The sequence below is a fragment of the Arcobacter siniprincipis (SeqCode) genome, assembly GCF_048571125.1.
GTDB lineage: Bacteria > Campylobacterota > Campylobacteria > Campylobacterales > Arcobacteraceae > Arcobacter > Arcobacter siniprincipis.
The window spans coordinates 1,436,935-1,552,277 of the sequence record NZ_CP182343.1; the positions used below are offsets into that span (position 1 = coordinate 1,436,935).

A 115,343-nucleotide genomic window follows, 5' to 3' on the forward strand; every position below is an offset into this window, starting at 1 on the left:
AGTTGGGGACCACTTATTTTTGGACATTGTGATAAAGATATTGAAGAAGCAGTTATAAGAACTGTAATGGATGGTTTATCATTTGGAGCTCCAAGTGTTTTAGAGACTGAATTAGCACGTGAAATAGTGGAAATGTACGACAATCTTGATAAAGTTAGATTTGTTAGTAGCGGAACTGAAGCTACTATGAGTGCTATTAGATTAGCAAGAGGTGTTACTGGTAAAAATGATATCTTAAAATTTGAGGGTTGTTATCATGGTCACTCTGATTCACTTTTAGTACAAGCTGGATCTGGTATGGCAACATTTGGAACACCAAGTTCTCCTGGAGTACCTGCTGATTTAACTAAGCATACACTTTTATGTGAATATAACAATATTGAAAATCTTAAAAAATGTTTTGAACAAAGTTCAGATATTGCTTGTATAATCATTGAACCAATTGCAGGAAATATGGGATTTATCCCAGCTGATATTGAGTTCTTAAAAGCTTGTAGAGAGATTTGTGATGAGAATAATACTTTACTTATTTATGATGAAGTTATGACAGGCTTTAGAACTAGTTTAAAAGGTACTAGTGGAATAGTAGAACCTCAAGCTGATATTATTACTTTTGGAAAAGTAATAGGTGCAGGTATGCCAGTAGGTGCTTTTGCATCAAGTAAAGAAATCATGGCTCACTTGAGCCCAGATGGAGCTGTTTATCAAGCAGGAACTTTAAGTGGAAATCCAGTTGCAATGGCAGCAGGACTTACAAGTTTAAGAAAGCTAAAAGCCAATCCAGCTATTTATGATGATTTAAATGCTAAAGCAGTTAGATTAACAACTGGTTTAAAAGAAGTAGCCAATAAATATAATATTCCATTTCAAGTAAATACAAGAGGAAGTATGTTCGGATTTTTCTTTTGTGATATAGATCCTAGAAACTTCAAAGAAGTAGGAACTTGTAATTTTGATAGATTTGCAGCTTTTCACCATGGTATGTTAAAAAGAGGTTTCTATTTTGCTTGTAGTCAATATGAAGCAGGATTTATCTCAACTGTTATGACAAATGAAGATATTGATGCTTGTATAAAAGCAGCAGATGAAATCATGAAAGATATGTAAGGATAAAAAATGGATATTTTTAAAAGTGTTGATTTAGTAAAAAAAGCAAATATTTATTTTGATGGAAATGTTACAAGTAGAAGTTTTGTTGATAGTGATGGTGAGAGAAAATCATTAGGCATAATGATGCCAGGAACTTATAATTTTGGAACAGCAGCAGCTGAAATTATGGAAATAGTAAGCGGTGAATGTGAAGTTAAATTAAATGGTTCAACAGAGTGGAAAACATATACAAGCGATACAACTTTTCAAGTTCCAGCAAATTCTAATTTTGATATTAAAGTTAAAACTGTAACTGATTATTGTTGTTCATATATTAAATAAGGAATATTATGGAAGATAATACAAATAGTAATAAACCAAAACATGAATCAAAATTAATGGCCTTGGATAATTTATCTTTAGGTATTTCAATGGTTGTTGCTGTATTTATTGGGTTTGCTATTGGATATGGCTTAAAACAATGGACAGGTTATACTTGGACTTTATGGCTAGGATTATTTTTAGGAATTGCAGCAGCTATTTTAAATGTATATAAGGCATATAAAAGAGCCCAAAAAGAGTATGAGGGAATGGAAAATGACCCAAGATATTCTTACAGAGCAAAACATGGGGATACCTCATACGACGAATATGATATTTAAAAAATTTGCAAAACTATTTTTTATAATAGATTTTATAGTAGTTCTTTTTTGTATTTTGTCAAATAATTATATTTGGCTTTTTAATACTCAAGTTGCTTTTATATCTTCTATGTTTATCTCACTTGCAACATTTCTTTCATATAAAAGAAATGTTAGCAAGAGATTAGAAAATATTGATTATGATTCAGAACTTTCAAATGATAGAGATGATATTGATAAAATTGATGATCCTTATGATTTATATGATGAAGAAGAAATAAATCAGAAAAAAGAATTCACAGCACTTGAAATTAAAAATATAATAAAAGAAGAAAAGTCTAAAGTAAAACAAAATACATTTAAAAATACAATTTACAGTACTACTAGTTTTATATCAATATATAGAGTTTTAGGATATGTAGTACTTATATTTGGTTTTTTTATCTTAAATAATAATGGGACGTTTCATGTAGTTTCATATCTAGCAGGACTTTTTATTGTCCCACTAGCAATGCTATGTTCAAAAGTTATTTTAAAATAAGAGGTAAGTCTATGATTGCTTTTTCTTTTTCTAAAGTTAAAATCATAGAACTTCTATTTTTATCGTGTTTTATTGCATCCACATTATACTCATAAATATCAGCATAAATCTCTATAGTAACTAAAGAGTGTTTTCTATCATCAAGTTTTATATATTCACCTGTTTTCAATTTCACTGAGGTATTTATTATTTTACATTTATCATCAAATGCATCATAAATACTATTTAATAGTTTCAAAAAATCAGAAGCAACCATTAAAAACTCAGGAATAGAAGGATCATAGTTTTTTATAAATTTTATGTCTGATTTTGTTTTTCTAGTAGATATAGTTAAGTCAACGAGAGTAAAAATATTTGTCTTAGAAGTATTCTTTGGAGCATATTTTTTATCTTGTTTTACACTTGTACTTTTGTATAATTTCATATGAATCTCATCATCATTTTCATAAGTAACGGAAATGGCATAAAAAATATAATTATGAAATGTTAAATTAATATATGTCGTTTCAAAGCCATAATTTGCAGGTGCATATTTTAGAGCTAAATCATAAAGTTGCTCTTTTTTTACTCTATTAAGTAAAAATTGAGCTTCTTGATTTGTATGTATTATTTTACCCTGAGAAGAGAAAGATAAAATAGGATTTAAATCTTGCTCTACCCAATTGTCATTGATAGTCATTAATTATTAGCTTTCTACATAATTCTTAAGGTTTTTTCCAACTTTTGGATGTTTTAATTTTTTAATTGCACTTGATTCGATTTGTCTTACTCTTTCTCTTGTAACACTTAACTCTTTTCCAATCTCTTCAAGAGTTCTATCACTAGCATCATCCATAAGACCAAATCTCATTCTAACAACTGCTTGTTCTCTTTCATTTAGTTGAGCTAATATTTGGTCAATTTGATTTTGTAAATCTTCTTTCATAATATTATCAACTGGTGTTGGAGCTTTATCATCAGGTACAAAATCTCCAAATTTACCATCTTCATCAGATCCAATAGGAGCTTCTAAAGATACTGGTTCTTTTGTGATTTTAATAACTTGTTTTACTTTATCAACAGGTAATCCAACTTCTTTTGCGATTTCATCCACATTTGGCTCTTTCCCATTTTCTTGAATACCTTTTCTGATAATCTTATTGATTCTATTGATAGTTTCAATCATATGAATTGGAATTCTAATAGTTCTAGCTTGGTCAGCAATGGCTCTTGAAATTGCTTGTCTAATCCACCATGTTGCATAAGTAGAGAATTTATAACCTTTTTTATACTCAAACTTATCAACAGCCTTCATAAGACCAATATTTCCTTCTTGGATTAAGTCTAAGAAAGGTAAACCTCTATTTGTGTATCTTTTTGCAATAGATACAACAAGTCTAAGGTTTGATTTCGCCATTCTTGTTTTTGCTTCATCTGTGATTTTTTTACCACGCTTTATTTGTTCTAAAACATCTAATAACTCTTCAGGTAATAAATCAAATCCACCCTTAGAAGCTTCTGCTGTTTGGAAAAGCTTTTTGATTTCCATGTAAGTAGAAACCATAGTTGCTTCTGGAACCATTGATGTAATTTGAACTTTAGATAAATTAATAATATTCTCTAAAAGTTTTTCATGGTTTTTCTTCAAAGTATCATTAAAAAGAGGTAATTTATATTCTAGTCTTTTTAATTCAGAGTCAAAACCTGTATCTGATTTAAGTGCTGTTTCCATAGCTTTTACGATTTCTGTAATAAGTTTAGAAGTTGGTCCTAAATCAATCAATGCTTGTTTTAATACTTGTTTTTTAAATGCAGTAGATAAATTAAATGTAATAACATCAAATTCATCATCTGATTTTGCTGTTTCTTTTGATTGGAATTTTATCCAGTCTTTTTTTGCTTTTTCTAATATTTTAAATGCAGCAATAATAGTTTCAGCTCTTTTATCTAGTTTCTTTTGTTTTTTCCCACTAGTTTCTTCTTCTGTCTCTTCAACTTCTTCTGAATCATCACTTGAAGTATCATCAGTATCATCATCGTCTGAATCATTATCATTGTCTTCGTCATCGAAGTTTCTAAAAAGCTCTTTAACTTTTCTTTCTCTATTTACTAAAGGTTCTTTATATTCTAAAATAAAGTCAACTAAATATGGGACAAAACAAATAGCATCAAGAATTATATCTTCTCCCATCTCAATTTTTTTAGAGATTTCTATTTCTTCTTCTTTTGTAAGTAATGGAATTTGTCCCATTTCTCTTAAGTACATTCTAACAGGAGAATCAGATCTTGACCACTCCAAAAGTTCTTTGTTTTTTAGTAAGTCATAAACACTATCCTCACCACCATCAATCATTTTATTTCGTTGGTCTTCTCTTCTTTTAGCTTCAACAGCATTCATAACTTTTGCTTGCTCTTGAGATGTCATCATGTTTACATTATATAATTGCATTAAAGCAATTAATTTTTTTATATTTTGACTTGAGGGAGCTTTAGGAAAAAGTTTAATAACTTTTTCAAAAGTTAGTGTAGAATCTTTGTATTCTTTTGCTAATTTTTCAATTTCTTTATTTAAATCTTTTGCACTCATATTTTTTGTACGTTCCTTGCTTGAAAGATAAGTCAGATATTATATCCAAAATTGCTAAAATAACTATTAATTTTTGATGTTTAATCTATTATTTCTAAATTTTTAGATAAAATTCGACTTTGTAAGAAGATAAAAATTATTAAAAGAAAAATAAAATTTGATCATTATGTATCATTTATTTTTTAATTTTGAAGGACTAAAAACATGAGTAAAATTACTGGTAAAGTATGGAATTTTGGGGCGAATATTGATACTGATATCATTATTGCAGCAAGATATTTAAATAGCTCAGATCCAGAGCATTTAGCTAAATATATTATGGAAGATGCAGACCCAGAATTTCCAAAAAAGTTACAAAAGGGTGACATCATTGTTGCTGGAGAGAACTTTGGGTGTGGAAGTTCAAGAGAACATGCTCCTATTGCTTTAAAAGCTGCTGGAGTTGCGGCAGTTGTTGCTCCATCTTTTGCTAGAATTTTTTATAGAAATGCATTTAATATGGGATTACCAATTTTTGAATTGCCTGAATCATTAGAAATAAAAGAGGGTGAAGAGATTTCAATTGATCTAGATAATGGTGAAATAACAAATAATACACAAAATAAAACATATAAATTTACAGCTATTCCTCCTTTTATGCAAGAACTAATTGCAACAGGTGGATTAATCAATTATGCTAAAGCTGAAATGAATAAGGAAAAATAATAATGAAGACATATAATATTTCAGTAATAAAAGGTGATGGTATAGGTCCTGAGATAGTTGATGAAGCTATAAAGGTATTAGATACAGTATCTTATAATTGTGGATTTCAACTAGAGTATAAAGAGTACTTAATGGGCGGAATTGCTATTGATATGACTGGTGTTCCACTTCCTGAAGAAACTGTGCAAGGTGTTCTAAACTCTGATGCTTGTTTATTTGGTGCAATTGGTGGAGAAAAATGGGATACATTGCCAAGAGACCTTAGACCTGAAACTGGACTTTTAAAGTTCAGAGAAGCAATGGGTGTTTATGCAAACTTAAGACCTGCTATTATTTATGATGAACTTGTAAATGCTTCAACATTAAAACCTGAAGTTATTGAAGGTGTTGATATTATGGTTGTAAGAGAGCTTATTGGTGGTATTTACTTTGGACAGCCAAGAGCAAATGATGGTTTTAAAGCATATAATACTATGGTTTATACAAAACCAGAAATTGAAAGAATAGGTAAAACTGCATTTGAATTAGCTATGAAAAGAGATAAAAGATTATGCTCAGTAGATAAAGCAAATGTTCTTGAAGTTTCTCAACTATGGAGAGATACTATGGAAGAAATAGCTAAAGATTATCCAGAAGTACAATTATCTCATATGTATGTTGATAATGCAGCTATGCAACTTGTAAGAAATCCAAAACAATTTGATGTAATAGTAACTGGAAATATTTTCGGCGATATTTTATCTGATACTGCATCTATGGTAGTAGGTTCTATTGGATTATTGCCAAGTGCTAGTACAGGTGATAAAACAGCTATTTATGAACCAATTCATGGCTCAGCTCCTGATATTGCAGGACAAGGAATTGCAAATCCTATTGCAACAATTGAAAGTGCTGGTATGATGCTAAGATACTCTTTTGGAGAAACAGAAGCAGCTGATTTAATTGATGGCGCTATTAAAAAAGCATTGAAAGATGGTTTTAGAACAAAAGATTTAGCAGCTTATGATGCTAAAGAAGTAGTTACTACATCTGAAATGGGTGATATAATTGCAAATAATTTAAGAAAATAGTAACTAAAATATTTCTTATTTATAATTAAAATGTTAGAATTTAAAAAATAATTTTTTAAAGGTATCTTTAATGGGTGAAAAAAAATATAGATTGATTACAAGAAGTGATATGGATGGATTAGTGTGTGGTACACTACTTACATATCTTGATTTGATTGATGATATTTTATTTGTTCATCCTAAAGATATGCAAGATGGACTTATTAAAGTAAGTTCAAATGATATAACTACAAACTTACCTTATGTAGAAGGTGTACATTTAGCTTTTGACCATCACTTTAGTGAAACTCTTAGAAATGAAAAAAAAGATAATCATATTATAAATCCTGATGCTCCTAGTGCTGCACAAGTTGTGTATGATTATTATGGTGGAGATGAAGTATATCCTATGAGGTTTATTGGTATGATGAATGGTGCCAATAAAGCTGATAGTGCTGATTTTACTATGGAAGACATTTTAGAACCAAGAGCTTGGGCACTGTTGAGTTTTATTATGGATTCAAGAACAGGACTTGGTAGATTTAAAGATTTTGAAACTTCAAATAAACAATTGATGAGAAATCTAATTGATTATTGTGCTAAACATAACATCGATGAAATTTTAGAAATTGATGAAGTAAAACAAAGAGTTGATCTTTATTTTAAATATGAAGAAGAGTTTCATGAGCAACTAAAAAAATGTACAACAATACATGATAATGTTGCAGTTATAGATTATAAAGATGAAGAAATAATTTATCCAGGGAATAGATTTTTAGTATATGCTATGTATCCAGAGATAAATGTCTCTATTCATGTTAGTTATACTTTTGATAGGGATAAATTAGTTTATTCAACTGGTAAATCAATTATAAATAAAACATCAAATACAAATGTTGGTGAACTTATGCTTAAATATGGTGGCGGTGGTCACAAAGCTGCTGGTGGATGTCAAATACCTTTAGCAGATGCTCCTAGAGTACTTGAAGAGATAATAGCTAAGTTAAATCAAGATAACTAAAACTTAGAAGAATTGACTTCTTCTAAAACTTCTTAAATTATTCTTAAACAATAAAACTACTATATTTAAGTTAAAACTAATTAAAATTCGCTTTCTTATTTATTATTTTAATAAATAAATAAATTAATGAGGTGAAAATGATCAATGTAAAACATTTAAATATGAATTTTGGAGAAAAGCAAGTTTTAAAAGACATCAATATAGAAATTAAAAAAGGTGAAGTTGTTGCTTTAATTGGTCCTTCTGGTTCAGGAAAATCAACATTACTTCGTTGTCTTAATTTTCTTGTCAATCCAACAAGTGGTGAAATAATAATAGATGATATTAAAGTAGATGTAAAAAAAGTTTCAAAAAAAGATATTTTTAAATTGCGTCAAAAAACAGCTATGGTTTTTCAAAATTACAATTTACTTAAAAATATGACAGCAATAGAAAATATAATAGAACCTATGATAACTGTTCAAAAAATATCGAAAAATCAAGCTGAAAATGTTGCTTTAGATTTACTTAAAAAAGTTGGATTGGTTGATAATAAAAACTCTTATCCAAGTGAGTTATCAGGAGGACAACAACAAAGAGTTGGTATAGCAAGAGCTATGGCTGTTAATAGTAATGTTATTTTATTTGATGAACCAACATCTTCTTTGGATCCTGAATTAGTGGGTGATGTATTAGAAGTAATAAAAACTCTTGCCATGCAAACTCAAAAAACAATGTTAATTGTTACGCATGAAATGAAATTTGCAAAAGAAGTAGCAGATAAAATAGTCTTTTTAGAAAATGGTTCCATAACGACCATTGGAACACCTAATGAAATATTTGTTGAGTGCAAAAATAAAAGAGTTTCTAATTTTGTAAATAAAATGACTGAAAATATTTTGGAGATAAATAAATGAATTTTGATTTTGTATGGTTTTTTAATCTTTTCCCTATTGTTCTTCCTGCCTTGAAATTAACGATTTCAATTGCATTGATTTCATTGTTTTTAACTTTGTGTTTATCTATTCTCATTGCAATAATAAGATATTATAAAGTAAAAGGTTTATATCACATCTTTGGATTATATATTACATTTTTTAGAGCAACACCTCTTGTTGCACAATTGTTTATATTATATTTTGGTCTTCCTAGTATTTTTCCATTTTTAGAATCAATGAGCGCTTATGAAGCCACAATTATAGCACTTACATTAAACACATCTTCTTTTATGGCAGAAGACTTAAGAGGGGCTTTAGAATCAATTGATAATGGGCAAAATGAAGCATGCTATTCAATGGGTATGACAAAGTTTCAGACAATGAAGCGTGTTATTTTACCTCAAGCTTTCATTTTTGCACTTCCTTCAATAGGGAATAGATTTATTGGTATTATAAAAGGTACTGCTCTTGGTTTTACAGTAGGACTTGCAGATATTATGGCAAAATCAAAAATAGAAGCTGCTCTTAGCTTGCGTTTTTTTGAAGCATATTTATGTGTTACCCTTATATATTTGGTATTAGTTATTATAGTAGAAAGAACTCTAAAATATATTGAGAAAAGAGTAGAAAAAGTTTATTAAATAATTATATGTTATTCAGTTTTTAGGTACTTTATTAAATCTTTATTAATTATAATAATTTTTATTTGTATATAAGCTAACTTTAATTAAAATTTCAACCTTTAAACTATGATAAGTTAAGTTTAGTACTTAATTTACTGTTGCAGTCTTTAAAATAGATTGAAAAAGAGTTAAAAAACTCTGTTAATAGATCCGTCATGTTCAGTTGAACACTTCTAGTTATCATAATCAAAATTCTCTTAATCATAAATTTTAAATGCAAAATATTATAAATTTAACAAATACTCAAAGGAAAAAAATGAGAAAATTATTCAAACTATTAGTTGCTGGAATTTTTATTCCTCTTATGAACATAAATGCAAGTGAAACTCCTACAAATATAGTAGTAGCTTCTGGTTCAACATCGATTCCGAATTCTTACATAACTAATGGTAAACACACAGGGCATGAAGTAGATATTTGGAATGAAATTTCTAAAAAAACAGGATTAAAAGTTAAGTTTATTACAGGTGAATTTAATACACTATTTGGTTATCTTGATTCAAAAAAAGCTGATACTGTAGGAAATACAATTACAGTAAATAAAAGAAGATTAGAAAAATATGATTTTTCAGAACCATATGCTTATATTCCAGAAAAACTAGTCGTTCATAAAGATAGAACAGATATTAAAGAACTTAAAGATATTGCTGGTATGACTTGTGGTTTTTCTGCTGGTTCTAATGGTGGAAATTTATTTGAACAAATTGCAAAGAAAAAAGGTATTAAAATCAATATGGTATCTTATGATAGTAGTGAACTATTAAATGAAGCATTTCGTAGAGGAAAAGTTGATGTTATGATTTTCTCAGGTGCCGAAGTTGCATATAAAATCAAAATTGGTTTTATAAAAGCAAGAATGGTTGAAGAAAATATTGCAGTTGGTGCAAAAGCTTATCCGTTTGTTAAAAATAACGAACGATCTAAAGAATTAAGAATGATTGTTACAAAAGCTATTAAAGAAATGAAAGAAGATGGTTCATTAGCTAAAATATATGAAAAATGGTATGGAATGGATTTTGGTCATAAACCAAAGAGCATGGCAGTTGCAAAATAATTTATCATAAAAATTAAAAAGAGGATATATCATATTATCAATTGTGATATATCTTCTTTAAACAAATAAACTTATTAAAATCATTTAAAACTCACATTAGGACTTCATATGTTATTTACTAGTATATTAGAAAATATGAAAGATGAAATTATCAATAAATTTCAAGAACTTATCCAAATAAAGAGTGTAGAAACTACTGCAAAACCTGGCATGCCTTTTGGCGAAGGTGTTAATGAAGCCTTGGAATATACACTAAAACTTTGTGATGAATTAGGTTTTAAGACAAAAAATGTAGATGGATATGCAGGACATGCTGACTTAGGTGATGGGGATGAAATGATAGGAATTCTTGTTCATTTAGATGTAGTCCCAGAAGGTGATTTGAAAAAGTGGACATATCCACCATATAGTGCAACTATTAAAAATAATTGCATTTATGGAAGAGGAACTATTGATGATAAAGGCCCAACAATTGCAGCTATTTATGCTATGAAAGCATTAAAAGATAGTGGGGTTTTATTAAAAAAGAAAATTAGAATTATATTTGGTACAGATGAAGAGAGTGGTTGGGAATGTATGCGTTATTATTTAATTAAAGAAAAAGTGCCTAAGATTGCTTTTACCCCAGATGCAAACTTCCCAGTTATATATGGAGAAAAAGGAATTATTACTCTTAAATTAAAACAAGAGTTTAATATCTCTTCACTTTCAAATATAAATATAAAATATATAAAAGGTGGAGAACTATCTAATATAGTTCCAAATTATTGCGAAGCTTTACTTTACATAATTGATGAGCCAAAAAATGTTTATGAAAAATGTTTAAATATAATAAAAAAAGAAAATTATTCAATTGATTTATACTTAGATAATAATAATCTTTATTTAAAATCTCATGGAATATCTGCACATGCAATGGCACCTCAAAAAGGTAAAAATGCAATTTCACAATTAATGCAAGTATTAAAACTACTTAATTTAGAAACTACTCAAATGAGTAGTTTTATTGATTTTTATAATATTAAAATCAATACACAAACAAATGGAAAATCTCTTGATTGTCAAATGAAGGATGAACACTCTGGTGAACTTACACTTAATGTTGGAGTAATTAATTTTGATGAAAAGAAAGTTGAATTAATATTAAATATTCGTTATCCAATTACAAAAAAAGATACAAATGTGATTGATAAAATTAATGATAATCTTACTAATAGTAATATAAAAATGGAAATTATAAATAATATGCCTCCTTTATATATGCCAAAAGATAGTAAACTTGTTCAAACCTTGACTAATGTATATAAAAAGATGACAAATGATGATACTCAGCCACAAACATTTGGTGGGGGTACCTATGCAAGAGCATTGGAAAATGCTGTTGCTTTTGGTCCTGTTTTCCCTGGACAAGTAAATTTAGCTCATCAAGCTGATGAATATATAGAAATTGATGACTTAATGAAAAATGCACAAATTATGGCACAGGCAATTTATGAGCTTAATTTATTAGATTGATAAATCGTATTAAAAATTTTTAATTCTCAAGTTCTTTTACCAATTCTTTATAAAATTTTTCAAAAGAGGGCAATACTAGCTTTGCTTGTCTTTGTTTTTTTCCCCACATAGGTTCAGGAAAATATGAATCATCTTTAAATCTTGCCATTACATGAAAGTGTACATGGGGAACATAATTCCCAAAAGAAGCAATATTTATCTTCTCTGGATTAAAATAATTTATCATCTTTTTTTCTATAATGTCCAAGACTCTTAATATTTCCATTTTAGTTTCGCTATCACATTGACTAAATTCTTTTAAATTTTTTTGAGTAAAAATTTTCAACCAAGGTATTTCACTTTTTTCAATTTCTACTTTTATTAAACTATTTTCATAAATCATATTTCCCCTTATATATTTTCAAAATCAACTGTGATTTCATCCATTTGTTCTTCACTTAAATATTTATTTGCATAATCTAAGTGAAGATTATTATCAACAAAAAACTTAACTATATCTCTATCTAAATGTTGATCTTTTATCATAAATGATAAAATTCTAAGTGAAGTATTAAGTGAATTTGCTTTTTTGTATGGTCTATCATTTGCAGTTAGTGCTTCAAATACATCTGCAACTGCAAGTATTTTATCCTCTATTGTCATAGGTAAATCAAGAATTTCAGGAGCAGAATAACCACCACCTTTTACCATTTTGTGATGAGAACCAGCGATTACAGGAACCCTTTTTAGTTTTTTAGGAAAAGGCATAGTCTCTAACATTTTATAAGATACTGTAACATGGTTGTTTATTATATCCCTTTCTTCATCTGTTAAAGTACCTTTTTTGATGCATAAATTATATACTTCATCTTCACTAAGTAAGTTTGTATCTTCACCATTTATTTTAAGTTTTTGTTTTGCAATCTCTTTTATTCTTTCAATTTTTTCATCTTCCATGAACTCACCACCTGTGTTACATGAAATAACAAAATCAAGATTTTCCTCTAAAGAAGTAATTTTATTTTGAAAAGCTATTGTTAATTGTTCTTTTTCTTTTATAGATGAAGTGTTTGAGATTTTTTTGTAATATTCCAATTCATAATCTTTTTTTACAATTTCAAATTTTGCTTTTACAGTATTTACTCTATCATAAATTGTTTCTAGCTTTTTACCTTTATCTACAACATATTCAGGTGTAACAATTTTACCAATGTCATGAAGCCAAGCAGCTCTACTCATCTGTTTTATTTCATCTGGTGTAAAATTAATATCTTTAAATACTGTTTTGTCATTATTTATTGCTTTTGTTAGAGTTTCTGCTATCTCTGCAACTCTATTAATATGACCACCTGTATATTCAGATTTTTCACCAATAGCTGTCGCAATTGATTTAATAAAAGAGTCCAATAAGTTTTCTAATTCAGTTATTAATCTATTATTAGTAATTGAAACAGCAGCTTGTGATGCCATTGATTCTATTAATTGTTTGTCTTCATTTGTAAATGTTATAGCATTCCCATTATCATCCATTTTATTTAATAATTGAAGTACTCCTATTACATCATCTTCATGGTTTTTCATGGGAATTACAAGCATTGATTTTGTTCTATAACCGGTTGTTTTATCAAACTTTTTTGTACCTTCAAAATTAAAATCTTTTGTTTCATAAACATCAGGGATATTAATTAGTTTACCTTCTAGAGCACAAAGAGCTGCTACCATATGTTCATTTGGTTTGCCATCTTCTTTATATAAAGGTAATTCAGGCCAGGTTATTTTACCTTCAGTTCCTCCCATTTTAATACTTAATGAGTCCGTTTGCACAACTTGAAACTTCAACCTTTTTTCATCTTCTGTTACTAAATAAAGTGTTCCTCCATCAGCATCAGAAAACTCTTTCGCCCCTAAAAGTATCTTTTCCATTAGAACATCAAAGTTTTTTTCACTTGTAAGTGATTTACCAATATCAATTAATTTTTTAATCTCTTTTTTATTTATATTAGTTCTATTTGTATTGTATGCTAAGTATTCATTAGATAATGAAATTACATCACCATCGTCTAATATTTTACCTTCATTAAGAAGTAAGTCATAGTCTTGAATCTCTTTTCTTAAAATTTTTTCATATGCAGGTTTTATGTGATTTATGTAAATTCTTAAATCATCTCTTTTTAATTTTTTTAATTGCTCACTTAGCAAGGCAGGAGTTAAGTGCTTACTATCAAAAGCTAATTGTTTGAATTTTGAGGGAAACGATACATCTATTATTGCAGCTTTGATATTTAAATTATTATTTATAGTTTCCCAAATAGAATCGCAACAATAAGTATCTGATGAAAAGAGTAAGGAGTTTTGATTTTTTGTAATAATATAACCACAACTTGAATTTGTATGATTATTTTTTATTGCAGTGATTTTTGTATCATCATCTAAAACAATTGTTTCATTTATATTTATTGGTTTGAAAACAATAGCTTTAGATTTTTTATTAAGCAATTCAATTTCAGAAAAATCAGGCCAAATTTCCCAGTTTAAAATAAATTTTCGTAAGTTTTCTAAAGTTTTTTTTGTTCCATAGATTGTAATTGGCTTTTTTCTTTTTTCAAAAAAGATATCAAGTATATATGGTATATCGTTTAAGTGATCTAAATGGGAATGGGTTAAAAAAATATTATCAATGTATTGAGCATCAATTCCTAAACCTTTTACAATGTTGCCAGCATCAATTACACTATTTTGATTTATTTGTATACAAGTTGTACTAAAGTCTAAACTTTTACTACCATATGCACCTAGTACTTTTATCGAATTTTTCATTACTTTCATTATTCACTCCAATATTCTTGATAGATTATATCAAATAATTTTTAAAACAATTTTCTTTTTGATATTTATCTCCTTAAGTAAGGTATAATTAATTAATAAAACCTTAAGCTAACTTTAAATATAATCCAATTCCATTTTTCAACCACAAAAGAGTTTTTTATAAAAATTTTGTGTTTTATAAAGAGTTGGTAGGAAGAGCGCAAGTGGACATAAGTATTATATATAAGTGAAGCAGTTCACTTTTTATTCACGCTTCTTGCCTGTTGAAAATGTGGATAATAAACACAAAGGAAAGCAACTATGAAAGTTAGAGCTTCGGTAAAAAAAATGTGTGACAAATGTAAAGTTGTCAAAAGAAGAGGGATCGTAAGAGTAATTTGCGAGAACAAAAAACACAAACAAAGACAAGGATAATCATGGCAAGAATTGCGGGTGTTGATTTACCAAACAAGAAAAGAATGGAATACGCATTAACGTATATTTTTGGAATAGGGTTATTTAACTCAAGATTAATCCTTGATGCTACTGGAATTTCTTATGACAAAAGAGCTCATGAGTTAACAGAAGATGAAGCAGCAGCTATCAGACTAGAGATCCAAAAAAACTACCAAGTTGAGGGTGATCTTAGAAAAAAAGTAGCTATGGATATTAAATCACTTATGGACTTAGGTTCTTATAGAGGATTAAGACATAGAAAAGGTTTACCGTGTAGAGGGCAAAAGACTAAGACTAATGCTCGAACTAGAAAAGGTAAAAAAAGAACTGTTGGTGCAGCGTAAGGATAAACAATGGCAAAAAGAAAAGTAACTAGAAAAAAAGTAGTAAAAAAGAATATTGCTGATGGTATCGTTCATATTGCGGCATCATTTAACAATACTATGGTAACAATAACTGATAGAGCTGGAAATGCAATCGCATGGAGTTCTGCTGGAAACTTAGGTTTCAAAGGTAGTAAAAAATCTACTCCTTTTGCTGCTCAAGCTGCAGTTGAAGATGCAATGGCAAAAGCAATTGAACACGGTATCAAAAATGTTGGTATCAAAATTCAAGGACCAGGTTCAGGTAGAGATACAGCTGTTAAAGCTGTAGGAGCTATGGAAGGCATCAGAGTTTCATGGTTAAAGGACGTTACACCGTTACCACATAATGGTTGTAGAGCTCCTAAGAGAAGAAGAGTGTAAGGAGTAGTACATGGCAAGATATAGAGGACCAGTAGAAAAAATCGAGAGAAGACTTGATGCAGACCTTGGATTAAAAGGTGAAAGAAGACTTAACGGAAAATCTGCATTAGAAAAAAGACCATTCGCTCCAGGACAACACGGACAAAGAAGAACTAAACTTTCTGAGTACGGTTTACAACTAAGAGAGAAACAAAAAGCTAAATTTATGTACGGTGTATCTGAAAAACAATTCAGAAAATACTTTAAAGAAGCAGCAAGAAGAGAAGGTAATACAGGATCTAACTTAATTACTTTAATCGAACAAAGATTAGACAATGTTGTTTATAGAATGGGATTTGCTACAACTAGAGCAAATGCTAGACAATTTACAACTCACGGTCATATTTTAGTAGATGGACAAAAAGTTGATATCCCTTCTTTCGTAGTAAAACCAGGGCAAAAAATTGAGATTAAAGAGAAATCTAAAACTAATCCTCAAATAGTAAGAGCTTTAGAATTAACTAATCAAACAGGAATGGTTGAATGGGTTGATGTTGATAAAGACAAAGCATTTGGTATTTTTACTAGAATTCCTACTAGAGAAGAAGTAGTTATTCCTGTTGAAGAAAGATTAATCGTAGAGTTATATTCTAAATAATAAATAAAGGTAGCAGCGTATGAAAAAATTTGCAGACACTCCATTTTTACCAACAGAAGTTGAAATCGAAGCAATCAGTGAAACTGAAGCTAAGATTTCTGCATATCCATTTGAAAGTGGTTTTGCAATTACATTAGCGCACCCATTAAGAAGACTTCTTCTATCTAGCTCAGTTGGATACTCTCCAATTGCAGTTAAAATAGAAGGGGCAAGCCACGAGTTTGATTCTTTAAGAGGTATGCTAGAAGATATTGCTATTTTTATTATCAATCTTAAAAATATTAAATTTAAAATTCTAAGTGATGAAAGTCAAGTAGAAGTTGAATATTCTTTTAACGGACCAAAAGAAATTAAAGGTTCTGATTTAGTAAACTCTGATGTTGAAATTGTAAGTCCAGAAGCTCACTTAGCTACAATCAATGCTGATTGTAACTTAACTTTCTCTGTTATTATTCAAAAAGGTATTGGTTATATGCCTTCAGAAGATATTAGAGATATGGTTTCTAGTGATTATATTCCACTTGATGCTTTCTTTACTCCAGTAAAAAAAGTTGTTTATGATATTGAAAAAATGCTAGTAGAAGACAACCCTAACTTTGAAAAAGCTGTATTTACAGTTCAAACAAATGGGCAAATTACACCAATCAATGCTTTTAAAGAAGCTGTTTCTGTAATGTATTCTCAAATGTCAGTATTCAATAAAGTATTCGATTTATCTGAAGTAACAGTTAGTGATTCAACTGAAGAACCTGTAGAATTAAAAGATTTAATTGTTAAAATTGACGATTTAAATTTAAGTGCTAGAAGTTTTAACTCTCTTGATAGAGCAGGGTTAAAATACTTAGGTGAATTAGTACTTATGAGTGAAGTAGAAGTTAAAAATATTAAAAACTTAGGAAAAAAATCTTATGACGAGATTGCTGATAAATTAGCATCTTTAGGATTCCCAGTTGAAAATACACTTCCAGAAAATATTGCATCAGCTTTAAGAAGAAAGCTAGAGCAGTTTAAAGCATAAAAAAGGTAAATTATGAGACATAAGCACGGATATAGAAAGTTAAGTAGAACTTCTTCTCATAGAAAAGCATTGTTAAAAAACATGGCAATAGCTTTAATAGAGAGAGAAAAAATTGAAACTACAGTTCCTAAAGCAAAAGAACTTAGAAGATATATTGAGAAATTAATTACAGTTTCAAGAGAAGCTGATTTAAATACTCATAGATTTGTATTTGCTTCATTACAAGATAAAGAAGCTACAAAAAAATTAATTAATGAAATTGCACCAAAATATGTAGGTAGAAATGGTGGATATACTTCAATAATTAAAACAAGAATTAGAAGAGGTGATGCTACACCTATGGCATTCATTTCATTAGTATAATTGCTAATTAAACTTGTTTGTCAAAAAGGGAAGGAGAGCATTGCTCTTCTTCCCTTTTTTTATATAATACAATTAAAAATTATTTTTAGAATTTAATCAATTTTTTTGTATAATCACGATATTTTTACAATTGATTAGGAGTAATAGTTGATAACATTAAAAGAAGCACTTTTATTAACAAATGACGAGATAACTAAATTAAGAAACGAACTAACTGATAAAATAAGAAATAATAGCATTGGTGCCTATGTAGAACAATTAACTAATACAGATATAAATATTTCAGGTTCTGGAATACCAATAGCAATAAAAGATATTATTAATGTAAAAGATTGGAATATAACTTGTTGTAGTAATATTTTAAAAGGGTATGTATCTCCTTATGATGCAACTGTAATCAAAAATTTAAAAGAAGCAGGATTAAGTCCTTTTGGAAGAGCAAATATGGATGAGTTTGCTATGGGAAGTTCAACTGACACTTCTTGTTATGGTAAGACTTTAAATCCTCATAATCCAAATAAAACAGCTGGTGGAAGTTCAGGTGGTAGTGCTGCTGCTGTTGCTGCAGGTATTGCCATTGCTGCACTTGGGACTGATACTGGTGGGTCAGTGAGACAACCAGCTGCTTATTGTGGTGTTGTAGGTATGAAACCAACTTATGGAAGAGTTTCAAGATATGGTATTACAGCATACTCATCTTCTCTTGACCAATGTGGACCTATTACTCAAAATGTAGAAGATGCAGCAATTTTATATGACATTATTTCAGGATATGATTCAATGGATTCTACATCTGCCAATGTAGAATATAATGCAGTAGCTCCAAAACTTAACAGTGAAAGAAAACTAACAATTGCAGTAATTGATAACTTTGTATCACAAGCAAGTCCTGCAATACAAGAAGCTTTTGAAAAAGCTGTAAAAGTTTTAGAAGAAGCTGGTCATAAAATTATTCATAAAAACATGTTAGATACAGATAAAATTCTATCATCTTACTATATTGTTGCAACAGCAGAAGCTAGTGCAAACTTAGCTAGATTTGATGGTGTTAGATTTGGAAATAGACAAGGTGATGCTGGCTTAAAAGATATGTATGTTCAAACAAAATCAAAAGGTTTTGGTGAAGAAGTACAAAAAAGAATCATGCTTGGTTCTTTTGTTTTAAGTTCAGGATATTATGATGCTTATTATATAAAAGCACAAAAAGTTAGACATTTGATAAAAGATGAATATGAAGAGATTTTTAATGAGGCTGATTTAATTTTATCTCCAGTTGCTCCAACAACTGCCCCAGAGTTTGGAAGCTTTAAATCATCTTTAGAGATGTATTTAAGCGATATTTATACAATATCAATAAACTTAGCAGGATTACCAGCTATATCTTTACCTGTCGATAAAGATGAAGATGGTATGCCAGTTGGTTTACAGTTGATTGGAAAAGCATATGATGAGCAAACAGTCTTTGATGGCGCTTTATCACTAGAAAAAGCAGTAAATTATAAAAAGTAAAGAATAGGATAAAAAATGAGAATAAGAACAAGAGCATTAACATTTGAAGATGTACTATTAGTACCAGCGAAATCAGAAGTTTTACCAAAAGAGGTATGTTTAAAAAGTAAATTAACAAAAAAAATAGAATTAAATGTTCCTTTTGTATCTGCTGCAATGGATACAGTTACTGAATATCAAGCTGCTATTGCAATGGCTAGACTTGGTGGTATAGGGATTATTCATAAAAACATGGATATAGAAACACAAGTTTTACAATGTAAAAAAGTAAAAAAATCTGAGTCAGGAATGATTATTGATCCTATTACAATCAAGCCTGACCAAACTATTCAAGATGCTGAAGATATTATGGCTTCATACAAAATTTCAGGTGTACCTGTTGTTGATGATAATGGTATCTTAGTGGGTATTTTGACAAATAGAGATATGAGATTTACAAAAGATTTCACTCAAAAAGCTTGTGACAAAATGACAAAAATGCCATTACTTACAGCAAAAGAGGGAACAACTTTAGATGAAGCTGCTGATATTATGCATGCAAGTAAAGTTGAGAAACTACCAATTGTAAATAATGAGAATAAACTAATTGGTCTTATTACAATCAAAGATATCAATAAAAAAAGAGAATATCCAAATGCAAATAAAGATGAATTTGGGAGATTAAGAGTTGGTGCTGCTATTGGTGTTAATCAACTTGATCGTGCTAGAGCATTAGTAAAAGCTGGTGTTGATGTATTAGTACTTGATTCTGCTCATGGTCATTCAAAAGGTATTTTGGATACAGTAAAAGCAATTAAAGCTGAAATGGATGTACAAATCATCGCTGGTAATGTAGCAACAGCAGAAGCAACAGCTGATTTAATCGCTTGTGGAGCTGATGGAGTTAAAGTTGGTATAGGACCTGGAAGTATTTGTACTACTAGAATCGTAGCAGGTGTTGGTGTACCTCAAATAAGTGCAATAGATGAGTGTGCAGCAGAAGGTGCAAAAACTGGAACTCCAATCATCGCTGATGGTGGAATTAGATATTCAGGTGATGTTGCAAAAGCATTAGCAGTTGGAGCTAGTTCTGTTATGATGGGAAGTGCTTTAGCTGGAACAGAAGAGAGTCCAGGTGAAGTAGTTTTAAGCCAAGGTAGAAAATTTAAAACATATAGAGGTATGGGTTCAATTGGAGCTATGACTAAAGGAAGTACTGATAGATATTTCCAAGAAGGAACAGCTGCTGATAAACTAGTTCCAGAGGGTATTGAAGGTATGGTTCCATATAGAGGAAGCATCGGAGATATCATTCACCAAATGGTAGGAGGACTAAGAAGTTCTATGGGATACCTAGGAAGTAAAGATATTCCAACATTCCAAGCAACAGCAGAGTTTGTAGAGATTACTAGTGCGGGGCTAAAAGAGAGTCATGTGCATGATGTAACGATTACGAATGAAGCGCCTAACTATCATATTTAGAAAGCTTTAGCTTTTTAAATATGCTTCGTTCACCTTCATTTTTAGAGACAGTCACTTACTACTTGTAAGCTCCTGCCTCTAAAAACTTGCTTGCCTTGCCTCTTTAAATTCTAAAGCTTTCTATATTTTTTTATTAACTAAACTAGAAATTTCTAACATCACTTTTTTAATAATTAAAACTTTTTTAAAAATCCAATGGACTTCTTATCTCATCTTTATTTAGTTCTTTTACCACACGTGTATATATTATAGTAGTTTCTATTGATTTATGTCCTAAAAGCTCCTGAATACTTCGTATATCAGTACCATTTTGAAGTAAATGAGTTGCATAAGAGTAATATGTACTATTATCATCTAAATATCGAAAATATACATACATAAAAATTATAGCAAATGATTTAAATTTATTTAAAAAATATAATAAATTACAATATTTTTTATAATTAAATGTTAAAAAAGACCTTATTTAAGGTATTTGTCGCTGTTTTAATATACGACATTTTTTATGTATTTTATTTGTTAATTTTCAAGCTAACTTGTATATAATGTATGTTCAATAATTAGTTATACGTATTAACAAATAAGAAATAAAGATGGAAATTTTAATTGGAATAATAATTTTTTGGGTACTTATATATTTTTTTGTTGTAAATACATCTAAAAACATAACAAAGAAGTAAAAATAAAGGATAGATAGCATCAAGATTACCCATGATAAAATAGCTTCGATACGTGAGACAGTGAGTCGAAATCTTAAAAAACTTGAACAGCAAGGGTATATAAGACTTGGAAAGTGAACAATTGCTTTAAATTAAAAAAATTATCGTAAAACAATAATAAATTATTGACAATCAGTAATATTTCTGATAAACTTTTAAAATAAAAAAGCTTAAAGGAGTGTTATTAATGGACAACATGTCAAAAATTAAAAAAGTGAGTAAGTTATGTTACATATTGCTCTTAGGGATTCTTATCTTAGTACCTTTATATTATATTTTCTATTGGTTATTTATCAATTCATTATCAGAGTCATTTGTCAATATAAATATAGAACCAGTACCTGAAACTCAACATATTTTGTCACCTAAGTTACAAATAATCGGATTTATCTCAAGTTTACTTCCTCTTAGTGCTTTAATGTATGGGCTTATTTATACAAGAAAACTTTTTGAATTTTTTAAAGATGGAGTTGTTTTTGCATTGGAACAAGTTATATTATTTAAAAAGATATCAAAAGCACTTGTTTTTTGGGTTATATTTTCTATAGTTTATGAAGGGATAAAAAGTGTAATTTTCTCTTTTAATAATCCAGTTGGGGAAAGAGTATTATCTTTAGGTTTATCTTCTAGCCAAGTGGGAATATTATTTATAAGTATTATAATTTTGGTAATTGCTTGGATCATGGATGAAGGAAGAATTATCAATGAAGAAAATAAGCTTACGGTGTAATAGGAGTTTATGATGGCAATGGTTATAAACTTAGATGTTATGTTAGCAAAAAGAAAGATGAAGTCTATAGAACTTGCTCAGTTGATTGGTATAACTGAGCAAAATCTATCTATCTTAAAAACAGGAAAAGCAAAAGCGATAAAACTAAGCACATTAGATGCTATTTGTAAACATCTTGATTGTCAGCCTGGAGATATATTAGAATATAAATAGAGTGTTTATTCTATCGTATATAAATCTCTATCTTAAACTTATTACAATCTGTTTGGGTAGTACCGTTTAAGTATTTCTCAAAAGAGGTTTATCTTTAAAATATAGCCATTTTGATATTTATCAAGCTCTCTTAAATAAAGGGGGACAGTCGTCACCTTAAAAAAAATTATACTCTCCCTAGATTCAATTTTTATGGTTGTTATCTTAAAATTTATACCTCTTGACAAGTCGTACGATATTAAGTACAATATTGAAAATTAACTATTAAGGACAGATATGACAAGAACTATGTCAGTGAGTCAAGTTAGAGCAGATATATATAATGTGATGGATGAAACGGCACAAACACATGAACCGATACTTATAACAGGGAAAAGAAATAATGTAGTTATGCTTTCTCAAGAAGATTGGAATGCTATAGAGGAGACATTGTATTTAAATAATATACCAAATATGGTATCTTCGATACAAGACTCAATGAATGAACCAGATAGTGAGTTTAGTGAAGATATTGAATGGTAGAATATAAAATACTCTATAGTAAATTAGCATTAAAAGATGCTAAAAAATTATCGAGTGCTAATTTGAGCCAAAAGGCTAAAGAATTAATTGAGATTATTAGAAAAAATCCATTTAAAAATCCTCCTCCTTATGAAAAATTAGTTGGTAATTTAAGTGGTACATATTCCAGAAGAATAAATATTCAACATAGATTGGTTTATGAAGTAAAAGAAACGGACAAAGTAGTAAGAATCCATAGAATGTGGTCACATTATGGAGAATAAATTACAATTAAATCACAAACATTTACTCTTCAAAAATTCTCAAATTTAACATTCTAAAAGTATATTAGTGATTCTTGTATTTATTGTGAACTTCTTTTAATCTTTTAATATTGTCATTATGATATGCAAAAATTGGTAGTTGTCTTCTTTTGAAAAATTTTCTTGTTTCATATTCTTCCTTATAATAAAAAGCAACAGATTTAATTCTAATGGGGCTTCCTGAAGCATTTGTAGATGAAAGTAAAAATTTATCAATATGGTTCCATGGAACAAAATAAGACTTTCCAAATAGAGGAAAAACTTTCATTCCTTTTTCTGATAACTGGAGAGCAGTTGTTTTAATAAATCGTCTATAGAATAATAGAATGAGAAAAACAGATATAGATATAGAGATGAAAAGTAAATAAATATTATAAGTTGACAAATAATTTTTAAAAGTTATTATTGAAATAAATAGATAAAATGGTATTCCAAAGATCCACATTATTCCATATTCATATTTAATTTTATATGGTACTTTTGTCCAAACATTATTATCATCATCAATTTTATTCATTACAAATTTGCCTTAAAAAATTAGGATAAACACCAAATAAAAATCTTTCTTAAGTTTGATTAAATTTCAATACATATATATTAGAATATTATACTTTTAGTAATTCCAAGTACTTTATTTAAAACCTTTTCATCTACTTTTTCTACAAATTTTATTTTTCTAGCATTATAATCTATTGATTTTATTTGTTCTGTCATTATAAAACCAGTTAAATTTGTAGCATTTAATTTTATGTGAAAAGGAAAGTTTCTATCAGTATTTGTTATGGGGCAGACTATTGTTAGACCAAGTTTTTTATTAAAAGAACTATTACTTACAACTAGAGCAGGTCGTCTTCCTTTCTGTTCATGTCCTGTTTGTGGGTCAAAATTTAACAGTACAAGGTCACCTTTTTGTGGAATATAGCTTTTTACCATTCTTCTTTGCCTATAATACCAGTTATTTCTTCTTGTGGTTTATAATCATCAGGTACTTTATTTAATAGTGATTCAAGATCGTATTCAGGAATATCACTTTTAATAGGTTCAAGTATTGCTTTACCATTTTCTATTTTTATATCTACATTATCCCCAATATTTAGATTTAATGTATCCATAATATCTTTTGGTACTCTAAGTCCTTGTGAGTTTCCCCATTTTGATATTTTAGCAGTCATATTAACTCCTTTTATGTATATACAAAGTATATCATTTTATATATTTCTTGTCAATATATTATATTATTCATCTTATATTCATATTCACTTCATGTTGAATTCATAATAATAGTTTAAAATCGGTTTAAATTATTATTTTAGGAGACGATGATGAGTAAAGGTAAGGTTATTTTAGGGATAGTTGTTGTAGCTGTTTTAATTCAATTTATTCCTTATGGAAGGGATTATACAAATCCACCAGTTGTAAAGGAGCCTCAATGGGATTCAATGCAAACAAAGGTCTTATTTGATAAAGCTTGTGCTAATTGTCACTCAAATAAGACAACTTATCCATGGTATAGTAAAGTTGTACCTATTTCTTGGTTAGTTGCATCTCATGTTGAAGAGGGTAGAGAACATTTAAATGTTTCTATGTGGGGTTTGCAAAAAAGAAATAAAGGCGATGAAGCTGCAGAAGAGGTAAAAGGAGGAGATATGCCACCTTTTTATTATCTTCCAACACATCCTGAAGCTAAACTTACTCAATCTGAAACTCAACAACTTATTTTGGGTTTAGAAAAAACGTTTGGTAGTAAAGAAAAACATCACAAAGATTAAGAATAATATATTAAGTGATTTTTTTAGCTAGTTTATTTATAATGTATTACTAACAAATAAGTAGAAAAACTATGACTAGATACATCTCAATAATTACCATGTTATTTATTATCTCTGCAAAAGCTGAGGATTTTAACTCATGTGGTTATATCCCAAAGAATACGAAGACATATGAGTTATTTGATAACTGTGCTTCCTACAAAGATAGTGAACTAAAGATTTCAAAAGAACACATAAAAAATCTGAATTTCGACAAGTTTGGTACGGCTAGTTTTTTTACTTCTGGGCAATATTTTTATGTAAAACCTGATGGAAAATTTCTTCCTGTCCTTTTTTACGATAATGGAGCGGATTACTTTCAAGAAGGTCTTACCCGCGCATTAAAAAATGGAAAAATAGAGTATTTCAATACAGACTTAGAACTTGTACTTTCCCCAGGTTATGATTGGGCTTGGCCTTTTGATGAAGGTAAGGCACTAGTTTGTAATGGTTGTGTATTGACTTCTCTTGAAGATGGTCACAAAGCTTTAAAAGGAGGTTTGTGGGGCTATATAAATAAGGAGGGAAAAGAAATCGTTCCTATTAAATATAAGGCTTCACCTCTTCCTAAAAAATAGCCTTCTGTCATGATTGATTAGAATTTGTTTATTATATAATAATTGAACTTTTCCTAATAATAAAGTATATTGACATTGTATATGCTGTATGATAAACTAAGATTAGGAAATACAAATGGAAATAATATGATAAAAGATAAGATTATAAAATATTATAAATTATTAAAAGTAAAAAAAGTAGATAAATATTTGATTCTAATAGGAATTATTGGTGTTATAATAGGTTTGTTTTTTAAAATACCAATTATAAATCAAATATTTGTATGGCCAGTTTTATTGGGTGTTTGTATAAGATTGTATGATTTTACTGAAAAAATAGAGAGAGAAATTATTCCTTATGATTTTAATAAGTTATTGCCACCACCTAAAAAAAATAGTACTAAAAAATAATGTCATATTTTGTTTATATTCTTGAGTGTTGTGATGGGAGTTTATATACTGGAATTACTACAGATGTAACAAAACGATTGGATGAGCACAACTATTCTGATAAGGGTGCAAAGTATACAAAAGCTAGGCGTCCTGTTAAGTTGCTTTATGAAGAATCATCAAGTGATAGGAGTAGTGCTTCTAAGCGTGAATATGCTATTAAAAAACTTACAAGAATCAAAAAACTTCAATTGATAAATGAGCCTTCTAAGAAAGAAGGTCATTAGCTTTTTTTTAGAAGTGTTCTTCGATATCTTTAACCCAAGCTTCGATTCGCTCTTTGCTTAGTTCGCTTTGATTGTCTTCATCTAATACTAAACCTACAAATTTACCATCAACTACTGCTGTTGATTCATCAAATTCATAACCATCTATTGAAGTAAATCCTACTACATTTCCTTCTTTTACATAACTGTATAAGTGACCTAGGGCGTTACAAAAGGTATCTTCGTATCCTTCTTGATCTCCTACACCTATTAGCGCTATTGTTTTATTGCTGAAGTTTATCTTTTCTAAGTTAGCTTCAAAGTCTTCCCAATCAGCTTGTAAATCCCCATCACCCCAAGTTGATGATGCTAAGATAAGTTTGTCGTATTGTTCAATTTCTTCTTTTGTTGCTTTTGCAATATCATGTAATGTAATTTCTTTTGAAAATGTGTTTTTTACTTCATTTACAATCTCTTCAGTAGCACCTGTGTCACTACCGTAAAATAATCCTATAGAATTCATATATATTCCTTTAATATTTAATAAAGAGGAAATATAACATATAAAATCTTAAATAGGATAAAAATACTCCTATTTAAATTAAAATTTTTTATCTTTTTAAGTTTAAAGAGAAAATCAATTTTAGAAAAGATAGAATTTATAATAAAACTCAAGGAAGAAGCATGGAAATATTTAATAAAGATGAAATAATTCAAAAAGTAATTGAAAAATTAAAAACAATACAAGACCTTGAACTTCCAATAAATATTTATGATTTGGGGCTAATTTATAAAACTAATGTAGAAGATAATAATGATAAAGTGCAAGTAAATATTGAAATGACTTTAATAAATTCGAGATGCAATAGTACAAAGTCTTTTACTGATGAGATTATAAGTATGGTTCAAAGTGTAGATGAAGTAGATATTTGTAGTGTAAAGTATGTATTTTCTCCTAAATGGGAAGTTACAATGATAAGCCCTGAGGGCTTAGAACAGTTAAGAAATGCTAATCCAAATATAAAAGATTAATATTTATTTTAGCTTTTGAAGATTTATTTTTTTTTGTTTATATTTTACAACTAAAACAATACTAACTACAACTACAATAAGTACAGGAATAGCTAAATACCAATGCTCTTTTGCAATAGTAATCAAAGATAAAATTCTATCACCAAAATACCAAACTGGTATTATAATTATACTACTCCAAAAAAGTGCAGAGATGAAATTTAGTATTGCAAAGGTCTTTGGTGAATAGTTCATCAATCCCACACAAAGTGGAATAATAGTCCTTAATCCATAAAGATATCTTTGTATAAATACTATAAACCAACCATACTTTCGAAGTAAAAATTTTACATAGGCTATTTTAGATTTTTGTTTTGAAAGTTTTCTAATGACATATTTCTTTTTAAATCTGCCAAGATAGAAATAAATTTGGTCACCTACAAAGGCCCCAACACCTGCAGTTATTATTGCCCATGCCAAGACCATATCACCTGTATGTACAAAAAGACCTGCCATTATAAGACCAGTTTCACCTTCTAGAATGCTCCAGAAAAAAAGAATAATATAACCATATTCTTTCATTAAATCAATTAAATTAAAATCCATAATTTTTATACTTTATTTTTGTTTGGACGAATAATACTCTAAAGTGCCTGATAAATTAAAATAAATTAGCCTTTCCTAAATCATATTAGTATAAAATAGAATATGATTAAAAAAATATTATTAATACTTATATTATTTGATTGTTCTTTTGCCCAATATGAAAAAATAAGAATTGGTAACATTGATAAATTTTATAAAGACAAAGTATCATATATGCAATTAGAAAACATGATAAAAGAGATAGAAAAAAACTTTGAAACTACCTTACAAATGAATATTTTTGATTATTCGAAAGATGGTAAACCAATTGATCTTATATATATAACACCTTCAAATATGGAAAAAAGAATACTAAAACTTGAAGAAAAAATAATTAAAAAAAATGAAAAAACAAAAATCACAAAAAGTTCATTTAAAAACTTAGAAGATGAATTAAAAGTTTTAAAAATAAAATATGATAGATTGAATGAATTTTTCATTAAACAAAGTAATGAGTTAAATAAATATATTAAAGCTAAAAATGAAAAGAAAAATTTATCACCAAAAGAGTATGAAGAGACAAAAAAATTTATAAAAGATAAAAAAATAACTTTAAATATTAAATTAAAAGAGTTAAATACTCTTTATAAAGATTTTAATCGTAAAGTGTTAAGTTACAATAATAAAATACAACTTTATAATAATGATATAAGAAATATATATAGCCTAAACAAAGAATTAGAATCTTTAAGAAGAGCCTTTAGAAAAGTAAAAGGCAAAACTTTTGGACAAAAAGAAATCACTCTAAAAACATATTATAAAGATGGAAAAAAAGTAAGAGAAAAAGATATAAAGCATAGTATGAAGAAAATAGAGATTTATGCTTTTGATAGCTTAGATGAATTAAAAGCAATCTTAGCACATGAAATAGCACATTTAGTTGGAATTCCTCATATAAATTTACAAAATGCACTTATGAATCCAATTTTGCAAAATAACCAAATAGAAAACTTATCCTTGACAAAAGATGATATTATAAATTTTAAAAATAATTTTTAAAACTAAATAACAGATATTCATGGTTTTTTATAGAACTTGTTTTATACAAAAAAATATTAATAAATACATGTAAATAAATTCTCAAAAAGTGATATACTTTCATTTAGAAGAGTATAGATTTTTATTTATATTACTTTTACTGTTTATAAGTTTTAGTTTTTTTTTACTTAAAAGTAAAAAATAGTATCTTTGTTAATTACTTTTATGCTACATAAAAAGTAGTATAAAATTAGGTTATATGTATTTGTAGGTGCTGATTCAAGTAATATTATTTACTGTTTCAGTAGTTTTAAGAGCATTAAAAGGCTAAAAGACCTTAATTAATGAGTTCAAAGGAAAAAAATTGAAAAAATTGCTATTATTGATACCTTTCATATTTTTTATATTACAAGGTTGTGAAGACAAAAAAGTTGAAAATGAAATAAGTAGTGTAAAAGAAACTGTCCAAGATAAAACTGAAGATGTTTCTGATAAAGCAGAGAATGTAGTAGACAAAACAGAAGATGTGATAGAAAATAATATTGATAAAACAGAAGATGCTATAGGTGAGATGAAAGAAGAAATTTCAGATAAAGCTGAAGATATGGTTAATAAAAGTGAAGATACCCTAAATGATGCAAGTGATAAAGCAGAAGATGTTATCGATAATGCTAAAGATAGTATTGATGAAAAAATTAATGAAGAAAAAGAAAGCAAATAATATTACGAATGTAAGAAAACAATATCTTCATTAGTAAAGCTCTAAATAAATCAATTCAATCACTTTTAAGAGTAAAAATAGTTTATATTTTTACTCTTTAAGTATAAACTTCAAGTATAATCTAAAAATGCAAAATTATTTTATTTAACTCTATTATCGATATATTCATTGCTTAAAGTAGTATATAATAATAATTTTAATACAAAAATAATTTATATTAAGGCTAAAACAAGTTTAATATGTTACCTTTAATTGTTGCAAATGAGTATTTTAGTTATTTTTTAACATAAAAAACAACTTATTCTGTAACAAAAAAAGAGGTATATTACCTTTATTAATCATTAAAAAAAGGAGAATAAATGAAAAAATTATTACTATTAATACCTTTCATGTTTTTTGTATTACAAGGTTGTACAGATGAGAAGGTTGATGATAAAATTAGTACAGTGAAAGAGTCTGTTCAAGACACAACTGAAGATGTTGCAGACAAAGCAGAGGATGTTGCTGATAAGGCGGAAGATGTAGTAGATAATAGTGAAGATTCACTAGAAAATGCAAGTGATAAAACTGAAGAAGTATTAGAAGATGCTAAAGAAAATACAAAAGATGCATTAGAAGATGCTAGTGACAAAACAGAAGATGCTGTTGAGAAAGTTAAAGAAAAAGTTGAAGAGGGATATGACAAAGTAAAAGAAACTGTTAAATAAAACCTTAACTTTAAAAAGTCATTAAAGATTGAAGAAGATACAATAAAATTTGCACTAATAAAATCTTAACACTAAAAAAGAAGGTAAAAATATTATATATTTTTACTCTTCTTCAAAGTTGTTTTGTGAAAAATCATAATTATTTACATGGCTATCAATATGTTCACCAAGAGCTAATTTATACTCATTTACAAAATATTCTATTATTTTATCTTTTTCATTTGCCATGTCTTGTGCATTTTCAAATGAAGTTGCTGCAATCCATGCATTAAATCTGGCTGCTGCGTACATAAATGATGCACTTACTTCACCTTGAGTTGTCTCTTCATTTAATTGTTCATTTGCAACTGCAATATGTTCATCTGCTCTTTTTAAAAATCCATTATTTTTTGTAGCCATATTTATTCCTTGATATTTTTCTCATTATATTTAAATTTTACTTCTAATTATATTTTTTTTAATTTATTATAACCTACACTTATTAGGTTTAATAGTGGCTTTTTATATGAAAAAAACACAAATTTTTTGATTAAATATGCTAATCGTCCTTTTACATTAAATACACCATAAATATTACCTACTGCATACTTACCTCCAAGAGCAATAAGTATTCCTTTAATTTTTGGCTTTGCTTTTATAAGTTCTTTGTTATTTATTATGTTAAGGATATTTTGCCCAGCAATTTTACCACTAGTTTCTGCAATAGTTACATTTGGAGGCATTATTTCATCTTTTTTATTTTTGATTTCTGCCACATCCCCAATGGCAAAAATATTTCCATATTTGCTAGTTTGCATATATTCATTTACAATAATTTGACCTTTTTTATTTTTTTGTACATCAATTTCATTTGTAAGATTAGATGCTTCTATAGCACCTGCAAAGATTAAAAAAGAGTATTTTTTATTTGTTCCATTTGTAAAATAGGCTATTTCATTTTCACATTTTTTTAATTTTGTATTTGAAATAATTTCGATGCCAAGAGATTTTAGTCTTTCTTGAGATGATTTTATAAGCTCAGAATTTAATCCTGGTAAAATTGTATCTGCACTACTACTAATAAGAGTTATTTTTAGATTATCACAAGTAAAATTACCCTTTTTAAAAAACATCTTAGTGTTATATGCCATTTCAGCTGCAATCTCAACACCTGATAAACCTGCACCCACAACTATTACTTCAATATCATTTGCTTCTTTTATTTCATATTGGATTTTCTTAAAAAGACGGTTTTCAAAACATTGTTTAAAATAAATTGCCCATTTGAGTTTTTTTATATCATGGGCTGTATTTATACCAGAAATAGATGAAGGGAAAGAGGTTCTAGTTCCAGTTGCTATAACTAAATAATCAAACTCAACGATCTCTTCTTCTGCTGTATTTATTACTTTTTTTTCAGAGTCAATTTGTGTAACTTTTAAGTTTTTATACTCTAAATAGCTGTGATTTAGTCCTACACATAAGGTGGCCAAATCAACAACGACTTCAGAAATATTTAGTTTATTTGCTATTAAGTCATATACTTCAGGTTGCAGATTATGAAAGGTATTATTATCTATTAATGTTATCTTAATATTCTTATTTTTTATAATCTCTCTTAATGCCGATAGACCAGCATACCCTCCACCAATTATTACAACTTTTTCCATGCAAAAACTCCTTTTTAACTCTAAATTCTTTGTTAAAATTTATTTATAAATCAAGTTATTTACAATCATTGTATAAAAACAGTATTTTTTTAAGCTTAAATATTTTATTAAAAATTTCTCTTTTGAAAGGTTTATGACTATACTATTTTAATCATGAAATGTAATTTTAAAATAAAGATAAATGAGAAGTAAAATCTTTTTTGTTATACTTTCAAAAATTGAATAAAATAGGAAATCCAAAAATGAAAATAGCGATTTTATCAGATATACACTCAAATGTTTATGCTTTGCAAGCAGTTATAAATGATGCTAAGAGCAAAAAAGTAGATATGATGATAAATGCTGGAGATTCATTTTATGGTCCAATAGAGCCAAGAGTTACTTATGAATTACTAAGAGAAAACAACTTTGTAAATATCTGTGGAAATCAAGATAGAGAGATTTTAGAAGCTTCTTTAGAACAATTAGAAAATAATCCTACTTTAAAATATGTATATGAAGATTTGGGCGAAGAGGTTTTATATTGGATACAGGACTTGCCTTTTGAAAAGTTTTTAGGGAAAGACTTGTATGTAACCCATGGTACTCAACATGATGATAGTGTTTATTTACTTGAAGATGTAAGTAGTGGAAATCCACAATTAAGGGATGATAAAAAAATAATTGAACTTCTCGATGATGTTGAATCTAGATTTGTAGTTTGTGGACATTCTCATATTCCAAGATGTGTAAATTTAAGTACAGGACAAGTGGTGATAAATTCTGGTTCAGTGGGCTTACAAGCTTATAAAGAAAATCAACCAAATGAACATATCATAGAAAATGCTTATTGCGATGCCACATATATAATACTTGATGTAAATTCAAGTGAATATAATATTGAGTTGGTAAAAGTTGCTTATGATTATGAAAAAGCAGCATTAAAGGCTGAATCTAATGGAAGAGCAGATTGGGCTTATACTCTTAGAACTGGAAAGATATCTTAAGTTTATGAAAAAGAGTGTGAATTTATATTTTGATAAAGAGTGCCCATTTTGTAATTATTATGCAAATTATAATTTAGTAAAAACTAATCATAATCTTAACCTTTATAATGCAAGGGAATATCCTCAAAAAATAAAACTTTTAAGAGAAAAGGGCTTTGATATTAATAATGGAATTATTATTGAAGTTGATGAAAAGATATTTCAAGGCTCAAATGCTGTAAAACAATTAAATAAACTATCTACTAAAGAAGTAAAAGTATTGAATACAAAGTTCTTTTCTATATTTTTATACCCGATTATAAAATCAATTAGAAAAGTAGTTCTTTTTATATTAAATAAAAATCCTCACATTAAATAAAACAAACAATTGACTTTAGATATAATATTTATTTAAATATATAAAAATAAGGAATCAGATAATGAGAATTGCAGTTTTTTGTGGATCAAGTGCTGGTAATAATATAGAATATATAAATGCTACAAAACGGCTAGGTAAATATTTTGCCCAAAATAATATAGAAGTAGTATATGGTGGTGGAAATGTTGGACTTATGGGTGCAATTGCAGATTCTGTTATGGAAAATGGTGGAAAAGTTTATGGAGTAATTCCTGAAAAACTAAAAGAAAAAGAGTTGGCTCACACAGGAATAACTGACTTAAAAGTAGTTTCAAATATGCATGAAAGAAAAGCTGCAATGGCAGAGATGGCTGATGCTTTTGTAGTACTTCCAGGAGGTGCAGGAACATTAGAAGAGACTTTTGAAGTTTGGACTTGGGCGTTACTTGGCTTTCATAATAAACCTTGTGCTTTTTTTAATATAAATGGATTTTATAACAAATTATTTGAGATGATAGATAATATGTGTGAAGCAGAGTTTTTAAGAAAAGAGTACTCTGATATGCTTATTAAAACAGACAATCAAGAAATACTACTAAAAGCTATAAAAGAGTACATACCACCAAAACAAAAATGGTAAATTAAATTTGGAAAAAAGATGATAGAATTTATAAAAGAAATACCAAAAGCAGAACTACACTTACATATTGAAGGCTCACTGGAGCCTGAACTTATGTTTGAACTTGCAAAAAGAAATAATATAAAGATACCTTACAACTCTGTAGAAGAAGTAAGAGCTGCCTATGATTTTACAAACTTACAATCCTTTTTGGATATTTATTATGCGGGAGCAAATGTACTTCTTCATAAAAAAGATTTTTATGATTTGACTTGGGCTTATATTTTAAAATGTGTACAAAACAATATAATCCATACAGAAATATTTTTTGACCCACAAACACACACTCAAAGAGGTGTATCTTTTGATACGATTATTTTAGGAATAAGCCAAGCTTTAGAAGATGCAAAAGAGAAGTTTGGAATTAGCTCAAATATTATTATGTGTTTTTTAAGACACTTAAGTCAAGAAGAGGCTTTAAAAACTTTTGAAGAGTCTTTACCTTTCAAAGATAAGATAATAGGTATTGGGCTTGATTCTTCGGAACTTGGACATCCTCCTTCAAAATTTAAAGAAGTATTCAAAAAAGCAAAAGATGCAGGATTTAAACTTGTGGCTCATGCAGGAGAAGAGGCTGATTATTCGTATATTTATGAGGCTTTGGATTTATTGGATATTCAAAGAATCGACCATGGAGTACAAGCAGTTCATTCAAAAGAGTTGATGGAAAGATTAAAAAAAGAGCAAACACCTTTGACCGTTTGTCCAAATTCAAATATAGAATTAAAAGTTTTCGAAAACTATAAACAACACAATGTAAAACAACTTTTAGATTATGGACTAAATGTCACAATAAACTCTGATGATCCAGCATATTTTAAAGGTTATTTAAATGATAACTTTATAAATTTATATGAACATATAGATTTGGCAAAAGAAGATATTGTAAAACTTGTTAGAAACTCTTTTATCTCTTCTTTTATATCAGATGAATTAAAAAACAAGTACTTAAAAAAGCTTGATACTTTTTTAAAAAATAAATAGGATAAATTATGAATAAAATCAAAGAGATATTAAAAAATCAAAAAATAGTAATAATAGATGGAGCAACAGGAACAGAGTTGGAGAGAAAAGGTTATGACATCAATGATTCACTTTGGTCAGCTAAATTTTTGATGGAAAACCCAAAAGCAATTTCTGAAGTTCATAAAGACTATTTAGAAGCTGGAAGTGATTGCATTACAACTTTAAGTTATCAAGCTACATTTGAAGGCTTTAAGAAGCGAGGGCTAAATGAAGTCCAAGCAAAAGAACTTTTGCAATCTTCTATTAAACTAGCCATAGAAGCAAGAGATGAGTTTTGGGCAAGTAATGAATCAAATAAGAGAATTAAACCTCTTGTAGCAGCTTCTGTTGGTCCTTATGGGGCATATTTAGCAGATGGTTCAGAGTTTAGAGGTAATTATGGACTAAGCCAAGAAGAACTTGTAAACTTTCATAGAAAAAGAATGCAAGCTTTGATTGAAGCAAAACCTGATTTATTGGCTTGTGAAACAGTTCCTTGTTTAATAGAAGCAAAAGCTTATGTAAAACTTTTAGAAGAGTTTCCTTCAATTCAAGCTTGGATAACTTTTAGTGCAAAAGATGGAAAACATATAAATAGCGGTGAAAGTATAAGAGAGTGTGCAAAGTTTTTAGATGATAAAGAACAAATTGTAGCTATTGGTATAAATTGTACAGCACCACAATATGTTGAATCATTAATCTCAGAGATTAAAGAAGTTTCAACAAAACCAATTATTGTTTATCCAAACGGAGGAGCTGCTTATGATGGAGCAACTAAAACTTGGAGTACACAAGCTAATACAAAAGATTATGGGAAGATGGCACATATGTGGTATGAAAAGGGAGCAAGTATTATTGGTGGTTGTTGTCAAACAACACCAAATGATATAGAACAAATCTCATCTTGGGTTAGAAGCTAAAGTTTAGCTTTTCTCTAACCCCTCTCTTACTAATTTTTTTATATAATACAAAATCTCAAAATAGGTTAAACAATGTCAAAAAGCTTAAATACAAATAGTGTAAAAAGTGTAAAATCAGAAAAAATAGCAGCAACTGCAAATCAAAATAAAAATCCAGTAAAAGTTGGATTCTCACAAGATAGATACGAAAATGAACAAGTTGTAAATGCTAGAAAAGCTGCAAACTTAGCACTAGCCAAAGAAAAAGCGAAGAAAAAAGCAAAAATGGCAAAGGCTTCTAAGAAGAAAAACAAAAAATAGTTTCTAAATAAAAGGGAAAAACATGAATATTGATACTTTTTTAATATATTCAGTGATTGCATTTTTATATGTATTAAGTCCCGGTCCAGCAGTGATGTTAGCTATTGTAAATGGTATAAGAACTGATATGAAAACTGTAGCTGTTTCATCTTTTGCTAATATCCTTGGCTTAGCTGTTTTATCTACTGCTTCAATTTTAGGTCTTGGGGTATTGATTTTAACTTCAGCTACACTTTTTTTAATTGTAAAAATCATAGGTGCCTTTTATCTAATGTATTTAGGTGTAAAGTTTTTACGAAACAAAGGTATTTTAAATATAGATGCTATGGAAAAGGATGTAAAGCAAAAAACTAAAAAAGCATACTTTTTTGAATCGTTTTTTGTAGCAGTTACAAACCCAAAACCAATCATATTTTTTACAGCAATATTTCCTCAGTTTTTAAATTTACACGAAGCTATTGCTCCTCAATTTTTTATTATGACTGGGGAGTTTTTATGTTTCTCATTTTTTGGACTTTGTACTTATGCTTTTTTATCTAAAAAATCAAAAGCACTACTTAGCAATGAAAAAAGAATGTATTGGTTCAATAAATTTACTGGTGGATTATTTATATTTTTAGGATTAGGTTTATTAAGAATTAAAAATCATGCCTAAAAGGCGAAGTTATTAAATAATAACTTCACCTTTTTCTTTTGCTCTATATTCATCTATTTTAAATGTATCATTTGCAATAACTCTTGGAGTGGCTTCTTTGTATTGATTTACTAATTTATTGATAGTTTTTAACTCATCATCATCAAATAAATCTTCATCATAATCTATACCAATTTCTACAAAGTGCAATTCTGTAAAATTTTCTCGCTCGATAATATCAATATCTATATTATCAAGTAACTCTTGAATAAAGAAAACTCTATCATCTTCATCTTCTAATACTTCTTCTGTTGCTATTATTTCAAAAAGTTCTGATAGTATCTTTGGTTCAGGACTTCTAGAACCTTTTATGTACTCATCACCAAATATTTTTTTGCCACAATATTTAAGATGGTTATAATCCATCAAAAAAAGAAGAATTGATAACTTTTTATCATTTAACAGTTTTACTTGTTTGTGTAACATATATAAAATTACATTTGCTACTTTTGTCATATCCATTTTCGAACAGTCCTTTTATTTAATTATCGAAGTATACAAAATAAAACATAAAGATATTAAATCTTCCAATGCTTTAATTTACTATTATTTACATTTTCTTTGACTTTATTGCAAAGTTGTGGAAAAAACAGCAAAAAATCTTCTTCTATTTCATCTATATTTTCAGATACTATTTCACAGTATCTACTTACATTATCCCTTTTTAAAACTCGCAAAGAGATTCTTCTATCGACTCTGTTAAATGATTGGTTTAAGTGCTCTAAGGTTTGGTATTTATTTAATAAGTCAAATTCTATTAGGCTTTTTAGCTTTTGTTTTGCTTCATCTGGCAAAGTATGCATATTTTCATTTGCTTTTATATAAAAGTCATCTAAAAACTTATCAAGAGTTATATTTGAGTATCTATGCCAGTTTTTTGTAAGTAAATAATCATAAGTCAAATCAATAACAACAGCTTTTAGTAAACCACTGTTTCCAAGTCTATTTTTACTTTGTTTGAAAGTAGGGTGACTATCTGTATATGAGTCTATTAGTTTATGTATTTTCATTGCTTTTTTTATATCTTCATTTGCACCTTCCCATGCTTTTGCTTTTAAGGGGTCAGCTAAATAATTGCCAATTTGAAAATCTATATTGTGTTCTGATAAAAATATATGTGCAAGCCAATTCATAAGAGTAGGTTACAAAAGTTTACTTAAATAAGAAGTAAACTTTTGTGATTAGAAATCTTTTAAATATTATAATCAGGTGGTGTATCGTTCCACTCAAAGATAAAACACATAGGAAGTCTGCCTGATTTATTTAAAATTAAACCAGTAATTGTGCCTGAGATAAATATTGAAGCAATTGCTAAAAATGATGCAAAAGCCAAGGTTGACATTCCTGTTAGTCCTTGTCCAATCGTACACCCAATAGACAAAATACCCCCAACACCCATCAATGCACCACCAATCATATTATAAGTTACTCTATTAACTTTTTGTGTTGCAGTACATCCAAAGCTATATTTTTTATTGAAAAATGACATAGAAAAAGAACCTAATATTACCCCACATAATAAGGCAATAGGGAAAGTGAAATAATTTACTTGATAAAACATAAATAACTCTAAACTCTTAGAAGTAGGATAAACAAAACTAATACCAGAAAGATCAATAAGTCTTTCCATACTATCTTGTCCCATTACTCCTGTTATTGTCCAGGCAGCAGCTATAATTAATCCAATTAAAAAACCATCTATTAGGGTAAATATTCTTTTTACTTTTTTTGCTAAAACTAATAAAATTACAAATAAAACTCCTACCACAACATATATATTCATAGTACTATTTTCTATCATTGAAGAGAGTTCTAAAAGAGTTTTATTTTGTGTAAATGGAGTTAAAAAGCCTTGAATAAGACCTTTTGCAGTTGCAAATCCAAAGATTCCTATAAATATTAAAGTAATAAGTGATTTTGAATCACCTTGTCCAAACTTGATTAGGTGTCTATTACTACAACCATCAGCTATCATCATTCCAGTACCAAACAATAAACCACCAAATATAACAACAAAATAATTAACATCTTGTTTGTAGTAAACTGTTTTTGTAAAATCTAAGTCAAAATAAGAGCCTACAATTTTAGTAGAAATTATTGCAACAATCATTGCAAATACAACAGAAGCACCTCTTCTTGTAGATTTTAATAAGATATAATCTTTGATTGAGCCACTAAAGCAGAATTGATTTTTTTGAGCTACTATTCCAAATAACATACCTAGACCAAGACCTAAAATATTTATTATTTCATATATTTCTAAATCGAACATTGTTCCCCTAACTTATAATTATAGTTTATCTTTCTAATAAAGGGCGATTATATTAAATATAAACTATAAAATAAGTTAGGCAGAATAATTAGATAAATATATACGGGAATTTTTTAAATTTAAATCTCTTGATTGTCAGTTCTCATATCTTCTAAGCCCTCAAGAATATCAGAAGCTTGCTCTTGAGTGATAGTTTTATTTTCTATATCAAGTAAAACATCGTCAAAGTATTTTTTTACTTCTTTCATATATTTTAACTCATCTTTCAACTCTTTAGAGTTTTTCTTTTTCTCTAAATTTGTTTCAAGTTCTTTGATATTTTCATTTACTTCTACTAAAACATCAGTTTTTAGTAACTTTTCTAAATCTTTTATATAATCCATTTTTTATCCTTTCTCTTTAGATATTTGTAGATATCTTTATTACTACTTTATAAATTTGCTCCGTTTTATCAACTTTTATACAAGGTTGATGTCCATCACTTGGATAAAAAATGGCTAATTCTTTTTCTTTTATATGTAAAGATGAAAATTCATTTTTTGTGCTGTATTTTGTAAAATCTTTTTCTTCATTATAAGCTTCAGTTATTTCAAAATCATTTATATGTGATACATCCATGATTTCAGAGCCTTTTACTATATATTGAATATCAATATATTTTTTATGTGATTCAAAAAAACACTCACTTCTAGGCTTTGAAAAATATGTTTGTTTTAAAACAAACATATTTTCATTGATAAGCTCTTTTACACATTCACCATTTTTTATTTCAAAAATATCATTAGATATATTTTCTAAATAATTAAATGCCAATTGGAAATTATCCTCTTTTATTTGATTTTTAATACAGTCCAATTTCCCAAATATTGCCATTTATTATCCTTTTATAAATTATCTTTTAAATATAAATAATCAGACATTTTACTCCACTCTCTCACTTTTTTCATATAAGTATCTTGAGAATCCAATATCTCTTTTAATAGTGGATTTTTAGCACTTAAATCAACTCTTAATTCTTTATTTGCTTTTTTTAGTGCATCCATAACATCTTTTGGAAGAGTTTTAACTTGTATATTTGGATATTCTTTTTTCATCTCTTGCCAAGCTGTGGCATTTAAATCATAATCTTGAATATACATATCATAAGCAGCAACTCTCATAGCAACCACTAATATTTTTTGTAAATCTTTTGGTAATTTGTTAAAAGAATCTTTATTTACCATAAATTGCATTTCACTTGCTGGTTCATGCCATCCTGTATAATAAAATGGTGCAACTTTATGAAATCCCATTTTTATATCCATAGATGGTCCAACCCATTCAAGTGCATCAATTGAATTTCTCTCAAGTGCCATAAATAGTTCAGCAGGAGCTATATTTGTAACTTCAACTCCCAGTTTTGCCATTACTTCACCTGCAAAACCTGGAATTCTCATTTTAAGACCTTTTAGATCATCAAGAGATTTAATCTCTTTTCTAAACCATCCACCCATTTGAACACCAGTATTTCCACCTGGAAATGAATACATACCATATTTAGAATAAGCTTTTTGCATCAATTCTAATCCACCACCATAATAAAACCAAGCGTATTGTTCAGGTGCAGTAAGACCAAAAGGCATAGAAGTAAATGGCAAAAGATTAATATCTTTACCTTTCCAATAATATGAAGCACTATGTCCTATATCATATTGTCCAGCTTTAACCATATCAAAAACCCCAAAAGGTGCTTTGTGTTTATTTGCTGCATCAACTCTGATTTTTAATCTTCCATTTGACATTTCTTCTGCAAGTTTTGCCATATTTCTAGATGTATCAATTAATGGAGATAGTGTTGGTCCCCAAGTAGTTGCCATCTTAAGTTTATATACTTTTTCATTGGCAAAAAGTTGTGTTGATAATAATAATGCAAGTAAAAATATTGCAATATTTCTCAGATTTTTCATTTATTTCCTTTTTAACAGTAAAATTAGTCGCATATTATACACAAAAGTTCTCTTCTAATAAGCTTATAAACTCCCCTTGCGTATAATCCTTTTTTAATTAAGTAAGAAAGAAGAATATATGATAGAACTTTCAAATGTCTCAAAGAGCTTTGGTAAACAAACACTATTCAATGAAGTAACCTTTAGATTAAATTCTGGGGATAAGATTGGACTAGTAGGAAGAAATGGTAGTGGGAAATCTACACTATTTAAATTGATTTTAGATGAAGAACACCCAGATGCTGGTGAAATATTACAACCTAAAAACTATAAAATAGGTGCTTTGAAACAGCATCTTGTTTTTACAGAAAAAACTATAACAGATGAAGCAGCCCTTGCACTTAGTGAAGAACATAAATACGATATTTATAAAGTTGAGAAAATACTTTTTGGTCTAGGATTCTCTCAAGAAGATTTATTAAAAGACCCCTTATCTTTTTCAGGTGGATATCAAATCAGAATAAATCTAGCAAAACTACTTTTAACAGAACCAAATCTGTTACTTTTAGATGAGCCTACAAACTACCTTGATATAGTTTCATTAAGATGGCTAAAAGTATTTTTAAAAAACTTTGATGGTGAAGTAATTATCATCACCCATGATAGAGATTTTATGGATGCAGTTACAACTCACACTATGGGATTAGTTAGAAAAAATCTAAAAGTTGTAAAAGGTGATACTCACAAGTTTTATGAAAAACTAAAAGAAGAAGATGAACACCACGAAAAACAAAAAGCTTCACAGGATAAAAAAGTAAAACAATTAGAAGAATTCATTGCTAAAAATAAAGCAAGAGCTTCAACAGCAAACTTAGCACAATCAAAAGTTAAACAACTTGAAAAGATGGATATCTTAGAAGATTTAAATTTTGATTCAACATTAAAATTTGATTTTAATTATAAAGATACACCTGCAAAAGTTTTACTTGATGTAAAAGACTTAAGCTTTGGATATACAAAAGACAATATACTTTTCAAAGATATTTCATTTACTCTACAAAAGGGTGAAACACTTGGAATAATAGGGAAAAATGGTAAAGGTAAATCAACACTTCTAAATACTATTGCAGGTGAATTAAAAGCTTTACATGGTATTACAGAATTACATACAAGTGTGACTTTTGGACACTTCGGTCAAACAAATATTTCACACCTAAATCCAGATAATACAATCATGGATGAAATCTATTTATCAAATAATAAATTAGGTGAGGGTACTGTAAGAAGTATTTGTGGGGGTATGATGTTCTCAGGTGATGATGCTAAGAAAAAAGTAACATTACTTTCAGGTGGTGAAAAAAGTAGGGTAATGCTAGGTAAAATTTTAGCAAAAGAAGTAAATCTACTTTTCCTAGATGAGCCAACAAATCACCTTGACATGAGCTCAATAGAAGCACTGACAGTTGCTATTAAAAACTTTGAAGGTTCTTGTATCATCGTAACGCATAGTGAAGAGTTACTTCGAGCTGTTTGTGATAGATTGATTATTTTCTCAAATGGAAGCGCTGATTATTTTGATGGAAAATATGATGAGTTCTTAGAAAAAATTGGTTGGGAAGATGAAGATGATGCTCCGAAAAAGAAATCAAAACCAAAAGTAAATAAAAAAGAGAGCAAAAGATTAAGAGCTTTACTTGTACAAGAAAAAAGTAAAATAGTAAATCCTATTAAAAAAGAGATTGATTCTTTAGAGAAAAAAATTATAGATATAGAAACAACAATTGAAAAGAAAAAAGATGAACTAATAATTGTCACAAAAAATGGTGATAATAGTAAAGTAATAGAATTATCTAAAGAAATAGCAAAATTAGAAAAAGAAGCTGAAACTAAATTTGAATCTTTAGAAATCTCTCAAACAAAACTTGATACTATTAATGATGAATATCAAATTAAATTAGAAGAGTTGATGTAAAAATGAAAACGCAAACTATTTTAAACTACATAAAAATCAATGATAATATCTCAACAGCTGGTCAGCCCAAAGAGGCTGAGCTAGAACTATTAGCAAATGATGGTTTTGAAGTAGTGATAAATCTTGCCCTGTCAAGTGCAACAAATGCATTAGATAATGAAGATAAAATAGTTTCAACTTTAGGCATGACTTATATTCATCTTCCTGTGGATTTTGAATATCCTACAAAAGATGATTTAAAGCTTTTCTTAACTCTTTTATCTTCTCTTGAGGGCAAAAAAGTGTTTGTACATTGTGCTTTAAATTATAGAGTAAGTGCTTTTATGTATGTTTATCATAAATACTTTTTAAAAACTCCTTTTGATGAGATAGATTTATCTCTTCTCGAAGAATGGAAACCTTCTCCTATCTGGCAAGATATTTTAAAAATAGAGTTTGAAGAGCTAAGCTAAGGAAAAATTCCCTAGCTTATTTTAAAGTAGATTCTAAAATCTCTGTAAACCTTCTCCATGATTTTTCATCTGCAACTTTGTGATATCTACTTGAACCAATGACCGAAAAGGCATGTGGTGCACCACTATAAGTTGTCATTTCGTGAGTTATTCCATTCTCTTCTAACTCCATAGCCAAATTAGCGAACTCTTGTAAACTAACAGCTTTGTCAGCACTTCCATGAAATACTACCACAGAACCTTTTGTATTGGAATAATTTTCACCAATAGGAGTTTGTAATCCTCCATGAAAAGTGATAAATGATTTTAAATCTCCACCATTTCTAGCAAACTCCAAAATAGCAGCTCCACCAAAACAATATCCTACCCCAACGGCATTTGATACATTTGCTCCTAGTTTTTTAGCTTCATTATATCCAGCATAAAGAAGTCTTTTCATTTTTGCTCTATTTTGATAAAGGTCACTTGTGAGTTTTTTCTTATCTTCTGTTTTTGTTGGTCTTATACCTTTTCTGTATAAATCAACTGCAAATGTTGCATAACCCAAATCATAAAGCATCTTTGCTCTTTTTACTTCATAATCAGTAACCCCATCCCAATCATGAACCATATAAATAAGTGGTGCATCTTTTGAAGGTGAACTATAATATCCTTCATACTCTTTTCCATCCACACTATAAGTAACAAAGCCACTATTTGCAAAAGCATAAATAGCCAAAACAAATAACATCATAATAATCTTTTTCATTGCAATTCCTTTGTTGTGATTAAAAAATCTTACTAAATCTAATACATAGTAAACTTAAATATTTATATTAATTAGAGCTTAAATTTAATAGAAATAATTATTTTAGAATTCTTTCGTTAAAATACACCAACTAAACAAAATGGACACTTTTTGAAAATAGAGACTAAAATTGCTAGATTTACCGCTCCTTTGCACCTAGAAAGTGGGCGAATCCTAGAACCTTATGAAATAAAATACGAAACCTATGGAGAACTTAACGAAGATAAATCAAATGTAATCGTTATTTGTCATGCTTTAAGTGGTTCACATCATGCAGCAGGAAGATATGAAAATGAAGCAAAACCAGGCTGGTGGGATAATTTCATAGGCGATGGAAAGACTATTGATACTACAAAATACTTTGTAATCTGTACAAATAACCTTGGCTCTTGTTTTGGTTCAACTTCACCAATGAGCCCTATGAATAAAGCAGGGGAAGCATACAGACTTAAATTTCCAGTTTTAGCTATAACAGATATCGTAAAAGCTCAAAAAAGACTTTTCACTTCTCTTGGTATTGATCATGTAAAAGCAGTCATTGGTGGAAGTATGGGTGGTATGCAAGCACTTTGTTATTCTATTGAGTACCCAGATTTTGCAGATACAATCATAGCTATGGCAACAACTGCATATACAAGACCTTGGGCAATAGCTGTAAATAAAATAGCAATGGAATCAATAAGAAATGATCCAGCTTTTAAAAATGGAAACTACACAAAAGGTGACCTTATAGCAAATGGTTTACCAGGTCTTGCAATTGGTAGGATGGCAGGACTGATTGCCTATGTGGGACCAAATTCTATGAATAATAAATTTGGTAGAAATTATGTGGAGACAGATGGGCTTTATGAACTTTTTGGAAGGTTTGAAGTTGAGAGATATTTGGAATACAATGCTTACAATTTTCCAAAGATATTTGACCCATTATCATATTTGTATGTTTGTAAGACTATGAATATCTTTGATGCAGCAAGGGGTACTGATAAGTTGCCAGATGCCTTATCAAAGATAAAATGTGACCTTCATCTTATCTCTTTTTCTGATGATGTTTTATTCTTCCCACAAGAGATGGAAGAGATTTATAATATAATGAGAGATATGAATATGGAAAATGTAAAGTATAAAATGATAGAATCTACACATGGACATGATTCATTTTTGGTGGAACTTGATAAGTTCAAAGATTATGTAGTCGATATATTGGAGAAAAAAATATGAGTGAAGAAATAAAAGAAGAACAAAGCTTTGAAGAAAAAGTAGAAAATGCAAAAGAGTTATTAGAAAAGTTAGCAAATCCAGATATAACATTAAGTTCATCTGTAGAGATATATAAAAATGGTATGAAAGAACTTGATGATGCACAAAAACTTCTAGAAACTTCTAAACTTCAATTCAAAGAACTATCAGAAAAATAAAATATAACAATTTGAAATACTTTTTGTAACTATAAAAAATATTTGATAAACTTTTCTTACTATTTAGGAGGAGTTTATGAAAACAATAAATCAATTACAAAGTATAGACAAACCAAGGGAAAGATTACTAAAGTATGGTCTTAGCTCACTTAAAAACTATGAACTAATAGCCGTATTACTAGGAAGTGGAGTAAAAGGCAAAGATGTTATAAAATTATCCCATGAAATAGAAAAATTCTTCGACTCAAACTTTGAAAATATAGATTTAAAAACCCTACTTAAAATACACGGACTAGGAACTGCAAAAGCTAGCCAAATAATATCCGCAATAGAACTATCAAAAAGATACCTAATAGATACCCAAAACTACAAAATAAACTCTGCTAGTGATGTATACGAAGAACTAAAACCATACAAAAACAAACGCCAAGAATACTTCCTAACTCTATATTTAGATGGAGCAAACAATCTAATCGAAACCAAAATCATCACAATAGGAACCCTAAACCAAAGCCTAGTTCACCCAAGAGAAGTATTTTCCCACGCCATAGAAAAAAGATGCGCCAGCATAATAGTAGCCCACAATCACCCAAGTGGTATTTTAAAACCAAGTAGTGAAGATATAAATGTAACCCAAAGACTAAAAGAATCAGGAAAGATTCTAGGTATAGAACTACTTGATCATGTAATATTTACAAATGAAGGGTTTATTAGTTTACAAGAAGAGGGTGTGTTGTGATGGATAGATTTTTTGATGAATGGAATGAAATAAAAAAAGAACTTACTAAAAATGAAAGAAAATTAGGTATAAAATCAAGAGAAATATTTTGGGCAAATATTGGACAAAATATTGGTTATGAACAAAATGGCAAAGGTAAAAATTTTGCAAGACCTGTTATTGTTGTAAGAAAACTCACAAAAGATTTATTTTTAGGAATCCCAACTACTACAACACTTAGAGAAGATAATGATTATTTTCATAAATTCAAATATACCACATATAATAATGAAGTTTTAAATGTTTCGACATTAATTTTACAAGTAAAAGTATTTAGTATAAAAAGAATAATGAACAAAATTGGAATGATTAATAAAGAAGATTTTAAAGTAATTGTAGAAAAGTCAAAAAATCTATTTGGCCCCACTTAAAATAAGTGGGTGTGCCCGAAGGCGAATTGTAAGAGTATTATATCTTACAATTTTTATTTTGTCAATTTCTGTTTGGGGCTTGAAGATATAAATATCTTCGCTTTTACTCTTCTTTAACCGTCTTTGACTTTTTAAACTTTTCTCTTGAAAATCTGAGATTTTCGCCTTTTTCTTCTTTGGTGGCAAAGAAGAAACAAGAAAGCCACCAACGGTTTCAAAGCCCTTTGGGTTCCCTCTCTTATTATTTTTATCTTTTCTGCTTGGTAAAACTCGTTTATTAAAACTTGCGTTTAGCAAATTTTAAATACTCAAACAGTTACCAATCTTGTTTAGAAAAGAAAAAAATAAACGCTCGGCTTTTGCAAATGTTGGGAAAATGGGGATAAGGATATTTTATTTTTTGATTTAAAAGTCTTCTTGTTCAAACTCTAACAAGAAATAAATGCCTCTGTTTTTACTCTTCTTTAACCGTAAAGAAAGTAACAAAGAAAACTCTCAACGGCTTCATCGGTCTTCGACTTCTTAAATTTTATGATTGTGATTTGCTTTCAAATAAAACTCATTAAGATATGCTCCCAGCATATCTCTTAACATTCAAACAGTTATTTGAGGATTACGCAAATCAAAATCAACAATTTAACGATTGCAAATGTTGAATTGAGGGGATAATGACATTTTATTTTTTGATTTTAGTCATATAACTAAAAAGTATCTTTTATTTTATCGGTATCACTACTATGTTTTAGTAAAATAATATTCTTAAATTTATAATACCTTGGACAATAAATGAAATACAATGAAGATACAAGAGTAAAAATACCATCTATATTACATCTTACACGATTAGGATATAAGTATTTATCTTTGAAAAATTCTAATTGGGATATAAATACAAATATATTTACAGATATTTTTAAATCTAGCATTGAAAGAATTAATAAAACAATAAATGATTTAGATTCAAATAAAGTTTATGAAGAGGTTTCTTTGTTACTTGACTATGAGGACTTAGGGCAAGCTTTTTATCAAAGAATTATTGAAAAGTCTGGCATAAAACTTATAGATTTTGAAAACTTTGAAAACAACTCTTTTCATGTAGTTACAGAACTTCCATGTAAAAATAGTGATGAAGAGTTTAGACCTGATATTACACTTTTAATTAATGGTATGCCATTGGTTTTTATAGAAGTTAAAAAGCCAAATAATAAAGATGGTGTATTAGCAGAAAGAGAAAGAATAAATGTAAGATTTTCAAATGATAGGTTTAGAAAATTTATCAATATAACACAACTTATGGTTTTTTCTAACAATATGGAATATGATGATAATTCTATTGAACCAATAGAAGGAGCATTTTATGCTACACCTTCACAAAAACCAATTTTCAACTATTTTAGAGAAGAAGAAAAACTAAATTTAGCACAACTTTTAAATGATTTAGATGACAAAACTGAAAATGAGATATTAAAAGATAATAATCTTGAAGTAATAAAAAATAATGCAGAGTTTATCACAAATAAATTACCTGAAACCCCAACAAATCGATTATCTACTTCGTTATTTTCAAAAGAGAGATTAAAGTTTTTATTGCAGTTTGGAATTGCTTATGTAAAATCAAAAGAAGGTATACAAAAACATATTATGCGATACCCTCAAATATTTGCAACAAAAGCGATTGAAAGTAAACTTGATGAGGGGATAAGAAAAGGTATTATTTGGCATACACAAGGAAGTGGTAAAACAGCACTTGCTTTTTATAATGTAAGATATTTAACAAACTATTTTCAAGCTAAAAAAATAATTCCAAAGTTTTATTTTATTGTAGATAGATTAGATTTATTAACCCAAGCAAAAAAAGAGTTTATAGCAAGAGGTTTAAAAGTTCATACTATAGCTAGCCGTGAAGATTTTGCAAAAGATATTAAAAAAACAACTGCTATTCACAATGATAGAGGTGAATATGAAATAACTGTGGTAAACATTCAAAAATTTGAAGATGACCCAGATGTTATCTCTATACAAGACTATGATATTAATATTCAAAGAGTTTACTTTTTAGATGAAGTTCATAGAAGCTATAATCCCAAAGGAAGTTTTTTAGCGAACTTAGAAACTTCTGATAAAAATGCAATAAAAATTGGACTAACAGGAACTCCATTATTAGGAGAAGATACAAGCTCAAAATTATTGTTTGGTGATTATATTCACAAGTATTATTATAACTCTTCTATCGCTGATGGTTATACATTGAGGCTTATAAGAGAAGAGATAGAGACAACCTATAAATTACAACTTCAAAAAGCTATTGAAGATATAGAAATCTTACAAGGTAATTTAAAAAAAGAAGAGGTTTATTCTCACAAAAAGTTTGTAGAACCAATGTTAGCTTATATTGTAAATGATTTTAAAAATAGTAAAGTAAGATTTGATGATGACTCTATAGGTGCAATGGTTATTTGTGATAGTTCAGCACAAGCTAAAAAAATGTATGAAATATTCCAGTCAAAATATGCAAAACTAGAAGCTATAAATAATGAAAACTTATCAGAAGAACTTGTCGCTGAACCTCAAACTACTTATGGAATAAATGATACTGAAGTAAAAAGAGACTTAACAGGCAAAATTATTTTACACAATACAGGAACTATACAAGAAAGAAAAGATTGGGTAGAAGAGTTTAAAGATGCTAAGATAGATATTTTATTTGTTGACAGAATGCTTCTCACAGGATTTGATGCTCCAAGACTAAAAAAACTATATCTGGGTAGAATCATAAGAAAACATGGCTTATTACAGGCTCTTACAAGGGTAAATCGTACATACAAAAAGTTTAAATATGGCTTTGTCGTAGATTTTGCAGATATAAGTAAAGAGTTTGATGCAACCAACAAAGCTTATTTTGAAGAGTTACAAAATGAACTTGGCGATGAGATAGAATCTTACTCTTCTCTTTTTAAATCAAAAGAAGAGATAGAAGAAGAGATAGAAAATATAAAAGATATATTGTTTGAATATGATACTTTAGATGCAGAAATATTCTCACAACAAATATCTAAAATTCAAGATATTAAAAAGATGCAAGAGATAAAAAAAGTACTTGAAAATGCAAAAAGTATATATAATCTCATAAGACTTTTTGGGCATTCAGAATTACTTGAAAAAATAGATTTTAGAAAGTTAAATCTACTTTATAGAGAAGCTTCAAATCATCTAAATCTTTTAAATCAAAAACTTGCTTTAGAAAAAGGTGATGAAAATACAAATATAATAAATCTAGCTTTAGAAGATATTATTTTTAAATTTACAAAGATAAGTGAAGAAGAGCTTATTTTAGCTGATAAGTTAAAAAATACACTGAGAATTACAAGAGAAGCTTTTCAAAATAATTTTGATAAAAAAGACCCTGAATATATCACTTTAAAAGAGGAACTTGAAAGACTATTTAAAAATAAAAACCTTAGTGAAATATCCCAAGATGAGATGAATGAAAATATTGGTGAACTCAAAAAAATAGATGACAAAATAAGAGAGTTAAACAGACAAAATGACCTCTTAAAAGATAAATACAAAGGTGATACAAAATATGCAAGGATGCATAAAAGAATCAAACAAAATAATATAACAAATAAACAAAGTAAGATTTTTAGTGCATTAGAAAAAATAAAAATACAACTTGATGAAAAAGTTTTAAACAACAGTGCCATATTAAAACATGAAAACTTTTTTATAGCACAAACAGAACCTATCGTAGATGTAGAGTTTGAAGATAACAATAAAATAAAATTAAATGATGAATCATTTAAATACATCAACACGCTTATAGCAACAGAATATCTAAATGAATACAACGGAGTAAACAATTGGTAATAGTAGAGTTTGAAAGAGAAACAAAAAAGTTAATAGATAGTTTAAAAGCAGTATGTGCAAACTTTGGACTTGGAAATGATGGTAATGAATTTAAAATCATCACACAGGTATTTTTATACAAGTTTTTAAATGATAAGTTTGCTTATGAGATAAAAAAGATAGATGAAAACATCAAAAATGCACCAAGTTGGGAAGAGTATTATTCAAATTTAAGTCAAGAGCAAAGAAATAAAATACTAAGACGAATAGGTGTAAAAGCTGCAAAACTCAAACCTGAATATCTAATAACTCATCTATTTAATATACAAGATAGTCCTGATTTTGCACAAACTTTTGATGATACTTTACATCAAATCTCTATAGAAAACAACGACATCTTTTCAGTAAAAACTGAAGGTGGTGCAAAAATAGAACTTTTTGATACTTTGAGTAAATATATTATTGATGATAAAGATGCTTTTTTTAAAGCGATTATTAATAAACTTGTAGCTTTTAGTTTTGAAAATATCTTTAATCAAAAGTATGATTTCTATGCAACTATATTTGAGTACTTAATCAAAGATTATAATAGTGATAGTGGTGGAAAGTATGCAGAGTATTATACTCCCCATGCAGTTGCAAAAATCATGGCGGCTATTATGGTGGATAAGGGAGTTTCAAATGTAACTTGTTATGATCCAAGTGCAGGGAGTGGAACACTTCTGATGAACATAGCTCATGCCATAGGTGAAGATAGATGTAGTATCTACTCACAAGATATATCTCAAAAGTCATCAAGTTTACTAAGGCTAAATCTTATTTTAAATAATCTTGTTCACTCTATATCAAATGTTATCAAAGGAAATACTCTTTTAAGTCCATATCATAAAGAGGGTGAGGATTTACAAAAGTTTGACTATATCGTTTCAAATCCACCTTTTAAAACTGATTTTAGTGATTATAGAGATGATTTAGACTCAAAAGAAAATCACGATAGATTTTTTGCAGGTATTCCAAAAATACCAGCAAAGAAAAAAGAGTCTATGTCTATTTATAGTATGTTTTTACAGCATATTATTTATTCTCTTAAAAAGGGTGGAAAAGCAGCAGTTGTAGTTCCAACTGGATTTATTACAGCTCAAAGTGGAATAGATAGAAAAATTAGAGAACATCTAATTGAAAACAAAATGTTAGGCGGAGTTGTATCAATGCCAAGTAATATTTTTGCAACAACAGGGACAAATGTTTCTATAATTTTTATAGATGATACAAATAAAGAAAATGTGGTTTTAATAGATGCTTCAAACTTGGGGAAAACTGTAAAAGATGGTAAAAATCAAAAAACAGTTTTAAGTGACATAGAAGAAGAGTTAATTATAAATACTTTTAATAATAAAAATATTAAAGATGATTTATCTGTAGTTGTATCTTATGAAGATATAAAAGCTAAGAATTATAGTTTTAGTGCAGGGCAATATTTTGATGTGAAGATTGAATATGTTGATATTACAAAAGATGAATTTGATGCAAAGATGAAAGGTTTTAGTGAGAACATAGAGTCAATGTTTAGTGAATCTAAAAAGTTGGAAGATGAAATAAAAAAACAGTTGTTAGGGTTGGTTTATGAGTGATTTAACAACTTATAAATTTTCACAACTTTACGATTTTTCATCTGGAATATCAACAAAGCCTGAACAAGCAGGACACGGTTTTCCTTTTATTTCTTTTTCTACAGTATTTAATAATTATTTTATACCTGATATTGTAGATGATTTGATGGATACATCAAAAAAAGAAAGAGAAACTTATTCTATTAAAAAAGGAGATATACTTTTAACAAGAACTAGTGAAACTATCAATGAGTTAGCAATGAGTTGTGTCGCTTTAAAGGATTATCCAAATGCAACTTACAGTGGGTTTACTAAAAGATTAAGACCTCTTCAAAAAGATATTACTTATGATAAATTTATGGGCTTTTATCTAAGAAGTAATTTATTTAGAAAAACAATGTCAAATAATGCAGTAATGACATTGAGAGCAAGTCTAAATGAACAAATTTTTTCATACTTAGATTTAGTTTTACCAAAATACAATGAACAAGTAAAAATCGGAAATTTATTACATCTATTAAATCAAAAAATAGAACTAAATAATAAAATAAATAAAGAACTAGAAACTATGGCAAAAACTCTTTATGATTATTGGTTCGTGCAGTTTGATTTTCCAGATGAGAATGGAAAACCTTATAAATCATCAGGTGGTAAGATGGTTTATAATCAAGAGTTAAAAAGAGAAATTCCAGAGGGATGGGAAATTGGTTGTATTGGTGATTATTGTAAATCAACAGGAGGATTTGCTTTTAAATCAAGTTGGTGGACAGAAAATGGCGTATCCGTAATAAAAATTAAAGATATTCAAGAAAACTATACTATTGATATATCAAATCTTTCAAAAGTAGATTTATCTAATAAAAAAATTGATGATAAATTTAAAGCTGAAGCAGGAAATGTTTTGATTGCTATGACTGGAGCTACAGTTGGAAAATATGCTATTGTTCCAATTACAGATAATTCAATTTATATAAATCAACGAGTAGGTTATTTTAATTTAGGAAAGGAACCTACAAAAAAATTACCTTATTTTATTAATTCGTTAAAACAATCATATTTTAGAGAAATGATTTTTACTTTAGCAAATGGTGCTGCACAACCTAACATAAGTAATGAACAAATTAATAATATAGATCTGTTAATTCCAGAGAAAAATATTGTTAAAAATTTTAATGATAAATTTTCATCATTTTATAAATTAATATTGAATAATCAGCAACAAAATCAAGAATTATCAAAACTTAGAGATTGGCTTCTTCCAATGCTTATGAATGGACAAGTAAGTGTGAAAGATAGTGAGTATAAAAACAGTCAAAATGACTTATTAGTAGCCCAACCAAAACCTGAGTATAATAAAACTTGATAAAATAAAAATATTACGCTATAATTTACACAATATATTACGGAATATAAAGAAGGAAATATCATGGTGAGTTATGGAACAAATGAACTTATATCGTCATCTGACTTTGCTAAAAAATTTGGCTCGTATCTTTTACAGATAAAAGATGGAAGTGCAGAGAAGTTAGCTATTTTGAAAAATAACAAAGTAGAAGCAGTACTTGTATCAAAAGATAAATATGAAGCTATGAGTGAAGCATACAAAATGATGGAAGCTCAACAATTATTGAGTTCTATTCAAAATGGTTTAGATGATGTTAAAAATGGTAATACAAAAACTATAGATAAGCTATGGGATGAGCTTGATGCTTGAATATAGTGAAAACTTTTTAAAAGAGGCTAAAAAGCTAGCAAAAAAGTTTAAACTTTTAAAATCAGATTTAAAACTAGCAGTTGAAGAGATAAAAAATAAAGAAGACTTAGGTGTTTATCTTGGGTATAATTTATATAAAAAAAAATTGTAAACTCTTCAATTCCTACTGGAAAAAGTGGTGGTTTTAGAATTATCATTTATAAACAAATAGAAAATAAAATTGTTTTAATTTCAATTTATTCTAAAACTAACAAAGATACCCTAAGTGATAGTGAATTAAAAACTATTTTAAAAGAGTATATTGAAAACTAATTATAGAAAAAAGAAAGTTTGAAATATTTTACTGTTCTAACTTAAAGCTAATAGAAATACTCAAGATTAAAATTATTTAAAGTTAAACTAAATTTGCTATGATTACAAAACAAAATAATAAAAATAAACTATACTTATACAGTAAGGATTTGATATGCAAGAAGAGATGAACGAATACTTTAACAGACAAATAAAACTTTGGGGGCAAGAGACTCAAGACTCGCTTCAAGGTAAAAAGGTAGCTATTATTGGAAGTGGAGGGCTTGGTTGTACACTTGGTATCGCACTTGGTGCTTCTGGAATAGGGGAGTTTACTTTAGTGGATTTTGATACTGTTGGAGTTCATAATATCCATAGACAAATAGGCTTTAAAGTAGGTGATGATGGTAAATATAAGTGTGAGGTTTTAAAAGAGCTTATTGAAGCTAGATGTCCTTATACAAAAGTAACAACTTATAAAGAGACTTTTCAAGAGTTCGCAAAAAGAGGTTTAGAGTTTGACCTTATCATTGATGGAACGGACAATCTTCCAACGCGTGCAGATATCAATGAATACTGCATAAATCATAATCAAGCTTGGATTTATGGAAGTGTTGAGGAGTTTCACGGGCAAGTTTGCTTTTTCGAAAAAGCCTCTTATGAAGCAGTATTTCAAGTAAATGATAGAAAACCAAATGGTATCGCTTGTCCAATTGTTATGCATGTGGGTTCTTTACAAGCAAATTTAGCCATTAGATATTTGGCTGGACTTCCTGTGAAAAAAGATGTTTTATATTATCTTTCATTTGATGAAGAAGGTATTATTAATTACAAAAACTTTAAACTTCCTACTAAGTAAAATATAGAGCTAAACTAGCTCTATATTTAAATACAAAAATCTTCAAAATAATTTTCCAAATAACCATTTTTTAAGCACTTTTTAGATATTATTTCCAAATTTTACTACATATATGGGGAACTTATAAATGCCAAAAAGAGAAGATATTAAATCTATATTATTAATCGGTTCTGGTCCTATTATTATTGGGCAAGCATGCGAATTTGATTATTCAGGAACACAAGCTACAAAGACATTAAAAGAGTTAGGTTACAGAGTTGTATTAATCAACTCAAATCCAGCAACTATTATGACAGATCCTGAATTTGCAGATAGAACTTATATCGAGCCAATTACAGAAGATATGATTGCAAAAATTATAAAAAAAGAGAATATTGATGCAATCTTACCAACTATGGGTGGACAAACAGCACTTAATGTTGCTACAACTATGTATGACAAAGGTATGCTTGATGGTGTTGCTTTTTTAGGTGCTCATCCAGATGCTATTAAAAAAGGTGAAGATAGACACCTTTTCAATGAAGCTATGATAAAAATCGGTATGGATTTACCAAAAAGTGCAAATGCCTATAGTGTTGAAGAAGCTATGAAAGTAGCAAAAGAGATTGGTTTTCCAGTGATTTCTAGAGCATCTTTTACTCTTGCAGGTGGTGGTTCTGGTGTTGCTTACAATATGGAAGAGTTCAAAAAACTAGCAGAAATAGGAATAGAAGCAAGTCCAATTAATGAAATTGAGATTATGGAATCAATGCTTGGTTGGAAAGAATACGAAATGGAAGTTATCAGAGATAGAAAAGATAACTGTATCATCGTATGTTCTATAGAAAACTTAGACCCAATGGGTGTTCATACAGGAGATAGTGTTACTATCGCTCCTGCGCTTACTCTTACAGATAAAGAGTACCAAGATATGAGAAATGCTTCATTTGCTATTTTAAGAGAGATTGGTGTTGATACAGGTGGTTCAAATGTACAGTTCTCAATTTGTCCAAAAACAGGAAGAATGATAGTTATTGAGATGAATCCTAGAGTTTCTCGTTCTTCAGCACTAGCTTCAAAAGCTACTGGTTATCCTATCGCAAAAGTTGCAACGCTTCTTGCTGTTGGATTTACTCTTGATGAGATTGAAAATGATATTACAGGAACAACTGCATCATTTGAGCCAGTGATTGATTATGTAGTTACTAAAATCCCTAGATTTACTTTTGAAAAATTCCCTAAAGCAGACTCTACACTTACAACTTCTATGAAATCTGTTGGTGAAGTTATGGCTATGGGTAGAACATTTAATGAATCAATCCAAAAAGCACTTTGTTCTTTAGAAACTGGACTTTGTGGTTTTGATCCAATCAAAGCTGAAATGGAAAAAATAAAAGCTGAAATTAGAAGACCAAATTGTGATAGACTTTTATACTTGATGCAAGGTATGAGAGAAGGACTTACAAATGAAGAGATTTTTGAATTATCAAAAATAGATCCTTGGTTCTTGACTAAATTTAGACAAATCGTTGATATGGAAAAATCAATGGATGCTTCAATCTTAACTGACGAAGTTAAGATGAGAATAATCAAATCAAATGGATTTTCTGACAAGATGATTTCTATGCTTATTGGTAAAACAGAAGAAGAAGTTTATCAAGCAAGAAAAACTCTAAATGTAGATTTTGAATACAATGAAGTTGATACTTGTGCCGCTGAATTTAAAGCACTTACTCCATATCTTTACTCTACTACAAATGTAACTAAAGTTCCTCAAGTAAATAAAATAACAGATGAGAAAAAAGTTATGATTATAGGTGGTGGACCAAATAGAATTGGACAAGGTATCGAGTTTGATTATTGTTGTGTTCATGCAAGTTTTGCCCTAAAAGAAATGGGTATCAAAACTATTATGTATAACTGTAATCCTGAAACTGTATCAACTGATTATGATACTTCAGATATCTTATACTTCGAGCCAATTGATTTTGAACATGTAAGAAGCGTAGTAGAAAAAGAAAACCCAGATGGTGTAATCGTTCACTTTGGTGGACAAACTCCACTTAAACTAGCAAATGCACTAACAGCTGCAGGAGCTAAAATCATAGGTACTACTGCTGAAGTTATTGACTTAGCAGAAGATAGAAAAAAATTCTCAAAATTTGTTGAAGATGCAGGACTTTTACAACCAGAAAATGGAACAGCAGTAGAAGTAGAAGAAGCTATTGAAATAGCTGAAAGAATTGGTTATCCAGTTCTTGTAAGACCTTCATTTGTACTTGGTGGAAGAGGGATGAAAATCGTGTATTCTACAAATGAGTTAAGACAATATATGGATGAAGCAGTCTCTGTATCAAATGATGCCCCAGTACTTATTGACAAATTCCTTGATAGAGCGATTGAGCTTGATGTTGATTGTATTTGTGATGGAAAAGAAGTATATATTGGTGGAATCATGCAACATATTGAAGAAGCTGGTGTTCACTCAGGGGATTCAGCGTGTTCTTTACCTCCTGTTTCTATAAGTGATGAGTTAATCAAAGAACTTGAAACAAAAACAAAAAATATGGCACTAGGTCTTGGTGTTGTTGGTCTTATGAATACACAATATGCTATTCACAAAGGGCAAATTTATCTTATCGAAGTAAATCCAAGAGCTTCAAGAACAGTTCCTTTTGTAAGTAAAGCAACGGGTATGCCTTTGGCAAAAGTGGCTACTAGAGTTATGTGGGGTGAGAGTTTAAGAAATGCTCTTGATACATATAATACTGAGCTTGTATGGGAAGATAATGGTGTATTGAAACCAATATTAAGAAACCATGTGGCTATCAAAGAAGCAGTTTTCCCATTCAATAAACTTAGTGGTTCTGATATGATATTAACTCCTGAGATGAAATCAACTGGTGAAGTTATGGGTATCTCTGATAGTTTTGGTGAATCATACGCAAAAGCACAAAGTGCTGCAAAAAATGATATTCCAACAGAGGGTAAAGTATTTATTTCATTATGTGATTTAGATAAGGAATTTGCACCAAAAATCGCTAAAGGACTTATAGATGAAGGTTTTACAGTAGTTGCTACTGGTGGAACACATAAAGCAATTGCAGATGCTGGAATTGAGTGTGAAAAAGTTCTTAAAATCTCTGAGGGTAGACCAAATATTATCGACTCTATTACAAATGGTGAAATTGCCCTTGCTATTAACACAAGTGATGGAAAAGAGTCATCAAAAGATGATGGTAAAAATATCAGAAGATCAGTTCTAAAAATGAATGTAACATATGTGACAACAGCAGCAGCAGCCTTTGCTTGTCTTGAAGCTATGAAAGAAATTAGAAAAAAAGATGGATTGTCTCCAAAATCTATTCAAGAATTTCTAAGTAGATAATATGAATCCAAACTCTGTTTATTTGGTACAAACAGACACAACTGTTGGCTTTTCATCAAATGATAATGAAAAGCTAGCAGTTATAAAAAAAAGACCAAAAACACAAAAAATACTACGAACAGTAGATTCTTTTAAGACTTTGCAAAACTTCACAAGAATCCCAAACAATCACAAAAAAAGAGTAAGAAACTCTAAAAATAGTACTTTTATATATCCCAATAATGAGTCATTTAGAGTTATAAGTAAAGATTCTACATTTTATGATTTTATAAAAAAGTTCAATGTCCTTTATTCTTCTTCAGCAAATGAGACTCAAAAGAACTTTGATGAAGAGTATGCAAAGGATGTCTCAGATGTAGTTGTGATACAAAAAAATGGTTTTTTTGAAGATATCCCTTCTAGATTATATAAGATAAATAAATTTAAAGTTAAGAAATTAAGATAATCTAAGACTTTATTAAGTCATAAGTCCATAAAATAAATATTATTCTTAAAAGGCTACTCATGTTTTTACATAGAGAAAATGAACTTGAAATATTACAAAAAGACTTCTCTATCCCTAACTCATCATTTAATTTTATTTTTGGAAGAAGAAAGATAGGTAAGACCTCTTTTATCAACTCTTATATAAGTGGTAAAAATAGCTTTTATATCTCTTTTTTAGAGATGATGAATTTAATTACTTTTCAAACTATCCAAAAAAATATCGAAAACCATTTAAATAAAAAAGTGCCTTCTTTTGATACTTTTGATTCCTTTTTAAAAGTAATAGCACAAGTGAACTTTGAAGAAAAACTTATTTTAGTATTAGATGACTTCCAAAATCTAATCAAAGTAGAAAAAGATGCTTTAAGCCTTTTTTATAAGGCTTGGAATAAAGAGCTGAGTTATTCAAATATCCAAGTCATTATTTTATCTTCTATTTGTTCTAGTAATAAAGATGACGAATATATTTATAAAAAATCTTCAAATATAATAAAACTAGATAAATTGCCATACTCTAGTATTAAAGAGTTTGTTCCTGATATTCAATCTGGCGATATGATGCATATATTTAGTGCTTATGGAACAAATCCAGACTACTTAAAACTATATGATGCTAAGAAAGATTTTGTATCAAATATAAAAGAGAGTTTTTTAAGTTATGATGGAGTTTTTTTCAATGAAGGTATGGACTTCTTGAAAAAAGATTTAAATGAAATCTCAACATACTCTTCAATACTCTATGCAATAGCTTTAGGAAACAGTAAAATCGGAGCAATAGCAGACTTTTTAAATCTAAAATCAACCTATCTCACAAGATATTTACAAAAACTAATTGACATAATGATTATCAAAAAATATGTACCTATAAATGAAGATATAAAAAAGAGCAAGTTTGGAAGATATGAGATTGAAGACAATTTTATTAAATTTTGGTTTTGTTATATCTATCCAAATTATTCAACTCTACAAAAGGGTGATACTAATAGTGTGATTAGTAATATAAAAGAAGACTTTACAAAACGACTTGTACAAAATAGTTATAAAATGCATATTTTGAGCCTAATAAAAAATGATCCATATAAATACTTAGGTTTTATTCCAAATAATCTTGGAAGTTGGTGGAATAATAAAGATACCAATATCGATATTATAGCTTATGATTATAAAAATATAATCTTTATTGATACAAAGTGGAGAGATACTCAAGAGCTAGAAGAAAGCTATGCTATATTAAAAAATAAATCCGATGAATTTAAAACTACTCTAAATAAAAAATATATCATATTCTCGAAAATTTCCCCTGCGAAATTTAGCTAAAGGATTTTAAGTGGCTACAAGTATTACAGTTAAAAGTCCAAATGGTGAAAGCACAATATATGAAGTTAGCTTATTTGATGTCATAGATATAAAAAAAGGTGACTATGTACTTGTACCTGAACGACCTGAATTATTAGACTTAGAAATTATTGATGACTCTTTAAAAATAAATTTCCCAGATAGAAATAGTGTAGTAGTGAAAGATATAATTACTTTTATCAAGCAAAATAGTGCAACAGATACCCATGGGCTTATGGATAAATTAGATACCTCTGCCATAGCTTTTTTAGATGAAAAAGGTAATTTTGAAGAGATAGATTTAGTAGATAAACTTTTAACCCTGATTGAAAAATCACCAAAAGCTAATGAAAGCTTTTCTCCTATTGAAAGTGATGAAAGTGACACTAATGTATCAGATACTAATATTACAAGTGATAATAGACCTACAATAAGAGGTATAACTGAAAGTGGTGCAAGAGTAACTATCACAGATGATGCTGGAAATGTTTTAGGAAGTACAATATCAGACGATGAGGGAAATTATTCAATAACGACAAGTGAACTTTCAAATGGAACACAAAACCTAAGAATAACAGCCACTGATAAAGAAGGAAATTCAGGAACAGAGATTCAAACTATCACTGTAAATAGCTCAGAATCAGATATCAAAAGATTTGAGATAACAAACATATCAGATGCAAATGAAGAGTACTCTTATATAAATATAAGTGGTAAAGGATTGGAAAGTAAAAATAGTGTATCAATATTTGATGAAGATGGTATTAAAGTCGCCACAACAACCATACGAGAAGATAGAACTTGGAGCGTAGGTATCTCAAACTTTGCAGGAACACCTGTAAGTAAAAAAGAGTTTTTTAAAGCAATAGAGAATGACATAGCAGGAAATGAGATAGCACAAATAGATAGTAATCATTACTGGAATGAAAAGCTAACTTCTTTAGATGAAGAATCAACAGATGAGTTTGAGACGGTAGATATTGCAGATGAAGAGAGTGCTACAGATACAATAGCATCTCTTGAAAATGAAAGTACACTAAGTGATACTGAAGTTGAGAATGACGTTTCAGAAGATGATATGACAAGCGTATTTGATGAATTAGCTATTGTAGAGAGTTTAGAAAATAGGATTGAAGAATATGGAAGTGATGAAAGTATTTCTATTGATGAAGAAGATATTGAGTACGAAGATGATCTTAGTTATATAGAAGATGACTTTTTAAATGATGTTCAAATAGAATCTATTCCTACTACTAAAGATTTGACTTTAACTGGTATGGAAGAAAGTGTTGATGATGAGATATTAGAGCAGTCTAACAATGAGCAAACAAAAAAAGAAAATGACGATGTATCTTCTGATGTAGAAGAGCCAGAAGTAGAAACTTCTATGGATAATGAGATATCAGATAATAACGATGAGATAGATTCAAACGTAGCAGTTGATGAAACGGAAGAAGTACAAAAATACGCAAAAGATTGGCTAAAAACAGGCGTTCAAGTAAAAGATGGCGATGATATATTTGAGATATGGATAAAAGATGATGCCACAGTATATGTTGATATCTCAACAACACTAATAGATATCTAAACTAAAAAAAGAGGTATTCAGCCTCTTTTTCTTAAATTTCCCCTTACTTTTAAGCATAAATAAAAAGAATCTAAACTATAATTCCACTCTTCGACCCCGTCGTCTAGTGGCCAAGGACGACAGGATTTCCTCCTGTAAACTCAAGTTCGAATCTTGATGGGGTCGCCACACTAAAATATCGATAAAATCATTACTCTTAGTAATATATAAATTAATTAATTTGTTTAAGGTTTGTATGGGACATACCTTGGGACATACTTTTCTTGCAAAATTATATATTTTTATTACAAGGAATTTTATTTCATGAATTTTTCCTTTCATTAAAATAAACATATTCAATAATAATTAATAAGCATAAATTACTTAGTTCCCTATTTATTAACTTTTTTACTTATAGAGTTTTATGTATTTAAATTTGTAGTTAATTTTTAAGTTAATAGTCAGGAAAATCAATATACCATATTATCAGTTGAAAATAATACAAGTTATCATTAAATCAATTAATAATAACTTGATAAAAAATATCTCTAGACAAATTGTTTGGAGGTATAAAATTCATTAAATTGAATTAAACAGTACTATATAAATTTATAATAGTAAAATCAAAAATAGTTGTTATTTTTTATAATAACTTAATTAAATATCATTCTAAAAAATGAAAGAGATATGAAACTCTTCGAGTTAAATTAAACATTATTAGTATACTAATATTATTAAATATAAGATATTATTTTTTAATATCTAAAAAGAAAAAACTGTTATCTTTGTGATAACAAATAAAAATATTTTTATTTAAAATTAAAGATAAATCTCTACCATGAGAAACTAACCAAATGAATGTAAAAATATCAAAAAAAATATTTTTTACATACTCCAATCAGATAAAAAATTACAATAATTAATTTTCAACTAATCAAAATATTTAATATAATAGAGGGAAAATAATGACAAATAATGAAACTCAAAATAATAGATGGATGAGTCCAAAAAACTTTGAATTAAAATATCAAATTAAGCAAAGTACTCAAGCAAAAATGAGAATGAAAAAGCTTATCCCTTTTTCAAAAATTGGAAAGTTTATTAGGTATGATCAAATTGAAATTGACAAGTGGTTTGAAAATCATAAAGTTGTAGAAATCAGAGATTTGTTTTAACTATTTAAAGATATTTTTATTAATAAAAAATATCTTTTAGTGAGTGAAATTTTATTTTCACTCGCTAATAATTTTTACGAATTATGTATCAATTATTATAAAATATTTTTCTTCTTTATGCCTTTCAAGATTTAAACTTTATTTATAAATAAACATAAATTTAATATATGATTATTTCCTAAAACATGTGCTTCCATTAATAGTTTCTATTGAAATATATATTTAATATGATGAAAAAACTTTTTTAGAAATGATGACTTATCTTCATATTGAAAATTATGTATAAATACATGATTCGCTCAGTTTTTCATGCAGAAACACATGGCTCTATTTCATAGTATACAAGTAATGAAATTTAAATGCCATGTAGAAATGCATGGCTCTTATAGAGGAATAATCAAATTTCTTTAAAAAATCATGATTTATTTTTATATTTTGAATTATGTATAAATACATGATTTGCTCAGTTTTTCATGTAGAAACACATGGCTCTATTTCATAGTATACAAGTAATGAAATTTAAATACCATGTAGAAACACATGGCTTGTATTGTGAGCTAAAAGTAATATTCTGTAGAAACACATGGCTCTATTTCATAGTATAGTAGTGCAAAAATACAGTTTTGAATAAAAAAACAAAATGCGCAAATTTATTTATATATAGTTTTTATTGGAACAGTTTTTTTTAGTATATATTTAAAAGAGCGTAAATCTATCTTATACTAAAAGTTTTATTATTTTTGATGATTTCCCTTACTTAATAAAGAAAATTGTTTTTAGAGCATTTAAGAGTATTTTATAAGCATTGAATAATAAAACAAATCTACTAATAACTTTTATTTATCTTTTTCTAAATTCAATTTATAATTCAAGGCCCCAATTATTTGTAAACAAAAAGCAAAATCAAATCGACCCCTTGATATCTTCTGCCTTACTGCAGCCTCGGTATAATCAAATCCTTTTTCTTTTAAAATTTTTGTTAACTCAATAAAATTTATATCTTCTTGCAACATTAATTTTTTGATAAGGAGTTTGGCTTCTTTCGTATAGTCTTTTTCTTCCATAAGTATTCTTTTTAATTAGATTTTATAAATTGTATCATATTTAATAAGAAATTGTCAAAAACAAGTCAAATTGTTCATAAATGACTTGAATTTATTTATCATATATGATAATATTTTTTCACTTAAAAACGAAAAGGATTAAATATGAATAATGAAGATAAAAACAGTAAGAAGTTTTTGATAAGAAATATTTTTCTTGAGCCAATTATTCCAGTTGTATTTTTTATTTATTGCATTAGTTTTAATGTATGTGATATAAAAATAGTTTCAGTATTTTTAACTATTTTTATATCAGGTATTTTTTATAAATTTGTATTTTATATAAAGGTGCATTATAGATTTATCTTTCAAGTTGGAGTTGTCTGTATTGATTGGTTTTTAATTGATATTGTTAATTTTATATCTAACAATAGTTTTTATTTTTTAAAGCCATCTTTACTTGAAACAATAGCAAAAAATTCTTTGGCATTTGTTGTATAAAATTAAAAGGAAAATAATATGTTAAATGTAAAAACTGTAATTGAATTAGAAAATAAATTTTCGAAAAAAGAACAAGAAAAAGTTTTAGATTTTTTTGAAAATGAGTTTGGAATTAGAAATGAAAATGCAAAAATATTTGGTGCATCAACTTATGCTACTGAGAGTGAATTTGCAAGTGAAATTTATAATAAAGTAAATCAGATTTTAGTAGATGATTTTAAAGAGTATTGAAATTTTAAATTAAGATTCTTTACTCTTTGATTTTAAATTTATTGTTAAGTATAGTGTATAAATTGTAATAACAGTTATGATTGATAATTTTACAAATTCTAGCATTTCCATGTGTATCCTTTTTTGTATTTTATCTATTCTTAATATTTATGTCAATATAGTATTTAAATTTAAATACAAGGTTATTTATGTGTTAAATTTAATAGTTGTATTTCTTTTTATTTTTCCTGGGATTATTCTATTTATGCTCTCTACTACTAGTGAAGGTATTTATACTGCCTTGTTTCTAATTGTATTAGGTTTAGGTTTGTTTTATTTAAATAAATATAAAGATGTAAAAAAAGTGCAAAATATTTTGCGTAAGTTGTTTTGATAACTATCTAAAGATTTTAGCGTTATTTTTGTTTAAAAAACTCTTCAATATCAATATCAAATATTTTACTTAATTTGTATAAATGAACAATAGAATAATGATGTGTCTTAATCTTTGGATTTTCCACATGAGATATATAACTAGAGTTTTTTAAACCTAACTCAATTGATAAATCAAGTTGAGTCATATTTCTTTCAATTCTTAGTTGTCTTATATTATTTGAGATTAAATCTTGAAATTCTAATATTTCATCTTCTGAAAAATTAAGCAATTAGAGCCTTTACATATATGTATAATTATTAAAAGATTTTATATGAATTGTGGAATATCCAATAATACATATATGTATAATTTGTTATTAATATTTAATTTTGTAAAATAAAAATAATTTAAATTAGGAGAAAAAATGGAAGTGGTAAATATTATTTCAAGTATGTTGACATTCTTTGTGCCATTGATTATATTTGTTTATTATATATATGCACTAATTGATATATTAAAGAGTGAATTTACAGGTAACAATAAATTAATCTGGCTAATTATTTATTTTATATTACCTTTTGTAGGTGTTTTATTATATTTTCTTATTGGTAGAAAACAAAAAATACCAAAAATACAAAAAAGTAATTAAATTTTGAATTTATACATTGGAATAATAAATGAAAAAATTAAATAAAAGTTTTGTACTTTTATTACTAAGTGCAATAATACTTACAGGTTGTGGAACTACATAATTACAAACAAGAGCAAAATTAACTAGAACTATTACTTTAGATAAAAGTAAAAAACAAAATAGAAATATATATGTTCAAGTTTCAAATACAGCTGGAAGTGGAGGAGAAAATCTAAAGCTTTATGATGATCTAAAAACAAAATTACAAGCTAAAGGCTATACCTTAGTTACTACCTCAAAAGATGCTTCTTATGGTTTGTTTGTAAATGTATTATTTGCAAATAATCTAAAGGAAGCAAATGCGATTAAGAGTGCTGTCTCTTCTGGAGTATTAGCAGGTGGTTCAACTGCTATTAGTGGAGGAAGTGGAAGTAGTTCTTTAATTGTTGGTGCTATTGCTGCTCTAGGTAGCGGAATTATTGGCTCTGCTATGGAAGATGATATCTTTCGTGCTGTAATTGATGTTGAAATTCGTGATTATAAATCTAAAGAGATAAATACATCTAGAAATACTTTAGATACAGGTGCTAATATTGGAAATTCTGAACGAGCAGGAGATATGAATTCATTAGCTGGAAATATTGGAAATAATGATGGTGCTACTGAAATGTCAAGTGGAATATCAGAATCAACAACTGAATATGATAAAGTTAATTACAATAAATATTTAACAAGATTATTTGTTGAAGCTGTTAGGATGAATTTAAAACTTAAAGAAGCTCTACCTATTTTAAGTTCTAAAGCATCTAATCAAATTGTAAACTTATTTTAAGGATATAAAGTGAAAAAAATAAATAAACTTTTAGTAATATCATCAGTTCTTACTGTATTATTATTTACTGGTTGTTCTAATTACGAAAATATAGGAATACAAGTTAAACAAACAGAACATTATTGTAAGAAAATGGCTGATTTTATTGATAGTGAATCTTGTCCTTATATTATTTCTGCAAAAAAGGACAGTATTTATTTAGTTCAAGCATGGTCAAACCTAAGTAATTATGGTTTTGTTCATAAAGGATTAAATAATTCTGTAGCAGCTGCAATGCAAGCTGCTGCACAAACTACTTTTTTGACTAAAAATAAATATTTTGCAATTATCTCTCCAATTGGTATTTCTAATGCAAGAGGTATTTTAATGAATACTCCAGAAGAATTTTTCGAAGAATGTACTACTTCTATTGGTGATGTATTAATATTACAATCTCATACTTGTGACATAATTAGAAAACCAAAAAGAAGTGGAGTATTAACTATTCAAGTTTTCAAAGAAAAGCCTCATGATATATTAATTTATGATGCAAATGATGTTATTAAATACTTAAAAGAAAATGGTTACTATGATGATGATATTGATATTAAAAATCTCATAGTTCATTAAACTATCGAAATTGTACTAAAATAATTACATATGGGATTATCATGTTTGAATTTACTTTTAATGAGATAATTGCTATATCTATAACACTTTTGTTAGTAGGGTTTATTCATATAATAATGAAGTATAAGAATGAAAAAGTAATAAAAGACTTTACTCTTTTAAAAAGCCTTCAAATCATAGATAAAAATAATGGTTTTGACAATAACGATTTAATAGATAATAAAATCTCTAAATATAATTTAATTTGTAAGAATTTATATATTGCTGCTTATATAAGTTGTTTTCTTACGATTATAGCTTTTTTGTGTTTATCTATGTTAGATGCTAGGATTGATTATTTTTATTATTCTTTGGTTTTTATTTATTTTTCTATTTCTTGTTTATATCGTTTTAAAATAATAAATAATTTAATTTTAAATCTTAATTAATTGCTTAAATGTTTTAGAGTATGCATCTTTTGCCTTATTCATTTCAAGAACAGCATATCTACTGGTGCTTTGAATAGATTGATGTCCTAATATTTTTGCAGTAATTTCTAATGAATATCCATTATTTACTAATAAGAAAGCAGTCATATGTCTTATTGAATGTATATTAAAATCTATCATATTCAATTCTTTTCTAAGCTTTTTGTGAATTCTAAAAAAAGAAGTATATGTTAAAGGTAACTTAGTATTTGGATTTTCAAATACATATATAGAGTCTAAATGTAATTTTCTAAGGTTAATCAATTCTTTAAGTTGAAAGTCTTCTAAATAATAATATTGGTTTTTTTTAGTTTTTGTATTTTTATAATTTAAGTGATAAATCTCACTTGCAAAATCTATATCTATCCATTTTAGTTGTAATAACTCATTAATTCTTCTACCATGTAACAGCATACAATACAATGTTTTATAAGTCTGATTATTTATATTCATAATATAATGAATTAGTCTTTTAACGTCTTTTTTTGTAATTGAAAAATATTTTTTATTATCATATTTTGGCATCATTATGGAAGATGCCATATTATATTTGTAGATGCCATTATCTTGTAGATATATATAAAATTTCTTAAATGCATATACTATTTTTTCTGCAGTTGCAGGTCGTAAATAGGTTAATAATTTATTTATATATAACTGCAAGTCATTTCTTGTAACACTTCTGATATCTTTATATTTAAAATCAACACTGATGTATTTATTAAAGATAGAATTGTAATTTGATATAGTATTTTTTGCTAAATATGGTTCTCTAAAGGTAGTGAATTTTTTAAATAATGTTGGAATATCATATTTTTGATCATAGTTTGTTTCTAAAGCTTCTATAAGGTTAGATGATGAAGATAATTGAATTTTCATTTTGTATGCTTCATATTCTGTTATACCTTCATGTTCGTATCCTACTATTTGAGTTTTTGTTTTTTTATTAACAGTATATCTTGCTATATAACATGTACCTTTTTTAGTCTCTTTTTTATAAATTCCTTTATAACAGGTCTTGATACTTTTCGATAAGATAGAATTACTCATTTTTCATTATCTTGTTACTATTTCTAAAAATATTGCATAGATCAATAAAGCCAGTTATATTAAAAAATAAGGTAAAAAAAGTTTTCTGAAATTGTTCAATGAAAAAATAAAGATTGCATAAATAAGCTATCTTTACTATTTTAAGTTTTTTATTATTAAAAATAAAATTATTATAACATTTTTGAATGTTTTTTTTTAGAAACTGATTAATATAATTCATAATTAATATTATATTTAAAATAAGTATATATTTCAAGTATTAGATATGATATTTCTAATATTTTAACTTATACTTACATTCTGTTTCGGGTACTGTTGTAAATAACTTGTTGGATGGGAGAATCGCTAGTGATTATTATCAGACACAAATGCAGTTCTTATATAGTTTATCCATCGAGTGGGAGACGAATTGATAATAACCAGATTTGGTCAGAATATGATGTAATTTTAGACAGATCACCTTGGTATTTAGATACGATTGCTACTTCATATTGTTCTAATGGGACATTGTATTATCGTTCACGAACAAAGTATTCTTGGGAAACTATGGAAATAATTGGAAAGGTGGTTGGAGAAAAAGATGGAATTCATATACGGACACTTGGCAAAATTACAATTTTCCATCGTGTTATAGTACTTTAATAGGATGGATTGATTAATTTGTTTCGGGTACATTGTAAATAACTTGTTGGATGGGAGGATGCTAGTGATTATTTCAGATTAAATGCTAATAATTACATTGTAAATCCTATTAATGGTAAAAGGTTTTCAGATAGTAAGATATGGGGTAGTTATGATGTTGTGAGAAATTATTACTATAGCAATAAAGATTACAATAGTTCGTATGCAATGTGTAGCAATGGCACTATTACTGTGTATAAAGTGGGACAAAGCACTTTTAAGGCAAACAATTATAAAGGAACAACCACAGTTAGAATTGATTGGAGTAAAGGCAAAGACTATATTTTCACAAGATGTTCAAATTCATACAGTCCTTCAAGATGTACTAGTTGCTATACGAAAGTAGTTAATTGGCATTAATGACATAATATGTTGCAATAATAGAATATAAAGATTTTTCTAGCTTTTAGCTTATTTCTGTTTCGGGTAGTGTTATTAATAACTTGTTGGATGCTCCATTATGCTCTTGGTCAAATTGTTATTCTAATAATTTAGCTAAAAGTATAGGCTTGGCATTAAATGCTGATAATAAACTTATTTCCTTTGATGGAAGTTATTGGAAACAAAAAAGTAACAATTCTTATTATATTAAGAATCACTCATTAACTGGGAATTCTTATACTGTTATTCAAAAAGAAGCACTTATTCCAAGCGGAGCAGTAGGTTGGGCAAAAGGGAGTAATTATTGGTATGCAGGTTGTTCTTATCGTAAAGGAGACTGGAAACATATTGCAGGAGCTTGTAATTCTTTTGGTAGCATTCCTAGTATTTCAATAACAGATTCTTACATAGCAAATGGTGTTCCCTCTTGTTCAGGGCAGACATGGACTTCTAGTCATTCTTATCGTAATGATTTTTGGATGTGGAATAATAAAAGTAAATCAAGTGTAGATACTGTAGATAATACAGAAGCTTATTTAAGATGTGTAAAGTAATTATTAACACAGCATCTGATAAGCTCTAGGCTCTTTCAGGATGCTGTAGTTATTTCCTTACATTCTGCACTGCACTCATTCATATTACCTATAGTTCCTCTATTTGGACACTCCTAAATGTTATTTTACACATCTTGCATAATAATAATCTCCTTTATTATTTCTATAACTTGTACCTAAAAAAACTTCAACTTCATCCTTTGGTTGATTTATTGCAAAAGTCCAATCACTACACGAATTAACACCATTTCCATTCCAAGCCTTAGCTTCGTAAGTATAAGGAACTCTCATTCCCTTTGAAGAACACCCAATACTTCTTTTATATTGCAGACCTAAACTGCAATTATCGTAATATAAAAGTTGAGAACTAATCCCTATAATTTTTGTTTTATTTTTTGAAATATATGTGCTACCAGAACTAACAATCATATCATTATTTAAAGCCTGATGCCAAAGATTACCATCAAATTTTAAAACAGTACCATCTCTATTAATTCCTATTGTTGCATTCATTGCTAGTGTATTCTGATAACAGCTTCTTCCATCACAAAGAACTCCATCCAACAAATTATTTACAACAGTACCCGAAACAGAATTAATCAATCCATCCTATTAAAGTACTTATAATCTACGATGCAAATATTGTAATTTTGCCAAGTAGTCCGTATATGAATTCCATCTTTTTCTCCAACCACCTTTCCAATATATCTTCCATAGTTATCCCAAGAATACTTTGTTCGTGTAACGATAATACAATGTCCCATTAGAACTAATATGCAAGTAGCAATCGTATCTAAATACGCAAGGTGATCTGTCTAAAATTACATCATATAACTGACCAAATCTGGTTATTATCTGAATATCGTCTCCCACTCGATGGATAAACTATATAAGAACCAGCATTTGTGTCATGAATAATAATCACTAGCAATCCTCCCATCCAACAAATTATTTACAACAGTACCCGAAACAGAGTAATACCATTGCTTAAATGTTCCATCAATACTTGATGTTACTCCTTCATCTGTATAACGATTTTGTGTACCTACATTTTTTGTCAATACTTCTAAATTATGTGTTATTAAAGGTAGATTTCCCCTATCACCTTTTGTGAAAATTCTTGTTGCACTTTCTTGCCCATCACCACTTGGATTGTTTGTCCAAAAATCAATATTTCCATTAACTTTATGTGTAAAAATAGTATTATTAACCATTACTTGAACATTTTCTGGTGCATCCACCCAATTAGTAGCTTGTGTATAAGCAGGTAGCACTAATGCATTAGTATTAAATACGGCAACACTTGAATCATAATTTGAAGGTAGGTTTAATATTCCATTTTGCACAAAAGATGAAGGTATCTCTGCTCCTGATTTTGTAATATAAGTGCCATCTTCCCTTTTATAAGTTATGTTATTTTTATTATCAACTTGTTTTGTATATACTTTATTATCAACAATTACAGAATTAATCCCATTTGTGTACATTTCTTCTATTGATTCTTGTGGAATTGCATCAACCAGTCCATTTTTATTTTTACCTGTTGATACATAGTTATACATGAAGAGATTATCAAATTTTATACCAGCATAATAATTGTTTTCAACTGTTCCATAACAAGATGTTTCTGTACAATCATTATTTAATAAGTAATATCTATATTCTTTATTAAAGTTTGTAAAAATATCTCTTCCTGATGGGCTAGAAGAAAGTTGTATTTTGTTATCTAATGAACTCCAGATATTATTTGTTTGTTTAAAGAAGTTATTGCTTTTTTTATCCAATACATAACCGCTATCTACTGTTTCAATAAAATCATAGTTTAAAACAATATCATTAAATCCATTTGCTAAATAAACCCATTTTATATTTTGTGTTGGTACATCAAGTTTTTTTAATACATACAATGAAGATGAATCTTTTAATGCAAAAGCAGTGCTATTCAAATTCATATTCGTTTTAGGAACAATATTTGCTAGAGTATTTGATGCAATATAATTATTTGATCCATCTACCCAATATTCACCAATTTTTGTAAATTCTTTTGTTCCAGAAAATTCACCATTTTGTGTACTTGCATTGATTTTACTTCCACTTAATGCTGTTTGATATTTTGATACTAAGTCTAACATATCAAAAGTTCCACTAAATATTCCACCTAATTCCCATTTTTGAGATGTAGAACAAGTATAAGGAATTTTACTTGAACCTGAATCAACAAAGCCTAAATCTTTGTAAAAACAAGGCATATTATTAAGTTGTTCTAGACTACTTGCTGTAATTGTTCCTGTTGTATCTAATGAGCCTGTTGCCCCTTTACTTTCCCAAGAAGTTCCATTAAAAATTGAAATATCAAGTCCACCATTTTCATTTGGTTTATACCATATCAAACTCGAATCATCTGGAGGTGTACTACCTATATATACATTTTCTAAAGAAGATAATGAGTAAATATCTTTTTTAATTTCAAGATTAAATAATGGGTCATCATTAGATAAAAGTTTTTTCATATCAAAAATATTTATAAAATTTTTGTACCAAATATCCATCGTTTTATCAACATACTTTGTTGGACTACTATACATGAAAAATTCACTACTATTATCATCTAAAATATTTATTGATTCATCTGTTAATGTTTTTGCAACTTTTGGATCATATGCATATCCATTAATATCTAAAAGATTAAATTGATTTTTCTCATATCCTTTAAATCCAATATTTGTAAGATTATCATTTTCTTCTAGCTTTGTCCAAGTAATATCACTTTGTTCTCCAAAAGGTCTATAACTTATACTCTTTTCTACAAGTGCAGATTGATTTGTAATTATATCAATAGAACCAAATAGGTCTTTATGTATATAGTAGTTATTAGGAATTGATAAATCACTAATATTATCCTCATCATGAATAGCAATTAATTGTCCATTGACATAGATATAATTTTTATATTTTGTACCTTCATCATCTACTGTATATTTGAAGTTTTTACCAACTTTATAAGTTGTTGAGATTTTATCTCCATTCTTTTTTGTTGCTTTATAACTTGACTTATCTGCTGCATATAGTGTCTCTTGTGTTAGTAAGCCATCTTTTATAATATTTGGTTCATTAACAGTAATTGATAGGTTTGTTGTCTTATCTGTAAATTTATTATCTACATTATTATAAGTATATTGACTATCAACAACATCTACATAATTATATGCAATATTTGAATAGAAACTTTCTCCTACACTTGAAGCACTTACAAGTCTATTTTTTTCATTATATTTATAACTTTGAGTAAATTTATTATTCAGATCGTATTTTACTGTTAAGTTATTATTGGTATCATAAGTATATTGTATATCTTTAATATCATTATTACCATAATACCCCGTTGTGATTCTTAATAGATTCCCACTAGAAGGATCATATACTCTTTTTGTAACTAAGCCATTTCCTAAAATTTCATTTGTTACTCTACCTAAAGGGTCTGTATCTAATATTTTATAAAAATATTTATATTCATTACTAGCAAAGGTTCCAAGATACCCATTTTGTTGAGTTCCTCCTAAGCCTTTTTTCAAAGCTTCATATTGAATATTATAATTATTTGATTGAGATAATAAAGATTGCGCATAATTACTTATTGTTGATGCTTCATTTTTGTAATTATTAATTAATTTTTTATCAATATTTAATTTGTTATTTAGTAATTCTGGGTTTGTAATAATCCCTTCAAGTAAATTACTGGCTTTATCAATATATGTAGTTGATAATGAAAGATAATCTTTACTTTTGTTATTAAAAGTATCTCTTAACCATTTGAAGTTTTCTTCAGCACTATTCTCAGTCGCTTTTGGTAGTAAATAGTTGTTTCTTATTTTTTTATAATTGTTTAAATATTTTTCATACTCAGCAATATTAGAATTTAGTAAGGAAATAGTTTCATCTAAAAGTGAAGATATTGAAATAAGCTGAGCTTGTATTTGGCTATCTATAGTGGCATATTCTGTACTAAGTGTTGTATAAAGTTCTTTTTTATAAGTATAAAAATTGACTTTTGATTTTAAATCATAATACTGTACATATAAGTTATACTCATTTGTTAAATTATTAGAAATAAGTTCTTTTAATCCATCAAAATCTAATTCAACAGAATCTTTTTTAGGAGATTTTACTGCACTTAGATAACCTAAATCATTATACTCATTGATTGTTACAAAACCATCAGGACTAATTGTTTTTTCTAGTTTACTTTCTGGTGTATATGAATATTGTGTTGCAAAAGTTTTATTTCCAAGATACACTTTAGTAGCTTTTACTCTTGAAAATTCATCATAAAAATATTCTTTTTTATATTCTTTTGATTTTTCATATGCTAATTTTCCTTGACCATTGTTTGCTCTGTCGTAAACATAATATACAATATTTTCTGCTTCATTGGCATTATTAGAAAAAATCTCTTTTTTAACTAACCTATTTAGAAGATCATAACTATACAAAACTTTTCTATTCAAATCATCAGTAGTTTCAATAAGGTTACCTATCACATCATATTTATATTGAAGATTTGTATTAGTTCCATCATTATTGATTATTTTTTTCTTATCATCTGGATAAGTTACTGTCGTCGTTGTATCATTGTAAGTATATGATGTAATTAGTCTTTGTTCATTTAATCCAGGTTTATCTAAAGAAATAACTCTATTTTTTTCATCATAACTGATATAAATGAAAAAAGGTTTTTCTCCCTTAAAATATGGTATAGAGTAAGAGCTTATTCTGCCATTGTCATCATATGTTATATCTTCTAAAATGTTTCTATGATTGAAAGCTAGTTTTTCTGTCTGAATTAATCTTTTTTTACTATCATAATATTTTGTAACATTTGGTTGCCCTTTTTTTGTGATAATTATTTTATAAGAAGCATTATTAATTAAATCATTTGTACTATATGTATAAGTTGTTGTTGTATTATCAGGTCTTGTTTCTTTTATTTTTCTATTATTTTCATCATATTCCCAAGTTGTTGTTAAAGAATTTTCATCCATAAAAGAAATAAGATTATTATTTTCATCATAGGTTCTTGTTTGAATCTGCCCCAATGGATTAATTGTTTTTATAATTTTATTCGAAGAGTTATCTCCATATTCATGTTTTTTTATACGAGATTCTATACCTACTCCACTAATGCTTTCTCTAAGCTCTCTTAAATTTACATCATAGTCATATTTTTTACTTAAAATTACAGAGATATTTTTAGGAGCTTGAAGTGTAGTTATAGTTGCAGTATTATTTGTATCATATGATATTCCATAATAAGCAGTTCCATTTTCCGAAGTTGTAGTTATTTGACTCAAAAGAGGTTTATTATTAGTTGAATATTCATAATCAAATGTGATTTCAGAACTTTTATAAGGAAGAGTTATTGTATTATTTGCAGTATCTTTTATACTTGTTATTTTCAATCTTTTATTATCAAACAATGCATTATTTGAACTATCCTTAGTCAAATCTTTATAAGTATAAGTTAAACCTTCTTTCGTAGTGATTTGCCAGATAATTGAGTTGTTTTCATCAAGAGAAATAATCTTAGTAAAGTTATTACTTTTTGTTTGATATTCTGCATTGTTACTACCATAGGTATTTAAGTTATTTAGTAATTCTATTTTTTCATCGCCAACACATAAAGGTGTGAAGTTATATATTTTTTCGTAATCACTATTGCTACAAGCTTTTAGTGTTTGTATACTTGTATTTACTGCAAATAACTGTGTAGATAAAGCAATGGTAATAAAAACACTGAACTTTAAAAAACTTTTATAAAATACTTTTGTCATGGTAATACCTTTAATTAATATTTGAGCTTACTTGAGTGATGACTTTTTTGACATCCTCAATTTGCATTTGAAGTTTACTAACTTCTGCGCTAACATTACTATCTATAATGTTAGCATTAGAGGAGCTAGAATTCTTTACTTTATTTTTAGATGAAGAAGTAGCTTGGAAAACATTTTTTTGACTTGGAGAACTTACAACATAATTATTTGATACATAATTATATTTATTTTTTGTAGATAAGTTTTCATCTTCTTTTTTCTTTTCTGATAAATCATCTTTTATTGGTACATTATTTTTGTTTTTAATATTAGAATTGTTTTCATTTAAATCTAAATTAACTAATTTATCAATTTCTTGATTATTTATAATTTTTTGTGGATGAGTATCGTTGTATTCTTTAAGCATAACTTGTGTCTTTTCTAACATTGTTTTTAAGTTAGACATCTTTATATCCAAATCTTTAGAATTAACTTCTTTTATTTTATATCCGAGAAGTTTATTTTTTCTGCTATCGATATCTTTTTTAATATTAACAGTTTTGTTTGGAAGTAACTTTTCTTGAGTTATTTCTTCTTGATAACTATTGCTATTACTGTAAAGTAAGTACATAGATGCAAATAACATGCAGACAAGTGAAGCAATAGATATATGGTAGGTATATTTTTTCATCTACAACCTTATCAAAAAATTTACCAAAACTATATTGCTAAATAACTTATAAATTACTTAATAATGATTAAAAATTTTAATTAATATTTAAAATAATATAAAACATAATAAAAATATATTTATTTATGAAAAAAATATAATGATAATTAAGTAATATGTAAGTTATTTAGCAATATAGTTTTGGTAAATTTAATCCAAGGATATGAAATGAAGTCATATATTGTGAAAATTTTTGCAATTTTTGTAGTTATTTCAATTGTATTTTTTAGTTACGATTATCTAACTAATAATAGCACTCATTCAGACACTAAAAATCTTGCAGATAAAAAGAACAAAAATAACGACAAAGCTCTAGGTGAATATAAAGCTAACATTAACAATTCAAATAAATTAAATGAAAAAATGAATAAAGTAAATAAACTTCTAAGTTCTACAGATGAACAACTTCGAAATTTAGAAAAAAACAGTTCTCTTAATAAAAATACAAAACAATCCAATAAACAGGAAATAGCAAAATTACAAGGTGAGCTTACACGTGTAAAAAATGCCATCAAAAAAATGAATAACGAATTTAACTAGAGAGATAGTTTATGAAATTTTTTTATAAATCTTTTTTTATTTTTTTACTTATGTGCTCTTTTTCTGCACTACATGCAGAGATTGTAGGAGCAACAAAAGGTAGCGTTGATGTTTCTCAAGGTAGTTTAACTTATGATATGGAAATCCTCACTCCAAAAGGGATAGCAGGTTTAAAGCCTAGTCTTGGAATCAACTATAATTCTTCAAATAGCATCAACTCATTTTTAGGTACTGGTTTTTCTTTGACAGGATTATCTTCTATTATAAAATGTAATCAATCTTTATTTAGTGAAAAAAATGATAGCTCTCGAACATATAATTATTGCTTAGATGGACAAAGGCTTCTACTTGTAGATACAAGTGATGTTTATGGTAGTACAGATTCTGAATACAGAACAGAAATAAATACCTTTAGTAAAATAATAAAAAAGTCTAATGCTTGGGAAGTTTTTACAAAAGATGGATTGATTTATGAGTATGGAAATAGTTCTGATTCAAAAGATGGAGAATCATTTTTTAGAGTAAATCAAATAAAAGATAGATATGATAATAAGATTCTATTTACCTATGCTTCCACAAATAACGAGCGCTTTATTACTAATATCTCATATGCAAATAATCAAATTGATTTTATTTATGAAGATAGAGATGACAAACGAAATGTCTTTTCAAATGGAATCAAATCAAATATATCAAAGCGTTTAAAATCTATTGTAGTAAAAACTGATAATCAAAAAATATCTTCTTATAATTTAAATTATGATTTTTTAGATAATAAATCAAAAATTACATCAATTCAAGAGTGTGTTAAAGACGATTGCTTAAAGCCTGTGGATTTTACATGGACATTATCAAATGATGAAACTTATAAAAATTATCATCTTTGGCAAGCAAGTGGAGAAGGTACACAAAGTAATAACTATATAACAGGTTCAGATACAAGTGGAGTATATAGTGCTCTAATGGATATGAATGGAGATGGCTTACCAGATAGAGTAAGTGCAAAGAATTATAAAACAGGAGAAACAGGCTTACATGTAGCTTTGAATAATGGTAATGGCTTTGATGCGATGCAATTATGGTATGCAAGTGGACAAGGGCCACATACAAATAACTACATAACAGGTTCAGATACAAATGGAGTATATAGTGCTCTAATGGATATGAATGGAGATGGCTTACCTGATAGAGTAGGACATCATAATTATAAAACAGGAGTAAATGGTTTACATGTAGCTTTAAATACAGGAAGTGGATTTGGTGAGTTTAAATTATGGCTTCCAAGTGGACAAGGACCTCATACCAATAACTACATAACAGGAAGTAATACTAGTGGCACATATAGTGCCTTAATAGATATGAATGGAGATGGTTTACCAGATAGAGTAGGGCATTATAATTATAAAACAAAAGTTGCCGGTTTATTTGTGGCTTTAAATACAGGAAGTGGCTTTGGAGAGTTTAAATTATGGCTTCAAAGTGGACAAGGACCTCATACCAATAACTATATCACAGGAAGTAATAGTAGTGGTACATACAGTGGTTTAGCAGATATGAATGGAGATGGCTTACCAGACAGAGTAGGACATCATAATTATAAAACAGGAGTAGATGGTTTACATGTAGCTTTAAATACAGGAAGTGGATTTGGTGAGTTTAAATTATGGCAAGCAAGTGGAGAAGGTACACAAAGTAATAACTATATAACAGGTTCAGATACAAGTGGAGTATATAGTGCTCTAATGGATATGAATGGAGATGGCTTACCAGATAGAGTAAGTGCAAAGAATTATAAAACAGGAGAAACAGGCTTACATGTAGCTTTGAATAATGGTAATGGCTTTGATGCGATGCAATTATGGTATGCAAGTGGACAAGGGCCACATACAAATAACTACATAACAGGTTCAGATACAAATGGAGTATATAGTGCTCTAATGGATATGAATGGAGATGGCTTACCTGATAGAGTAGGACATCATAATTATAAAACAGGAGTAAATGGTTTACATGTAGCTTTAAATACAGGAAGTGGATTTGGTGAGTTTAAATTATGGCTTCCAAGTGGACAAGGACCTCATACCAATAACTACATAACAGGAAGTAATACTAGTGGCACATATAGTGATTTGATAGATTTAAATGGAGATGGATTTGTTGATAGGGTAGGGCATTATAATTATGCTACGAGTACTGCTGGTTTATTTGTAGCATTTAGTCCCAAAGTTCAAACACCTATTCATACTATTTCAAATCATAAAGATCAAAATGTAAATGTAACTTATACTACACTAAGAGATAGTGAGGTATATACTCCTTATAGCGATGCTGCATATCCAAATATTGATTTAAAAGCAAATTCTATGGGAGTTGTAAAATCATTTCGTGTAGCAGATGGGATTGGTGGAGAAAATGAAACAACCTTTAAATATGAAGGTTTTAAAATCAATGGAGAGAGAGGCTCTTTAGGTTTTGCTAAAGTTGAAACTTATAATGAATTATCAAAATCAAAGTCTATCTCGAATTTTATGCAATTTTATCCTTTCATTGGTGTAACTTCAAGTAGTGAATCTTATATAAATAATACAAAAGTATCAGATTCAGATAGTACATTAAATATAGCAAAACTACATGAAAATCAAGATATTTTAAACTTACAAACAATTGAAAATATTCAAAATAAATATGACATAGATGGTACTTTACTTTTAGAATCTATTACAAGAAATAGTGATTTCGATAAGTATGGAAATATTGGGAAAATTGAGTCAATTACCCAAAAAGATGATATAAAATATGAAAAAATCACTCAAAGTAATTATATAAATCATGAAGATAGTTGGATTCTTTCTCGTTTGATAAATGCAAGTGTAACTCATATGCATACAGATGGTTCAAGCATAATAAAACATTCTGCTTTTGAGTATGATGATATAACAGGTACTCTAAACAAAGAGATAATCGAACCCCAAAGTGAAAATGTCTTAGCCAAAAGTTATGGCTATGATAAATATGGAAATAAAATATCAGAAACCATAACCGCAAGTAGCACTGAACCAAGAACAACAAAATTTATCTATGATAATCAAGGTAAAAATATCATCCAAGCAGTCAATCCTCTCAATCAAACTGAACAAAGAGAATATGATATAAATAACCGTGTAGTAAAAGTAACAGGGCCAAATGGCTTAAGTACAAGTTTTGCTTATGATGGTATGGGAAGGAAGATACTTGAAACAAGAGCAGATGGTACAACTACAACTTGGACTCACTCTTGGGATGAAAGTTTTCCAAACTCTATGTATAAAGTAGTAGAAACTTCAACTGGAACAACACCTGTTGAAACTTATTTTGATACACTTAATCGAAAACTTAGAGTTACAAAAATAGGATTTGATGGAAGTAAAATATATCAAGATGCCTATTATAATGCTTTAGGTCAAGTTGAAAAAACATCAAACCCTTATTATGCTTATGATTTACCTGATTATACTTATAATGAGTATGATGATTTAGGACGGCAAACCAAGCTTACACGAACAAGTGCTACAGGTGAAGTAGTAAGTAATTATTATGAATATGATGGTTTAAATGTAACTATTACCAATGCAAAAGGACAAAAGAAAACAACTATAAGTAATATCATAGGAAAAAAGACAAAAATTATTGAGGGAGATGGTACTTTTATTGAGTACAAATATGATGCCTTTGGTAATCTAAAAGAAACTAGAGATTCTAAAAATAATATAATACAACTAAAATATGACATCTATGGAAATAAAATTTATATGGATGACCCAGACATGGGTATCTGGCACTATGCTTATAATAGTCTAGGTGAACTTGTATCTCAGACAGATGCAAAAGGTCAAACAACTACTATGGAGTATGACCACTTAGGACGTATGGTCAAACGAATCGAACCAGAAGGTGAAACTTCATGGATATATGATATTGCAGCTCATGGGATTGGAAAACTTGCCATTGAAAAAACTGACTTTTACAAAAAAGAGTATTTTTATGATAAATATACAAGAGTAATAGAGAGTAAAGAGTATGCAGACAACAAACTTTTTTCTACAAAGTTCACCTACACAACAGATGGAAAGCTAGATAAAACCATAAGACCAGATGGTTTTGAAACAAAAAATGAATACAATACTCAAGGATACTTAAGTGCAGTAAAATCACCTATTAAAGGTGATAGAGAATTTTCTTATGAAGAGATTAAAAATCTAATCAAAACAAACCTAAATAATAAACAAAACGCCTTTGATAAAATAATGCAACTTAATACTCAAGTTGAACTTTATCGAGCAAAATCTTTACAATCTTTTGCCCTAGCAAAAGAGTATGAGAGTAAAAATACAGCTATCAAAGACCAATTAGAACAAACCGCAAAATTATTGGCAAGTACGGCTGTAGAGTTACAAAATATGGCTACAAAAACTGAAACCAATTATAATATATATGATAAAAATCTAAACTACTATCTTAACAAACTCAAACAATATGATGATGAAAACCTATACAAATGGCTTATGGATACTTTTCAAAGTTCTACAACAACTTTGATTGACCAATCTTTACAAAAACTTGATGATGCAAAAGCCATATTAGATAGCATCAGTGATGAAGACTCTTTAAATATCTATAAAGATATCTCTTCTGCTTATATAAATCAATCAAAAAGAATAATAACCCAAGCAAAAAATGATATAGAACTATATAAAAACTACAAAGATAAATATGCTACCTTAACTACAGGGGTAAATAAAGCTTACCAAGGTATGTTTGAAGATGATGCTTATAAATATTATTACAAAATACTAAATGTAGACGTCTTTGGAAGAATCACAAAAGATATAGTAGGAAATGGTCTTGTAACCCTAAGGGACTACAACAAATCAAGTGGACAATTAAATAGTATCCAAACAGGATATGATGGTAAAAATGATGTTCGAGATATGAAATATACCTATGATGTTTTAGATAATGTAGTTTCAAAAGATGATTACAAACAAAATATATCTCAAAACTTTACTTATGATAATCTAGATAGAGTAACAAGTGCTAGTAACCTACAAAATGGAGTTTATCAAAACATACTTTATGAATATGATAATATAGGGAATATCACCAAAAAAAGTGATGTAGGCGACTACACTTATACAAAAGCCCACCAAGTAACAAATGCTGGAAGCCACAAATATACCTATGATGCAAATGGAAATGTTGTCAAAAAAGATAATATAACTATAACCTTTAGTTCATACAATAAACCAATCATGCTAGAAGATGACAAAAATAAAACCCAGTTTTTCTATGCCCCAAATAGAGCAAGATACAAAAAAGTTCTTAATGGAAACAGCACCTATTATGTAGGAAAACTATACGAACAAGAAAACACTCAAGGAATTATTAAATACAAAAACTTCATCTATGCAAATAATCAACTTATAGCCTTACACATAGAAGAAGATGATGGTAAAATGATTTTACCACAAAACAGATATATGCATAAAGATGCCCTAGGCTCTATTGATACCATAACAAATGAATCAGGGCAAGTAATCAAACGTATGACCTATAAACCCTTTGGACAACAAGTAGCCCAAGAGTGGATAAATGAAGCTAGTAAAGCAGTTGTAACCAAGCGTGGATTTACAGGACATGAGCATATAACAGAGTTCAATCTTATCCATATGAATGGAAGAGTTTATGACCCTGTTACAGGTAGGTTTTTAAGTGCAGACCCAACCATCCAAGCACCTTATGATACCCAAAGCTATAATAGATATACTTATGTAAAGAATAATCCTTTGAAATATACGGATCCTAGTGGGTATTCTTGGTTTAAGAAAGTTTTTCATGCTATTGGGAAGGTTTTTAAGGCTATTAAGAAGTATATTAAGGTTATTGTTGCGATTGTGGTTACGGTTGTAATTGCGATTTATGCACCTTACTTGTTAGGAATGACTGAGACTTGGGGGTTTGCAGCTTTTGCAACTCTTTCATTAGAAAATGCAATGATTATTGGTGCAATTTCTGGGTTTGTTTCTGGATTTATTATGACAGGTACCTTGTCTGGTGCGGTAAAAGGTGCTGTTTGGGGTGCTATTAGTGCTGGGGTTGCACATGGAATTGGGCATGCTGAAGCATTGAAAAATATGAGAAGTGCACTTGGTGGTGCTGGACAACATATTATGCATGGTATTACAAGAGCAGCAATTACAAAAGCACAAGGTGGACGATGGAGTTCAGGTTTTTGGTCAGGACTTGCAGGTTCTGCTTTGGGCGCGACTATGGGAAAATTAGAGAATCTTCATATTGCTATTAAAACTGCCATTAATTCACTGGCTAGTGGAATGATCTCTAAAATATCTGGTGGGAAGTTTGCAAATGGAGCAGTTACTGGAGCATTTGTTTATTTGTTTAATCATACGATTGATGAACTGACTGATACAAGTAATTTAACAAAAGAACAAAGGGATATGGTAATAAAAAATTATGATGAAGCTAAGAAATTTGTTCAAATGCAAAAATTGAAGAATTATGATTTACCTCTTGAAGATGTAAGTTATGTTTTTCTTCCGGTAGGTAGAGTAGTTGGTAGAGATGCTTGGAATTTTCAATTACGAAATGCAAGTGTAAATAATCAGCTAATTGTAGATGCTGTCGAAGCATATTTTCCCGGAGTTCCAGCTATGTCAACTGGTGGATCAATTGGAGGTATAGCAGGAAATGCAGATAACATAGAATATTATTATAATAAAGTAAAAAAATCTATTTTAGATTTTTTTACTAATAAAAAAGATTAGTTTTTAAGAAGAGGTATTATATTTTGATATTGTTTTATTTAATTTTTGGAGTACTAAGTATTTTAGTGGGTTTAAGAGTTATCATAGAAAAAGAATTTTTTGCTCGTGGGGGAATGGTTTATTTTACATCTCCTTTGTTATATTGGCCTGTTGGACTTTTACTTATTTTTTTAGGATTTTATAGTTTTTTTTCTATAGTCAAAAATTGGAAAAAAAAATATATACAATATTCAAAATGCCCAAAATGTAAAGAAACATATACTTATAAAACTTTGAAAAAAGGTATGTGTCCTAAATGTAATATTAAAACAGTAGATTTAGAAAAATATTATTCTAAAAATAATAATGATAAAATAGAGATATGGGAAGAGCTAGATTAACATCGGGGTCAGACCCCATTTGACAACTTTTCTGAAATCAACCTGAATCTCTTTCTTTATTTTTCATTTCTGAAATTTTTTGAATCTTTATCATAATTTTAATAAAATTATTAAATTATTTAAGGATACAGATGCCAAGAAGAGAACGTATTACTGATGCTGGATGTTATCACGTTGTTTGCCGTGGTGTTGAGCGTCGTAATGTATTTTTGGACTCCGATGATTTTGAACAGTTCTTAGCTCTTTTGAAAAGTGTAAAAAAGGAGTTTGATATTATTGTACACTCCTTTTGTCTTATGACAAACCATTATCATATCTTACTTGAAACAAAAGAAGATAATATTTCCCTTGCTATGAAATATCTCAATTCACATTATGCTATATATTTTAATAAAAAATACAAACGTACTGGTCATCTTTGGCAAGGGCGTTTTCATTCTGATTATTTATATGCTGATAATCATTTTTGGTATGTAGCTAAATATATTGAACAAAATCCAATAAAAGCAAAGATGGTTAAGGAAATACACCATTACAAATACCAATCTTTTTTTCAATGGAAATATCAATGTGAGTATTCTTATCTTTTAGAAGGTTCTAAGATTTTTGATATGACTTTACTAGAGTATCAAAATTATATTAGCTCTGATATGGATTCTGATATTCTAGATATTATTTATACAACACCAAAGATAATAAATAAAAATGGTGAAATTAAGATACTTTATAAACGACTAAACACTTTTTTTCATGAAGATAAAAGTATCAATCGTAATAATAATATAAAAAAAGCATATGAATATGGCTATACAAAAAGTGAGATAGCTAATTTCCTAGCTTTAAGTAGTACGGCTATTTCAAAAATACTAGATTAATCACTTCAAGTACAAGATAGAAGCTTCTTGGTCAATATAAAAATCAAACTGTCTAAGAAAATTCATACCTAACAAGCCATCAAAATCATTATCTTCAAAATTACTAACTGTAATATCAAAGTTTTCAATTTTTATGTTGTCTATTCTAAATTCTTTAACTTTTGCAACATAAGCTTCTTTTTGTCCATTTGCAGTATTTAAGATGATAGGTTTTGTTTTTTCATAGTTTGAATAATTTGACTCATTTATAAGTGTGTATGTAGCTCCTGTATCAATCATGAGCTTAAGTTTTTTATTATCTACAAAAGCATCAATAAAAAAGTGATTCTTTTGTTTTTGGAGAGTTATTTTATGAGTAAATTTATTCTGAAGTTTTAAAATAGATTCTATTTTATTTAAATACTCTATTGTACTATTTTTATAGGTTTCATTATTTATTATTTGCTCAAAAAGTTCTTTTGATTTTCTATAGGTTTTATTATCAAAATAATATTGTGCAAGTAAATACTTATACTTAATACTATCTGGTTCTTGAATTATGAGATATTTAAGTAATGTATTTATAGTCTGTAAATCTTTTCTTTCATTTAGTAAGCTTAAATACTCTGTCGTGTATTTGATTATTTTTTTATTGATTTTATTTTGTAAATCTTCCTCTATAGCATTCTCTTTTAAAGAATAAAGTAGTTTAATTGCCTTGAAATATTCATTTTCATTAAAATATATTTGCGCCAAATAATATAGCGCTTTACTGTTTCCATAATCGTAAGTTAAATATAGATTTAAAAGTTCTTTTGTGGAATTTGATTCCAATATATGGTCTTGAATATAAAAAAATAGTATAAATTTATAATTTTCAAGAGTGTCATTGTTACTTTTAGTTTCAAAGATATCAAGTGCTTTTTTAAATTCTTTTTTATTCAAATAAGTTTTAAATAAATTTAGATAATCATTTTTTGATTCTTCTTTTTCTGTTTCTTTTAGAGAAGAAGAGCTTAGTTTTATTTTAGTTATTTTATTTGTCAATAATGGTTTTTGTATCTTTTGTTCTTCAAATTCTTTTATATTATTTTCATTTGCAATATTTATATTAAGAGTATTTACTGTTTAGATATTTATATATAGACCAAAAAATAATCCAGAAAGAAATATTATTATAGCAAAGAGAATATTTTTTTTATACATTAAAAACCTTTTAATTGTTTATATTATAGTTTATTATTCATAAACTTTTCAAAATAGCTATAATGATGTGATTATTTTATTAATGATAGTGTTTCTTTTTGATATAATTTTTCTTTATTTTACTACAAAAGGAATATTTGTGAAAAAAGCTTTTTCATTGATGGAGTTGATGGTTGTTATTATTATTTTAGGATTATTGGCAATGTTTGTTTTGCCTAATTTAGTAGGAAAAAGTGAAGAGGCTAAAGAAAAGCTTACTTGTATTCAAATGAAAAGTGTGAGTCAAGTTTTAAAAATGTATAAGATTGATAAAAGTACTTATCCCACTACAGAAGAAAAACTTGATATATTAGTTAAAAACAACTACTTTGAAGATGAAAAGATGCCAAAGGATTCTTGGGATAATCCCTTTGTATATATATCAAATGAAGATGGTAAATCTTTTGAATTAATCTCATTTGGTCCAGATAAAAAAGAGGGTGGTAATGATGATATTTACTATTCTAAGTGTAACAAATAGGAATATGATTGAAAAAATCATTTTCTCTTTTGGAATTAGTCCTTGTTATTGTTCTTGTTGGGATAATATATAGTGTCTTTTTACCCAAAATTAAGATGATGAGTTTGAAAAAAACAGATATTACACTTATGAATTTAAAGTCATACTTACTAAAACAAAAGTTCAAAAACGAGCTAGCATTTAAGTGTGTAGAGAATAGTTTGGATTGTTTTATTTATATTGATGGCAAGTTAAAACCTGATTTGACAATAAACCACTTTTTTGAAAGAGAACCCATAGTCTATAAGTATGATAAAAAGATGGATCGTATCTCATACGGATATTTGAAGTTTGACACTTTTGAAGAGTTTAAAATTGTATTTCAATTAGTATTCAATCAAAATAATCGACACAAAGATGTAGTAGTACAGACGGATAAAGAGATATTACTTTTTAATAGTATTCATGAAAAGCCAAAAGAATTTGATTATTTGAATGATGTTGTATCTTATCTGGATAGCCTTGAAACAGAGGTGAAAAATGCTTTTTAAATATAATGGTATAGATAGTAGTGGCAAAAGAATATCTTCAAAAATAGAAGCTTTTTCTTTAGAAGATGCAAAGGCTAAATTAAAAGTTAAAAAAATCATCTTTAATAAACTTCAGGAAGAGAAAAAAAGTACTTTTTTAAATTATGATTTTAGAAAAAAATCTAATATAAAAGCAAGTGCTTTATCTGAAATTAGCCGTGACTTAAGTATATATTTAAACTCTGGAATTCCCCTAGTAAGTGCAATTAAGTTAATCAATGAACGATATAAAAATGATAAAAAAATGAATACATTCTTTGAATCAATATCTGTTTTTCTAGATGAAGGAAAAAATTTTTATTCTGCCTTAGATTTACAAAAAAGCATAAGACTTCCAGAATTTTATAAACAATCAATCAAGATAAGTGAAAATGGTGGATTATTAAAAGTTGTTTTAGCTGAACTAGCGACATTTTTAAAAGAACAAGAGCGTGTAAAAAAACAGATGATTACAGCGATGGCATACCCAAGTTTTATTTTGCTTGTATCTTTATTTGTTGTTGGCTTTATGTTAAGTTTTATTGTGCCAAAGATTACAGCAATCTTTACCCAATATGATCAAGCTTTACCAAAAATTACAACCTTTGTGATACTTTTAGGAGACTTCTTTTCAAATAACTATCAGATACTTTTTTTTGGATTGATTAGTTTCATATTATTATTTATGTATCTATTTGAAAAATCAAAAGTTTTTCATTTTTTTGTAGATGGCTTTTTATTGAAGTTACCTTTTTTAGGTAAGTTGGTAGAACTGAGTGAATTGAGTCGCTTTTCTTATATGAACTCTATCTTGATTCGTTCAGGTGTACCAATTGTACAATCTTTTAATTTAGGTACAAATATTATAAAAAACACTGTTATAAAACGAGTATTTCTGGAAGCATCAGCTAAGGTTGTTGAAGGTAAAAGGCTTTCTGAAACTTTAAATTCAAGTGAAATATATAAAGTAGATAGTTCATTTATTCATGCAGTTGCTATTGGTGAAGAGACTAGTGAGTTAAGTAAGATTTTAAGTAATCTAGCGGAACTTTATAATGAAAATAGTAAAGATAAAATTGCTATTTTTTTAGCTCTTTTGGAACCTGCCTTTATGCTTTTTGTTGGTTCTTTGATTGGGTTTATTGTTATAGCAATGCTTCTGCCAATATTTTCTATGAATTTGGGTTAAGTTATGGTTATACAAAATAAAAAAGCAATTGTATTACTTATGACTTTGATGTTTATCATGGCAATAAGTGCCTTAATAATCAAAAACCTCAATGATGCAAATAGTTATATAGAACAATCAAATAGTGATACATACTATATAAAATCACTTATAAGTGTTGATAATATAAAGAATGAATTTTTTGATTATTTTCTTAAAAATAAAGAACAAATACCTTCACTATTAGAAAATGAATCACTTCAAGAAGGTGTAGATTTGGAATATGGCGATATAAAGGCAAAAGTAAGTTTTAAAAAGTACGAAGATAGATATGATATCAATGATTTAGCAAAAAAAGACAAAGTAAAAATAAAAGAAATAGAAAACCTTTTTTTAGACAATAATGTTTTTGGTTTTTCTGTTTTTAAAAACCTGGTTGTATCATATATTAAGAAGTATGGAAATATTGATAATTTTGAACAAATAAATACTCTTGTAGAACTTTTTATTGAAAAATCAGAAAGTGATGATATAAAAACTATACAAGATAATTTGAGTTTTATTGATACTAAAAAACAAACGGCAATAATAGGACATCTTGATATTGAACATTCTAATCGTTTGGTTATTAGTGATTTTATTTTTGATATTACTGAGAAAAAAATAAAGGGGTTTAATATTGCTTTTAAATAAGAAAAAAAAGATACTATTTTTAACCAAAAAATCTTATTTTAAAACTTTGGATAAGGTAGATATTATTTTGTCTCCTGAATTTTATTGGGTAAGAGAGTTTGAAATTCCTGTTAAAAATAAAAAAGAAGCTTTGGTATTTTTACCTAACCTTTTTAGTGATGTTTTACCCTTGGGTGATTTTTCATTTTTTGCAATGAAAAAGTCTAAACATCGTTTTTTTTGTTTTGCATATAAAAATTCAGAAATTTTAGATGCTATTAAAAATGCCAATTTACAAAACATTCAAGTAGGTAATATACATTTTGCACAATTAGAATTCTCAAATAAAAAAGCATTTTATTCAAATACAGAACAGTTCATATACACAGAAGATGAAATATTAGTAAAAATACCATTTTCTATTGAGGGCAATAGTGAAGATATCAACTCTATCTTGCAGGAACATGTTCTTTCTAAATATAAAATAAGATTGCAATTTTATTCGTCTATCATTGATATAAAGTATATCAATAGTATAGGTATTGTAACTTTGATTTTGATATTTTTAAATATATTTCAATATTTTATAATCAATAAAAATGTTTCTTTTTTAGAGAAAAAAGAACAGAGTATTAAGAAACAATATAATCTTCCAAGTACTAGTTTTGAAACAAATGCAATTTTAAAAAAGATGAAGAAAACTTTTAATGCTAATAATAATTTACGCCAATCAATAGCTTATATCTTTGATTATCAAAAGAGGGATAATAAAGCAGTTATAAAAAGAATTGAATTTGATGGAAAAGTATTTCAACTTGATATTGATAATGCTATTCCAAGTCATTTTAAGACTTACTTCAGTAAAAAATTTAAAATAATTAAACAAAAGACAGAAGGTAATTTGATGAAAGTAGAGTTAGAATATGAATAGAATAAATCCAATATATATTTTAATAACTCTAATCTTTTTTCTTTTTCTTTCCTTTATATTCTTAGGTACAGAAAAAAATAAGTTAAAAGAAATACAAAGTAATTTTGCAAGTGAAATACTTACTGCAAAAGATTTTCGTATACTTAAAAGTAATCATCAAGATAAATCAACTTTATTATCTAAAATAAAAGGACTAAAATCTAATGCTTCATTTAAAAAAGAGGATATACAGATAATCCATGAAGGTAAGCATTTAAAAGCTTTAATTAAAAGCGATAATAAAGAAGTGCTAAATAAGTTTCTAAATCAAATTTTACAAGATAGATTTTTGATAAAAAAACTTACTATTACATCAAATATGATTAGTTTTGAGATGGAGGAATAATATGAAAAAAATAGTAAAAATTATTCTTTATGTATTGTTTTTTTGTTTTTCATTTATATTGTTTTTACCAAAAGAGAATCTTTACTTTCTCTTTGAAAAAGCATTAATGAAAAAAGAAATTATCATTTCTCAAGAGATAATAGATGACAAAATGTTATATTTAAAAATAACTGGCGGAAATATAATATATGAAAATAAACCTTATGCAAAATTTGAATCTGCAAGTATCTCAACTGGATTTATTTTTTCACATATAAAAATAACTAATATATTTTTTATAAATAAAAATAACAGTAAGTATGAAAAGTTAATTGATTCATTATCTATAAATCATTCTATTATTAATCCTTTAAATATAACAATTAATGGAAAGGGTCAAATGGGTGAAATGAGAGGAATGATAAATTTGAAAGAAAAGAAAATCACCTTAGAGCTAAAACCAACAAGATTAGTAAAAACAGATTTTAATTATTTACTTAATAATTGGAAATTAATCAAAGGAAAATATTATTATGAATATCAATTTTAATTTTATGTCTAAATATGTATTTACTTTAATGTTTTTATTTTTAGTAAGTTATATCTTTAATATTATGCTGTTTTTGATACTTCCTAAAATGGGAGTTGATTATATTGTAGAAAACCGTTATAGGTTTGCTTTTCGTGATTATGATTATTTATCAACTTTTGGATTTAAAAATGCACAAATACAAACAAAGCAAGTAATTACTACAGAAAAAAGCTATCCCTTTCTTTCTCAATTGGAGCTTAATGCAATTTATTCAAAAAGTAGTGGTTTAGGTTGGATAGTTTTAAAAGAAAAAAGTAGTAAGAAGAGTCATATTTTGGCACTAAATGATAGCTTTAAAGGTTATCAGCTTAAAAAAATAGAAAAATCATTTGTAATATTTGTAAAAGACAAAATAGAATATAAATTAGAAATAAATAAAGATAAATTAAAATATAAGGTTATAAAAGATGATAAATAGTTGTTATAAAATAAAGAAAATTAGTATATTAAAAGTATTTATATTAGTAGTATTTTTATCTTTAAATCTTTTTGCTAAGAAAGAACCTATTGATATAAGTTTTAAAAATCTAAGTATTGAGGATTTGATTAAAATTACTTCAAAGATTATTAATAAAAATATTTTATTAACAACAAAAGTAAGTGGTAATGTGGATTTTATAACAAATAAACAGCTTTATGATGATGATATTTATAATATTTTGATTTATGTACTTGAGTCAAAAGGATTAACAATAGTTGAAAATCACGGTATTTTGCGTATTGTAAAAATGGAAGATAGCTCTAAGTACAATCTCCCCGTACTTGCAGGTAAAAATAAATATAACTATGATCAAATGGTGACAAAAGTTTTTTCTGTGCAATACTCAAATGTAGAATATATTGCTTCTAAGATACGACACCTTATAACAAAATCTGCAAAGTTAGTAACAGATAAAGAATCTAATGTGATAGTTATAACTGATTTTGAAAGTAATATAGAAACTATAGAAAAAATAATAACACTCATCTCTAAAGATGCAAAAAAAACAGTTCGAAGTATTAAATTAAAAAATATTCAAGTATCTAGTGCGGAAACAACATTAAAAAATATTGCGAAATCTGTCTTTGATGAAAAAATTGATAAAGAAAAAGTCGTAGTGCTTGGCAATAAAGATGACAATTCAATTTTGCTTGTTGGAAAAGAAAAAAATGTTGATTTTCTAGAAAAATATATTCAAAATGTCGATAAAATAGGAAGTCTATCAGAAAGAGTTGTTGATGTTGTAGTATTAAAGAATGTTGAAGTAAAAAATATGATAAAGATAATTGAAGGAATAATTAATAAAAAGAAATATATTGATCCAGATAGTAAACCTTATGCTTCAATTGATGAAGAGACTAATGCTTTAGTATTAGTTGGACCAAAGTATGAAATAAAATACATAAAAGAGATTGTTTCCCAACTTGATAAAGAGAGATTACAAGTTTATGTTCAAGCAAAGATTATAGAAGTTAGTGCTAATAAAATACATAATTTAGGTATCAAATATGGATTAACAGGTGCAGAGTCAACAAGCAATGGAATTTTTACACTTGGTGCGAATCTTGGCGGAAGTGTAAATGCTTTGAGTTCTGGTGTTGAATCCTTATTGACATTTAATACAAAAACACTAAACTCAGGTATTGCTTTAGGAGCAACATTAAATCTACTAAAAAATAATCAAGCCATAGATATAGTTTCTGAACCATCAATATTATGTATCAACAATAAAGAATCATCAATCTATGTTGGAGAAACAAAATCTTTTCAAACAGGTACAACAACTACAGATGGTGGAACGACTAATAACACTTTTCAAAGGGAAGATATAGGGTTGACCTTAAAAGTAAAACCAAGAATTTCAGATGACAATAAAGTTACTTTAGAAATTGAAACAGTCTTAGAAGATGCAAAAGAATTAAAAGATGGACAAACAAATCCAGATACAAGTAAAAAAGAAGTTAAGACTACAGCAATAGTATCAAATGGTGAAAGTGTTATTATTGGAGGACTTATAAAAAATAAATCTGATATGATAGAAGATAAAGTTCCATTTTTTGGTGATATTCCTGTTCTTGGAGTATTATTTAAAAATACAAAAAAAGCAGAAGATAAAATAAACCTAGTAGTTATTATGACACCTTATATTGTACCAAATAGTGAAGGTTTAACTTTTGTAAGAGAGCAATTAACAGAATTAAAATTACTTGAAGATCAATATACAAAAGATTTGGAAGTAAGATTAGTACAAAGACATTTAGAAATTATGAAAAAAAATAAAGACTTAAAAGATAAAAAAGAGGAAATTGAAGAAGAAATTGAAGATTTAAAAGATAATGATGATAAATCTATTCATGAAAAACAAATGGATATGATAATGGGCAAAAGCCATGAAGATTGATGAAAAACATTATCCTTCACTTTTACCTTATGAACATGAAGGGTATGAACTCGCACTAAAAAATTATGTACTTTTTTCTCAACTTGAAGATAAAATAGTCATTTGTCTTTATGAAAAACATATGAGTAAAGCATTAGATTATCTATCAAAGTTTGATTATGAACATGAAGTAATCTTTTTAGATGAAATATCTTTTGATAGATTATATAACCATTTTGTTGAAATCCGTACTGATAAACAAATGAATAGTATTCAAAAAGAGCAAGAAGATGCATCTTTTGATGATGAAGATTTTTCAGTTGCAGAGTTTTTGAAAAATAGTTCAGATATTTTGACTTCTGAAGAGTCAGCACCTATTATAAAGTTTGTAAATTCGTTGTTTTATCAAGCAATAAAAAAGCGTTCAAGTGATATTCATATAGAAATGCATGAACACAAAGGGGAAGTGAGATATAGAGTTGATGGTGTTTTATTTAAGCATGTTGAATTAGAAAAAAATATAATGGCATTGGTAATTAGTCGTATAAAAGTTATTTCAAGCTTAGATATTAGTGAAAAGCGTGTGCCCCAAGATGGGCGAACCCAAATTAAAATAGCAAGAAGAGTTCTTGATATAAGGGTTTCAATCTTGCCCACTTTTTATGGTGAGAGAGTGGTTATGCGTATCTTGATGCAAAGTGAAGATATTCCTACTTTAAATGAATTGGGCTTTCCTTCTTATATAACAAATAGCTTAGAAAGTATCATGAACAACAGCTATGGCATGGTACTAGTAACAGGACCTACAGGAAGTGGAAAGTCTACAACTCTTCACGCTTTATTACAACATATTGTTGATAAAGAGAAAAATATTATCACCATAGAAGATCCAGTAGAATACAAATCTGATGAGATAAATCAAATACAAGTAAATTCACAAGTAGGGCTAACTTTTGCCAGTGGTTTGCGTTCTATTTTGCGACAAGACCCCGATATCATTATGGTAGGAGAAATTAGAGATAGTGAAACTGCCTCTATTTCAGTACAAGCAGCTTTAACTGGTCACTTACTTTTTTCTACTTTACATACAAATAGAGCACCTGCTGCTATTTCAAGACTTGTAGATATGAAAGTGGAAAGGTTTTTATTGACATCATCATTATTGGCAGTTTTAGCACAAAGGTTAGTTCGTAAACTTTGTCCTTCTTGTAAAGAAGAAGATGATTTAGCTAAAGATTATAATGAAATGTTTGATATCTCAGATGATACTAAGATATATAAATCAGTCGGATGCAAATTTTGTAATTTCACAGGATATAGTGGTCGTGTTGCCATTGGAGAACTCTTTTTAGTCGATGAAAAAATTAAAAAGCACCTACACAATAATCTTGATGATAATGACTTGATGAACTTAGCCATAGAAGGTGGTATGCAACCTCTTGGTGAGCAATTAAAATCTATGCTAATAGAAGGAACTACATCTTTTGAAGAAGCTATAAGAATCGGTATAAAATAAAGATGAAAAAAGCTCTTTCTCTTATAGAGGTTCTTATATCTATCATTATTATAACAGTGGTTATTGGCTCACTTATTAAAATCAAACAAAATAACTTATTTATTATAGAAAAAAGTGATGTAAATAAACTAAACCAAGCTTACATAAGTCTTTATGCCTTAAATTATCAAGTAAGTAATAATAGAAACAAAAATCTCACCATAGATGAAAATCTAACACTAAATGATGAAGAGCTAAAAAAACAAACAAAAGCCACAAATATAACTATAAAAGATAAAACTTTGGATACAAAAGAGTTAGAACATCCACCTATTTCTTTTACGACAATAGAAAGTGCATACTCTATAAAGAACAGTATAAAAAAGAAGTTTTATACAATAAAGATAGATAAATGAAAAAAGCTTTTACTCTAATAGAGATACTTATAAGTATCACACTTTTTTCTCTTATTCTTGTTTTTTTATATAAATCCTTAGACCTTACAAAACAAAGTAACTTTTTCTATGAAAAAAAACTTAATACACTAGAATCAAGTAATAGACTCAAATCCATACTTTATGAAGATATTGCAAAAGCAAAAAATATCGAAATAACTTTTGATAGATCCTCAAATACAATTTTAAAGATACAAACAAAGGATATGTATCATAATCCTTTTTATAAATATGTTACATATATAATTTCACAAGATAAAAATCTACTTCGAATAGAGAGTCTATATAAGTTCAATGAAAGAGAAGTATTAGACTCTTTTTTTAATGATGCTTTCGTAGATAAGCTCGACAGTGATATTCTCAAATTTAAAGTTTCTCAATCAAAAGAGAATAAAAAAATATACTCTATCCTTCTAGAAAAAAAAGATAAGCCAATAGTTTTTTTTAATACTCTAACTATAAACTAATATAATAATCATCTTTATCTTTATGAAATATTTAATTTAATAGCTATTTATATTACTATTATAAATAAAAATAATTTTTTATTTATATCTATTTTATTAATAATTGGTTAATATTTAATGGTTTTTAAATAAAAGGAGAAACAATAATGGAAAAAAATGGAATCCTGTTAGCAGGTAAAAAAATAATCAAAGGATTATTAGTAGGAAGTATTGTACTATCATCAGCCCAAGCTGATTTTTTGATGACACTTACAGATAAAAATGGAGTTGAAGAGAGTCTTTGTGTGAAAAGTTATAGTTTTTCAAATAACTTGGAGAGCTTACGAAAAAAAGTAAATCAGAAAGATATTTATTCTACTGAAGAGACATTAACTAATAAAGTTTTTTTAGGTAAACCTGTGTATAGAAAAGTTGCAAAAATGCCAAGTCTAGTTGCTAATAATACATGGACAATAACTTATTACGATAATCCTCCTACTAATGTTGAAAAATTACTTACAGCAGAATTAATGATGCGTGATTTATCAGGATATTCTCAGACTGGGAGTTCAACACATTATTTAGTTTATGAGATAAGAACTAATTACATTGGGTATAGAATTGGGACAGATATAGGTAGCAATTTTAAAGATCCATATATCTTGCTTGAGTACACAAAAACAACAGGCACTGCACAAACTAATCCAAATGAATTAACAACTTTAGTTCATTATTTACCAAGTAAATCTACAGATGGAGAATATATCACTAAATCAATGGATGATGCTGGTATTAGATTTCAAAAAAATTATACATATGATGCTTCAACAAACTCTTGTATAGCACCAACAAATTAATAAGGAAAAAAAATGATGAAACAAAGTGGAATCCTATTTATAGGCAAAAAGATAATTAAATCCCTAATGCTAACTTCTGCATTATTAGTTTCAGCACAAGCTGATTTTTTAATGACACTTACAGATAAAGATGGAGTTGAAGAGAGTCTTTGTGTGAAAAGTTATAGCTTTTCAAATAATTTAGTAAGCCTTCATAATAAAAGTGGACAATATATAGATGAATACTCTACAACAAAAGAAGTCCTTACAAATAAAACTTGGGATGGAAAACCTGTTTATAGAAGAGTTTTTGCTAATTTAACTGGTATGATAAATGATGGTCAATGGAGAAGTTTAAATTTTAATAATGCATCTGATAACATAGAAAATCTAGTTGATGCTGAAGTTAAAATAGGTAACTTTCATGAACATTATACTTTACATGCATCAAAAACTACACAATTTAGATATTACATAAATAAAAATTCTTTTGGATATATAACTACTGAATCTTATGCTAATTCTTCTACTCCTGTAACAGTTGTATTAGAATACACAAAAACAACAGACACTGCTCAATCTAATACAAATGAACTAACAACTTTAGTCCACTACTTACCAAGTGATTCTACAAATGGTGGATATATAACAAAATCAACAAAAAACTTAAAAATAGGCTTTTTTGAAAACTACACATATGATGCTTCAACAAATTCTTGTATAGCACCAGCAAATTAATAAGGAAATAAAATGATGGAAAGAAATGGAATCCTGCTAGCAGGTAAAAAAATATTAAGTACAATAGCCCTAACATCTTTGGCAATTTTGCCTTTGCAAGCAGATCTACAAATGACTCTTATGGATAAAGATGGCACAGAAATAAAAGAGTGTATCAAAAGTTATAGCTTTTCAAATAACCTAGAAAGCCTTGCTAAACAAAAAGGAGTAGCACAAGATGTTTATTCAGAAGAAGAAACACTTACAAATAAAATATTGTTTGGTAAACCTGTTTATAGAAAATTATTTCGATTTACTATAAAGAAAAAAGATTTGACTATTAATACTGGATTAACAGGAATATATAGAGCTGAACTAAGTAACTTCACTATATATGGAACAAATGGTTTTACTGTTAATTCTTCTGATACTTTTCTAATGAGTAAAGGTGGTGAAATTCGTGCATTTACAAGTACCAATGGTACACAAATAGTAGTAAGGGTTCCTGATGGTCATAAAGATTTTGATAATGTTACAGGTTATGTTATTTTAGAATACATAAAAACAATAGACGTAGTAAATACAACACCAAACACTTTCAAATCATACATACATTACATACCAAGCTCATCTACAACAGATGAAGTGACTACAAAAGATTTAGAAAATAAAGGTGTGATTTTTGATAAAAATTATACTTATGATTCTTCAACAGATTCTTGTATAAAAAATTAAATATATAAAATAAAAAAGGATAAAAATGATGGAAAGAAATGGAATCCTGCTAGCAGGTAAAAAATTATTAGTTTTAGGATTATTAGGATTGACTTCAGTATTTGCTGATTATAAATTAGTACTAACAGATGTAAATGGAAATCAAACAAATGAGTGTGTAAAAAGTTATAGTTTTTCAAATAACTTAGAAAGTATAGCAAATCAAACTGGTGTAGCAAAGAATATTTATTCTGAAGAAGAAGTGATGACTAATACAGTTTATTTAGGTAAACCAGTGTATAGAAAACTTGTTACTATACCTTCTAATTTAATAGGAGATAAAAAATGGCATGAAATGAAATATATAAATCCTGCAAAAAATATAGAGACACTAATCTCAGCGAGAGAAATTGGAGCAGGATATTTAGGTGCAACTTCTTTAAGAGGTGATAATGATGATATATTTTATGTTCTTTTACCAACTAAAATTGGATATGTTTTTGGTGCTAATAGAATAGCATTTTTTAATGGTAAAAAAGTAGCTTTAGAATACACAAAAACAACAGATACTGCAAGTAGTACACCAAATAAATTTAAATCGCATCTTCACTATACATTAAGCTCATCTACAAATGATGAAGTAATAACAAAAGATATGGAAAATCTGGGAGTTCAGCTTTTAAAAGGTTATTCATATGATACATCAACTAACAGTTGTACTAAAAACTAAAATAAGGAAATAAAATGATGGCAAGAAATGGAATCCTGTTAGCAGGTAAAAGAGTCTTATTTACGATAGTTATTGGAATATTGTGTTCACTATCCTTAAGTGCAGATTATGAACTTACAATTACAAATAATGATGGAATAGAGACTAAAAAGTGTATAAAAAGTTATAGCTTTTCTAATAACCTAGAGAGTATTGCAAAACAAAATGGAGTAGGACAAGATATTTATTCTAAAGAAGAAACTTTAACTAATAAGGTTTATTTAGGGAAACCAGTTTATCGAAAAGTTTTTACTTTTGATGATTATATAGTTCCCGTAGGTTCATCTGGAGTTAATAAATATACAGATGTAATTTCTGAAGATATTGATAGAATAGTTAATTTTGACTTTGATGGCTATTTAAATGATGGAAATGATGAAATTTTAGTATCTGGAAATACTTCACAAAATTATAGTATATTTAACTCAGCAAATACTTATCATATATCTGCAGATTATAGAAAGTCTAATAATAAGATTGGAGTGTATTTAAAAAATAATATAGCTTTAAGTAATTCTTGGAAAGTTAGTGATTTAAGAGTAACAGTTGAATACACAAAAATAACAGATTCAGTAAGTACATCACAAAATAAATTTAAATCATATTTCCACTATATCTTAAGTTCAAGTCAAACAGATGAATTGATTAGTATAGATTTAAAAGATACTGGTGTTAGATTTAAAGAGGGTTATACTTATGACTCTTCTACAAATAGTTGTATAAAAAATTAAAAAAGAATCTTATTAAAAGGGATATTAGCATCTTAGAAGATTGCTAGTACCCTAATCCGTTATGCCTAAATCTACTTTAAATTATCAGCATTTAAGTTTTATGATTCAGTTAAAAGCTGAATAGTTGCATTAGCAACTTCAGAACCTTTTTTATAAGGTATTGATAAATACTTTTTAATAGTATTTAAATCAGAATGCCCTAACGCTCCTGATAAATAAGTTGCATTAACTCCTTGTTCTGCCATAGCTGATACAACTACATTTCTCAAATAGTGAATTCCAAAGTTTGGATTATTTAATGCCTTTTTTAATTTTCTTGTTTGAGTTTGAATATTTTGAATATAAGATGTTGAATCTGTTGGAGATTCAAAAACATAATGTTTTTTATTTGTTTCCATCGCTAAGAGGAGTAGGGCGATCGATTCTGGTAGAATAAAAGTTTGTTCTTCACCATTTTTAGTATTTGGTAAAGTATATGACATGTTATCAAAATCAATGTATTCCCATCTAAGTGTTAATATCTCTGATCTTCTTCTTCCTTGTAATGCAAATAAAAATAAAGCTTGAAAATATATGTCATTTTTAAATATAGTCATTATGGCATTGTATATCTCTTTTAATAATACAGATGCATTTTGAACTTTCTTTTTTGTATTTGGTCTTTTTACTGTAATACCATCACATGGATTAAATGATATGATTCTATTTACTATAGCACTTTTAAACACTGGATTTAATATCTCTAATGCAGTTTTCTGACTTCTAGCACTTAGTCCAAGTGATTTAACATTGTTAATAATAGACTTAATATGTATTTGCCTTATGTCCTTAATCTTTTTATTACCGATTATATCTTTGATGTGTTTTTTGTAATAGTTTACAATAGAGATTTTCCATCTATTTCCACTATAAGAGCTACTCTCTTCCATAGTGTTAAAATATTGTTTTATAAAAGTATCTAGTTTGATATTTTCATTAAAATTAGTTTCTTGAGAATCATTTTTAATTTTATCAATGTATTCAAGTGTATCAATCTTTGCTTTTTTGATTCTTGTTTTTTTATCCCATGCTTGATTTGTATATGTAAAAACTTTTTGTTTAACTTTGTAGTTAATCTTACAATTTAAATAAAATTTATCATATTTTGCATTTGCATATAAACCTGTATCGATTTTATTTATAAACTCTTTTCTATTAACTGCCATCTAAAATCCTTGGGACATACTTTTGGGACATACCTTTTTATGTATTATTATAGTATGAAATAAATTAATAAGAATTTAAGAATCCCATAAAAACGATGATATATAATAAAATAAATCTTAATAAATGATATGTTTATAGGATTTCCTCCTGTAAACTCAAGTTCGAATCTTGATGGGGTCGCCATTTACACGTACCATAAATACGTGCTTCAAAAGAAAAATAACTATTTAATTATTTTAATATTTATCTCTAGGTGTCCTTTTAGGTGTGCATTATTATTTGTATTTCTGTATAGATTTCCTATTTTATAGCATTTTACTTATAATAATTAGGTGTCCTTTTTGATTGTGATAAATGAAAATACAAGTAAAAAATATACAGAATATAATAATCTAAAGTTAAATATAGTAAAAAATAAAAAACAATTTATAGAGTAAACAAAATCTTTTATTATTTGTATATATTCTAATAATTAACAACAGCCAAAGAACTTTATATATATAATATTATTAATTCTAAAGAGGAGTATTTGCTTGATGGATTATATAAAACAGTTAGACTATATAAGTGAAAAGTTATTATTCATAAAATTAAAAGTTGAGCAAGATACAAAAAATGGATTATTTGATATAAATAAATATGGTGAAGATATATTTATGCATCTTTTAAATAGTGCTTATGGTTTTAAAATAAATAATGCTAACGAAGTTTTTCATGATAATTTTCCTGCTATAGATTTAATTGATGAAGAAAATAAATTCTTTATTCAAGTAACCTCTACATTAACTACAAATAAAATTTACTCTACAATTAAAAAGAAAGATGAGAATGAAGAATTAAAAGAGTACAAACATTATAAATTAAAAATGTGTTATCTTGCAGGAAAGCCAGATTTTGGTAATCTTGCAAGTTTAAACTTGGAGAAAAAAGGTATTGAAAAAGAAGATTTACTAGACCTTGATAGTATTATATCTATTGCACGAAAAAACCAACAAAAATGTAAAGATATATATAATACTTTAAACCAGAGACTTGATAGTAAAGCATATAACCTTGATATAGAAAATTATTTTAATAAGTTTGAAGCTCAATTAAATAAAGAAATTACTAAAAAATTTTATTCTTATAATAAAGACTTTGAAAGCTTTTTACAATCCAATAATAATGTTTTAGAAGTATTTGGAACAGGAGGACATGGGAAATCCCATCTATTAAAATATTTGGCTTCTTTAAAAAATGAATATACTCCAATAATATTCACAAAACAAGATAATGTTGAAGCTGACTTAAAAAAGTTAGATTTTGCTAAACAATATTTATTAATTTATGATGATATAGATAAGTTTTTAGAAAATAGTGTGTCTAGTATTTTCTCTTTTTTAATAGATAGTGGTTCTAAAATAATGATTTCTTATAGAACTGCATCAAAACATTTAGTTGAAGAAAAAATCTCAAAGTTTAATGCATTAAAAACGCAAGAATTACCTATAATTTGGAGTAATGGTGAAATCAAAGATTTAATACTTTTATTAAGACCAGATGCAACTGACTTTGCAATCAATAGTATAAATAATCAGTTTAATTCAAATCCTTTTTTAATTACACAAGCTTTGAAAGGTGATATTGATGGAATTAAGAATTTTTCTAAAAACATATTAAGTGATTCTGTTAAAGCATTGAAAAGGCTTGAGATAAAAATATTTGAAATTGAGAAGTTATTGTTTAGAATTGCTTTATTAAGTCCATGCCCAAGAAACTTAATAGATATAAATGATAATGACAAAGTTAATCAACTTATAACTGTAGGTATTTTAAGAGAGCTAAATAATAAAATTAGATTTAATCCAGATGTATTGGGTGACTTATATTTAACTAGTTTTGTAAAAAATTATGAAAATAAATATAAAGAGATAGCTCTTGAGTATATGGCAGATAATTTGGAGCTTATAATTACTAATCTATCTTATGTATTAGGATATGAAGATAATGATGGGTTAGAACTATTTTTCAAAGATATAGTTAAAGGGTGGTTGAAAAATGAAGATTTTAGAAGTTCAAATTTAAGAATATTATATAGAATTGTAAGATATGCACCTTTTGAGTCATTTATGTACTTAAAGGAAGTAACTACTATTTTAGAAATAAAAGAAAATGAATACCCAAAAAATGGGGGAATCATGGATATTGTATCTAAAATTAGTGAAGTAGATTTTAATATCTCTGATGAACATATAAATTTAGGAAGTCTAGTTCCAATAATCAATAAACTAATTTCAAATTTAAAAAATGAAAGAGATTCAGGAAGATTACAGATCAAACACTTAATTGATTTTTTAGTTTCTACTAAAGTTCAATCTTTCCCCAAACCATATTTTGCAAATCATAATATAAGTTCTGTTTTTAATGACATGATTATTCCTTATGAATCAAAAAATAATGATGTAATCATTGAAGCTTTAGAAGAAATGAAAAAATGGGTAAATAATGATTCAATGAATTTAAATAAATTAGATATTTTAAAAAGTGCTTTAAGTAATCTATTTATGGGGTCAAAGTCTATGTATTTTGATACAAAAAGAATCGAGTTTGATACTTCAAAAGAGAATATTAGAAAAGTAATTGATAAAGCAAAAGAGATAGTATTGATAATGCTAAAGAGCTCTAATATTGATTTAAAATGTAGAGCATTGGATATATTAAGGGATGTTGGAAATAGTATCAATGAAGAATTACAAGCTAAAAATGAACAATATTATTATGAGATAACAATTGAGTTATTTGAGAATATGAAAGAGCAACTAACTAAAGTTAATGATTATAAATTCTTATCAAAACTTGAAGAAGTTTTATTCAATGCAATGGCTTTTAGAAAACACAAAGATGAAGCATTTTCATTATTTTTGGATATTCCACGAACACCAATTTTTATATTTAATCAATGTCTTGTTAGTACAATGTTCACAGTATATAATTTAGATAAATTTATAGATGAGTATCATAAACAAGAAGATGTGCATAAATGGTTATTTGATAAGTATCAAAATAGACATGATACAAATATTTCAGAGGATGATATAGGTTTATATAATTATTTTATTAAGTCTCATACAACAGAAGATGATTTTATTAATTTTGTTAATACATTACATTTTATTGAAAATAGTACTAATTCATATAAGTTCTCTACTGAACTTACTAAACTATTAAATTACTGGTACGAACAGAAACCACAACTTTTCAAAAACTTAGCTATTAAAGGTATAGCAAATATTAGTAATAATGCTGTATCTAAAACTATTGATAATTTTCTATTTGATTTAGGACTTACAACGTTAGATATAGATTGCATTGATGAAACATTAGAGACTAGTGAATTAATAAGATATGTTGGAAATTCATTTAAAAGTAAGAATATTGAATTATATCAAAAGCTATTAACAATATTTAAAGAAAAAGAAAAGGAAAGTATATCCTGGTTTATAGATAACTCGTTTATGAATATATATAGTATTCTAAAAGATAATACAGACTTTAATACCTATAAACCTTATATACATGAACTATTAGATTTGATAATTAAACATAGAATAACTCCATCAATTTATTTAATTTTTATCTTGGAAAATTTAGAAAAAAATAATATAAGTTTTGAACTTGTTAAAGACAAACTTAGAAAAATAGTTTATATTCCTTCTTATAAAGAAGATTTAGAAGAAATAAAAATTAGCAAAGAAGATTTAAAAAAACTATTTCATTTTTTAGACTACAAAATAGAAGATATTTTTGCAAGGGTTTTCTTAAAAATATTTGCAAAAGTAATATTCTTTAATTATAAGAAAGAGCATAATATTCAAGAGTGTTATTTAATACAAGATTATGTAAAAGACTATGAAGATTATAAAGAGTTTATTTCATTAGTTCTTGATTACTATAATAACTTCACTTATACACAAGCTAATGAAGAAGAAGTACCAATAGATTATAAAATTGATATTAATTATTTTTTTAGTGGTTTAAAAAATGAGAATTTTGAAAGATACATTAATGAACTCATTGAAAATAATAATAAAGAAGAGATACTTGTACTTATCAATGCAATACCAATAAAAGCTAAATATAAAGAGTTATTGATTAATACTCTTAACTTCTTAAGTACAAACAATTTGGATGAAAAGATAATTACTTTATTAACCAAAGAAAGAGTATCTACATCTGTGTATGTCGGATTGCTAAATGATAAAACATCTAATATAGATAAAGGTTTTACTTATGATTTTGTAATGAAGGAACTAAATAATCAAGAAGAATTGTTCGTTTATATTTCTAAGAGCACTGTTTTAGATGTAGATGTTCTAAGTAAAATTGAGGATATAGTAGCTGAAATTCAAGTGACAAAAAATATTGTTTTAGAAATAAATCTTGAGCAGACAATAACTTAAAATAAATAGAATATCTAATATGAAATAGACAGTGCTAAAATGTAGTAGATTTTAGAACTGCCTATATATAGTACTTATTTATTTTCAAAACGACTTTTATAAATATGTTAGGTGTCCTTTTTTATTGTAAATTAATGTAAATTTATACTATCTATTCAATATTAAAAACTTCAAAACTACCTATAAAATGGCATTTTATTGCCTATTTGTAAATACCTGTAAATATAAAACGTAAGAATTTCCTCCTGTAAACTCAAGTTCGAATCTTGATGGGGTCGCCAACTTTAAATATAAATCATAAAAAGAAGTGATATATAAGGTTATCGTTATCACTTAAACACTCTCTTCTTCTTAATCTTCTTCTTTTATCAAAGATTTAATTAATATGACAAAAACTTCATAAATTATTCATATGCTATTCATAAGAAATAAATAAAATCAAATAAATTTATGATTAGGATTAAAAATTTGCAAATAATTAAAAAACTTTTAAAATATTATTTATTTTTTATATCGATATTTTTTATTGGAAGATTTACTCTTTTTCTATTATATTTTAATCATTTTAAAAATGAAAATGTGAATATATGGCTTACTTTTTTATATGGTATTAAAATGGATATAATGACCACTTCTATTGTATTGGTTATTCCTCTTATTCTTTTAACTCTTTTTCCTAAAATTTTTAGTAAATTTATAGATTATTTATTGAAAGTTTATTTTCTCATAATAATTTCAATAACTATTTTTGTAGAGATTGCAACATTTCCTTTTATGGCTCAGTATGATTCTAGACCAAACTATCTTTTTATTGAGTATTTAGAATATCCCAAAGAATTATTCTCTATGCTTATTGCAGATTATAAGTTACCATTATTATTTGTTTTTATAATAATTTCTCTTTTTTCTTATGTCTATTTGAAAAAATGCAAAGATAGCTTTATAGAAATCTTTGATATTAATTTTTTTAAAAGAGCTTTGTTTTTTCTTCCTTTATCAATAGTTTTATTTATAGGTATTCGATCATCTTTTGGACATAGACCTGCAAATAATTCAGATGCAATGTATTCTTCAAATAGAATATTGAATGAAGTTACAAAAAACTCTATGTATAGCATCGGTTATGCTGTATATTCAATGAGTAAAAATAGTAGCAAAGATATTCAAAAAAGATATGGGAAAATGAATATCAGTGAAGCAATTAGTCGAGTAAAAAAAAGATTAAATATTGAAAATACAGACTCTAAATACATTCTTTCAAGAGAAGAAGAGACTCATTTTAAAACACAAAATACAAAAAATATAGTAATTTTTGTCCAAGAAAGTTTGGGATATCAGTTTGTTAGTTCAGTAGGTGGAGAAAAAGGTATTACCCCAAATTTTAATAACCTTTCAAAAGAAGGAATTCTTTTTAAAGAATTATATTCTAATGGTACAAGAAGTGTGAGAGGCTTGGCAGGGCTTACATCTGGAATTTTTTCCATTCCTGGAAAAGGAGTTGTAAAAAGAAATAAATCTCAAAGGGATTTTTTTACAATTGCATCACTACTTAAACCTTTAGGTTATCATTCTTCTTTTATATATGGAGGTGAAAGTAGATTTGACAATATGAAATCTTGGTATTTAGGTAATGGTTTTGATGAAGTGATTGACGAAGAAAAGTTTATAAGTCCAGAGTTTATAGGAACTTGGGGTGTTAGTGACGGTGATGTTGTTAAAAGAGCTAATGAAGAGTATAAAAAATTATATGCAAAAAAACAAAAATTTGTTTCAGTTATTTTTTCCACATCAAATCACACACCTTTTGATTTTCCCGATGGAAAAATAGAGTTAATAAAAGGTGAAGCAAAAAAGAGTGTTAAAAATGCTATCAAGTATGCAGATTATGCTATTGGTAAATTTATAAATGCTGCAAAAAATGAAAAATATTACAAAGATACGATTTTCTTAATAGCTGCGGATCATAATGTAAGAGTTTATGGAGATGATATTGTTCCTGTGGATATGTTTCATATCCCAGGACTTATATTAGGAAAAGATTTGAAACCTTCTGTTTATGACAAATTAACAACACAACCTGATTTATTGGCAACAACTCTTGATTTAGCGGGAATAAAGAGTATATATCCGATTATGGGTCACTCTATTTTTAACGATAAAAAAGTTGATTTGTCGTTAATGCAATTCAATGATAGATATGCTTTAAGGCATGGAAATAAAGTTGCCATAATAAGACCTAATACAAAGCCTTTAACCTTTGAATATATAAATAAACGCCTTCAAAAAACAGAAGATGATATCCAACTTCAAAAAGATTTATTAGCTTTTATTCTTGTATTAAATCATGTTTATGAAAATCGTCTTTTCAGATAATAACTATAAAATATAGAATAATTAGTTCAAAACAAAATTATCTTTTAATTGTGCCTATTTCCGTAAAACTTAACTTATATTTTAAACTGCTATTTTAGCAGTTTAGCAGGATAAGTAACTTTTTATATTTTTCCTTCATTATTTGCAAGTTTGTCTAAAGTCGTTTCTTTAAACATCTCTTCTATTAAACTTTTTGGTTGAATCCATTGATCATGTAAAGCACATTTATTCAAGCAATCACAATGACCTATGCCTAAAATACATCTCTCTTCTTGAAGTGAATCATTAAATATATCTAATATATCTGATATTTTTATATCTGATGCTGCTTTATTTAGTTCGTATCCACCTTCTCTTCCTCTAATTGATTTAATTAAGCCAGTTCTTACAAGTTCTCCCATGATTTTTGTTAAAAATTTATACGGAATTGATAAATTTTCTGAAAGTTCTTTTGCATTAAGAAGAGATTCTTTCTTTTGATTTGTAATATAACTTAAAATCCTAATTGCATATTGTGAAGTATTGTGTAATTGCATGCAAATCCTTTCATCTATTTACTTTATTATATAGAAGGTATATTTAATTACTACTTAAAGGTAGAATTAAAGAAAATTTGATACTATTTCAATTACTACTTAAAGGTAGAATATAAATAAGGAGTTAAAATGGGTGAGCGTATTACTAAAAATACGGCCAAAAATATCTACTTCGGTGGAGGTCTTTTTGCGATTTTGGTATTTGCAGGACTTACTTTTGATACTGTTAATAAAATTCCAGAACTAAGTCACGAAGAAAAAGTTACCAAGTCAGTTGCTCTTGGAAAAAAAGTATGGGAAAATAACAATTGTGTAGGATGCCATACTATATTAGGTGAGGGTGCTTATTATGCTCCTGAGCTAGGTAATGCATTTAAACGATTGGGTGAAAGTAATGAAAAAGCATTTAAAGTATATTTATCAGGATGGATGGCTGCTCAACCATTAGATATTCCTAATAGAAGAAAAATGCCACAGTTTAATTTAACACCAGAACAAATAAATAGTCTTGCAGATTTTTTAATTTGGACATCAAAGGTTAATACACAAGAGTGGCCACCAAATATTCAAGGATAAGGAAACCGAATGAAATATTCATCACAAATGGTCGCAAAGCCATATTTTATTTTTGCACTAATTCTTCTTGCCGGAGAGATTCTTTTTGGTATTAGCATGGGAATACAATACCTATATGGTGATTTTTTATTCCCAGCTATTCCATTTAATGTACTTCGTATGGTACATGTTAATTTACTTATAGTTCTTTTATTATTTGGATTTATGGGTGCAACTTATTATCTTATACCTGAAGAAAGTGAAAGAGAGTTGTGGAGCCCCTTATTAGCAAAAATTACATTTTGGGTATTTGCAGTAGCAGGTGTACTAACAATATTAGGTTATTTGTTTGTGCCTTATGCAACTTTAGCAGAAATAACATTTAATGAGTTATGGCCAACTATGGGGCGTGAATTTTTAGAACAGCCCACTATTACTAAAATAGGTATTGTTTTTGTTGTTTTATCTTATATCTTAAATGTAACGATGACTGTATTCAAAGGTCGAAGAACGACTATATCGATTATTTTACTAACAGGCTTATTTGGACTAGCATTTTTCTTTCTATTCGCATTTTATGTTCCAGATAATCTTGTTATGGATAAGTTTTTCTGGTGGTTTGTTGTTCATTTATGGGTTGAAGGTACTTGGGAACTTATTATGGGTGCACTTTTAGCATTTGTATTAATTAAAACAACAGGTGTTGACCGAGAACACATAGATAAATGGTTGTATTTAATTATTGCGATGACATTGATTTCTGGATTAGCAGGAACAGGGCATCATTTTTTTTATATTGGAACTCCTGGATATTGGTTATGGATAGGTTCTATTGTTTCAGCTGCTGAACCAATTCCATTTTTTCTAATGATACTTTTTGCTTTTAGCATGACAAAAAATCGTCGTATACAACATAATAATAAAATAGCACTTACTTGGGCTAAAGGTACAGCTATTGTATCATTTTTAGGAGCTGGAGTTTGGGGTTTTATGCATACACTTGCACCTGTAAATTTTTATACACACGGTACACAACTAACAGCAGCACATGGGCATTTATCATTTTTTGGTGCGTATGTTATGATATGTTTTACCTTGATATCTTATTCTATGCCGATTCTTAGAGGTCGTCCACATGGAAATGGACCTAAAGCGCAAAAAGTAGAATTGACAAGTTTCTGGTTGATGGTTATTGGTATGATAGGACTTACCTTGGCTCTAACTGTTGCTGGAATAATGCAAATTGAAATGCAAAGAATCCCTGATTCATCTCATGCTCTTAGTTTCATGGCTACACAAGCAAAATTATCAGTAGTTTATGGAATTCGTTTATTATTTGGACTAATGGTTTTTGTTGGATTATTGACATATTTTTACAGTTTCTTTGTTAAAGAGGTAAAGGTAGGCAATTAAAGATGGATGAAAAAGTTGGAAAGTTATGGGCTAAATATTTAACAAAAAAAACATCTAGTATTTATGAAGAAGAACAGGTGTTCTTTTCTGAAAGAAGTAGAGCTTTAAAAATATTTTATCACCTCTTAGGAGGTGATAAAGGTAAAAGTATAAATATTACTGACAAAAGATTTATAAAAACTTCACGAACTTTTTTTGAAAAGATTTCAGGAACAGGCAAAACTTTTTTTCTTTCTTGGCAGGATGAAAAAGGGATTTATTTGCCTGCTTCATTAGCTTACTTTCCTTCTAAAAAATATAATGAGATGCATTATTACTGGCTTATTGCAATGTTAAGTAAAATCAATATAAACAGTAATAATATAATAGAAGAAAATATGAAAACGATTAGTTTTCTTGTAGAAAAATATTCTGGATTTAGAGAATTTTATGATTATGCACAAGAGTTTATGATTAAAAATTCTTTGGAATTTTTAAACCATCAATATTTAAGCCCCTTATGGATTTATCCTGCCTTATCAAATAGCAATAAGTTACTTGATTTTGATGATGAAGATGAACCATTAAGAGAAAAAGAAAAGCAAGATGAGACTGAAACATTAAAGATGAAAAAAAAAGCTGAGCAAATTAATGATAAAAAAGAAACAGATGGTCTTTTATTATTTTTGCCTGAATCGCTTATGAGTCTTTTGGAACAGGTTAATGTTGATAGACAAGAAAATGATACTTTTGATGAAGATGCTCTTTATAATGCAGAAATATTAGATGAAATAACATTAGGACAAAAAGATGCAAATCTTTCTTCAAGACTTAAAATGGATTTAGATATATCAGTAGAGACTCTTGAAGAATATCCTCTTGGAAAAGGGCATTTTATCGATGAATGGGATTATAAAAAAGAGTGTTATTTGAAAAATTATGTCTGTATAAAACCATTTATTTGGATAAATGTAGAACCCATAAAATTACCACAACGACATGTAAAAATGATGAAAAAAATTCAATATGAATTGGATTTGATGGAACTTGACCGAATCAAAAGAGATAATCTTCCTTATGGTGATGAGATTAATATTGATTCATGGATTGATTATAAAAGTCATAAAAACTGTTCAAATCATTCTCAAAGATTTTTTGAGACTTATGAAAGAAAAACAAGAGATATTTCAACATTGATTTTAGCGGATGTATCCCTTTCAACAGAAGCTGGAATAACACAAGAAATTCGTGTCATAGATATGATTAAAGATGCTTTGATGGTATTCTCAGAATCACTTTACAGACTTCAAGATCGCTTTGCTATTTATACTTTTTCATCTATTAAAAATACAAAAGTCAATTTTCATATTATTAAAAATTTTAAAGAAAAATACACTGATTTAGCACGCGGTCGCATAAATACAATAAAACCGGGTTATTATACTCGTATGGGAGCTGGAATAAGAGAAAGTGCTAAGATTTTGGATAAACAACAATCTAAAAATAAACTATTGCTCATACTTAGCGACGGAAAGCCAAATGATGTGGATAAATATGATGGCCGTTATGGAATAGAAGACACAAAAAAAGCAATAGAAGAGGTAAAGAAAAAAGGAATTATTCCTTTTTGTATTACTATAGATATGGATGCAAAAGAGTATTTGCCTTATCTTTTTGGTCAAAATGCATATGCTGTTATTCGTGATCCTAAAAAACTCCCCAAGGTACTACCAGAAATATATATGAATTTAACAAAAGGAAATTAAAATGTCTAAAAATTATTATTTACAACAATCAAATGAAGTAGAACTATTTAAAACTGCTTCTTCAATGAATTTACCAATTTTAATAAAAGGACCGACGGGATGTGGTAAAACGCGTTTTATTGAGACTATGGGAGAAGAGCTAGGGCTAGATGTTTACACTGTTGTCTGCCACGATGACTTGAGTGCAGCTGATTTGGTTGGGCGTCATCTTATAGATGAAAAAGGTACTTTTTGGCAAGATGGACCACTTACAAAAGCTGTAAGAAATGGTGGTATTTGTTATCTAGATGAGATTATTGAAGCTAGAAAAGACACAACAGTAGTTTTGCATTCATTAGCTGATTACAGACGCACTCTACCTATAGATAGAACGGGAGAAGTTATAGAAGCTCACCCAAACTTTATGTTAGTTGTCTCTTATAATCCTGGTTATCAAAATATATTAAAAGGAATGAAACCTAGTACTAAACAGCGTTTTATCTCACTTAGTTTTGATTATCCAAAAGCTACTTTGGAAAAAGAAATTATAATAAAAGAAAGTAATGTTGATGAAAAAACAGCAGAAAAACTTGTAAATATCGCAGGAGAAATTCGTCAATTAAGTGATAGCGATATCCATGAATCTGTGTCTACAAGATTACTTATTTATGCAGCAAAACTTATAACAAAAGGATTTAATCCTTATGAAGCTTGTATGCATTCGATTGTAGAATCTCTTAGTGATGAAGATGATGTTTTAGAAGTACTTGAAAAACTGATATCTTTACATTTTAAAAAGAGTTGTGATGCTTCAAAATTGTGTAGTTAAAAAATATTGGTCTTTTAGAGTTTTTTAGAAGATTGATCTTATATATCTTACTTATTATGAGAATAATCACTTGATTGTAATCAACAAAAAAAATAAAAAAAGAAGATAGAATTATCAAATGATTTATTTAATTTTTAAACTAATTCACATCTTTTCTGTACTTATATACGCAGGTTTTTTATTTACTGATAATTTGATTCTAATGAGAATGCAAAAAGTCTTGTCAAAAGATAAATATGATGAAGTTAGAGGCTATTTTAAAGCTTTTACAAAAGTTCTTGTTCCTAAAGCACTTGTTGTTGCAGTTATTAGTGGGATATATTTATTATATATAAATTTTGGGATAATTGAAGAATCTGGACTTTCAAACTTTCAAATTCTACTTTCAATAAAAGCTATTTTGGGTCTTTGGCTTGGTTTAAGAGGCATTCTTCAAGTTTTTTTTGGTATTCAACCTTTAGTTTTTAAAGGTCATACTTTACCCTTTGTTTTGGTAATAATAATAGTTTTATTATCTCAAATAATGTGGTATGTGTAAATACTTTATTCTTTTTGTTTTCTACTATTTAATTGGGAAATATATTTTAAGTCAATAATTAGAAAAATCAATATATTATAATATTCTATCGAAATACTAAATGACTTTTTAAAAAATGACAGAAATATTACCTAATAAAGAAAAGGAACTAAAATGAAAGTTGGATTTATAGGACTTGGAATCATGGGAAAACCTATGGCGAAAAATATATTAAAAGCAGGATTTGATTTAGTTGTTACAAACAGAAGTAAGGCATCTGTTAAAGAACTAGTTGCTCTTGGCGCTTCAAGTGCTCAAAGTGCTAAAGAAGTAGCACAGCAAGTTGATGTTCTTATCACAATGTTACCAAATTCTCCTCAAGTTAAAGAAGTTGTTCTTGGAAAAAATGGAGTTATTGATGGTATAAAAGAAGGGACTGTTGTTATTGATATGAGTTCAATTGCACCTTTAGCTTCACAAGAGATTTCAGCCCAACTTTCAAAAAAAGGTGTTGAACTACTTGATGCACCTGTAAGTGGTGGAGAACCAAAAGCAATAGAGGGAACACTATCTGTTATGGTTGGTGGGAAAAAAGAGGTATTTGATAAGTTTTATGAATTAATGATGTCAATGGCAAGTTCCGTTGTTTATACTGGAAAAGTAGGAGCTGGAAATACGACAAAACTAGCAAATCAAATTATTGTTGCTCTTAATATTGCTGGTATGTGTGAGGCTTTAGTATTAGCTACAAAAGCAGGTGTTGAGCCTGAATTAGTTTATGAAGCTATTAGGGGAGGGCTAGCTGGAAGTACTGTTTTAGATGCAAAAGCTCCTTTAATTATGGATAGAAAATTTGAGCCAGGATTTAAAATCAACTTACACATAAAGGACTTACAAAATGCATTTGATACAGCACATGAGATAGGAGTTCTTCTTCATTTAACCGCGGCCGTTATGGAAATCATGCAAGCTATGAAAGCTCAAGGTGAAGATCATTTAGATCATGGTGGAATAATTAGATATTATGAAAGATTGTCAAAAGTTGAAGTAAAAAGATAACTTCAGATAAAGAGTTTTAAATATTTATTTAAAACTCTTTTTATAAATATTTAATACTGTATCTAAAAGAGCTGCTATTACTGGCCCTATTATAATACCTATAGGTCCAAAAGATATTATTCCTCCAAGAATTGATACGAGGATAACAAGATCGGGCAATTTTGCATCATTTCCAACAATCCATGGTCGAAGAAGATTATCCACTAATCCTACGAATACTATTCCCCATATAATAAGAGCAATTCCCCATCCAATACTACCTGTAAACATAAGATATACTACTGCTGGCAACCACACTACAGGTGCCCCTAATCCAGGAACAGCAGAAAGAAGAAAAACTACACTTCCCCAAAATACTGGTCCATTAAGTCCTATAACCCAAAATGCAACTCCTACCAATAGGCCTTGAATAAGTCCAATTATAACTATACCTTTAAGGGATGCTTTAGTTACTGTTAACCCACGATATATAAGTTCATCATAATCTTTTTTTGAAAGAGGAATTATAGAAGATAGAGAATCTAACAATTTTTCTCCATTTATCAAAAAATAAAACATTGCATAAAACATAATAAACAAACTCAT

At 27.8% G+C, this 115,343-nt stretch carries 123 protein-coding genes, 1 tRNA gene and 1 pseudogene (2 of these 125 only partly in view); 95 read left to right on the forward strand and 30 right to left on the reverse strand.

What is annotated here, in order from left to right; genetic code table 11:
- The 4 genes in view from hemL to ACNI3D_RS07350 are tightly spaced (at most 9 nt apart) and all read left to right on the forward strand, a layout consistent with a single transcriptional unit that may run on beyond the window.
- Window positions 1-1,107: the 3' portion of a glutamate-1-semialdehyde 2,1-aminomutase gene (gene hemL, locus ACNI3D_RS07335; RefSeq protein ID WP_419768813.1), read on the forward strand. Its footprint begins 174 nt before the window's first position; 1,107 of the gene's 1,281 nt are visible here — the last part of the coding sequence; its start codon lies off the left edge, out of view; its stop codon occupies window positions 1,105-1,107.
- 9 nt (window positions 1,108-1,116) lie between these two features.
- Window positions 1,117-1,431, forward strand: coding sequence for a pyrimidine/purine nucleoside phosphorylase (gene ppnP, locus ACNI3D_RS07340; RefSeq protein ID WP_129099891.1), 315 nt, complete (start codon window positions 1,117-1,119; stop codon window positions 1,429-1,431).
- Window positions 1,432-1,439: 8 nt separating this feature from the next.
- Window positions 1,440-1,751, forward strand: coding sequence for an AtpZ/AtpI family protein (locus ACNI3D_RS07345; RefSeq protein ID WP_419768814.1), 312 nt, complete (start codon window positions 1,440-1,442; stop codon window positions 1,749-1,751).
- Complete coding sequence (locus tag ACNI3D_RS07350) at window positions 1,687-2,271, forward strand: hypothetical protein (RefSeq protein ID WP_419768815.1); 585 nt, start codon at window positions 1,687-1,689, stop codon at window positions 2,269-2,271. Before ACNI3D_RS07345 ends, ACNI3D_RS07350 begins: the two co-directional genes overlap by 65 nt.
- Here the strand turns inward: ACNI3D_RS07350 and ACNI3D_RS07355 are convergent.
- Entirely contained in the window at window positions 2,258-2,950 is a 693-nt protein-coding gene (locus ACNI3D_RS07355; RefSeq protein WP_419768816.1) for a hypothetical protein, read from the reverse strand. The two genes, ACNI3D_RS07350 and ACNI3D_RS07355, sit on opposite strands and share 14 nt — an antisense overlap.
- A 6-nt stretch (window positions 2,951-2,956) precedes the next feature.
- Window positions 2,957-4,837, reverse strand: coding sequence for an RNA polymerase sigma factor RpoD (gene rpoD / locus ACNI3D_RS07360; RefSeq protein WP_419768817.1), 1,881 nt, complete (start codon window positions 4,835-4,837; stop codon window positions 2,957-2,959).
- A 204-nt stretch (window positions 4,838-5,041) separates the two neighbouring features.
- Here rpoD and ACNI3D_RS07365 point away from each other — a divergent pair, with 204 nt between their 5' ends.
- From ACNI3D_RS07365 to pepV, 7 genes are all read left to right on the forward strand, one after another.
- Window positions 5,042-5,542, forward strand: a complete 501-nt coding sequence (locus ACNI3D_RS07365) for a 3-isopropylmalate dehydratase small subunit (protein ID WP_129099895.1) — start codon at window positions 5,042-5,044, stop codon at window positions 5,540-5,542.
- A 2-nt stretch (window positions 5,543-5,544) separates the two neighbouring features.
- Window positions 5,545-6,612, forward strand: a complete 1,068-nt coding sequence (gene leuB, locus ACNI3D_RS07370; protein WP_129099896.1) for a 3-isopropylmalate dehydrogenase — start codon at window positions 5,545-5,547, stop codon at window positions 6,610-6,612.
- A gap of 70 nt (window positions 6,613-6,682) precedes the next feature.
- Window positions 6,683-7,612 carry an exopolyphosphatase gene (locus ACNI3D_RS07375; protein ID WP_419768818.1) on the forward strand — a complete coding sequence of 310 codons (930 nt, stop codon included), beginning with the start codon at window positions 6,683-6,685 and terminating at the stop codon, window positions 7,610-7,612.
- A 137-nt stretch (window positions 7,613-7,749) separates the two neighbouring features.
- The gene (locus ACNI3D_RS07380; protein WP_419768819.1) at window positions 7,750-8,508 is read left to right on the forward strand and encodes an amino acid ABC transporter ATP-binding protein; all 759 of its coding nucleotides are present in this window, start codon (window positions 7,750-7,752) and stop codon (window positions 8,506-8,508) included.
- Window positions 8,505-9,170 carry an amino acid ABC transporter permease gene (locus tag ACNI3D_RS07385; RefSeq protein ID WP_129099899.1) on the forward strand — a complete coding sequence of 222 codons (666 nt, stop codon included), beginning with the start codon at window positions 8,505-8,507 and terminating at the stop codon, window positions 9,168-9,170. The genes ACNI3D_RS07380 and ACNI3D_RS07385 overlap by 4 nt, the downstream gene beginning before the upstream one ends.
- 298 nt (window positions 9,171-9,468) lie before the next feature.
- Window positions 9,469-10,266, forward strand: coding sequence for a transporter substrate-binding domain-containing protein (locus tag ACNI3D_RS07390; protein ID WP_419768820.1), 798 nt, complete (start codon window positions 9,469-9,471; stop codon window positions 10,264-10,266).
- 108 nt (window positions 10,267-10,374) lie between these two features.
- Window positions 10,375-11,781, forward strand: coding sequence for a dipeptidase PepV (pepV, locus tag ACNI3D_RS07395; RefSeq protein WP_419768821.1), 1,407 nt, complete (start codon window positions 10,375-10,377; stop codon window positions 11,779-11,781).
- Between the two features lie 19 nt (window positions 11,782-11,800).
- Here pepV and ACNI3D_RS07400 read toward each other — a convergent pair whose 3' ends face one another.
- A complete protein-coding gene (locus ACNI3D_RS07400) occupies window positions 11,801-12,163 on the reverse strand; it encodes an HIT family protein (RefSeq protein WP_129099902.1) in 363 nt (120 codons plus the stop codon).
- An 8-nt stretch (window positions 12,164-12,171) separates the two neighbouring features.
- Window positions 12,172-14,586, reverse strand: a complete 2,415-nt coding sequence (locus ACNI3D_RS07405; protein ID WP_419768822.1) for an HD domain-containing phosphohydrolase — start codon at window positions 14,584-14,586, stop codon at window positions 12,172-12,174.
- Window positions 14,587-14,886: 300 nt separating this feature from the next.
- Here ACNI3D_RS07405 and rpmJ point away from each other — a divergent pair, with 300 nt between their 5' ends.
- The 8 genes from rpmJ (at window position 14,887) to guaB (ending at window position 20,755) form a co-directional block, all read left to right on the forward strand.
- Complete coding sequence (gene rpmJ / locus ACNI3D_RS07410) at window positions 14,887-15,000, forward strand: 50S ribosomal protein L36 (RefSeq protein WP_041660148.1); 114 nt, start codon at window positions 14,887-14,889, stop codon at window positions 14,998-15,000.
- A 2-nt stretch (window positions 15,001-15,002) separates the two neighbouring features.
- A complete protein-coding gene (gene rpsM, locus ACNI3D_RS07415; RefSeq protein ID WP_129099904.1) occupies window positions 15,003-15,365 on the forward strand; it encodes a 30S ribosomal protein S13 in 363 nt (120 codons plus the stop codon).
- 9 nt (window positions 15,366-15,374) lie between these two features.
- On the forward strand, window positions 15,375-15,767 hold the full coding sequence (rpsK, locus tag ACNI3D_RS07420; RefSeq protein WP_419764610.1) for a 30S ribosomal protein S11: 393 nt from the start codon (window positions 15,375-15,377) through the stop codon (window positions 15,765-15,767).
- A gap of 10 nt (window positions 15,768-15,777) precedes the next feature.
- Window positions 15,778-16,404 carry a 30S ribosomal protein S4 gene (gene rpsD, locus ACNI3D_RS07425; RefSeq protein WP_013135230.1) on the forward strand — a complete coding sequence of 209 codons (627 nt, stop codon included), beginning with the start codon at window positions 15,778-15,780 and terminating at the stop codon, window positions 16,402-16,404.
- Between the two features lie 19 nt (window positions 16,405-16,423).
- Window positions 16,424-17,422 (forward strand): DNA-directed RNA polymerase subunit alpha, encoded by a 999-nt coding sequence (locus tag ACNI3D_RS07430; protein WP_129099905.1) that lies wholly within the window; start codon window positions 16,424-16,426, stop codon window positions 17,420-17,422.
- Between the two features lie 12 nt (window positions 17,423-17,434).
- Entirely contained in the window at window positions 17,435-17,785 is a 351-nt protein-coding gene (gene rplQ / locus ACNI3D_RS07435) for a 50S ribosomal protein L17 (RefSeq protein ID WP_129099906.1), read from the forward strand.
- A gap of 147 nt (window positions 17,786-17,932) precedes the next feature.
- Complete coding sequence (gene gatA, locus ACNI3D_RS07440) at window positions 17,933-19,294, forward strand: Asp-tRNA(Asn)/Glu-tRNA(Gln) amidotransferase subunit GatA (protein WP_164969721.1); 1,362 nt, start codon at window positions 17,933-17,935, stop codon at window positions 19,292-19,294.
- A gap of 15 nt (window positions 19,295-19,309) precedes the next feature.
- Entirely contained in the window at window positions 19,310-20,755 is a 1,446-nt protein-coding gene (gene guaB, locus ACNI3D_RS07445; RefSeq protein ID WP_419768823.1) for an IMP dehydrogenase, read from the forward strand.
- A 184-nt stretch (window positions 20,756-20,939) separates the two neighbouring features.
- Here the strand turns inward: guaB and ACNI3D_RS07450 are convergent, their stop codons facing one another.
- Window positions 20,940-21,134 (reverse strand): tyrosine-type recombinase/integrase, encoded by a 195-nt coding sequence (locus ACNI3D_RS07450; RefSeq protein ID WP_419768824.1) that lies wholly within the window; start codon window positions 21,132-21,134, stop codon window positions 20,940-20,942.
- A gap of 340 nt (window positions 21,135-21,474) precedes the next feature.
- On the opposite strand from ACNI3D_RS07450, the gene ACNI3D_RS07455 reads away from it, so the two are divergent.
- The 5 genes from ACNI3D_RS07455 (at window position 21,475) to ACNI3D_RS07475 (ending at window position 23,202) form a co-directional block, all read left to right on the forward strand.
- Complete coding sequence (locus tag ACNI3D_RS07455; RefSeq protein WP_419768983.1) at window positions 21,475-21,552, forward strand: hypothetical protein; 78 nt, start codon at window positions 21,475-21,477, stop codon at window positions 21,550-21,552.
- 109 nt (window positions 21,553-21,661) lie between these two features.
- Window positions 21,662-22,204, forward strand: a complete 543-nt coding sequence (locus ACNI3D_RS07460) for a DUF2975 domain-containing protein (RefSeq protein ID WP_013135235.1) — start codon at window positions 21,662-21,664, stop codon at window positions 22,202-22,204.
- Window positions 22,205-22,216: 12 nt separating this feature from the next.
- Entirely contained in the window at window positions 22,217-22,417 is a 201-nt protein-coding gene (locus ACNI3D_RS07465; RefSeq protein ID WP_013135236.1) for a helix-turn-helix domain-containing protein, read from the forward strand.
- Window positions 22,418-22,693: 276 nt separating this feature from the next.
- Entirely contained in the window at window positions 22,694-22,939 is a 246-nt protein-coding gene (locus tag ACNI3D_RS07470; protein ID WP_013135237.1) for a type II toxin-antitoxin system Phd/YefM family antitoxin, read from the forward strand.
- On the forward strand, window positions 22,933-23,202 hold the full coding sequence (locus ACNI3D_RS07475; protein WP_013135238.1) for a Txe/YoeB family addiction module toxin: 270 nt from the start codon (window positions 22,933-22,935) through the stop codon (window positions 23,200-23,202). The genes ACNI3D_RS07470 and ACNI3D_RS07475 overlap by 7 nt, the downstream gene beginning before the upstream one ends.
- A 64-nt stretch (window positions 23,203-23,266) precedes the next feature.
- On the opposite strand, the gene ACNI3D_RS07480 is transcribed toward ACNI3D_RS07475, so the two are convergent.
- From ACNI3D_RS07480 to ACNI3D_RS07490, 3 genes are all read right to left on the reverse strand, one after another.
- A complete protein-coding gene (locus tag ACNI3D_RS07480) occupies window positions 23,267-23,758 on the reverse strand; it encodes a hypothetical protein (protein ID WP_013135239.1) in 492 nt (163 codons plus the stop codon).
- Between the two features lie 80 nt (window positions 23,759-23,838).
- Entirely contained in the window at window positions 23,839-24,174 is a 336-nt protein-coding gene (locus tag ACNI3D_RS07485; RefSeq protein ID WP_419768825.1) for a type II toxin-antitoxin system PemK/MazF family toxin, read from the reverse strand.
- Window positions 24,168-24,413 carry an AbrB/MazE/SpoVT family DNA-binding domain-containing protein gene (locus ACNI3D_RS07490; protein ID WP_419768826.1) on the reverse strand — a complete coding sequence of 82 codons (246 nt, stop codon included), beginning with the start codon at window positions 24,411-24,413 and terminating at the stop codon, window positions 24,168-24,170. The genes ACNI3D_RS07485 and ACNI3D_RS07490 overlap by 7 nt, the downstream gene beginning before the upstream one ends.
- Window positions 24,414-24,563: 150 nt before the next feature.
- Between ACNI3D_RS07490 and ACNI3D_RS07495 the strand changes: the two genes are divergently transcribed.
- The 4 genes from ACNI3D_RS07495 (at window position 24,564) to ACNI3D_RS07510 (ending at window position 26,283) form a co-directional block, all read left to right on the forward strand.
- Window positions 24,564-25,010 carry a heme-binding domain-containing protein gene (locus ACNI3D_RS07495; RefSeq protein ID WP_419768827.1) on the forward strand — a complete coding sequence of 149 codons (447 nt, stop codon included), beginning with the start codon at window positions 24,564-24,566 and terminating at the stop codon, window positions 25,008-25,010.
- Window positions 25,011-25,081: 71 nt separating this feature from the next.
- Window positions 25,082-25,627 (forward strand): WG repeat-containing protein, encoded by a 546-nt coding sequence (locus ACNI3D_RS07500; RefSeq protein WP_419768828.1) that lies wholly within the window; start codon window positions 25,082-25,084, stop codon window positions 25,625-25,627.
- A gap of 126 nt (window positions 25,628-25,753) precedes the next feature.
- On the forward strand, window positions 25,754-26,017 hold the full coding sequence (locus ACNI3D_RS07505) for a hypothetical protein (protein ID WP_419768829.1): 264 nt from the start codon (window positions 25,754-25,756) through the stop codon (window positions 26,015-26,017).
- On the forward strand, window positions 26,017-26,283 hold the full coding sequence (locus ACNI3D_RS07510) for a GIY-YIG nuclease family protein (RefSeq protein ID WP_419768830.1): 267 nt from the start codon (window positions 26,017-26,019) through the stop codon (window positions 26,281-26,283). The genes ACNI3D_RS07505 and ACNI3D_RS07510 overlap by 1 nt, the downstream gene beginning before the upstream one ends.
- A 7-nt stretch (window positions 26,284-26,290) precedes the next feature.
- On the opposite strand, the gene ACNI3D_RS07515 is transcribed toward ACNI3D_RS07510, so the two are convergent.
- On the reverse strand, window positions 26,291-26,785 hold the full coding sequence (locus ACNI3D_RS07515) for a flavodoxin (protein ID WP_419768831.1): 495 nt from the start codon (window positions 26,783-26,785) through the stop codon (window positions 26,291-26,293).
- Window positions 26,786-26,946: 161 nt separating this feature from the next.
- Between ACNI3D_RS07515 and ACNI3D_RS07520 the strand changes: the two genes are divergently transcribed.
- Window positions 26,947-27,294, forward strand: a complete 348-nt coding sequence (locus tag ACNI3D_RS07520; protein WP_419768832.1) for a metal-sulfur cluster assembly factor — start codon at window positions 26,947-26,949, stop codon at window positions 27,292-27,294.
- A 3-nt stretch (window positions 27,295-27,297) separates the two neighbouring features.
- Here the strand turns inward: ACNI3D_RS07520 and ACNI3D_RS07525 are convergent, their stop codons facing one another.
- Window positions 27,298-27,879 carry a DedA family protein gene (locus tag ACNI3D_RS07525; protein ID WP_419768833.1) on the reverse strand — a complete coding sequence of 194 codons (582 nt, stop codon included), beginning with the start codon at window positions 27,877-27,879 and terminating at the stop codon, window positions 27,298-27,300.
- Window positions 27,880-27,981: 102 nt separating this feature from the next.
- Here ACNI3D_RS07525 and ACNI3D_RS07530 point away from each other — a divergent pair, with 102 nt between their 5' ends.
- The 3 genes from ACNI3D_RS07530 to ACNI3D_RS07540 all read left to right on the forward strand — a co-directional run bounded on the left by ACNI3D_RS07530 (window position 27,982) and on the right by ACNI3D_RS07540 (window position 30,324).
- Window positions 27,982-28,917 carry a matrixin family metalloprotease gene (locus ACNI3D_RS07530; RefSeq protein ID WP_419768834.1) on the forward strand — a complete coding sequence of 312 codons (936 nt, stop codon included), beginning with the start codon at window positions 27,982-27,984 and terminating at the stop codon, window positions 28,915-28,917.
- A 343-nt stretch (window positions 28,918-29,260) separates the two neighbouring features.
- Complete coding sequence (locus ACNI3D_RS07535) at window positions 29,261-29,617, forward strand: hypothetical protein (RefSeq protein WP_419768835.1); 357 nt, start codon at window positions 29,261-29,263, stop codon at window positions 29,615-29,617.
- 359 nt (window positions 29,618-29,976) lie between these two features.
- Window positions 29,977-30,324, forward strand: coding sequence for a hypothetical protein (locus tag ACNI3D_RS07540; RefSeq protein ID WP_419768836.1), 348 nt, complete (start codon window positions 29,977-29,979; stop codon window positions 30,322-30,324).
- A 102-nt stretch (window positions 30,325-30,426) separates the two neighbouring features.
- Here the strand turns inward: ACNI3D_RS07540 and ACNI3D_RS07545 are convergent, their stop codons facing one another.
- Both ACNI3D_RS07545 and ACNI3D_RS07550 read right to left on the reverse strand, forming a co-directional pair.
- Window positions 30,427-30,723 (reverse strand): DUF3144 domain-containing protein, encoded by a 297-nt coding sequence (locus ACNI3D_RS07545; RefSeq protein WP_419768837.1) that lies wholly within the window; start codon window positions 30,721-30,723, stop codon window positions 30,427-30,429.
- A 47-nt stretch (window positions 30,724-30,770) separates the two neighbouring features.
- A complete protein-coding gene (locus tag ACNI3D_RS07550; protein WP_419768838.1) occupies window positions 30,771-31,973 on the reverse strand; it encodes an NAD(P)/FAD-dependent oxidoreductase in 1,203 nt (400 codons plus the stop codon).
- A 242-nt stretch (window positions 31,974-32,215) separates the two neighbouring features.
- Between ACNI3D_RS07550 and ACNI3D_RS07555 the strand changes: the two genes are divergently transcribed.
- The 7 genes from ACNI3D_RS07555 (at window position 32,216) to ACNI3D_RS07585 (ending at window position 36,855) form a co-directional block, all read left to right on the forward strand.
- A complete protein-coding gene (locus tag ACNI3D_RS07555) occupies window positions 32,216-32,959 on the forward strand; it encodes a metallophosphoesterase family protein (RefSeq protein WP_419768839.1) in 744 nt (247 codons plus the stop codon).
- A 4-nt stretch (window positions 32,960-32,963) separates the two neighbouring features.
- Window positions 32,964-33,317, forward strand: a complete 354-nt coding sequence (locus ACNI3D_RS07560) for a thiol-disulfide oxidoreductase DCC family protein (RefSeq protein ID WP_375723523.1) — start codon at window positions 32,964-32,966, stop codon at window positions 33,315-33,317.
- Between the two features lie 61 nt (window positions 33,318-33,378).
- Window positions 33,379-33,936: an LOG family protein gene (locus ACNI3D_RS07565; RefSeq protein ID WP_419768840.1), complete on the forward strand. Its 558-nt coding sequence runs from the start codon at window positions 33,379-33,381 to the stop codon at window positions 33,934-33,936.
- A gap of 18 nt (window positions 33,937-33,954) precedes the next feature.
- Window positions 33,955-34,959 carry an adenosine deaminase gene (locus ACNI3D_RS07570; RefSeq protein ID WP_419768841.1) on the forward strand — a complete coding sequence of 335 codons (1,005 nt, stop codon included), beginning with the start codon at window positions 33,955-33,957 and terminating at the stop codon, window positions 34,957-34,959.
- 8 nt (window positions 34,960-34,967) lie between these two features.
- Window positions 34,968-35,900 (forward strand): homocysteine S-methyltransferase, encoded by a 933-nt coding sequence (mmuM, locus tag ACNI3D_RS07575; protein WP_419768842.1) that lies wholly within the window; start codon window positions 34,968-34,970, stop codon window positions 35,898-35,900.
- Window positions 35,901-35,972: 72 nt separating this feature from the next.
- Window positions 35,973-36,200: a hypothetical protein gene (locus tag ACNI3D_RS07580; RefSeq protein WP_375723527.1), complete on the forward strand. Its 228-nt coding sequence runs from the start codon at window positions 35,973-35,975 to the stop codon at window positions 36,198-36,200.
- A 22-nt stretch (window positions 36,201-36,222) separates the two neighbouring features.
- Window positions 36,223-36,855, forward strand: coding sequence for a LysE family translocator (locus ACNI3D_RS07585; protein ID WP_419768843.1), 633 nt, complete (start codon window positions 36,223-36,225; stop codon window positions 36,853-36,855).
- Between the two features lie 12 nt (window positions 36,856-36,867).
- Here ACNI3D_RS07585 and ACNI3D_RS07590 read toward each other — a convergent pair whose 3' ends face one another.
- From ACNI3D_RS07590 to ACNI3D_RS07615, 6 genes are all read right to left on the reverse strand, one after another.
- Window positions 36,868-37,356, reverse strand: a complete 489-nt coding sequence (locus ACNI3D_RS07590; RefSeq protein WP_419768844.1) for a type II toxin-antitoxin system antitoxin SocA domain-containing protein — start codon at window positions 37,354-37,356, stop codon at window positions 36,868-36,870.
- A gap of 56 nt (window positions 37,357-37,412) precedes the next feature.
- On the reverse strand, window positions 37,413-38,027 hold the full coding sequence (locus ACNI3D_RS07595; protein WP_419768845.1) for an acyl carrier protein phosphodiesterase: 615 nt from the start codon (window positions 38,025-38,027) through the stop codon (window positions 37,413-37,415).
- 59 nt (window positions 38,028-38,086) lie between these two features.
- Entirely contained in the window at window positions 38,087-39,166 is a 1,080-nt protein-coding gene (locus ACNI3D_RS07600; protein ID WP_419768846.1) for a YeeE/YedE family protein, read from the reverse strand.
- A gap of 119 nt (window positions 39,167-39,285) precedes the next feature.
- Window positions 39,286-39,549: a hypothetical protein gene (locus ACNI3D_RS07605; RefSeq protein WP_375723532.1), complete on the reverse strand. Its 264-nt coding sequence runs from the start codon at window positions 39,547-39,549 to the stop codon at window positions 39,286-39,288.
- Window positions 39,550-39,565: 16 nt separating this feature from the next.
- The gene (locus ACNI3D_RS07610; RefSeq protein ID WP_419768847.1) at window positions 39,566-40,039 is read right to left on the reverse strand and encodes a NanQ anomerase/TabA/YiaL family protein; all 474 of its coding nucleotides are present in this window, start codon (window positions 40,037-40,039) and stop codon (window positions 39,566-39,568) included.
- An 11-nt stretch (window positions 40,040-40,050) separates the two neighbouring features.
- Complete coding sequence (locus tag ACNI3D_RS07615; protein ID WP_419768848.1) at window positions 40,051-41,112, reverse strand: TRAP transporter substrate-binding protein; 1,062 nt, start codon at window positions 41,110-41,112, stop codon at window positions 40,051-40,053.
- 118 nt (window positions 41,113-41,230) lie between these two features.
- On the opposite strand from ACNI3D_RS07615, the gene ACNI3D_RS07620 reads away from it, so the two are divergent.
- Together ACNI3D_RS07620 and ACNI3D_RS07625 are read left to right on the forward strand one after the other, a co-directional pair.
- Entirely contained in the window at window positions 41,231-43,063 is a 1,833-nt protein-coding gene (locus tag ACNI3D_RS07620; protein WP_419768849.1) for an ABC-F family ATP-binding cassette domain-containing protein, read from the forward strand.
- A 2-nt stretch (window positions 43,064-43,065) separates the two neighbouring features.
- Window positions 43,066-43,515, forward strand: coding sequence for a protein tyrosine phosphatase family protein (locus ACNI3D_RS07625; RefSeq protein ID WP_419768850.1), 450 nt, complete (start codon window positions 43,066-43,068; stop codon window positions 43,513-43,515).
- 16 nt (window positions 43,516-43,531) lie between these two features.
- Here ACNI3D_RS07625 and ACNI3D_RS07630 read toward each other — a convergent pair whose 3' ends face one another.
- Window positions 43,532-44,263, reverse strand: coding sequence for a dienelactone hydrolase family protein (locus tag ACNI3D_RS07630; RefSeq protein WP_419768851.1), 732 nt, complete (start codon window positions 44,261-44,263; stop codon window positions 43,532-43,534).
- 150 nt (window positions 44,264-44,413) lie between these two features.
- Between ACNI3D_RS07630 and metX the strand changes: the two genes are divergently transcribed.
- From metX to ACNI3D_RS07650, 4 genes are all read left to right on the forward strand, one after another.
- Window positions 44,414-45,520 (forward strand): homoserine O-acetyltransferase MetX, encoded by a 1,107-nt coding sequence (gene metX, locus ACNI3D_RS07635; RefSeq protein ID WP_419768852.1) that lies wholly within the window; start codon window positions 44,414-44,416, stop codon window positions 45,518-45,520.
- The gene (gene xseB / locus ACNI3D_RS07640) at window positions 45,517-45,717 is read left to right on the forward strand and encodes an exodeoxyribonuclease VII small subunit (RefSeq protein WP_375723539.1); all 201 of its coding nucleotides are present in this window, start codon (window positions 45,517-45,519) and stop codon (window positions 45,715-45,717) included. The genes metX and xseB overlap by 4 nt, the downstream gene beginning before the upstream one ends.
- A 76-nt stretch (window positions 45,718-45,793) precedes the next feature.
- Window positions 45,794-46,456 carry a RadC family protein gene (gene radC, locus ACNI3D_RS07645; protein WP_375723540.1) on the forward strand — a complete coding sequence of 221 codons (663 nt, stop codon included), beginning with the start codon at window positions 45,794-45,796 and terminating at the stop codon, window positions 46,454-46,456.
- Window positions 46,456-46,866: a type II toxin-antitoxin system PemK/MazF family toxin gene (locus tag ACNI3D_RS07650; protein ID WP_419768853.1), complete on the forward strand. Its 411-nt coding sequence runs from the start codon at window positions 46,456-46,458 to the stop codon at window positions 46,864-46,866. Before radC ends, ACNI3D_RS07650 begins: the two co-directional genes overlap by 1 nt.
- On the opposite strand, the gene ACNI3D_RS07655 is transcribed toward ACNI3D_RS07650, so the two are convergent.
- The gene (locus ACNI3D_RS07655; RefSeq protein WP_419768854.1) at window positions 46,849-47,163 is read right to left on the reverse strand and encodes a hypothetical protein; all 315 of its coding nucleotides are present in this window, start codon (window positions 47,161-47,163) and stop codon (window positions 46,849-46,851) included. The two genes, ACNI3D_RS07650 and ACNI3D_RS07655, sit on opposite strands and share 18 nt — an antisense overlap.
- A 489-nt stretch (window positions 47,164-47,652) precedes the next feature.
- Between ACNI3D_RS07655 and ACNI3D_RS07660 the strand changes: the two genes are divergently transcribed.
- From ACNI3D_RS07660 to ACNI3D_RS07720, 13 genes are all read left to right on the forward strand, one after another.
- Window positions 47,653-50,733 (forward strand): type I restriction endonuclease subunit R, encoded by a 3,081-nt coding sequence (locus tag ACNI3D_RS07660; RefSeq protein ID WP_419768855.1) that lies wholly within the window; start codon window positions 47,653-47,655, stop codon window positions 50,731-50,733.
- A complete protein-coding gene (locus tag ACNI3D_RS07665; protein WP_419768856.1) occupies window positions 50,727-52,343 on the forward strand; it encodes an HsdM family class I SAM-dependent methyltransferase in 1,617 nt (538 codons plus the stop codon). The genes ACNI3D_RS07660 and ACNI3D_RS07665 overlap by 7 nt, the downstream gene beginning before the upstream one ends.
- On the forward strand, window positions 52,336-53,685 hold the full coding sequence (locus ACNI3D_RS07670; protein WP_419768857.1) for a restriction endonuclease subunit S: 1,350 nt from the start codon (window positions 52,336-52,338) through the stop codon (window positions 53,683-53,685). Before ACNI3D_RS07665 ends, ACNI3D_RS07670 begins: the two co-directional genes overlap by 8 nt.
- Window positions 53,686-53,748: 63 nt before the next feature.
- On the forward strand, window positions 53,749-54,036 hold the full coding sequence (locus ACNI3D_RS07675; protein WP_419768858.1) for a type II toxin-antitoxin system Phd/YefM family antitoxin: 288 nt from the start codon (window positions 53,749-53,751) through the stop codon (window positions 54,034-54,036).
- Entirely contained in the window at window positions 54,029-54,187 is a 159-nt protein-coding gene (locus ACNI3D_RS07680; RefSeq protein ID WP_419768859.1) for a hypothetical protein, read from the forward strand. Before ACNI3D_RS07675 ends, ACNI3D_RS07680 begins: the two co-directional genes overlap by 8 nt.
- 8 nt (window positions 54,188-54,195) lie before the next feature.
- Complete coding sequence (locus ACNI3D_RS07685) at window positions 54,196-54,348, forward strand: type II toxin-antitoxin system RelE/ParE family toxin (RefSeq protein WP_419768984.1); 153 nt, start codon at window positions 54,196-54,198, stop codon at window positions 54,346-54,348.
- A 154-nt stretch (window positions 54,349-54,502) separates the two neighbouring features.
- A complete protein-coding gene (locus tag ACNI3D_RS07690) occupies window positions 54,503-55,186 on the forward strand; it encodes a HesA/MoeB/ThiF family protein (protein WP_419768860.1) in 684 nt (227 codons plus the stop codon).
- A gap of 127 nt (window positions 55,187-55,313) precedes the next feature.
- Window positions 55,314-58,553 (forward strand): carbamoyl-phosphate synthase large subunit, encoded by a 3,240-nt coding sequence (carB, locus tag ACNI3D_RS07695; RefSeq protein ID WP_419768861.1) that lies wholly within the window; start codon window positions 55,314-55,316, stop codon window positions 58,551-58,553.
- Between the two features lies 1 nt (window position 58,554).
- Window positions 58,555-58,998 (forward strand): Sua5 YciO YrdC YwlC family protein, encoded by a 444-nt coding sequence (locus tag ACNI3D_RS07700; protein ID WP_419768862.1) that lies wholly within the window; start codon window positions 58,555-58,557, stop codon window positions 58,996-58,998.
- A gap of 59 nt (window positions 58,999-59,057) precedes the next feature.
- Complete coding sequence (locus ACNI3D_RS07705) at window positions 59,058-60,356, forward strand: ATP-binding protein (protein WP_419768863.1); 1,299 nt, start codon at window positions 59,058-59,060, stop codon at window positions 60,354-60,356.
- Between the two features lie 10 nt (window positions 60,357-60,366).
- Window positions 60,367-61,962 carry an Ig-like domain-containing protein gene (locus ACNI3D_RS07710; protein ID WP_419768864.1) on the forward strand — a complete coding sequence of 532 codons (1,596 nt, stop codon included), beginning with the start codon at window positions 60,367-60,369 and terminating at the stop codon, window positions 61,960-61,962.
- Window positions 61,963-62,054: 92 nt separating this feature from the next.
- Window positions 62,055-62,130: transfer RNA gene (locus tag ACNI3D_RS07715), tRNA-Glu, on the forward strand.
- A 776-nt stretch (window positions 62,131-62,906) separates the two neighbouring features.
- Window positions 62,907-63,116 carry a MerR family transcriptional regulator gene (locus ACNI3D_RS07720; RefSeq protein WP_129102115.1) on the forward strand — a complete coding sequence of 70 codons (210 nt, stop codon included), beginning with the start codon at window positions 62,907-62,909 and terminating at the stop codon, window positions 63,114-63,116.
- 836 nt (window positions 63,117-63,952) lie between these two features.
- Here the strand turns inward: ACNI3D_RS07720 and ACNI3D_RS07725 are convergent.
- The gene (locus tag ACNI3D_RS07725; protein ID WP_419768865.1) at window positions 63,953-64,180 is read right to left on the reverse strand and encodes a DUF6471 domain-containing protein; all 228 of its coding nucleotides are present in this window, start codon (window positions 64,178-64,180) and stop codon (window positions 63,953-63,955) included.
- A gap of 144 nt (window positions 64,181-64,324) precedes the next feature.
- Here ACNI3D_RS07725 and ACNI3D_RS07730 point away from each other — a divergent pair, with 144 nt between their 5' ends.
- Window positions 64,325-64,660: a hypothetical protein gene (locus ACNI3D_RS07730; RefSeq protein WP_129102113.1), complete on the forward strand. Its 336-nt coding sequence runs from the start codon at window positions 64,325-64,327 to the stop codon at window positions 64,658-64,660.
- A gap of 18 nt (window positions 64,661-64,678) precedes the next feature.
- Entirely contained in the window at window positions 64,679-64,891 is a 213-nt protein-coding gene (locus tag ACNI3D_RS07735; protein ID WP_129102112.1) for a hypothetical protein, read from the forward strand.
- A 395-nt stretch (window positions 64,892-65,286) separates the two neighbouring features.
- On the opposite strand, the gene ACNI3D_RS07740 is transcribed toward ACNI3D_RS07735, so the two are convergent.
- Complete coding sequence (locus ACNI3D_RS07740) at window positions 65,287-65,535, reverse strand: helix-turn-helix transcriptional regulator (protein WP_375723555.1); 249 nt, start codon at window positions 65,533-65,535, stop codon at window positions 65,287-65,289.
- A 135-nt stretch (window positions 65,536-65,670) separates the two neighbouring features.
- Between ACNI3D_RS07740 and ACNI3D_RS07745 the strand changes: the two genes are divergently transcribed.
- The 4 genes and pseudogenes from ACNI3D_RS07745 (at window position 65,671) to ACNI3D_RS07760 (ending at window position 67,746) form a co-directional block, all read left to right on the forward strand.
- Window positions 65,671-65,895 carry a PLDc N-terminal domain-containing protein gene (locus tag ACNI3D_RS07745; RefSeq protein ID WP_419768866.1) on the forward strand — a complete coding sequence of 75 codons (225 nt, stop codon included), beginning with the start codon at window positions 65,671-65,673 and terminating at the stop codon, window positions 65,893-65,895.
- A 115-nt stretch (window positions 65,896-66,010) separates the two neighbouring features.
- A pseudogene (gene traT / locus ACNI3D_RS07750) lies at window positions 66,011-66,709 on the forward strand (complement resistance protein TraT); the annotation flags it as partial.
- 9 nt (window positions 66,710-66,718) lie between these two features.
- Window positions 66,719-67,318: a hypothetical protein gene (locus ACNI3D_RS07755; RefSeq protein WP_419768867.1), complete on the forward strand. Its 600-nt coding sequence runs from the start codon at window positions 66,719-66,721 to the stop codon at window positions 67,316-67,318.
- A gap of 41 nt (window positions 67,319-67,359) precedes the next feature.
- On the forward strand, window positions 67,360-67,746 hold the full coding sequence (locus ACNI3D_RS07760; RefSeq protein ID WP_419768868.1) for a hypothetical protein: 387 nt from the start codon (window positions 67,360-67,362) through the stop codon (window positions 67,744-67,746).
- On the opposite strand, the gene ACNI3D_RS07765 is transcribed toward ACNI3D_RS07760, so the two are convergent.
- The gene (locus ACNI3D_RS07765; RefSeq protein ID WP_419768869.1) at window positions 67,732-68,835 is read right to left on the reverse strand and encodes a tyrosine-type recombinase/integrase; all 1,104 of its coding nucleotides are present in this window, start codon (window positions 68,833-68,835) and stop codon (window positions 67,732-67,734) included. The genes ACNI3D_RS07760 and ACNI3D_RS07765 overlap by 15 nt on opposite strands.
- Before the next feature lie 859 nt (window positions 68,836-69,694).
- Between ACNI3D_RS07765 and ACNI3D_RS07770 the strand changes: the two genes are divergently transcribed.
- Window positions 69,695-69,862, forward strand: coding sequence for a hypothetical protein (locus ACNI3D_RS07770; RefSeq protein ID WP_419768870.1), 168 nt, complete (start codon window positions 69,695-69,697; stop codon window positions 69,860-69,862).
- Window positions 69,863-70,025: 163 nt separating this feature from the next.
- Complete coding sequence (locus ACNI3D_RS07775; RefSeq protein WP_419768871.1) at window positions 70,026-70,451, forward strand: hypothetical protein; 426 nt, start codon at window positions 70,026-70,028, stop codon at window positions 70,449-70,451.
- A gap of 120 nt (window positions 70,452-70,571) precedes the next feature.
- Here ACNI3D_RS07775 and ACNI3D_RS07780 read toward each other — a convergent pair whose 3' ends face one another.
- From ACNI3D_RS07780 to ACNI3D_RS07790, 3 genes are all read right to left on the reverse strand, one after another.
- The gene (locus tag ACNI3D_RS07780) at window positions 70,572-71,054 is read right to left on the reverse strand and encodes a hypothetical protein (protein ID WP_419768872.1); all 483 of its coding nucleotides are present in this window, start codon (window positions 71,052-71,054) and stop codon (window positions 70,572-70,574) included.
- A 305-nt stretch (window positions 71,055-71,359) separates the two neighbouring features.
- A complete protein-coding gene (locus ACNI3D_RS07785) occupies window positions 71,360-76,279 on the reverse strand; it encodes a hypothetical protein (protein WP_419768873.1) in 4,920 nt (1,639 codons plus the stop codon).
- Window positions 76,280-76,289: 10 nt separating this feature from the next.
- Window positions 76,290-76,949, reverse strand: coding sequence for a hypothetical protein (locus ACNI3D_RS07790; protein WP_419768874.1), 660 nt, complete (start codon window positions 76,947-76,949; stop codon window positions 76,290-76,292).
- Window positions 76,950-77,156: 207 nt separating this feature from the next.
- Here ACNI3D_RS07790 and ACNI3D_RS07795 point away from each other — a divergent pair, with 207 nt between their 5' ends.
- The 4 genes from ACNI3D_RS07795 (at window position 77,157) to ACNI3D_RS07810 (ending at window position 85,604) form a co-directional block, all read left to right on the forward strand.
- Window positions 77,157-77,528: a coiled-coil domain-containing protein gene (locus ACNI3D_RS07795; RefSeq protein WP_419768875.1), complete on the forward strand. Its 372-nt coding sequence runs from the start codon at window positions 77,157-77,159 to the stop codon at window positions 77,526-77,528.
- Between the two features lie 11 nt (window positions 77,529-77,539).
- Complete coding sequence (locus tag ACNI3D_RS07800) at window positions 77,540-84,349, forward strand: RHS repeat-associated core domain-containing protein (RefSeq protein ID WP_419768876.1); 6,810 nt, start codon at window positions 77,540-77,542, stop codon at window positions 84,347-84,349.
- A 65-nt stretch (window positions 84,350-84,414) separates the two neighbouring features.
- Window positions 84,415-84,729 carry a hypothetical protein gene (locus tag ACNI3D_RS07805; RefSeq protein WP_419768877.1) on the forward strand — a complete coding sequence of 105 codons (315 nt, stop codon included), beginning with the start codon at window positions 84,415-84,417 and terminating at the stop codon, window positions 84,727-84,729.
- 131 nt (window positions 84,730-84,860) lie between these two features.
- On the forward strand, window positions 84,861-85,604 hold the full coding sequence (locus tag ACNI3D_RS07810) for a transposase (RefSeq protein WP_419768878.1): 744 nt from the start codon (window positions 84,861-84,863) through the stop codon (window positions 85,602-85,604).
- Here ACNI3D_RS07810 and ACNI3D_RS07815 read toward each other — a convergent pair whose 3' ends face one another.
- A complete protein-coding gene (locus tag ACNI3D_RS07815) occupies window positions 85,605-86,630 on the reverse strand; it encodes a TIGR02281 family clan AA aspartic protease (protein WP_419768879.1) in 1,026 nt (341 codons plus the stop codon).
- Window positions 86,631-86,928: 298 nt separating this feature from the next.
- On the opposite strand from ACNI3D_RS07815, the gene gspG reads away from it, so the two are divergent.
- From gspG to ACNI3D_RS07900, 17 genes are all read left to right on the forward strand, one after another.
- On the forward strand, window positions 86,929-87,309 hold the full coding sequence (gene gspG / locus ACNI3D_RS07820) for a type II secretion system major pseudopilin GspG (protein WP_419768880.1): 381 nt from the start codon (window positions 86,929-86,931) through the stop codon (window positions 87,307-87,309).
- Window positions 87,310-87,317: 8 nt separating this feature from the next.
- A complete protein-coding gene (locus ACNI3D_RS07825; protein ID WP_419768881.1) occupies window positions 87,318-87,839 on the forward strand; it encodes a hypothetical protein in 522 nt (173 codons plus the stop codon).
- Window positions 87,829-89,046, forward strand: a complete 1,218-nt coding sequence (locus tag ACNI3D_RS07830) for a type II secretion system F family protein (RefSeq protein ID WP_419768882.1) — start codon at window positions 87,829-87,831, stop codon at window positions 89,044-89,046. Before ACNI3D_RS07825 ends, ACNI3D_RS07830 begins: the two co-directional genes overlap by 11 nt.
- A 3-nt stretch (window positions 89,047-89,049) precedes the next feature.
- The gene (locus ACNI3D_RS07835) at window positions 89,050-89,718 is read left to right on the forward strand and encodes a hypothetical protein (protein ID WP_419768883.1); all 669 of its coding nucleotides are present in this window, start codon (window positions 89,050-89,052) and stop codon (window positions 89,716-89,718) included.
- Window positions 89,705-90,628: a hypothetical protein gene (locus ACNI3D_RS07840; RefSeq protein WP_419768884.1), complete on the forward strand. Its 924-nt coding sequence runs from the start codon at window positions 89,705-89,707 to the stop codon at window positions 90,626-90,628. The genes ACNI3D_RS07835 and ACNI3D_RS07840 overlap by 14 nt, the downstream gene beginning before the upstream one ends.
- Window positions 90,621-91,013 carry a hypothetical protein gene (locus ACNI3D_RS07845; RefSeq protein ID WP_419768885.1) on the forward strand — a complete coding sequence of 131 codons (393 nt, stop codon included), beginning with the start codon at window positions 90,621-90,623 and terminating at the stop codon, window positions 91,011-91,013. Before ACNI3D_RS07840 ends, ACNI3D_RS07845 begins: the two co-directional genes overlap by 8 nt.
- A gap of 1 nt (window position 91,014) precedes the next feature.
- Window positions 91,015-91,542: a hypothetical protein gene (locus tag ACNI3D_RS07850; protein ID WP_419768886.1), complete on the forward strand. Its 528-nt coding sequence runs from the start codon at window positions 91,015-91,017 to the stop codon at window positions 91,540-91,542.
- Window positions 91,526-92,002, forward strand: a complete 477-nt coding sequence (locus ACNI3D_RS07855) for a hypothetical protein (protein ID WP_419768887.1) — start codon at window positions 91,526-91,528, stop codon at window positions 92,000-92,002. The genes ACNI3D_RS07850 and ACNI3D_RS07855 overlap by 17 nt, the downstream gene beginning before the upstream one ends.
- Window positions 91,992-93,965 (forward strand): type II secretion system secretin GspD, encoded by a 1,974-nt coding sequence (gene gspD / locus ACNI3D_RS07860; protein ID WP_419768888.1) that lies wholly within the window; start codon window positions 91,992-91,994, stop codon window positions 93,963-93,965. Before ACNI3D_RS07855 ends, gspD begins: the two co-directional genes overlap by 11 nt.
- A complete protein-coding gene (locus tag ACNI3D_RS07865) occupies window positions 93,955-95,460 on the forward strand; it encodes a GspE/PulE family protein (protein WP_419768889.1) in 1,506 nt (501 codons plus the stop codon). Before gspD ends, ACNI3D_RS07865 begins: the two co-directional genes overlap by 11 nt.
- Window positions 95,461-95,462: 2 nt before the next feature.
- On the forward strand, window positions 95,463-95,855 hold the full coding sequence (locus ACNI3D_RS07870; protein ID WP_419768890.1) for a hypothetical protein: 393 nt from the start codon (window positions 95,463-95,465) through the stop codon (window positions 95,853-95,855).
- A complete protein-coding gene (locus tag ACNI3D_RS07875; protein WP_419768891.1) occupies window positions 95,852-96,361 on the forward strand; it encodes a PulJ/GspJ family protein in 510 nt (169 codons plus the stop codon). The genes ACNI3D_RS07870 and ACNI3D_RS07875 overlap by 4 nt, the downstream gene beginning before the upstream one ends.
- Before the next feature lie 146 nt (window positions 96,362-96,507).
- Entirely contained in the window at window positions 96,508-97,197 is a 690-nt protein-coding gene (locus ACNI3D_RS07880) for a hypothetical protein (protein WP_419768892.1), read from the forward strand.
- A gap of 12 nt (window positions 97,198-97,209) precedes the next feature.
- Window positions 97,210-97,914, forward strand: a complete 705-nt coding sequence (locus ACNI3D_RS07885; protein ID WP_419768893.1) for a hypothetical protein — start codon at window positions 97,210-97,212, stop codon at window positions 97,912-97,914.
- A 12-nt stretch (window positions 97,915-97,926) separates the two neighbouring features.
- Window positions 97,927-98,628: a hypothetical protein gene (locus ACNI3D_RS07890; protein ID WP_419768894.1), complete on the forward strand. Its 702-nt coding sequence runs from the start codon at window positions 97,927-97,929 to the stop codon at window positions 98,626-98,628.
- 25 nt (window positions 98,629-98,653) lie between these two features.
- Complete coding sequence (locus ACNI3D_RS07895; protein ID WP_419768895.1) at window positions 98,654-99,337, forward strand: hypothetical protein; 684 nt, start codon at window positions 98,654-98,656, stop codon at window positions 99,335-99,337.
- A 14-nt stretch (window positions 99,338-99,351) separates the two neighbouring features.
- A complete protein-coding gene (locus ACNI3D_RS07900) occupies window positions 99,352-100,107 on the forward strand; it encodes a hypothetical protein (protein ID WP_419768896.1) in 756 nt (251 codons plus the stop codon).
- 98 nt (window positions 100,108-100,205) lie between these two features.
- On the opposite strand, the gene ACNI3D_RS07905 is transcribed toward ACNI3D_RS07900, so the two are convergent.
- Window positions 100,206-101,312, reverse strand: a complete 1,107-nt coding sequence (locus tag ACNI3D_RS07905; protein ID WP_419768897.1) for a tyrosine-type recombinase/integrase — start codon at window positions 101,310-101,312, stop codon at window positions 100,206-100,208.
- A 537-nt stretch (window positions 101,313-101,849) separates the two neighbouring features.
- Between ACNI3D_RS07905 and ACNI3D_RS07910 the strand changes: the two genes are divergently transcribed.
- Together ACNI3D_RS07910 and ACNI3D_RS07915 are read left to right on the forward strand one after the other, a co-directional pair.
- Window positions 101,850-105,752 carry an SMEK domain-containing protein gene (locus tag ACNI3D_RS07910; protein WP_419768898.1) on the forward strand — a complete coding sequence of 1,301 codons (3,903 nt, stop codon included), beginning with the start codon at window positions 101,850-101,852 and terminating at the stop codon, window positions 105,750-105,752.
- A 615-nt stretch (window positions 105,753-106,367) separates the two neighbouring features.
- Window positions 106,368-108,125, forward strand: a complete 1,758-nt coding sequence (locus tag ACNI3D_RS07915; protein WP_419768899.1) for an LTA synthase family protein — start codon at window positions 106,368-106,370, stop codon at window positions 108,123-108,125.
- A 122-nt stretch (window positions 108,126-108,247) separates the two neighbouring features.
- Here ACNI3D_RS07915 and ACNI3D_RS07920 read toward each other — a convergent pair whose 3' ends face one another.
- Window positions 108,248-108,661, reverse strand: coding sequence for an RrF2 family transcriptional regulator (locus ACNI3D_RS07920; RefSeq protein ID WP_129101362.1), 414 nt, complete (start codon window positions 108,659-108,661; stop codon window positions 108,248-108,250).
- A 129-nt stretch (window positions 108,662-108,790) separates the two neighbouring features.
- Between ACNI3D_RS07920 and ACNI3D_RS07925 the strand changes: the two genes are divergently transcribed.
- The 6 genes from ACNI3D_RS07925 (at window position 108,791) to garR (ending at window position 114,758) form a co-directional block, all read left to right on the forward strand.
- Window positions 108,791-109,237, forward strand: coding sequence for a c-type cytochrome (locus ACNI3D_RS07925; RefSeq protein WP_419768900.1), 447 nt, complete (start codon window positions 108,791-108,793; stop codon window positions 109,235-109,237).
- A gap of 9 nt (window positions 109,238-109,246) precedes the next feature.
- A complete protein-coding gene (locus ACNI3D_RS07930; protein ID WP_419768901.1) occupies window positions 109,247-110,629 on the forward strand; it encodes a cbb3-type cytochrome c oxidase subunit I in 1,383 nt (460 codons plus the stop codon).
- A 2-nt stretch (window positions 110,630-110,631) separates the two neighbouring features.
- Window positions 110,632-112,374, forward strand: a complete 1,743-nt coding sequence (locus ACNI3D_RS07935; protein ID WP_419768902.1) for a nitric oxide reductase activation protein NorD — start codon at window positions 110,632-110,634, stop codon at window positions 112,372-112,374.
- Between the two features lies 1 nt (window position 112,375).
- Complete coding sequence (locus ACNI3D_RS07940) at window positions 112,376-113,182, forward strand: CbbQ/NirQ/NorQ/GpvN family protein (protein WP_419768903.1); 807 nt, start codon at window positions 112,376-112,378, stop codon at window positions 113,180-113,182.
- 118 nt (window positions 113,183-113,300) lie between these two features.
- The gene (locus ACNI3D_RS07945; RefSeq protein ID WP_419768904.1) at window positions 113,301-113,720 is read left to right on the forward strand and encodes a hypothetical protein; all 420 of its coding nucleotides are present in this window, start codon (window positions 113,301-113,303) and stop codon (window positions 113,718-113,720) included.
- 153 nt (window positions 113,721-113,873) lie between these two features.
- Window positions 113,874-114,758 carry a 2-hydroxy-3-oxopropionate reductase gene (gene garR, locus ACNI3D_RS07950; RefSeq protein WP_419768905.1) on the forward strand — a complete coding sequence of 295 codons (885 nt, stop codon included), beginning with the start codon at window positions 113,874-113,876 and terminating at the stop codon, window positions 114,756-114,758.
- Between the two features lie 24 nt (window positions 114,759-114,782).
- Here the strand turns inward: garR and ACNI3D_RS07955 are convergent, their stop codons facing one another.
- Window positions 114,783-115,343 carry the 3' portion of an AI-2E family transporter gene (locus ACNI3D_RS07955; RefSeq protein ID WP_419768906.1) on the reverse strand. The gene runs 489 nt beyond the window's last position, so only the last 561 of its 1,050 coding nucleotides appear in the window; the start codon falls outside the window, past its right edge; it ends in the stop codon at window positions 114,783-114,785.

What these genes read in the sequence shown, in the direction of transcription:
- ACNI3D_RS07385 (WP_129099899.1), top strand. Translation starts at nt 8,505, where the DNA reads ATGAATTTTGATTTTGTATGGTTTTTTAATCTTTTCCCTATTGTTCTT.
- ACNI3D_RS07650 (WP_419768853.1), top strand. Translation starts at nt 46,456, where the DNA reads ATGGATAGATTTTTTGATGAATGGAATGAAATAAAAAAAGAACTTACT.
- pepV (WP_419768821.1), top strand. Translation starts at nt 10,375, where the DNA reads ATGTTATTTACTAGTATATTAGAAAATATGAAAGATGAAATTATCAAT.
- ACNI3D_RS07705 (WP_419768863.1), top strand. Translation starts at nt 59,058, where the DNA reads ATGTTTTTACATAGAGAAAATGAACTTGAAATATTACAAAAAGACTTC.
- ACNI3D_RS07610 (WP_419768847.1), bottom strand. Translation starts at nt 40,039, where the DNA reads ATGGCAATATTTGGGAAATTGGACTGTATTAAAAATCAAATAAAAGAG.
- ACNI3D_RS07875 (WP_419768891.1), top strand. Translation starts at nt 95,852, where the DNA reads ATGAAAAAAGCTTTTACTCTAATAGAGATACTTATAAGTATCACACTT.
- ACNI3D_RS07510 (WP_419768830.1), top strand. Translation starts at nt 26,017, where the DNA reads ATGTCATATTTTGTTTATATTCTTGAGTGTTGTGATGGGAGTTTATAT.
- ACNI3D_RS07730 (WP_129102113.1), top strand. Translation starts at nt 64,325, where the DNA reads ATGAATAATGAAGATAAAAACAGTAAGAAGTTTTTGATAAGAAATATT.
- ACNI3D_RS07795 (WP_419768875.1), top strand. Translation starts at nt 77,157, where the DNA reads ATGAAGTCATATATTGTGAAAATTTTTGCAATTTTTGTAGTTATTTCA.
- radC (WP_375723540.1), top strand. Translation starts at nt 45,794, where the DNA reads ATGAAAACAATAAATCAATTACAAAGTATAGACAAACCAAGGGAAAGA.
- ACNI3D_RS07590 (WP_419768844.1), bottom strand. Translation starts at nt 37,356, where the DNA reads ATGGATATGACAAAAGTAGCAAATGTAATTTTATATATGTTACACAAA.
- ACNI3D_RS07680 (WP_419768859.1), top strand. Translation starts at nt 54,029, where the DNA reads ATGCTTGAATATAGTGAAAACTTTTTAAAAGAGGCTAAAAAGCTAGCA.
- ACNI3D_RS07380 (WP_419768819.1), top strand. Translation starts at nt 7,750, where the DNA reads ATGATCAATGTAAAACATTTAAATATGAATTTTGGAGAAAAGCAAGTT.
- guaB (WP_419768823.1), top strand. Translation starts at nt 19,310, where the DNA reads ATGAGAATAAGAACAAGAGCATTAACATTTGAAGATGTACTATTAGTA.
- ACNI3D_RS07850 (WP_419768886.1), top strand. Translation starts at nt 91,015, where the DNA reads ATGAAAAAAATAGTAAAAATTATTCTTTATGTATTGTTTTTTTGTTTT.
- ACNI3D_RS07525 (WP_419768833.1), bottom strand. Translation starts at nt 27,879, where the DNA reads ATGGATTTTAATTTAATTGATTTAATGAAAGAATATGGTTATATTATT.
- ACNI3D_RS07890 (WP_419768894.1), top strand. Translation starts at nt 97,927, where the DNA reads ATGATGGAAAGAAATGGAATCCTGCTAGCAGGTAAAAAAATATTAAGT.
- ACNI3D_RS07400 (WP_129099902.1), bottom strand. Translation starts at nt 12,163, where the DNA reads ATGATTTATGAAAATAGTTTAATAAAAGTAGAAATTGAAAAAAGTGAA.
- ACNI3D_RS07470 (WP_013135237.1), top strand. Translation starts at nt 22,694, where the DNA reads ATGACAAGAACTATGTCAGTGAGTCAAGTTAGAGCAGATATATATAAT.
- ACNI3D_RS07545 (WP_419768837.1), bottom strand. Translation starts at nt 30,723, where the DNA reads ATGGCTACAAAAAATAATGGATTTTTAAAAAGAGCAGATGAACATATT.
- rpoD (WP_419768817.1), bottom strand. Translation starts at nt 4,837, where the DNA reads ATGAGTGCAAAAGATTTAAATAAAGAAATTGAAAAATTAGCAAAAGAA.
- ACNI3D_RS07900 (WP_419768896.1), top strand. Translation starts at nt 99,352, where the DNA reads ATGATGGCAAGAAATGGAATCCTGTTAGCAGGTAAAAGAGTCTTATTT.
- ACNI3D_RS07505 (WP_419768829.1), top strand. Translation starts at nt 25,754, where the DNA reads ATGATAAAAGATAAGATTATAAAATATTATAAATTATTAAAAGTAAAA.
- ACNI3D_RS07520 (WP_419768832.1), top strand. Translation starts at nt 26,947, where the DNA reads ATGGAAATATTTAATAAAGATGAAATAATTCAAAAAGTAATTGAAAAA.
- ACNI3D_RS07500 (WP_419768828.1), top strand. Translation starts at nt 25,082, where the DNA reads ATGACTAGATACATCTCAATAATTACCATGTTATTTATTATCTCTGCA.
- ACNI3D_RS07480 (WP_013135239.1), bottom strand. Translation starts at nt 23,758, where the DNA reads ATGAATAAAATTGATGATGATAATAATGTTTGGACAAAAGTACCATAT.
- carB (WP_419768861.1), top strand. Translation starts at nt 55,314, where the DNA reads ATGCCAAAAAGAGAAGATATTAAATCTATATTATTAATCGGTTCTGGT.
- rpsD (WP_013135230.1), top strand. Translation starts at nt 15,778, where the DNA reads ATGGCAAGATATAGAGGACCAGTAGAAAAAATCGAGAGAAGACTTGAT.
- ACNI3D_RS07925 (WP_419768900.1), top strand. Translation starts at nt 108,791, where the DNA reads ATGGGTGAGCGTATTACTAAAAATACGGCCAAAAATATCTACTTCGGT.
- ACNI3D_RS07600 (WP_419768846.1), bottom strand. Translation starts at nt 39,166, where the DNA reads ATGTTCGATTTAGAAATATATGAAATAATAAATATTTTAGGTCTTGGT.
- ACNI3D_RS07810 (WP_419768878.1), top strand. Translation starts at nt 84,861, where the DNA reads ATGCCAAGAAGAGAACGTATTACTGATGCTGGATGTTATCACGTTGTT.
- ACNI3D_RS07485 (WP_419768825.1), bottom strand. Translation starts at nt 24,174, where the DNA reads ATGGTAAAAAGCTATATTCCACAAAAAGGTGACCTTGTACTGTTAAAT.
- ACNI3D_RS07375 (WP_419768818.1), top strand. Translation starts at nt 6,683, where the DNA reads ATGGGTGAAAAAAAATATAGATTGATTACAAGAAGTGATATGGATGGA.
- ACNI3D_RS07720 (WP_129102115.1), top strand. Translation starts at nt 62,907, where the DNA reads ATGACAAATAATGAAACTCAAAATAATAGATGGATGAGTCCAAAAAAC.
- ACNI3D_RS07585 (WP_419768843.1), top strand. Translation starts at nt 36,223, where the DNA reads ATGAATATTGATACTTTTTTAATATATTCAGTGATTGCATTTTTATAT.
- ACNI3D_RS07580 (WP_375723527.1), top strand. Translation starts at nt 35,973, where the DNA reads ATGTCAAAAAGCTTAAATACAAATAGTGTAAAAAGTGTAAAATCAGAA.
- ACNI3D_RS07495 (WP_419768827.1), top strand. Translation starts at nt 24,564, where the DNA reads ATGAGTAAAGGTAAGGTTATTTTAGGGATAGTTGTTGTAGCTGTTTTA.
- ACNI3D_RS07345 (WP_419768814.1), top strand. Translation starts at nt 1,440, where the DNA reads ATGGAAGATAATACAAATAGTAATAAACCAAAACATGAATCAAAATTA.
- ACNI3D_RS07910 (WP_419768898.1), top strand. Translation starts at nt 101,850, where the DNA reads ATGGATTATATAAAACAGTTAGACTATATAAGTGAAAAGTTATTATTC.
- rpsM (WP_129099904.1), top strand. Translation starts at nt 15,003, where the DNA reads ATGGCAAGAATTGCGGGTGTTGATTTACCAAACAAGAAAAGAATGGAA.
- xseB (WP_375723539.1), top strand. Translation starts at nt 45,517, where the DNA reads ATGAGTGAAGAAATAAAAGAAGAACAAAGCTTTGAAGAAAAAGTAGAA.
- ACNI3D_RS07670 (WP_419768857.1), top strand. Translation starts at nt 52,336, where the DNA reads ATGAGTGATTTAACAACTTATAAATTTTCACAACTTTACGATTTTTCA.
- leuB (WP_129099896.1), top strand. Translation starts at nt 5,545, where the DNA reads ATGAAGACATATAATATTTCAGTAATAAAAGGTGATGGTATAGGTCCT.
- ACNI3D_RS07565 (WP_419768840.1), top strand. Translation starts at nt 33,379, where the DNA reads ATGAGAATTGCAGTTTTTTGTGGATCAAGTGCTGGTAATAATATAGAA.
- ACNI3D_RS07350 (WP_419768815.1), top strand. Translation starts at nt 1,687, where the DNA reads ATGACCCAAGATATTCTTACAGAGCAAAACATGGGGATACCTCATACG.
- ACNI3D_RS07865 (WP_419768889.1), top strand. Translation starts at nt 93,955, where the DNA reads ATGAAGATTGATGAAAAACATTATCCTTCACTTTTACCTTATGAACAT.
- garR (WP_419768905.1), top strand. Translation starts at nt 113,874, where the DNA reads ATGAAAGTTGGATTTATAGGACTTGGAATCATGGGAAAACCTATGGCG.
- gspD (WP_419768888.1), top strand. Translation starts at nt 91,992, where the DNA reads ATGATAAATAGTTGTTATAAAATAAAGAAAATTAGTATATTAAAAGTA.
- ACNI3D_RS07945 (WP_419768904.1), top strand. Translation starts at nt 113,301, where the DNA reads ATGATTTATTTAATTTTTAAACTAATTCACATCTTTTCTGTACTTATA.
- ACNI3D_RS07690 (WP_419768860.1), top strand. Translation starts at nt 54,503, where the DNA reads ATGCAAGAAGAGATGAACGAATACTTTAACAGACAAATAAAACTTTGG.
- ACNI3D_RS07555 (WP_419768839.1), top strand. Translation starts at nt 32,216, where the DNA reads ATGAAAATAGCGATTTTATCAGATATACACTCAAATGTTTATGCTTTG.
- rpsK (WP_419764610.1), top strand. Translation starts at nt 15,375, where the DNA reads ATGGCAAAAAGAAAAGTAACTAGAAAAAAAGTAGTAAAAAAGAATATT.
- ACNI3D_RS07430 (WP_129099905.1), top strand. Translation starts at nt 16,424, where the DNA reads ATGAAAAAATTTGCAGACACTCCATTTTTACCAACAGAAGTTGAAATC.
- ACNI3D_RS07870 (WP_419768890.1), top strand. Translation starts at nt 95,463, where the DNA reads ATGAAAAAAGCTCTTTCTCTTATAGAGGTTCTTATATCTATCATTATT.
- ACNI3D_RS07855 (WP_419768887.1), top strand. Translation starts at nt 91,526, where the DNA reads ATGAATATCAATTTTAATTTTATGTCTAAATATGTATTTACTTTAATG.
- rplQ (WP_129099906.1), top strand. Translation starts at nt 17,435, where the DNA reads ATGAGACATAAGCACGGATATAGAAAGTTAAGTAGAACTTCTTCTCAT.
- ACNI3D_RS07550 (WP_419768838.1), bottom strand. Translation starts at nt 31,973, where the DNA reads ATGGAAAAAGTTGTAATAATTGGTGGAGGGTATGCTGGTCTATCGGCA.
- ACNI3D_RS07540 (WP_419768836.1), top strand. Translation starts at nt 29,977, where the DNA reads ATGAAAAAATTATTACTATTAATACCTTTCATGTTTTTTGTATTACAA.
- ACNI3D_RS07475 (WP_013135238.1), top strand. Translation starts at nt 22,933, where the DNA reads ATGGTAGAATATAAAATACTCTATAGTAAATTAGCATTAAAAGATGCT.
- ACNI3D_RS07490 (WP_419768826.1), bottom strand. Translation starts at nt 24,413, where the DNA reads ATGACTGCTAAAATATCAAAATGGGGAAACTCACAAGGACTTAGAGTA.
- ACNI3D_RS07770 (WP_419768870.1), top strand. Translation starts at nt 69,695, where the DNA reads ATGGCACTATTACTGTGTATAAAGTGGGACAAAGCACTTTTAAGGCAA.
- ACNI3D_RS07660 (WP_419768855.1), top strand. Translation starts at nt 47,653, where the DNA reads ATGAAATACAATGAAGATACAAGAGTAAAAATACCATCTATATTACAT.
- ACNI3D_RS07790 (WP_419768874.1), bottom strand. Translation starts at nt 76,949, where the DNA reads ATGAAAAAATATACCTACCATATATCTATTGCTTCACTTGTCTGCATG.
- ACNI3D_RS07885 (WP_419768893.1), top strand. Translation starts at nt 97,210, where the DNA reads ATGATGAAACAAAGTGGAATCCTATTTATAGGCAAAAAGATAATTAAA.
- ACNI3D_RS07845 (WP_419768885.1), top strand. Translation starts at nt 90,621, where the DNA reads ATGAATAGAATAAATCCAATATATATTTTAATAACTCTAATCTTTTTT.
- ACNI3D_RS07760 (WP_419768868.1), top strand. Translation starts at nt 67,360, where the DNA reads ATGTTTGAATTTACTTTTAATGAGATAATTGCTATATCTATAACACTT.
- ACNI3D_RS07940 (WP_419768903.1), top strand. Translation starts at nt 112,376, where the DNA reads ATGTCTAAAAATTATTATTTACAACAATCAAATGAAGTAGAACTATTT.
- ACNI3D_RS07595 (WP_419768845.1), bottom strand. Translation starts at nt 38,027, where the DNA reads ATGAATTGGCTTGCACATATATTTTTATCAGAACACAATATAGATTTT.
- ACNI3D_RS07800 (WP_419768876.1), top strand. Translation starts at nt 77,540, where the DNA reads ATGAAATTTTTTTATAAATCTTTTTTTATTTTTTTACTTATGTGCTCT.
- ACNI3D_RS07450 (WP_419768824.1), bottom strand. Translation starts at nt 21,134, where the DNA reads ATGTATGTATATTTTCGATATTTAGATGATAATAGTACATATTACTCT.
- mmuM (WP_419768842.1), top strand. Translation starts at nt 34,968, where the DNA reads ATGAATAAAATCAAAGAGATATTAAAAAATCAAAAAATAGTAATAATA.
- ACNI3D_RS07365 (WP_129099895.1), top strand. Translation starts at nt 5,042, where the DNA reads ATGAGTAAAATTACTGGTAAAGTATGGAATTTTGGGGCGAATATTGAT.
- ACNI3D_RS07765 (WP_419768869.1), bottom strand. Translation starts at nt 68,835, where the DNA reads ATGAGTAATTCTATCTTATCGAAAAGTATCAAGACCTGTTATAAAGGA.
- ACNI3D_RS07355 (WP_419768816.1), bottom strand. Translation starts at nt 2,950, where the DNA reads ATGACTATCAATGACAATTGGGTAGAGCAAGATTTAAATCCTATTTTA.
- ACNI3D_RS07620 (WP_419768849.1), top strand. Translation starts at nt 41,231, where the DNA reads ATGATAGAACTTTCAAATGTCTCAAAGAGCTTTGGTAAACAAACACTA.
- ACNI3D_RS07625 (WP_419768850.1), top strand. Translation starts at nt 43,066, where the DNA reads ATGAAAACGCAAACTATTTTAAACTACATAAAAATCAATGATAATATC.
- ACNI3D_RS07835 (WP_419768883.1), top strand. Translation starts at nt 89,050, where the DNA reads ATGGTTATACAAAATAAAAAAGCAATTGTATTACTTATGACTTTGATG.
- ACNI3D_RS07935 (WP_419768902.1), top strand. Translation starts at nt 110,632, where the DNA reads ATGGATGAAAAAGTTGGAAAGTTATGGGCTAAATATTTAACAAAAAAA.
- ACNI3D_RS07405 (WP_419768822.1), bottom strand. Translation starts at nt 14,586, where the DNA reads ATGAAAGTAATGAAAAATTCGATAAAAGTACTAGGTGCATATGGTAGT.
- ACNI3D_RS07735 (WP_129102112.1), top strand. Translation starts at nt 64,679, where the DNA reads ATGTTAAATGTAAAAACTGTAATTGAATTAGAAAATAAATTTTCGAAA.
- ACNI3D_RS07785 (WP_419768873.1), bottom strand. Translation starts at nt 76,279, where the DNA reads ATGACAAAAGTATTTTATAAAAGTTTTTTAAAGTTCAGTGTTTTTATT.
- ACNI3D_RS07920 (WP_129101362.1), bottom strand. Translation starts at nt 108,661, where the DNA reads ATGCAATTACACAATACTTCACAATATGCAATTAGGATTTTAAGTTAT.
- ACNI3D_RS07675 (WP_419768858.1), top strand. Translation starts at nt 53,749, where the DNA reads ATGGTGAGTTATGGAACAAATGAACTTATATCGTCATCTGACTTTGCT.
- ACNI3D_RS07615 (WP_419768848.1), bottom strand. Translation starts at nt 41,112, where the DNA reads ATGAAAAATCTGAGAAATATTGCAATATTTTTACTTGCATTATTATTA.
- ACNI3D_RS07915 (WP_419768899.1), top strand. Translation starts at nt 106,368, where the DNA reads ATGGATATAATGACCACTTCTATTGTATTGGTTATTCCTCTTATTCTT.
- ACNI3D_RS07530 (WP_419768834.1), top strand. Translation starts at nt 27,982, where the DNA reads ATGATTAAAAAAATATTATTAATACTTATATTATTTGATTGTTCTTTT.
- ACNI3D_RS07905 (WP_419768897.1), bottom strand. Translation starts at nt 101,312, where the DNA reads ATGGCAGTTAATAGAAAAGAGTTTATAAATAAAATCGATACAGGTTTA.
- ACNI3D_RS07895 (WP_419768895.1), top strand. Translation starts at nt 98,654, where the DNA reads ATGATGGAAAGAAATGGAATCCTGCTAGCAGGTAAAAAATTATTAGTT.
- ACNI3D_RS07465 (WP_013135236.1), top strand. Translation starts at nt 22,217, where the DNA reads ATGGCAATGGTTATAAACTTAGATGTTATGTTAGCAAAAAGAAAGATG.
- ppnP (WP_129099891.1), top strand. Translation starts at nt 1,117, where the DNA reads ATGGATATTTTTAAAAGTGTTGATTTAGTAAAAAAAGCAAATATTTAT.
- ACNI3D_RS07605 (WP_375723532.1), bottom strand. Translation starts at nt 39,549, where the DNA reads ATGGATTATATAAAAGATTTAGAAAAGTTACTAAAAACTGATGTTTTA.
- ACNI3D_RS07460 (WP_013135235.1), top strand. Translation starts at nt 21,662, where the DNA reads ATGGACAACATGTCAAAAATTAAAAAAGTGAGTAAGTTATGTTACATA.
- ACNI3D_RS07700 (WP_419768862.1), top strand. Translation starts at nt 58,555, where the DNA reads ATGAATCCAAACTCTGTTTATTTGGTACAAACAGACACAACTGTTGGC.
- ACNI3D_RS07745 (WP_419768866.1), top strand. Translation starts at nt 65,671, where the DNA reads ATGGAAGTGGTAAATATTATTTCAAGTATGTTGACATTCTTTGTGCCA.
- ACNI3D_RS07930 (WP_419768901.1), top strand. Translation starts at nt 109,247, where the DNA reads ATGAAATATTCATCACAAATGGTCGCAAAGCCATATTTTATTTTTGCA.
- rpmJ (WP_041660148.1), top strand. Translation starts at nt 14,887, where the DNA reads ATGAAAGTTAGAGCTTCGGTAAAAAAAATGTGTGACAAATGTAAAGTT.
- ACNI3D_RS07630 (WP_419768851.1), bottom strand. Translation starts at nt 44,263, where the DNA reads ATGAAAAAGATTATTATGATGTTATTTGTTTTGGCTATTTATGCTTTT.
- ACNI3D_RS07560 (WP_375723523.1), top strand. Translation starts at nt 32,964, where the DNA reads ATGAAAAAGAGTGTGAATTTATATTTTGATAAAGAGTGCCCATTTTGT.
- ACNI3D_RS07570 (WP_419768841.1), top strand. Translation starts at nt 33,955, where the DNA reads ATGATAGAATTTATAAAAGAAATACCAAAAGCAGAACTACACTTACAT.
- ACNI3D_RS07515 (WP_419768831.1), bottom strand. Translation starts at nt 26,785, where the DNA reads ATGAATTCTATAGGATTATTTTACGGTAGTGACACAGGTGCTACTGAA.
- ACNI3D_RS07390 (WP_419768820.1), top strand. Translation starts at nt 9,469, where the DNA reads ATGAGAAAATTATTCAAACTATTAGTTGCTGGAATTTTTATTCCTCTT.
- ACNI3D_RS07880 (WP_419768892.1), top strand. Translation starts at nt 96,508, where the DNA reads ATGGAAAAAAATGGAATCCTGTTAGCAGGTAAAAAAATAATCAAAGGA.
- ACNI3D_RS07725 (WP_419768865.1), bottom strand. Translation starts at nt 64,180, where the DNA reads ATGGAAGAAAAAGACTATACGAAAGAAGCCAAACTCCTTATCAAAAAA.
- ACNI3D_RS07830 (WP_419768882.1), top strand. Translation starts at nt 87,829, where the DNA reads ATGCTTTTTAAATATAATGGTATAGATAGTAGTGGCAAAAGAATATCT.